This is a genomic window from Providencia sp. PROV205 (genome assembly GCF_028479505.1).
Taxonomy (GTDB): Bacteria; Pseudomonadota; Gammaproteobacteria; order Enterobacterales; family Enterobacteriaceae; genus Providencia; species Providencia huaxiensis.
Genome location: NZ_JAMPNU010000020.1, coordinates 1 through 115,343 on the forward strand (window position 1 = coordinate 1; position 115,343 = coordinate 115,343).

Annotated in this window: 107 protein-coding genes and 2 tRNA genes (1 of these 109 running past the window's edge); 38 read left to right on the top strand and 71 right to left on the bottom strand. The window is 44.2% G+C overall.

The features are described 5' to 3' along the window. Positions 1–137 precede the first annotated feature (137 nt). From sltY to PR800_RS12580, 3 genes are all read right to left on the bottom strand, one after another. Positions 138–2,051, bottom strand: a complete 1,914-nt coding sequence (gene sltY / locus PR800_RS12570) for a murein transglycosylase (protein WP_272530947.1) — start codon at positions 2,049–2,051, stop codon at positions 138–140. Positions 2,052–2,349: 298 nt separating this feature from the next. Then, entirely contained in the window at positions 2,350–2,655 is a 306-nt protein-coding gene (locus PR800_RS12575) for a HigA family addiction module antitoxin (RefSeq protein ID WP_210844524.1), read from the bottom strand. Positions 2,656–2,669: 14 nt separating this feature from the next. Next, the gene (locus PR800_RS12580) at positions 2,670–2,951 is read right to left on the bottom strand and encodes a type II toxin-antitoxin system RelE/ParE family toxin (RefSeq protein ID WP_102138953.1); all 282 of its coding nucleotides are present in this window, start codon (positions 2,949–2,951) and stop codon (positions 2,670–2,672) included. 223 nt (positions 2,952–3,174) lie between these two features. On the opposite strand from PR800_RS12580, the gene ettA reads away from it, so the two are divergent. Beyond that, the gene (ettA, locus tag PR800_RS12585) at positions 3,175–4,842 is read left to right on the top strand and encodes an energy-dependent translational throttle protein EttA (RefSeq protein ID WP_004914750.1); all 1,668 of its coding nucleotides are present in this window, start codon (positions 3,175–3,177) and stop codon (positions 4,840–4,842) included. A gap of 185 nt (positions 4,843–5,027) precedes the next feature. Here the strand turns inward: ettA and nadR are convergent, their stop codons facing one another. The 3 genes from nadR to serB form a co-directional block, all read right to left on the bottom strand. Next, the gene (gene nadR / locus PR800_RS12590) at positions 5,028–6,263 is read right to left on the bottom strand and encodes a multifunctional transcriptional regulator/nicotinamide-nucleotide adenylyltransferase/ribosylnicotinamide kinase NadR (RefSeq protein WP_102138952.1); all 1,236 of its coding nucleotides are present in this window, start codon (positions 6,261–6,263) and stop codon (positions 5,028–5,030) included. 28 nt (positions 6,264–6,291) lie between these two features. After that, entirely contained in the window at positions 6,292–7,677 is a 1,386-nt protein-coding gene (radA, locus tag PR800_RS12595) for a DNA repair protein RadA (protein ID WP_102138951.1), read from the bottom strand. A gap of 215 nt (positions 7,678–7,892) precedes the next feature. Further along, on the bottom strand, positions 7,893–8,870 hold the full coding sequence (serB, locus tag PR800_RS12600; RefSeq protein ID WP_102138950.1) for a phosphoserine phosphatase: 978 nt from the start codon (positions 8,868–8,870) through the stop codon (positions 7,893–7,895). Positions 8,871–9,184: 314 nt separating this feature from the next. Between serB and PR800_RS12605 the strand changes: the two genes are divergently transcribed. Then, on the top strand, positions 9,185–9,958 hold the full coding sequence (locus PR800_RS12605; protein ID WP_102138949.1) for an AhpA/YtjB family protein: 774 nt from the start codon (positions 9,185–9,187) through the stop codon (positions 9,956–9,958). A 26-nt stretch (positions 9,959–9,984) separates the two neighbouring features. On the opposite strand, the gene PR800_RS12610 is transcribed toward PR800_RS12605, so the two are convergent. Beyond that, on the bottom strand, positions 9,985–10,767 hold the full coding sequence (locus PR800_RS12610) for an energy transducer TonB (RefSeq protein ID WP_272530951.1): 783 nt from the start codon (positions 10,765–10,767) through the stop codon (positions 9,985–9,987). 179 nt (positions 10,768–10,946) lie between these two features. Here PR800_RS12610 and PR800_RS12615 point away from each other — a divergent pair, with 179 nt between their 5' ends. The 5 genes from PR800_RS12615 (at position 10,947) to PR800_RS12635 (ending at position 19,906) form a co-directional block, all read left to right on the top strand. After that, positions 10,947–11,483, top strand: coding sequence for an RNA polymerase sigma factor (locus tag PR800_RS12615; protein WP_102139067.1), 537 nt, complete (start codon positions 10,947–10,949; stop codon positions 11,481–11,483). Further along, positions 11,483–12,469, top strand: coding sequence for a FecR family protein (locus PR800_RS12620; RefSeq protein ID WP_272530953.1), 987 nt, complete (start codon positions 11,483–11,485; stop codon positions 12,467–12,469). The genes PR800_RS12615 and PR800_RS12620 overlap by 1 nt, the downstream gene beginning before the upstream one ends. A gap of 117 nt (positions 12,470–12,586) precedes the next feature. After that, positions 12,587–15,358: a secretin and TonB N-terminal domain-containing protein gene (locus PR800_RS12625; protein ID WP_272530954.1), complete on the top strand. Its 2,772-nt coding sequence runs from the start codon at positions 12,587–12,589 to the stop codon at positions 15,356–15,358. Positions 15,359–15,420: 62 nt separating this feature from the next. Then, entirely contained in the window at positions 15,421–17,127 is a 1,707-nt protein-coding gene (locus PR800_RS12630) for an ABC transporter ATP-binding protein/permease (RefSeq protein ID WP_102138945.1), read from the top strand. Then, positions 17,117–19,906, top strand: coding sequence for a M16 family metallopeptidase (locus PR800_RS12635; protein WP_272530955.1), 2,790 nt, complete (start codon positions 17,117–17,119; stop codon positions 19,904–19,906). The genes PR800_RS12630 and PR800_RS12635 overlap by 11 nt, the downstream gene beginning before the upstream one ends. Before the next feature lie 69 nt (positions 19,907–19,975). On the opposite strand, the gene PR800_RS12640 is transcribed toward PR800_RS12635, so the two are convergent. Then, positions 19,976–21,652 carry a hypothetical protein gene (locus tag PR800_RS12640; protein ID WP_272530956.1) on the bottom strand — a complete coding sequence of 559 codons (1,677 nt, stop codon included), beginning with the start codon at positions 21,650–21,652 and terminating at the stop codon, positions 19,976–19,978. Between the two features lie 360 nt (positions 21,653–22,012). Here PR800_RS12640 and PR800_RS12645 point away from each other — a divergent pair, with 360 nt between their 5' ends. The 3 genes from PR800_RS12645 to PR800_RS19675 all read left to right on the top strand — a co-directional run bounded on the left by PR800_RS12645 (position 22,013) and on the right by PR800_RS19675 (position 22,958). Next, positions 22,013–22,507: a GNAT family N-acetyltransferase gene (locus tag PR800_RS12645; RefSeq protein ID WP_166266576.1), complete on the top strand. Its 495-nt coding sequence runs from the start codon at positions 22,013–22,015 to the stop codon at positions 22,505–22,507. An 83-nt stretch (positions 22,508–22,590) separates the two neighbouring features. Continuing rightward, positions 22,591–22,779: a type II toxin-antitoxin system CcdA family antitoxin gene (locus PR800_RS12650; protein WP_102138942.1), complete on the top strand. Its 189-nt coding sequence runs from the start codon at positions 22,591–22,593 to the stop codon at positions 22,777–22,779. Continuing rightward, positions 22,779–22,958, top strand: a complete 180-nt coding sequence (locus tag PR800_RS19675; RefSeq protein WP_369128068.1) for a CcdB family protein — start codon at positions 22,779–22,781, stop codon at positions 22,956–22,958. The genes PR800_RS12650 and PR800_RS19675 overlap by 1 nt, the downstream gene beginning before the upstream one ends. 209 nt (positions 22,959–23,167) lie before the next feature. Here PR800_RS19675 and deoD read toward each other — a convergent pair whose 3' ends face one another. The 10 genes from deoD to PR800_RS12700 form a co-directional block, all read right to left on the bottom strand. Further along, complete coding sequence (gene deoD, locus PR800_RS12655) at positions 23,168–23,884, bottom strand: purine-nucleoside phosphorylase (protein ID WP_004914779.1); 717 nt, start codon at positions 23,882–23,884, stop codon at positions 23,168–23,170. Positions 23,885–24,128: 244 nt separating this feature from the next. Then, a complete protein-coding gene (gene deoB / locus PR800_RS12660; protein WP_102138940.1) occupies positions 24,129–25,352 on the bottom strand; it encodes a phosphopentomutase in 1,224 nt (407 codons plus the stop codon). A gap of 53 nt (positions 25,353–25,405) precedes the next feature. Next, positions 25,406–26,728 (bottom strand): thymidine phosphorylase, encoded by a 1,323-nt coding sequence (gene deoA, locus PR800_RS12665; RefSeq protein ID WP_102138939.1) that lies wholly within the window; start codon positions 26,726–26,728, stop codon positions 25,406–25,408. A 48-nt stretch (positions 26,729–26,776) separates the two neighbouring features. Beyond that, positions 26,777–27,556, bottom strand: coding sequence for a deoxyribose-phosphate aldolase (gene deoC, locus PR800_RS12670; protein ID WP_102138938.1), 780 nt, complete (start codon positions 27,554–27,556; stop codon positions 26,777–26,779). Positions 27,557–28,044: 488 nt separating this feature from the next. After that, complete coding sequence (locus PR800_RS12675) at positions 28,045–29,328, bottom strand: NupC/NupG family nucleoside CNT transporter (protein ID WP_181490142.1); 1,284 nt, start codon at positions 29,326–29,328, stop codon at positions 28,045–28,047. Between the two features lie 305 nt (positions 29,329–29,633). Next, the gene (locus PR800_RS12680) at positions 29,634–30,419 is read right to left on the bottom strand and encodes a TatD family hydrolase (protein ID WP_232368229.1); all 786 of its coding nucleotides are present in this window, start codon (positions 30,417–30,419) and stop codon (positions 29,634–29,636) included. Further along, entirely contained in the window at positions 30,412–31,509 is a 1,098-nt protein-coding gene (locus PR800_RS12685; protein WP_102138935.1) for a patatin-like phospholipase family protein, read from the bottom strand. The genes PR800_RS12680 and PR800_RS12685 overlap by 8 nt, the downstream gene beginning before the upstream one ends. A 142-nt stretch (positions 31,510–31,651) precedes the next feature. Next, positions 31,652–32,062, bottom strand: coding sequence for a BON domain-containing protein (locus PR800_RS12690; RefSeq protein WP_166266568.1), 411 nt, complete (start codon positions 32,060–32,062; stop codon positions 31,652–31,654). 194 nt (positions 32,063–32,256) lie between these two features. Beyond that, positions 32,257–33,846: a peptide chain release factor 3 gene (gene prfC, locus PR800_RS12695; protein ID WP_102138933.1), complete on the bottom strand. Its 1,590-nt coding sequence runs from the start codon at positions 33,844–33,846 to the stop codon at positions 32,257–32,259. Between the two features lie 256 nt (positions 33,847–34,102). Next, a complete protein-coding gene (locus tag PR800_RS12700; protein ID WP_000854920.1) occupies positions 34,103–34,750 on the bottom strand; it encodes a LexA family protein in 648 nt (215 codons plus the stop codon). A 117-nt stretch (positions 34,751–34,867) separates the two neighbouring features. Between PR800_RS12700 and PR800_RS12705 the strand changes: the two genes are divergently transcribed. From PR800_RS12705 to eexR, 7 genes are all read left to right on the top strand, one after another. Continuing rightward, complete coding sequence (locus tag PR800_RS12705) at positions 34,868–35,119, top strand: helix-turn-helix domain-containing protein (RefSeq protein WP_000451746.1); 252 nt, start codon at positions 34,868–34,870, stop codon at positions 35,117–35,119. Between the two features lie 304 nt (positions 35,120–35,423). Further along, positions 35,424–36,044 (top strand): hypothetical protein, encoded by a 621-nt coding sequence (locus tag PR800_RS12710; protein WP_442959876.1) that lies wholly within the window; start codon positions 35,424–35,426, stop codon positions 36,042–36,044. Further along, positions 36,031–36,693 carry a DUF6475 domain-containing protein gene (locus PR800_RS12715; protein WP_055648505.1) on the top strand — a complete coding sequence of 221 codons (663 nt, stop codon included), beginning with the start codon at positions 36,031–36,033 and terminating at the stop codon, positions 36,691–36,693. The genes PR800_RS12710 and PR800_RS12715 overlap by 14 nt, the downstream gene beginning before the upstream one ends. A 28-nt stretch (positions 36,694–36,721) precedes the next feature. Then, complete coding sequence (locus PR800_RS12720) at positions 36,722–37,228, top strand: lytic transglycosylase domain-containing protein (RefSeq protein ID WP_222768768.1); 507 nt, start codon at positions 36,722–36,724, stop codon at positions 37,226–37,228. Further along, complete coding sequence (locus PR800_RS12725; RefSeq protein ID WP_000210563.1) at positions 37,225–37,524, top strand: flagellar transcriptional regulator FlhD; 300 nt, start codon at positions 37,225–37,227, stop codon at positions 37,522–37,524. The genes PR800_RS12720 and PR800_RS12725 overlap by 4 nt, the downstream gene beginning before the upstream one ends. Beyond that, the gene (locus PR800_RS12730) at positions 37,521–38,054 is read left to right on the top strand and encodes a FlhC family transcriptional regulator (RefSeq protein ID WP_000566753.1); all 534 of its coding nucleotides are present in this window, start codon (positions 37,521–37,523) and stop codon (positions 38,052–38,054) included. The genes PR800_RS12725 and PR800_RS12730 overlap by 4 nt, the downstream gene beginning before the upstream one ends. Positions 38,055–38,111: 57 nt before the next feature. After that, positions 38,112–38,543: an entry exclusion protein EexR gene (gene eexR / locus PR800_RS12735; RefSeq protein ID WP_138686489.1), complete on the top strand. Its 432-nt coding sequence runs from the start codon at positions 38,112–38,114 to the stop codon at positions 38,541–38,543. 32 nt (positions 38,544–38,575) lie between these two features. Here eexR and PR800_RS12740 read toward each other — a convergent pair whose 3' ends face one another. From PR800_RS12740 to PR800_RS12750, 3 genes are read right to left on the bottom strand one after another with little or no spacing between them, the layout of a single operon-like run. Continuing rightward, a complete protein-coding gene (locus PR800_RS12740) occupies positions 38,576–42,145 on the bottom strand; it encodes a conjugal transfer protein TraG N-terminal domain-containing protein (protein ID WP_272530965.1) in 3,570 nt (1,189 codons plus the stop codon). Between the two features lie 3 nt (positions 42,146–42,148). Then, positions 42,149–43,537 carry a conjugal transfer protein TraH gene (locus tag PR800_RS12745; RefSeq protein WP_272530966.1) on the bottom strand — a complete coding sequence of 463 codons (1,389 nt, stop codon included), beginning with the start codon at positions 43,535–43,537 and terminating at the stop codon, positions 42,149–42,151. 2 nt (positions 43,538–43,539) lie between these two features. Then, entirely contained in the window at positions 43,540–44,484 is a 945-nt protein-coding gene (locus tag PR800_RS12750; RefSeq protein WP_272530967.1) for a thioredoxin family protein, read from the bottom strand. A gap of 223 nt (positions 44,485–44,707) precedes the next feature. On the opposite strand from PR800_RS12750, the gene PR800_RS12755 reads away from it, so the two are divergent. Further along, positions 44,708–46,795, top strand: a complete 2,088-nt coding sequence (locus PR800_RS12755) for an ATP-dependent nuclease (protein WP_272530969.1) — start codon at positions 44,708–44,710, stop codon at positions 46,793–46,795. Beyond that, the gene (locus PR800_RS12760; protein WP_272530970.1) at positions 46,788–49,016 is read left to right on the top strand and encodes a UvrD-helicase domain-containing protein; all 2,229 of its coding nucleotides are present in this window, start codon (positions 46,788–46,790) and stop codon (positions 49,014–49,016) included. The genes PR800_RS12755 and PR800_RS12760 overlap by 8 nt, the downstream gene beginning before the upstream one ends. Positions 49,017–49,146: 130 nt before the next feature. On the opposite strand, the gene PR800_RS12765 is transcribed toward PR800_RS12760, so the two are convergent. From PR800_RS12765 to PR800_RS12830, 14 genes are all read right to left on the bottom strand, one after another. After that, positions 49,147–49,854, bottom strand: a complete 708-nt coding sequence (locus tag PR800_RS12765) for a hypothetical protein (protein ID WP_272530972.1) — start codon at positions 49,852–49,854, stop codon at positions 49,147–49,149. Between the two features lie 89 nt (positions 49,855–49,943). Further along, the gene (locus PR800_RS12770) at positions 49,944–51,011 is read right to left on the bottom strand and encodes a DUF7146 domain-containing protein (protein ID WP_272530974.1); all 1,068 of its coding nucleotides are present in this window, start codon (positions 51,009–51,011) and stop codon (positions 49,944–49,946) included. Between the two features lie 91 nt (positions 51,012–51,102). Continuing rightward, positions 51,103–51,444 (bottom strand): hypothetical protein, encoded by a 342-nt coding sequence (locus PR800_RS12775; protein ID WP_001014427.1) that lies wholly within the window; start codon positions 51,442–51,444, stop codon positions 51,103–51,105. After that, complete coding sequence (radC, locus tag PR800_RS12780) at positions 51,444–51,941, bottom strand: RadC family protein (protein WP_000791199.1); 498 nt, start codon at positions 51,939–51,941, stop codon at positions 51,444–51,446. The genes PR800_RS12775 and radC overlap by 1 nt, the downstream gene beginning before the upstream one ends. 84 nt (positions 51,942–52,025) lie before the next feature. Then, complete coding sequence (locus tag PR800_RS12785) at positions 52,026–53,681, bottom strand: VWA domain-containing protein (RefSeq protein WP_272530977.1); 1,656 nt, start codon at positions 53,679–53,681, stop codon at positions 52,026–52,028. 69 nt (positions 53,682–53,750) lie between these two features. Next, positions 53,751–54,191, bottom strand: coding sequence for a hypothetical protein (locus PR800_RS12790; protein ID WP_272530979.1), 441 nt, complete (start codon positions 54,189–54,191; stop codon positions 53,751–53,753). A 61-nt stretch (positions 54,192–54,252) separates the two neighbouring features. Further along, entirely contained in the window at positions 54,253–55,206 is a 954-nt protein-coding gene (locus tag PR800_RS12795) for a DUF3150 domain-containing protein (RefSeq protein ID WP_053426188.1), read from the bottom strand. Between the two features lie 98 nt (positions 55,207–55,304). Next, positions 55,305–56,072, bottom strand: a complete 768-nt coding sequence (locus PR800_RS12800) for a hypothetical protein (RefSeq protein ID WP_272530983.1) — start codon at positions 56,070–56,072, stop codon at positions 55,305–55,307. Next, positions 56,072–57,031 carry an AAA family ATPase gene (locus PR800_RS12805; protein ID WP_071171163.1) on the bottom strand — a complete coding sequence of 320 codons (960 nt, stop codon included), beginning with the start codon at positions 57,029–57,031 and terminating at the stop codon, positions 56,072–56,074. Before PR800_RS12805 ends, PR800_RS12800 begins: the two co-directional genes overlap by 1 nt. A 209-nt stretch (positions 57,032–57,240) precedes the next feature. Further along, positions 57,241–58,257, bottom strand: coding sequence for a YqaJ viral recombinase family nuclease (locus tag PR800_RS12810; protein WP_272530985.1), 1,017 nt, complete (start codon positions 58,255–58,257; stop codon positions 57,241–57,243). A gap of 60 nt (positions 58,258–58,317) precedes the next feature. Beyond that, complete coding sequence (locus PR800_RS12815; protein ID WP_000167275.1) at positions 58,318–58,461, bottom strand: hypothetical protein; 144 nt, start codon at positions 58,459–58,461, stop codon at positions 58,318–58,320. 82 nt (positions 58,462–58,543) lie between these two features. Further along, on the bottom strand, positions 58,544–59,362 hold the full coding sequence (gene bet / locus PR800_RS12820; RefSeq protein WP_029628704.1) for a phage recombination protein Bet: 819 nt from the start codon (positions 59,360–59,362) through the stop codon (positions 58,544–58,546). A gap of 79 nt (positions 59,363–59,441) precedes the next feature. Beyond that, positions 59,442–59,861 carry a single-stranded DNA-binding protein gene (locus PR800_RS12825; protein WP_272530987.1) on the bottom strand — a complete coding sequence of 140 codons (420 nt, stop codon included), beginning with the start codon at positions 59,859–59,861 and terminating at the stop codon, positions 59,442–59,444. A gap of 15 nt (positions 59,862–59,876) precedes the next feature. Next, positions 59,877–60,203 (bottom strand): plasmid-related protein, encoded by a 327-nt coding sequence (locus PR800_RS12830; RefSeq protein WP_110076553.1) that lies wholly within the window; start codon positions 60,201–60,203, stop codon positions 59,877–59,879. A 365-nt stretch (positions 60,204–60,568) separates the two neighbouring features. On the opposite strand from PR800_RS12830, the gene PR800_RS12835 reads away from it, so the two are divergent. Together PR800_RS12835 and PR800_RS12840 are read left to right on the top strand one after the other, a co-directional pair. After that, on the top strand, positions 60,569–61,171 hold the full coding sequence (locus PR800_RS12835; protein ID WP_110076552.1) for a hypothetical protein: 603 nt from the start codon (positions 60,569–60,571) through the stop codon (positions 61,169–61,171). A 108-nt stretch (positions 61,172–61,279) separates the two neighbouring features. Next, complete coding sequence (locus tag PR800_RS12840) at positions 61,280–61,963, top strand: endonuclease (RefSeq protein WP_272530991.1); 684 nt, start codon at positions 61,280–61,282, stop codon at positions 61,961–61,963. 445 nt (positions 61,964–62,408) lie between these two features. Here PR800_RS12840 and PR800_RS12845 read toward each other — a convergent pair whose 3' ends face one another. From PR800_RS12845 to PR800_RS12885, 9 genes are all read right to left on the bottom strand, one after another. Continuing rightward, positions 62,409–63,419 (bottom strand): GTP pyrophosphokinase, encoded by a 1,011-nt coding sequence (locus PR800_RS12845; RefSeq protein WP_272530992.1) that lies wholly within the window; start codon positions 63,417–63,419, stop codon positions 62,409–62,411. Then, the gene (locus tag PR800_RS12850; RefSeq protein ID WP_272530993.1) at positions 63,420–64,487 is read right to left on the bottom strand and encodes a nucleoid-associated protein; all 1,068 of its coding nucleotides are present in this window, start codon (positions 64,485–64,487) and stop codon (positions 63,420–63,422) included. It lies immediately after the preceding gene. Positions 64,488–64,917: 430 nt separating this feature from the next. After that, positions 64,918–68,610: a conjugal transfer protein TraN gene (traN, locus tag PR800_RS12855; RefSeq protein ID WP_272530994.1), complete on the bottom strand. Its 3,693-nt coding sequence runs from the start codon at positions 68,608–68,610 to the stop codon at positions 64,918–64,920. Positions 68,611–68,612: 2 nt separating this feature from the next. Continuing rightward, positions 68,613–69,641 (bottom strand): TraU family protein, encoded by a 1,029-nt coding sequence (locus tag PR800_RS12860; RefSeq protein WP_156734076.1) that lies wholly within the window; start codon positions 69,639–69,641, stop codon positions 68,613–68,615. Continuing rightward, positions 69,625–70,749, bottom strand: a complete 1,125-nt coding sequence (locus PR800_RS12865; RefSeq protein WP_272530997.1) for a TrbC family F-type conjugative pilus assembly protein — start codon at positions 70,747–70,749, stop codon at positions 69,625–69,627. Before PR800_RS12865 ends, PR800_RS12860 begins: the two co-directional genes overlap by 17 nt. Positions 70,750–70,759: 10 nt before the next feature. Then, on the bottom strand, positions 70,760–71,272 hold the full coding sequence (locus tag PR800_RS12870) for a S26 family signal peptidase (RefSeq protein ID WP_272530998.1): 513 nt from the start codon (positions 71,270–71,272) through the stop codon (positions 70,760–70,762). Next, the gene (locus PR800_RS12875) at positions 71,256–71,603 is read right to left on the bottom strand and encodes a hypothetical protein (protein WP_015066569.1); all 348 of its coding nucleotides are present in this window, start codon (positions 71,601–71,603) and stop codon (positions 71,256–71,258) included. The genes PR800_RS12870 and PR800_RS12875 overlap by 17 nt, the downstream gene beginning before the upstream one ends. Continuing rightward, complete coding sequence (gene traC, locus PR800_RS12880; RefSeq protein ID WP_272530999.1) at positions 71,596–73,995, bottom strand: type IV secretion system protein TraC; 2,400 nt, start codon at positions 73,993–73,995, stop codon at positions 71,596–71,598. The genes PR800_RS12875 and traC overlap by 8 nt, the downstream gene beginning before the upstream one ends. Further along, positions 73,995–74,687, bottom strand: a complete 693-nt coding sequence (locus PR800_RS12885; protein WP_001228924.1) for a DsbC family protein — start codon at positions 74,685–74,687, stop codon at positions 73,995–73,997. Before PR800_RS12885 ends, traC begins: the two co-directional genes overlap by 1 nt. A 241-nt stretch (positions 74,688–74,928) precedes the next feature. Between PR800_RS12885 and PR800_RS12890 the strand changes: the two genes are divergently transcribed. Both PR800_RS12890 and PR800_RS12895 read left to right on the top strand, forming a co-directional pair. Further along, complete coding sequence (locus PR800_RS12890) at positions 74,929–75,075, top strand: hypothetical protein (protein WP_162838621.1); 147 nt, start codon at positions 74,929–74,931, stop codon at positions 75,073–75,075. A 43-nt stretch (positions 75,076–75,118) separates the two neighbouring features. Further along, entirely contained in the window at positions 75,119–75,775 is a 657-nt protein-coding gene (locus tag PR800_RS12895) for a hypothetical protein (RefSeq protein WP_193234570.1), read from the top strand. 271 nt (positions 75,776–76,046) lie between these two features. Here PR800_RS12895 and traA read toward each other — a convergent pair whose 3' ends face one another. The 6 genes from traA to traL form a co-directional block, all read right to left on the bottom strand. Then, positions 76,047–76,433, bottom strand: coding sequence for a TraA family conjugative transfer protein (gene traA, locus PR800_RS12900; protein ID WP_004249359.1), 387 nt, complete (start codon positions 76,431–76,433; stop codon positions 76,047–76,049). Continuing rightward, positions 76,430–77,002: a type IV conjugative transfer system lipoprotein TraV gene (traV, locus tag PR800_RS12905; protein ID WP_272531002.1), complete on the bottom strand. Its 573-nt coding sequence runs from the start codon at positions 77,000–77,002 to the stop codon at positions 76,430–76,432. The genes traA and traV overlap by 4 nt, the downstream gene beginning before the upstream one ends. Positions 77,003–77,076: 74 nt before the next feature. Then, complete coding sequence (locus PR800_RS12910) at positions 77,077–78,366, bottom strand: TraB/VirB10 family protein (RefSeq protein WP_193234569.1); 1,290 nt, start codon at positions 78,364–78,366, stop codon at positions 77,077–77,079. Positions 78,367–78,368: 2 nt separating this feature from the next. Next, positions 78,369–79,268, bottom strand: a complete 900-nt coding sequence (locus tag PR800_RS12915) for a hypothetical protein (RefSeq protein WP_420029369.1) — start codon at positions 79,266–79,268, stop codon at positions 78,369–78,371. Then, positions 79,249–79,875, bottom strand: coding sequence for a TraE/TraK family type IV conjugative transfer system protein (locus tag PR800_RS12920; protein WP_193234568.1), 627 nt, complete (start codon positions 79,873–79,875; stop codon positions 79,249–79,251). The genes PR800_RS12915 and PR800_RS12920 overlap by 20 nt, the downstream gene beginning before the upstream one ends. Continuing rightward, complete coding sequence (traL, locus tag PR800_RS12925) at positions 79,872–80,153, bottom strand: type IV conjugative transfer system protein TraL (RefSeq protein WP_000433891.1); 282 nt, start codon at positions 80,151–80,153, stop codon at positions 79,872–79,874. The genes PR800_RS12920 and traL overlap by 4 nt, the downstream gene beginning before the upstream one ends. A 288-nt stretch (positions 80,154–80,441) precedes the next feature. On the opposite strand from traL, the gene PR800_RS12930 reads away from it, so the two are divergent. After that, positions 80,442–81,029 (top strand): hypothetical protein, encoded by a 588-nt coding sequence (locus PR800_RS12930; protein ID WP_023266690.1) that lies wholly within the window; start codon positions 80,442–80,444, stop codon positions 81,027–81,029. Between the two features lie 26 nt (positions 81,030–81,055). On the opposite strand, the gene PR800_RS12935 is transcribed toward PR800_RS12930, so the two are convergent. Genes PR800_RS12935 through mobH form a run of 4 tightly spaced genes read right to left on the bottom strand, consistent with a single transcriptional unit; the run spans position 81,056 to position 86,245 of the window. Next, a complete protein-coding gene (locus PR800_RS12935) occupies positions 81,056–81,691 on the bottom strand; it encodes a DUF4400 domain-containing protein (RefSeq protein ID WP_000033756.1) in 636 nt (211 codons plus the stop codon). Beyond that, positions 81,678–82,238 carry a conjugative transfer protein gene (locus PR800_RS12940; protein ID WP_193234567.1) on the bottom strand — a complete coding sequence of 187 codons (561 nt, stop codon included), beginning with the start codon at positions 82,236–82,238 and terminating at the stop codon, positions 81,678–81,680. Before PR800_RS12940 ends, PR800_RS12935 begins: the two co-directional genes overlap by 14 nt. 9 nt (positions 82,239–82,247) lie before the next feature. After that, positions 82,248–84,068 carry a conjugative transfer system coupling protein TraD gene (traD, locus tag PR800_RS12945; RefSeq protein ID WP_272531006.1) on the bottom strand — a complete coding sequence of 607 codons (1,821 nt, stop codon included), beginning with the start codon at positions 84,066–84,068 and terminating at the stop codon, positions 82,248–82,250. Between the two features lie 47 nt (positions 84,069–84,115). Next, positions 84,116–86,245 carry a MobH family relaxase gene (gene mobH, locus PR800_RS12950; protein ID WP_257970869.1) on the bottom strand — a complete coding sequence of 710 codons (2,130 nt, stop codon included), beginning with the start codon at positions 86,243–86,245 and terminating at the stop codon, positions 84,116–84,118. 189 nt (positions 86,246–86,434) lie between these two features. Here mobH and PR800_RS12955 point away from each other — a divergent pair, with 189 nt between their 5' ends. Together PR800_RS12955 and PR800_RS12960 are read left to right on the top strand one after the other, a co-directional pair. Beyond that, positions 86,435–86,647, top strand: a complete 213-nt coding sequence (locus tag PR800_RS12955) for a helix-turn-helix domain-containing protein (protein WP_140256573.1) — start codon at positions 86,435–86,437, stop codon at positions 86,645–86,647. Further along, positions 86,648–88,057: a hypothetical protein gene (locus PR800_RS12960; RefSeq protein ID WP_272531009.1), complete on the top strand. Its 1,410-nt coding sequence runs from the start codon at positions 86,648–86,650 to the stop codon at positions 88,055–88,057. A gap of 70 nt (positions 88,058–88,127) precedes the next feature. Here the strand turns inward: PR800_RS12960 and PR800_RS12965 are convergent, their stop codons facing one another. From PR800_RS12965 to PR800_RS12980, 4 genes are all read right to left on the bottom strand, one after another. Further along, positions 88,128–89,261: a DNA methyltransferase gene (locus PR800_RS12965; RefSeq protein ID WP_140256575.1), complete on the bottom strand. Its 1,134-nt coding sequence runs from the start codon at positions 89,259–89,261 to the stop codon at positions 88,128–88,130. A 10-nt stretch (positions 89,262–89,271) separates the two neighbouring features. Next, the gene (locus tag PR800_RS12970) at positions 89,272–90,522 is read right to left on the bottom strand and encodes a hypothetical protein (protein ID WP_140256576.1); all 1,251 of its coding nucleotides are present in this window, start codon (positions 90,520–90,522) and stop codon (positions 89,272–89,274) included. A 103-nt stretch (positions 90,523–90,625) separates the two neighbouring features. Continuing rightward, positions 90,626–90,856 carry a hypothetical protein gene (locus PR800_RS12975; protein ID WP_442959877.1) on the bottom strand — a complete coding sequence of 77 codons (231 nt, stop codon included), beginning with the start codon at positions 90,854–90,856 and terminating at the stop codon, positions 90,626–90,628. Between the two features lie 73 nt (positions 90,857–90,929). Continuing rightward, positions 90,930–91,838, bottom strand: coding sequence for a 3'-5' exonuclease (locus tag PR800_RS12980; RefSeq protein ID WP_134990672.1), 909 nt, complete (start codon positions 91,836–91,838; stop codon positions 90,930–90,932). Between the two features lie 640 nt (positions 91,839–92,478). Here PR800_RS12980 and umuD point away from each other — a divergent pair. Together umuD and umuC are read left to right on the top strand one after the other, a co-directional pair. Next, positions 92,479–92,928 (top strand): translesion error-prone DNA polymerase V autoproteolytic subunit, encoded by a 450-nt coding sequence (umuD, locus tag PR800_RS12985; protein ID WP_272531013.1) that lies wholly within the window; start codon positions 92,479–92,481, stop codon positions 92,926–92,928. A 7-nt stretch (positions 92,929–92,935) separates the two neighbouring features. Continuing rightward, positions 92,936–94,204 (top strand): translesion error-prone DNA polymerase V subunit UmuC, encoded by a 1,269-nt coding sequence (gene umuC / locus PR800_RS12990; protein ID WP_193234563.1) that lies wholly within the window; start codon positions 92,936–92,938, stop codon positions 94,202–94,204. Between the two features lie 10 nt (positions 94,205–94,214). Here umuC and mobI read toward each other — a convergent pair whose 3' ends face one another. Then, on the bottom strand, positions 94,215–94,640 hold the full coding sequence (mobI, locus tag PR800_RS12995; RefSeq protein WP_425322347.1) for a conjugative transfer protein MobI(A/C): 426 nt from the start codon (positions 94,638–94,640) through the stop codon (positions 94,215–94,217). Between the two features lie 482 nt (positions 94,641–95,122). Between mobI and PR800_RS13000 the strand changes: the two genes are divergently transcribed. From PR800_RS13000 to PR800_RS13015, 4 genes are all read left to right on the top strand, one after another. Then, positions 95,123–96,097: a ParM/StbA family protein gene (locus tag PR800_RS13000; protein WP_000497807.1), complete on the top strand. Its 975-nt coding sequence runs from the start codon at positions 95,123–95,125 to the stop codon at positions 96,095–96,097. Between the two features lie 2 nt (positions 96,098–96,099). Then, a complete protein-coding gene (locus tag PR800_RS13005) occupies positions 96,100–96,369 on the top strand; it encodes a hypothetical protein (protein ID WP_193234638.1) in 270 nt (89 codons plus the stop codon). A 1-nt stretch (position 96,370) separates the two neighbouring features. Continuing rightward, positions 96,371–97,612, top strand: a complete 1,242-nt coding sequence (locus PR800_RS13010; protein WP_099821774.1) for a tyrosine-type recombinase/integrase — start codon at positions 96,371–96,373, stop codon at positions 97,610–97,612. A gap of 267 nt (positions 97,613–97,879) precedes the next feature. After that, complete coding sequence (locus PR800_RS13015) at positions 97,880–98,092, top strand: hypothetical protein (protein WP_040132767.1); 213 nt, start codon at positions 97,880–97,882, stop codon at positions 98,090–98,092. A gap of 52 nt (positions 98,093–98,144) precedes the next feature. Here the strand turns inward: PR800_RS13015 and PR800_RS13020 are convergent, their stop codons facing one another. From PR800_RS13020 to PR800_RS13040, 4 genes are all read right to left on the bottom strand, one after another. After that, positions 98,145–98,339 carry a helix-turn-helix transcriptional regulator gene (locus tag PR800_RS13020; RefSeq protein ID WP_039995236.1) on the bottom strand — a complete coding sequence of 65 codons (195 nt, stop codon included), beginning with the start codon at positions 98,337–98,339 and terminating at the stop codon, positions 98,145–98,147. Between the two features lie 1,073 nt (positions 98,340–99,412). Further along, entirely contained in the window at positions 99,413–100,327 is a 915-nt protein-coding gene (locus PR800_RS13030; RefSeq protein WP_102140288.1) for a nucleotidyl transferase AbiEii/AbiGii toxin family protein, read from the bottom strand. Positions 100,328–100,335: 8 nt separating this feature from the next. Beyond that, positions 100,336–101,172, bottom strand: coding sequence for a type IV toxin-antitoxin system AbiEi family antitoxin (locus PR800_RS13035; protein ID WP_195698177.1), 837 nt, complete (start codon positions 101,170–101,172; stop codon positions 100,336–100,338). Positions 101,173–101,669: 497 nt separating this feature from the next. Then, the gene (locus PR800_RS13040) at positions 101,670–102,734 is read right to left on the bottom strand and encodes a tartrate dehydrogenase (protein WP_102140290.1); all 1,065 of its coding nucleotides are present in this window, start codon (positions 102,732–102,734) and stop codon (positions 101,670–101,672) included. Positions 102,735–102,836: 102 nt separating this feature from the next. Between PR800_RS13040 and PR800_RS13045 the strand changes: the two genes are divergently transcribed. Beyond that, entirely contained in the window at positions 102,837–103,751 is a 915-nt protein-coding gene (locus PR800_RS13045) for a LysR substrate-binding domain-containing protein (protein WP_166266562.1), read from the top strand. A 34-nt stretch (positions 103,752–103,785) separates the two neighbouring features. Continuing rightward, positions 103,786–104,691, top strand: coding sequence for a helix-turn-helix domain-containing protein (locus tag PR800_RS13050; protein ID WP_102140292.1), 906 nt, complete (start codon positions 103,786–103,788; stop codon positions 104,689–104,691). Positions 104,692–104,736: 45 nt separating this feature from the next. Here the strand turns inward: PR800_RS13050 and PR800_RS13055 are convergent, their stop codons facing one another. Genes PR800_RS13055 through PR800_RS13065 form a run of 3 tightly spaced genes read right to left on the bottom strand, consistent with a single transcriptional unit; the run spans position 104,737 to position 108,319 of the window. Continuing rightward, complete coding sequence (locus PR800_RS13055) at positions 104,737–105,690, bottom strand: PDR/VanB family oxidoreductase (protein WP_272531018.1); 954 nt, start codon at positions 105,688–105,690, stop codon at positions 104,737–104,739. A 16-nt stretch (positions 105,691–105,706) separates the two neighbouring features. Continuing rightward, positions 105,707–107,155 (bottom strand): NAD-dependent succinate-semialdehyde dehydrogenase, encoded by a 1,449-nt coding sequence (locus PR800_RS13060; RefSeq protein ID WP_272531019.1) that lies wholly within the window; start codon positions 107,153–107,155, stop codon positions 105,707–105,709. Between the two features lie 36 nt (positions 107,156–107,191). Beyond that, positions 107,192–108,319 (bottom strand): aromatic ring-hydroxylating oxygenase subunit alpha, encoded by a 1,128-nt coding sequence (locus tag PR800_RS13065; protein WP_102140295.1) that lies wholly within the window; start codon positions 108,317–108,319, stop codon positions 107,192–107,194. Positions 108,320–108,640: 321 nt separating this feature from the next. Between PR800_RS13065 and PR800_RS13070 the strand changes: the two genes are divergently transcribed. After that, positions 108,641–110,200, top strand: coding sequence for a BCCT family transporter (locus PR800_RS13070; protein ID WP_202981448.1), 1,560 nt, complete (start codon positions 108,641–108,643; stop codon positions 110,198–110,200). An 87-nt stretch (positions 110,201–110,287) separates the two neighbouring features. Here the strand turns inward: PR800_RS13070 and rimI are convergent, their stop codons facing one another. After that, entirely contained in the window at positions 110,288–110,740 is a 453-nt protein-coding gene (gene rimI, locus PR800_RS13075) for a ribosomal protein S18-alanine N-acetyltransferase (RefSeq protein WP_102140296.1), read from the bottom strand. Beyond that, positions 110,709–111,119, bottom strand: a complete 411-nt coding sequence (locus tag PR800_RS13080; protein WP_102140297.1) for a DNA polymerase III subunit psi — start codon at positions 111,117–111,119, stop codon at positions 110,709–110,711. The genes rimI and PR800_RS13080 overlap by 32 nt, the downstream gene beginning before the upstream one ends. A gap of 133 nt (positions 111,120–111,252) precedes the next feature. Between PR800_RS13080 and rsmC the strand changes: the two genes are divergently transcribed. The 3 genes from rsmC (at position 111,253) to PR800_RS13095 (ending at position 112,698) form a co-directional block, all read left to right on the top strand. Next, a complete protein-coding gene (rsmC, locus tag PR800_RS13085) occupies positions 111,253–112,266 on the top strand; it encodes a 16S rRNA (guanine(1207)-N(2))-methyltransferase RsmC (RefSeq protein ID WP_272531021.1) in 1,014 nt (337 codons plus the stop codon). 196 nt (positions 112,267–112,462) lie between these two features. Further along, positions 112,463–112,548 (top strand) — tRNA-Leu (locus PR800_RS13090). A gap of 64 nt (positions 112,549–112,612) precedes the next feature. Next, positions 112,613–112,698: transfer RNA gene (locus PR800_RS13095), tRNA-Leu, on the top strand. A 195-nt stretch (positions 112,699–112,893) separates the two neighbouring features. On the opposite strand, the gene PR800_RS13100 is transcribed toward PR800_RS13095, so the two are convergent. The 3 genes from PR800_RS13100 to phoA all read right to left on the bottom strand — a co-directional run. Further along, positions 112,894–113,148 (bottom strand): DUF1435 family protein, encoded by a 255-nt coding sequence (locus PR800_RS13100; RefSeq protein WP_004905763.1) that lies wholly within the window; start codon positions 113,146–113,148, stop codon positions 112,894–112,896. Between the two features lie 120 nt (positions 113,149–113,268). After that, positions 113,269–113,796: a GNAT family N-acetyltransferase gene (locus tag PR800_RS13105; protein WP_102140314.1), complete on the bottom strand. Its 528-nt coding sequence runs from the start codon at positions 113,794–113,796 to the stop codon at positions 113,269–113,271. 207 nt (positions 113,797–114,003) lie between these two features. Then, positions 114,004–115,343 carry the 3' portion of an alkaline phosphatase gene (gene phoA / locus PR800_RS13110; protein ID WP_102140299.1) on the bottom strand. The gene runs 100 nt beyond the window's last position, so 1,340 of the gene's 1,440 nt are visible here — the last part of the coding sequence; its start codon lies off the right edge, out of view — the gene reads right to left on this strand; its stop codon occupies positions 114,004–114,006.

The following is a 115,343-nucleotide window of genomic DNA, read 5'->3' on the forward strand; positions in this document are numbered from 1 at the left end:
GAAGATGAATACTCAAAATAGTTCGGATTGTAGGTAGGCGGCAAGTGATGCTAAGCCCTAGGAGCATACACAAGTATGTGACTAGGGTTAGCGAACGTAGCCAACACCCCTACAATTCGAAATATGAAGAGTATTTATTAGTATTTCATATTCCACTCATTAGGAAGCAATATCTTACTATTTTTCTGCCCCATAAAGTGCCGATAGAATAAGTCATACGACAACACATTTTTCACATAACCGCGAGTTTCTGAGAACGGAATACTTTCAACAAATGCGACCGCATCAATGCGCCCCCCGCTGTTACCTAACCAGCGAGTCACACGGGATGGGCCTGCATTATAAGCCGCACTAGCTAAAATACGGTTATTACCAAATTGCTGATAAACATCTTCCAAATAAGCTGTTCCTAGCTCAATATTGGTTGTCGGGTTAGTCAGTTGGCTCGTATTCACATAATTAATACCCTGCTTCTGTGCGGTATGTTTTGCTGTTGCAGGCATCAACTGCATCAAACCTGTCGCTCCAACCGGTGAACGAGCCTGTGGATTCCACGCACTTTCTTGGCGAGCGATCGCCATTGCATAACTCTTTTGAATATCTTTCGACTTGGTATATAGATTGAATTCTTTGTCCCACGCTAATGGGAAACGCTCTTCTAGGTGATCCCAAAGTTTGGCTGTGATGGTCGCTTGGACACTGAGATCTGCCCATTTATGATCAAACGCATAACGCGCCAATTGCTCTTGCTGGTTTGCTGGCAGCGATGCCACTAAACTCACCCACTCAGAACGGGCAAGGTTATCCATTTCCCAGTACATTAACTCACGAACACGTTGCACTTCAGGCAATTGATCAATACTTGAATCAGGCTTAACCGCACTTTTTACATACACCGGATAGTCAATTTCTAGCACCTGTGCGGCCACCATTGGGTAGAAGCCGCGCTTCTCCGTTAATTGGCGAAGTAATGCCTCTCCTTCCGCTTTTTTGCCTGCATCAATTAACGTGATAGCCTGCCAATACTGCCACTCTTCTTTATTTTTGACATCTGCTGGCAAGCGTTTTAGCCATGACGCAACACCGGTTTTATCACCAGCTCCTAACGCTAAACGAACACGACGCTCTTTCAATGACGATGAATTACTTTCTTGAATAGTTTCATCACGCCATTGAGCCTGCTCTGGGGTCACATCTCCCATATATTGCCAAGCAACACTGTCTTTAAGTAACTGCTTTTCTGCCATATTCATTTTTTGGGCAGAACTGATGCTATTCAGTACTGTACGAGCCGCATCAGGGGATTGGCGTGCATAACGGCTAAAAGCCGCGATGGTGGCTTGACGAGTAAAATCTGTTGGCGTCATCGTTTTGGCGAATGTCACAACTGAGGCAGGGTCATTTTGTAATTTCACTAACGCATCACCAATCGTTTTATAGCTTGGCGATAAGCGTTTAGCTAAATAACTCGCAATCGAGGTATTGCCCTCTTTTATGGCTAAGTTAATACGCTCAAGGGTCATCTCAGGGGTTAAATAACCCGCTTTTTCCCATTCGTTAAATAATTTATCACAGGCACTCGGCATTGAACGGCCATTTAACCAGGCTTTTTCTGCCCCCTGCCAAGCAATTTGCTTATTTCCCACCGCCCAATTAGCAAAATAAAAATTACATTGTGCTTCGGCAGGTTTTGGCGCTTCAGGGCTAAATTCAAGCAGCGATTTCCACTCTTGGCGGCGAGCTAGTTCGTTGACAAAGCGTGTTTTCAGGTTTTTAGCGACAGGCAAGGTTGGATAGGTATTAATAAACTCCTGAACTTGGCGTGGCGAGATAATATCTAAGTCTTGAGTTAGCTCACGATAAGCGAGATAAGGGTAAAGTGGATAATCATGCAAGGTCGGTAGCAAGCGCTCGACTTCATCCATTTTATTGGCATCCCATGCAACCTTAATTGCCTGATAACGCTCCCGTTGTGCCTGTAAGGAATCCGCCCATACGGTGCTGGAAACCAGCAACATTGTCACAGGTACTGCCGCTAACCAACCTTTCATATTCACTCGCTCCATCGCTAAACTAAAGTCAAAATACAGGAAAAGCCTTAACCTAAATATACCCCAAATAATTCGAGTTGCAGGTAGGCGACAAGCGAAGATAGACGAGAAACATAGATAAACTATGTGACTCGGCGAGCGTAGCGTAGTCACTTATACCTCAACGAAAAGCGCTGCAACTTGAAGGATCATGGATATATTAAACATATATCAATACTATGAATGCTACCGAAAGTTTTTATTTAGTAACAGCAGAGAGTTCTTGAATTTTTCGACTTTACAGTCTTTTACGTATCATTCAGTCCATGAATGACTTAAAACCTTCCCTCCGCGGAAATAAAGGTTTAATGGTGGGGCGTTTTTCCAAAGAAGCTTGCCAAAGTTCATACTGAGCTTGCATCTCAACCCACATTTCAGCACTGGTTCCGAGTGCCATTTCTAATCGTATCGCCATATCTGCCGAAATACCGCTATTACCGTTGAGAATACGCGAGAGAGTTGTACGTGTTACCTCCAATGCTTTTGCAGCTTCAGTGACTGAAATACCCTCTAAATATTCACGTAAAACGATACCCGGATGTACTGGATTATGCATTTTGCTCATTATGTTCACCTTACTTAATGATAATCTTGATAATCAACGAGAATGGCATCTTCACCCTCAAATTTAAATGTGAGTCGCCAGTTTCCATTCACTGATATTGCCCAATGATGCTGCAAATCTCCCCGTTTTAATTGATGGAGATTCCAACTTGGTGCAAACATATCTTGTGGTTTTTTAGCAACATTGAGCGCAGTCAGTTGTACCCGTAACTTTGTTATGTGCTTCGATTGAATACCAGACGTAATGCCCATTTTAAAAAAGTGTTCAATTCCTTTATGTTTAAAACTTTTTATCATGGCCAACTACATGTATAGCGTATAGACACACTATACACCCACGAATTAATAATAGAAAGTCATCAAGCTTGTATCACTGAGAGGGATGGATGATCTTCTGATGTTCAGGTATAGTTCTAGAAAATTATATAGCTGTTTATTAAATGCTTTTCAGCCTAAGCTTGTTAAAGCAAAAATAGACTAAAAAACTAAAATTCCCTTTACAAATCAAAAGGTAAATAAATTGGCTCAATACGTCTACAGTATGTATCGGGTTGGAAAAATTGTTCCACCGAAACGTCATATTTTAAAAAATATCTCTCTGAGCTTCTTTCCGGGGGCTAAGATCGGTGTTTTAGGTCTTAATGGTGCCGGTAAATCAACGTTACTGCGTATTATGGCGGGTATTGATACCGATATCGAAGGTGAAGCACGTCCACAACCAGGTCTGAAAATCGGCTATCTTCCGCAAGAACCGAAGCTAAACCTTGAGCACACCGTACGCGAAGCTGTTGAAGAAGCGGTTAGCGAAGTGAAAAATGCATTAACGCGCTTAGACGAAGTTTATGCGGCTTACGCTGAAGAAGGTGCAGACTTTGATAAACTCGCAAAAGAGCAAGGCGAGTTAGAAGCGATTATTTCCGCGCAAGATGGCCATAACCTTGATAACCAACTGGAGCGTGCAGCAGATGCCCTACGCCTGCCAGCTTGGGATGCCAAAATCGAGAACCTTTCAGGGGGTGAACGCCGCCGTGTGGCAATTTGCCGTCTGCTATTAGAAAAACCAGACATGTTACTGCTCGATGAGCCAACCAACCACTTGGATGCCGAGTCTGTTGCTTGGTTAGAGCGTTTCTTACACGACTACGAAGGGACTGTTGTGGCTATCACGCATGACCGTTACTTCTTAGATAACGTCGCGGGTTGGATCCTCGAACTTGACCGTGGTGAAGGTATTCCTTGGGAAGGCAACTACTCTTCTTGGCTTGAGCAAAAAGATGAACGTCTGGCGCAAGAAGCCTCTACAGAAGCCGCTCGTCGTAAATCTATCGAGAAAGAGCTTGAGTGGATCCGCCAAAATCCAAAAGGCCGTCAGGCTAAAGGTAAAGCGCGTCTTGCTCGTTTTGAAGAGCTTAATAGCGTGGAATATCAAAAACGTAATGAAACCAGCGAACTCTTTATTCCACCTGGACCGCGTTTAGGGGATAAAGTTATCGAGGTTGAAAACCTAAGTAAATCTTATGGTGACCGCGTTCTGATTGATAACCTGAATTTCTCCATTCCTAAAGGGGCGATTGTCGGGATCATCGGCCCTAACGGTGCGGGTAAATCCACCCTGTTCCGTATGATTTCAGGCCAAGAGCAACCGGACTCTGGCTCCATCACATTAGGCGATACCGTGAAAATTGCCTCTGTTGACCAGTTCCGTGATGCGATGGACGACAGCAAAACTGTCTGGGAAGAAATTTCCAACGGCCAAGACATCATGCGTATTGGTAACTTTGAAATTCCAAGCCGCGCTTACGTCGGTCGCTTTAACTTTAAAGGCGTAGACCAAGGTAAACGTGTTGGCGAGTTATCTGGTGGTGAACGCGGCCGTTTACACTTAGCCAAACTACTGCAAGTGGGCGGTAACGTCCTGTTACTCGATGAACCAACCAACGACCTCGACGTTGAAACTTTACGTGCGTTGGAAAACGCCCTGTTAGAGTTCCCGGGCTGTGCTATGGTTATTTCCCATGACCGTTGGTTCCTTGACCGTATTGCAACTCATATCATTGATTATCAAGACGAAGGTAATATTACGTTCTTCGAAGGTAACTTCTCTGAATATGAAGATTACAAAAAACGGACTTTAGGTGCGGAAGCACTTCAACCGCACCGGATGAAGTATAAGCGTATGACCAAATAATCCCTGTCATAATTTAGAATTATAGCGGTGTTGGCTGCTTTCGTGAGCCCTAGTCACATACTGGTGTATGCTCCTAGGGACTCACTCTCTTGCCGCCTACCTATAATTCAAATTATTTAAGGGATCGATATCATATAGATAGAATCAAAACGGCATCATTCGATGCCGTTTTTTATTGTGAGGCTTTATAAGTCATCCAACATCAATAGCTGCTGAACGAGGGTGACACACTCTAAGAAGCGCGTATCGTAATCAGAAGACTCTACACGGACAAACTCAATATTATTTTTCTTAAGCATTTCAATAAGTAAGTTTTGGAAAGCTTTCCTGTCTTTATCACTTCCTAAACTGCGTAACCCATCAGCCACCCAAGGGGTGTTGTTTTCCAAAACTATCACCAAATCGAATCGGTACTCATCAATCAGTGCCTGAACAAATGGGTGTTCTTTACCTTCATAGCGCAAACAGAAGGCTTGGGTCGTGACAAAGTCGGTATCAATAAATGCCACTTTATTGGCATATTTTACTGCGAAATCAATGTACTGAGCATGCCCTAAAGCAATTTTGTCGTAATCAGAATATTGCAATGCCATCTCATCACCACCAAGGTGGCTAAATACGTAGTCACGGCCATATTCCCACGCACTGGATGTATTGAAAATATTGGCTAACTTATTGACTAGCGTCGATTTACCACTCGATTCACCGCCTAAAATCGCCACTTTACGCACAAAGAAGGGTTTCACTTCAGTTGGAATATATTCCCAATAACGAAATGGCGCTTGGCGAATTTGGTTACCACTGATATTCATAAACGTGCGCTCAGGGTCAATCAAAATGGTTTCGATACCTAAGTATTTTTTATAGCGCGGAGCGTCATTCGCTTCCCCTGAATAGATAAAACTCGGATTGATATTATGCTTTTTCAAAAAGCCTTTCATTCCGTCACTCCACACTTCCCAACCATGTGGATAGGGCTCTATGCCGTTTTCATCAAACGAGTGAATATGAATATTTTTTTGATATTTAAAGGTTTGTAATAACCACCGTAAACGGTCGCTCACAGTGGGTTGTTGAGACATAGAACTGTTAACAAACAAGTCTTTATCGCGAGGTTCATCATGGCAGAGAATGACGTGAAGTTCATCCACTTGGCTGCATGCTCGCTGAATCAAATAAATATGCCCAGTATGCAATGGATAAAATTTGCCAAACACCACACCGATCGTTTTTTGCTGATTTGGATATTCAAGGCCTAAAAAACGATGCAAAGCCGCTATTTTTTGTGCGCTGGGGCTCTTAATTTTGTCGTTAATTAACTGGCTGAGATAGCCTTTGGTCATATCTGTCGCATCCGCAACTTGCTGGAGCGTGTAACCCGCTCGTTTGATTGCGTTTTTGAGATAGTCAAATTCAGCCATGTATTTTCCTTTTACCTAAATTAAAAGCTTATAGTTCATCCAAAATACTTAATGCATCCGCTAATTTTTTTACGCCATACACTTTCATATCTGGCGGTGATTTTTTGGGCATATTCGCATGAGGCACAATAGCGCGTTTAAAACCGTGTTTTGCTGCTTCAGAGATACGTTCCTGCCCACTTGGTACAGGGCGAATTTCCCCTGCGAGCCCCACTTCACCAAATACGACCAGATCTCTAGGCAATGGACGATCACGAAAACTGGAAACCAAAGAAAGTAATAAGGCTAAATCCGCACTGGTTTCAGTCACTTTTACCCCACCCACGACGTTAACAAAAACGTCTTGGTCTGACATTTGCAAACCACCATGACGGTGTAATACGGCCAATAAAATGGCCAAACGGTTTTGCTCAAGCCCAACCGCAACACGCCGTGGGTTCGACATCATTGAATGGTCCACAAGCGCTTGGATTTCCACCAGCAAAGGCCGTGTTCCTTCCCAAACTACCATCACGGAGCTTCCTGAAGTAATTTCATCACCACGACTTAAAAAGATTGCCGAAGGGTTACTCACTTCTTTAAGCCCTTGTTCTGTCATGGCAAACACGCCTAATTCATTGACTGCACCGAAACGGTTTTTATGGCTACGCAAAGTACGGAAGCGATTATCTGCATCGCCATCTAACATGATAGAACAGTCAATACAGTGTTCGAGAACTTTTGGTCCCGCCAGTGAGCCATCTTTGGTGACGTGACCGACCATTATGATGGCAACACCACGCGTTTTGGCGAAGCGAGTGAGATAAGCCGCGGTTTCTCTCACTTGTGCCACACTCCCCGGTGATGATTGAATGTCAGCCATATGCATCACTTGGATGGAGTCAATCACCATCAGTTTGGGTTGTTCTTGCTCTGCGGTTAAGCAAATTTGCTCAATACTGGTTTCTGACAGCATATTGAGTGAGTCAGTCGGTAGCCCTAAACGGTGTGCTCGCATCGCCACTTGTTGAAGTGATTCTTCCCCTGTGACGTACAGGGTTTTCATTTCACGTGACAATAAGCACATGGTTTGCAGCAATAAGGTACTTTTACCCGCTCCCGGATTCCCCCCAATAAGGATAGCACTTCCGGGCACGACGCCACCGCCTAGCACGCGGTCAAATTCTTTAAACCCAGTGGTAAAACGAGGGAGTTCTTCAAGGCTAATGTCAGATAATTTCTGAACTTTGCTCACACCAGCCGCATTACCTGCATACCCCGTTAAGCGGTCATTACGCGATGAAGAGCTTGTGGAGGCCAGGCGCACTTCTGTAATGGTATTCCATGCATGACAAGCACTACATTGCCCTTGCCAACGTGGATAATCCGCCCCGCAATCATTACAGACAAACGCTCTCTTAACCCCTTTCGCCACAGCAAACCCCTCTTAAAATTATTCTGTATTACAACCGACGAACCACAGCACTCAAAATGATCTTAAAATTTTGAATACTAATTTGGCTTAATATTCAAAATGGATGGTGTTGTAGCAAGGCGGCAAGTAAAGCTAAGCCCTAGGAGCATACACAAGTATGTGACTAGGGTTAGCGAGCGCGGCCAACACAGCTACAGCGCAATCCATGACGAATATTAGCGTTCTTCGTGTTTGAGGCCCCCACTCAATACACACATCACCCCCATGAGATCTGCGTGACGAATAGCGACCTTCGCCCTTGCATACACCTTTGGTTTCGCATGATAAGCAATACCCAGCCCCGCTTTACGGATCATCTTCAGGTCATTTGCCCCGTCACCGATGGCAACAGTTTGCTCGATTGGAATTTCCAGTTTTTCTGCCAGCTTAACCAAGGTTTGCGCTTTATATTTTGCATCCACAATTGGGCCTCTGACCTTGCCTGTTAGCTTACCGTTTTTCACTTCTAGCTGGTTCGCAACAGCAGCCACCAATTTAAGCCGTTGACGTAAATTATCCGCAAAGAAAGTAAAACCGCCGGATGCTATCGCAATGTGCCAATTCATCGCTTGTAATTTACGCACGAGGTTTGTTAAACCTGGCATCAAAGGCAGTGTTTCCATCACTTGGTCAAGAATAGCGGCATCTGCACCTTCAAGTAAGCTGACTCGCGCTCGTAGGCTTTCCGTAAAATCGAGCTCCCCTAGCATGGCTCTCTCAGTCACTTCAGCCACCTGCTCCCCCACTCCGGCTAAGCGAGCAATTTCATCGATACATTCAATTTGAATAGCTGTCGAGTCCATATCCATCAGTAATAGACCCGGTGAACGCAAACGTGGAATTTGCCCCAATGGCACGACATCTAATAAACATTCGTCAGCGAGTTTTTTAATTCGAGGGGTAATACTCCCGGCAATTCTGACCACTTGGTAGTCATCAATACGCCACGAGGAGACAATTACGATAGCGATCCCTAATCGCTGTTGGAAATTACTGATCCGCGCTTTATCTAAGCCACGACCATATAGTAACCACCCACTGTCACCTGCACGATAATCCAATGGCATCACTTCTTCACCGCTTAACGACAATGGCAACCCCGGCCATTTTTGGATTTCGTCGGGTAGATAACAATAGGTTAAGCTCGTTGACATGAAAATTAGCTCCTGTAATCGATATACTCGTCATACTTCAAGTTGTCTGGTTGTTGACTACGCTCAGCTAGCCGAATCACATACTTGTGTATGTTCATCGGACTATCTTCGTTTGTCGCCTACATACAACTCGAATTATTTAGAGTGTAACTTTTTTATAATGAGAGTTGCGAGCAGCCGAACGAAGCCACTATACTAAATTTTAAGGCTTTATGACCTTATGTATTTACTGTTAAAACGGAAGATAACCCTATATTCGCTGAAGTATAACGACACCTTTATACTCAAAATAAGTCGAGAGCACCAATAAAGCAATGAAACTTACCTTTAAGCTCCACAAAACAGTTATTATCGTTATCTGCGTTGCGCTGGTAACTTTACTCATGCATGGTATTTCTTATTTAGGAAATAGCCAAAACCAAGGCCGAATTGAGCAATTTAAACAATTGACCTATGTTCTTGCTAAGCAAGTCGCTTTCAGCTTATCTGATTATATTGTTCCCGGCAGTAAAGATTTTAATTTAGAACGAATTAATGCCAATTTAAATAACGTGGTAAAAGATAGGTATATTTTAGATGCCAGCATCTATACGGCCAGTGGCACACTGATCACTCAAGTCGGTGAGCCTGCAACGGTAAAAGAACGGCTCGCAATAGATGACAACTCATCACTGCAAAATTTTCAATACCAACTTGTCGTTCCCATCCAAGGCACAAAAGAGCCAAAAGGCTATTTACGTTTAACTATTGATACAGAGCTCCTTTCCGCTGAAATTCAACAAGCCGATAACAGCACCAATGTATTGCGAATTTTTATTCTACTCGCCTTATGTATTGGCTTCGTTTTAGCCAATACATTACTGCGTTTAAAGAAAAAGAAAGGCCACAAGCAAGCCCCACCGCTAGTCGTTAATACGGATGAAAATCAAGATGATAATGAAGACGATGAGAGTAATGAAGACGACAATCAAGGAAGCAAAGCGCCCCCGGCAACGAAGCCTGCACGTTTAAAACGAAAAAAAGAACAGCGGCCTTATCGCCCTAAGCGGCCTACCCCAAAAAACAAGCCCAATTCGTCTGATAAATAGCCCCCAAAAGGGCTATTCGGTTGAATTTAAATAGAGGTTGTGTCGAACACAATTGGCGCAACAAACTCGACTTGGCCATCGACCAACAATGTTTCTGGTGGCATAGGGAAAGGCGCTGCACGTGAAATTGTCGCCAATGCTTCTTTATCCAATATTTTTGTACCGGATGAATTCAATAAACTGGCGGCAATCACTTCACCCCGTCTATCCAAAATCACTTTGATATGAGAGACCCCTGTTGAACGGTAACGCAGTGCTGCACGCGGGTAGCGCTTAGTTTTGGCTATCCGCTGATGAACCTCACTTTGCCAACCTTGGTGCCCACTTACTGCCGCAGACGCATTACTGGAAAAATTCGCACTGCTGCTAGATTCACTTCCAGATGCAGGAGCGGAAGTCACCGTAGACTCCTGCGTGGTAACAGGGGCTTCTTCGATTACTCTTTTCTCTTGCGGAATTTTCTTTTTCGGTGGGCGTTTTTTTTCGCTAACTTTTGTTAACGTGCCATTATCTACGATCGCAGTCTCAGGTAATTTATCCACCTTTTCAACAACTTCAGGTAATGACTCCTCTCGCGTTGTCATCTGTTGTTTAGGTGCATGGTTAATTTCAGGCTCTGTCTGTTGTTCAAGCTGATAAACACCCAGCTGCAACGAGATTGCCGGAGGTAACACCCCAGTCTTCGGAATTGAAGAGGTAAACCACCCGATAAAAATGATTGCCAGTGTTCCATGGAAAAGACAACTTAAAACCAAACCGCCTAGTGGACGGAAAATCGGGCGCTCTAACTGGCCCGTCATACTGCTCATATTCTGCCTCACGACTTTATTTTTTGCAGATTATAGGCATAATACAAACAAAAATGATATTCATTATTATTAGTAAAAACACAATTATTAAAACAACTTATTGATTTAAATAATAAAGTAATCTGAGCAGATTATTAATCAGCACAATTGTGCTCTTTTATGACATTAACACCAGTAAAATGACTATTGATAAATCTCTTGCCCGTAAAATTAGCGGTGCGTATCAGTCAACATATAGCCAACTTGTGCGCTTTTTCCGCAATCGGCTAGATAACAGCAATGATGCTGATGATTTATCACAGGATGTGTTTACACTATGGCTAAACCGTAAAGAACAAACGCCTGTAAAAGAGAGCCGCGCTTACCTGTTTAAAATTGCGAATCATGTTTTGATTGACCATTGGCGACGTAACCAACGCCAAACTAGATCAGAAACATCCATTGATGATGTTACTCATGAGTCTCATTTTGAACAGAGCCAAGCTGATCCCAGTGAAATATTGGAACATCAGCAACGGATCCAACGGCTAAGCGAAGCACTTGAAACGTTGCCACCCCGTCGACGAGAAGCTTTTTTGCTTTATCGTTTTGATGGTTTATCTCAAAGTGAGATTGCTGAGCGAATGGAAATTTCAATCAGTATGGTGGAAAAACATATTGCAGCAGCACTTGTTCACTGTAAAAAACACCTTGATAATCAGGGCAATAATTTGTAATGACACACGACTCTTTGCAAACAGCAGATGATGAAAGTCGCATTGATGAAGAAGCTGCGGTGTGGTTTACCCGCATGCACAGCCAACGAATCAGTGCCCTTGAAACTGAGCAATTCAGACAATGGATTGCAGCGTCACCTGAACATGCAAGAGCTTATGATGCCATCGCTGAGCTATGGCGCGATTTTGATCACATGCCGCGCCCTGCTAGCACAACACTCCCCAAGGAAAAACGCCCTTTTTTTCGCTTATGGCGCCCTTTGGGCAATACCCTAGCGGCATTTTTCATTGCGGCTATTTTGTTTTTGCCATACAGCCACTTGCCTGCAATGTTGCTCAATAATATGACTTTAGTGGCAACGAATACGCCTAAAGAAGTCACATTGCCTGATGGCTCCCAGCTATTTCTCAACCGCAATACACGCATTCATGTTGCCTATGAAACCCCAGTACGTAACCTGTATCTAGAACAGGGAAATGTTTACTTCAAAGTCAAATCCAACCCTTATCGGCCTTTTGTTGTTCAAGCTGATAACCGACGTATTCAAGTGGTGGGGACAGAATTTGAAATTAACAAAGTGGCTCAGCAAGTTGCCGTGAATGTCAGCAAAGGCATTGTCAGTTTTGAAGATGCAGCAAGCAAACAGCCAGTATTCTTACTTGCCGGAGACAGCGCAGTCAGTCAATCACCAAATAGCCCAATCACTCGCCAACAAATCAACCCGCTAGATGTGGCTCGTTGGCGTTTTGGTGAGTTAATTTTTGTTGATAAACCGCTTTCAGAGGTACTCGACGAACTTAAAAACTATTCGTCGATAAATATTGAGCTTTCCCCTACTCAATTGGCGAAGAGTAAAATCTCAGGTCGCATCAATACCCATCAGCCAGAACAGTTTTTTCAGGCCCTTCCCTCTTTACTTCCCGTACAAGTCGTCTATCGAGACAAAAATAACGTATTGATTATCCAAAACAAAAAAAATAAATGAAAAATATTTTCATTTGCAGGTGAGGATAATTCTCATTTCACCCTCTTCTTAACTAGTCATCATTTTGCTGACCTATTTTCGCACACTTTTTGTGCAGCTTAAGAATAAGGGATATCCATGTCTATTCAGTTTACTCAAAGCCGATTAAGGCCGCTCGCCCTTGCTGTGGCGGTCAGTAGTGCTATTACTTGTCAAGTTGCCTTCGCGCAAGAAATGAATTTTTCATTACCAGAACAATCACTTGCTACCTCTATCGCTGAAATTAGCCGCCAAGGGCAAATCCAATTGCTCTATGATAAAGGCCAATTAAGTGGCTTACGCGCACCTGCATTGTCTGGCAACTACTCCGCACAAACCGCATTACAAAAAATACTCATCGGTAGCGGATTAGAGTTAATCAATGAAAATGGTGTTTTCGTTATTCGTCAGCAAAATTTAAACCAAGGCACATTGGTATTACCAGAAACCCAAGTCTCTGGCGTTGTTCAGAACCACCCTGCGACAGATGTGATATCAGCACCGCAATACGTGACGTCTGAAGAAATTAGCCAAAGAAATACGGGTGATGGCAATATTACGGATTTGATGAAAACTAACCCTGCTGTCCAATTTGCCAATAATGACAGCAACTCAATGAACCAAGGGGAAATCAAACCTTCCCGCATCTCAATTCATGGTTCAAGCAGTTACCAAAATGCCTATCGCCTTGATGGCGTAAGCTTTAACAACGATTTTGACCCTGCAGACAACGGTCTCGGTGAAACTTCAACCCGCCTGAGCAGTAGCGACCAAGGGATCTATATCGATAGCCGCCTTATCGACAGCATGACAGTGTATGACAATAACATTCCAGTCGAATTTGGCGGATTTACGGGGGGAACAGTGGAAGTCAATAGCCGTCGCTGGCAAGGGGAAAATAGCGCTCACGCCTATTACCGCTTAACCCGTTCCGGTTGGAATAATTTGTTCCACGATTCATCGCAAGGGATTGATACCACCAAAAATGATACCGCCAACCCAGCTCGTTTCCAAAACCGCTATGATAAAAATGACTTTGGTGGCTGGTTTGAATTAGGGGTGAGTGAAAATTCAGGGTTAGTTTTCTCCGCTTCACGTCGTAGTTCGACTATTCCAATGACCGTCACGGGCGGGGAAGCCTTTGTGCTGGAAAATAACCAAGTCGAGCCGATCACCTCTGATTCAGGAAAGAAAAATCAGCGCCGTACTTCAGATAATTACTTTTTAAAATATTCATTGGATCTATCCAATAAGAGCTCATTAGATTTATCTGCTAATTACGCCAATTACGATAGCCGCCTTTTTTCATCTTCAATCAGCAACTCTGGCTATGATTCAACCCACAATGGGTTAGGCTTTACCGCAGTCTTCAAACACCAGCTAGATTTAGGTCAATTGGAAATCACTGCCAATACGCAAGATTTAAAAGATGACCGAAAAAATGACCAGAAATACTCACTAACGATCAGGGCATTCGACGACAATTGGAATATGATTGAACGCAATAGCGGAGGTCTTGGCGACTTAGAATCCAAGCAAAAAACTCACGGACTAAAAACCGTGATGCGTTTTAATTCCCAAGAGGATGCGCTTGGATTAACACACAAGCCAACACTCGGAGCTGAGGTAAATTACACCAAAGGCACCTATATTCGTGATCAAGACTATTTCCGTTACACCTACACTGGCGATATCATTGATGATGATTTATACGATGGTTACTTAAGTAATGTCACTCGGTTTAAAAAAGGCTCGTACTCTGCGGATTATACCAATTACGCCATCTTCCTTGATGACAGTATTCAATATGGCAAATTGAATCTGCGCCCTGGAGTGCGTTTGGATCGCGATGATTTTGTCAATCGTACCAATATCGCCCCACGTTTAAGCGGGACCTACGATGTCTTTGGTGATGGTGCAACCCAATTGATAGCGGGAGCTAACCGTTATTATGGCCGCTCAATGCTTACTTATGCATTATACGGTGCACAAAATGACGGTATGCAAAATTGCATGGGCTGGGACAAAGATTTCGCATGTTCACTTAACCCTGATAATAACAATTGGGATAATCAAAAAGACTATGAAGGGTTAGATTCGCTCAAAACCCCCTATAACGATGAGCTCACTTTAGCACTGCAACAAGAAGTTCTTTCTACCACATGGCGCTTACAATATGTGCACCGTGAAGGCTACGACGAAGTCAGAAATCGCACTAAGTACGATAACCCACGTGACCCAAGTACTCGTAGTATTCGCACCTTCGATAACGGTGGGCGCAGCTCCCACGATACCGTTACGTTATCGGTGAAAAATAGCCAACCGTGGGAATGGGCAGAAGCTTCTCATGTCATGAATGCCTCATTCACTTGGCAACAAAGTGAAAGTAATACGCCAAAAGACTCAGGCTACAGCGCTTACGATCCTGCCAATAAAGTCAACCTCAACAAAGTCTGGTATGACGGCAAGGTCATCGATGCATCGAAACTGCCTTCAACTAGCTTTAATTCACCAATTAAGCTCAACCTCGAGCTCACAAGTGTATGGGATGAATACGATGTTACTTGGTATAACCGTCTACAATGGTGGGGAGCCCGTAGCCAAGCCGTTCGTTATGACAACTCTTATTATAGCGACCCTGAATATGGACAAGTGCGTAAGTACACCAAGCAGCATTTCTCCAGCAAATATACGTGGGATACCCGCTTAGGTTGGAAGCCTGACTTCGCCCATGGTTTTGGTTTCTCAGTCGAAGTGAACAATATTCTTAACAATAAAAATGTTGCTGACCGCTTTGTCTTTGAAGACCGTGTATTGAAGTCCTACGATCCGGGCCGTCAGTTCTGGTTACAAGTCAATTACGACCTGTAATTCCCAGCAATGTGAGCAATAAAACTCGTTAAACAATTAAAACAACAAATGAATAAAACGTCATGAAGACACTGAAACAATTTTTCTATTTAGTAAAACCTTTTTGGGGGCAGCGTGCTGCCCTTTTGTGCTGGATACTGCTGTTTGCCTCACTTGGGCTCACGTTGTCATCCGTCTGGTTCAACGTCAAAATGAACATGTGGAATGGGGATTTCTATAACGCCCTACAAAAACTCGACGGCCAAGCGCTGTATGGCTTATTGCAATACTTTGTTGTCTTAGTCAGTGGGCTGATATTTGTCGTTGTTATGGGTAATTACCTAAAACAAATGCTCATTATCCGCTGGCGCAAAGGCATGACTGAGCAAGTACTCAGCCGTTGGTTATCGCCCAACAGCAAACATTACCTCTTAAGATTAACGTCTCAAGAACCCGATAACCCAGACCAACGTATCGCTGAAGATATCCGTTTACTGATTGAATCAACATTAAATTTAGTGGTGACATTCCTCCACTCAATGCTAACGCTGATTTCATTTGCCGCCATTCTTTGGACATTGTCTGGCAGCCTGTCGTTTAATTTTGCCGATAGCGACTGGACCATCCCCGGTTATATGTTCTGGGCTTGTATCATCTACACCCTCATTGGTATTGCGCTTACCCAATGGATAGGTTTTCCGCTACGTCGCTTGCATATGGATAAACAGCGCCGCGAAGCGGATTACCGTAGCTCGCTAATTAATTGCCGCCAACACGGTGATGCCATTGCGGGGCAGCGTGGCGAAACCCAAGACAGAAAAGAGCTAATGGGGCGATTTGGAGAAATCATCGCCAACTGGAACCGCCTGATCCGTTGTGAACGAAATTTATCTTTCTATACAGTTGGTTACCAGCAAGTTACCGCTTTAGCGCCTGTATTACTCGCACTGCCTAAATTCCTTGCGGGTGAAATTATGTTAGGTGGATTAATGCAGCTACGCCAAGCTTTTACCAGTGTTGCCACTTCATTGGGCTGGTTTATTTTTGCTTATAAAGAAATTGCCGCATGGCAAGCAACAGTATCGCGTTTATATAATTTTGTGGTTTTATTGGAAAACGATAACAAAGCCGTGGTGACTATCGACGAAAAATCGCCACCTCTGGTCGCTAAATTGTCCGTTTCTACTGCTGACAACCGCTGCTTAATTAATTCCGTGAATATAACCGCCAAACAAGGCGAACTAACCTTAATTAGTGGCCGTTCTGGTGTTGGTAAATCGACTTTATTACGCACACTCAGCGGGCATTGGCCTTTCTTCAACGGGACTATCAGCCGAACAGAAAAAGTCATGTGGATCCCACAGCGCCTCTATTTACCCATTAGTCGGCTTGATAGCTTATTGGCTTATCCCAAAGCGGCGTCCCAATTCAGCCAACGAGATTTTCAATATGCCTTGACGTTAGTCGGTTTAGAAAAGCTGCATCATCAATTAGCACTCGAAACCGATTGGAATAACCGTTTATCTGGCGGAGAACAGCAGCGCATTATGTTTGCGCGTTTATTACTCAACCGGCCAAAACTGCTTTTATTAGACGAAACGACCTCAGCCCTTGATGAAACTAGCGCACTAGAGCTGCTCGCTTTATTGAAAGCTGAATTACATGATAGCGCCATTGTTTTGGTTAGCCATCAGAGCTTCGTGACTCAATTTGCGGAACAACACATATTACTCGTGGAACCTGCGAGTGAAAAATTCTTAAATACAGGAACGCCTGAATATGCTTCGTAAAATTACCTTTGCCACACTGATTGGTATTCTGCTCGGTGGCTGCGCAGGCAGCACATCTGTGAGCAAAAATTCAACTTCACTATTACCCGTACGCGGTGACCTTCAGCACTATCAACTCGAAAATGGGCTGCAAGTTTACCTTCTACAACGTAATCAACCTGGGGTTGAACTGCGTTTATTGGTCAGTAGCGGTTCATTACAAGAAAATGAACAACAGCTTGGTCTCGCGCACTTTACTGAACATATGGCGTTTAAAGGCACCAAACATTTTCCGGGAACAACGGGGTTCAAACAGCTTGAACACCAAGGGCTTAAACTCGGTAGCCATGTGAATGCCATTACGAGTTTAAATTCCACGCTATATAAGTTATCACTCCCTGAGGCTACAGCAGCACAAGTCGCCACTGGCTTACAGGTAATGGCAGATTGGGCGTCAAATATGACATTTGACCAAGAAGCCTTTGAAAAAGAACGCCCTGTGATTGTCGAAGAGTGGCGCTTACGCCAAGGGATGGGCTATCGCATCAACGATAGTTTAGAAAAATTACGTTACCACGGTAGCCGTTATGTCGATCGCAACCCCATTGGTTCATTAGATGTGGTACGTCATGCCCCGATTGAGCAGGCAAAAGATTATTACCAAACATGGTACCAACCTCAGCGGATGTCACTATTGATTATTGGTGACTTCAATAGCTCATCAGTACGCAATCAGGTTGATAATTTATTTGCACTCCCTAAGCCCGAAAAAGTGGCAGAAGATAACCCACAATGGAAGCAATTTGCCCATTCAACCAATATGTTAGTGCAAGGTGTGTTTGATAAAGAGCAAGGGGCGCGTTATGTGCAATTCGCCTTACAAAAAGATGTTAGCGCACCGCTAAATACACGCTTAGGGCAGTCCGACGATTTACTGGATAACCTCTGGTTAGCCATTTTAAACCAACGTTTCTCCGTTATGGTGGATAACGGTATTTTGCCGTCAATTAGCATCAATGAACAAGGCGCAATGTTAGATAACCAGCGCTTACAACAGTTGATGATTATCCACCCGAAAGGTAATGATTACCAAGGTGCCACCGAGATTTTATTCACAGAGCTACAGCGCCTTGCCACTGAGCCAGTTACCCAAGAAGAGCTTGATTCAGCAAAGCAAGCGATGTTGAAGAAATTCAGCCTGCAAGCTGCTTCAGAGCAACGTTATAGTAATGAATATTTAGCAGGGCAACTGACAACCGCGCTTGAATATGACATGCCAATGTGGAACAAACGCCAACAGTTAGATAACAGCTACCAATTGATGAAATCCGTTAAGCCACAGGACTTACAACAGCATGTCGCTAAATTCCTACAAACCGCGTCCCCACGTTTAGCATTAATTGGCCCCGATACTGATGCCGCGGCAATTGATAAATCAGCATTTAATCAACAATGGCTTAAAATACGCCAAAGCACACCGGGGCCATTTACACTGCGCTCCAAAGCAATTCAATTGCAATTACCTCAATCCATAAAAGGTAGTATTGTTGAGCAATCTAAGCTGCCGGTTGAAAAAACGGAACATTGGACATTAAGCAACGGCATTCAGGTGATTGTTAAAACAGATAAAAACCTGAAAGATGACATTCAATTTAACTTGCAATTACCGGGCGGCCGCTCGTTAGAAACGCTGCAAACGACAGGTTTAACCGACTGGGCATTAAAATTACCGGAAAGCAGCGGTTATGGAAACTACAGCGCTCGCGATCTGGCTCTGCTGGCAAAGCAAAACCAAATTAGCGTTCGCCCATACAGCGAATTGCTCACGCATGGTTTTCGTGGGAAAACCCCTGTTGATAACCTTGAAACAGCGTTACAGCTACTCAACCTGAAGCTAACAGCGCCGCAATTTAGTGGTGAAAAGTTAGAGCAACAAAAACAATCCTTTGCTTTAAACTTATCCAAAACCCCCGTAGAACGCACGTTCCTTGATAATATCAATCAAGAAAGCTATACCCATGGTGAATTTTTAGTGATCAATCCACAGGGTAGCTGGCAACAATTTACGGCTCAGCAGTTACAACAAGCCAACCGTCAATTACTCACCTCAACAGCAGATATGACACTGGTCATTACAGGTGCAATGAATAGCCGTGAGCTAAAACCGCTGTTAGAGCAATGGGTTGCATCACTGCCACAAAGTAACCAAAAACTGGTATCCCGCGACCAAGGGATCATGCCCAAAATGGCCAGCTTTAATAAAACTTATCCCATCAGCAGCAGTGATAAAAGCATGGTAAGCATTCAATTCGCTTCGCCAGCAGTGTGGAACCAGCAAGACAGCTTAGCGATTCAACTTATTGATACCATTGTGAGTCAGCGTTTGCGCGGTGAATTACGTGAAAAAGCCAGCGGCATTTATGCATTAGGCTTCTCGCAGATGTTAGCGAAGAAACCGCAACCTTATTACCTCGCTCGCTTGAATTTCACCACCTCACCTGAACGAGCCGAAGAAATGACGCAAATCGCCCAAAAAACGATTGGACAAATTCGTCAAACAGGTGTGAGTGAAAAAGAGCTAACCGAAGCGAAAAATATTTGGCTAACAGAGAACTCACAAGTGACGGATAGTTCAAGCTATTGGACTGAGGCTCTAGCGCAGATTGCCAGCGATGATGGGCAATATCAGCGTTTAAACCAAGAGCAAGATATTATTCGCCAGTTAACGGTTGAAGATATTAACCGCTTGGCTCGTCAATACTTAGGGCAAAATTCAAAAGTATTTATGATGACGCCTTGATATGAGTAAAAATTAGCCCGTAAATACAACGGGCTAATTTGTCTATTTTCACATAAATAAAATTAACCATTAATTTTTGGAAAATAGCCTTCGTATATTATTAATCATTCGACTGAATACATGTGAAACTATTTTTTTTAAACTCATATCCTTCATTAACTCTTCTGGATCTCTATTTTTTTCAGGTTCCAATAACTCTATCTTACTTGCAACACTGAATTTTTCATTTCCCTTCAATTCTTTCACTCTATCCATTGAATAAACGTTTATGAAATTATTAACCTTATCAGCAATGTTTTTATGAGTATAACGTGATACTTTTCGTATTAACTCGGATGAAGACTCAAAAATATCTTCAATTGGTTCTTTTTTCAAGTAATCTATAATTGCCATTTTAAATTCATTGTATTTACGTGGTGTAATATCCTGTAATGAACTCACGGAATTTATGGCACACCAGATTCGGTCCATCGGAACTTTATTTTCTCTAATATATAATTCATTTCTGTCTAAAAATTTATTGATAATATTATTTATTTTTTCACAAACCAATTTATTGTCGTATTTTTTTAGTATTTTCTGTGCATCGAACATTTCTTTTTCAAATAGATAGGGGGTTTCACTTGACTTTAATTTATTAAATCTCGCCTTAATTTTAGACTCAATCAAGCTTAATGACTTATCCGAGATTCCATTAAAAGGCACTTTAATTTTAATCGCTTCCTCTATCGTATGACTAGCAAGGATTTTTTGAAACTTAGGTTCTTTTTCACTTGGTTCAGGCTGACTTAATTTATTTTTTCTTATTGAAAGTCCATTGACCATACTATTTATTTTATCAGTAACTACCGCAATATTCAGTTTATCAACCCGTCCTTTACAGTGCTCCATCTTTTCTATAGATTCATTATTTATAGAATTACTTTCTATTGGCACAATTTTTTTTAGTTCCTGATTAGATAAATCACTATTGTATACATTGGAAGCAAGCCCTTGCTCCAAAGTACCTGCTTTTTTTGTTTTGTCACTTACCTCATTCTGTATCATTGTTTCTTCTGATATTACTGCTATATTTCCTTGACTCCCTGGGAGCTTTTCTTTATCAGGTCGAGAAGTTTCAGCGTTCTGCTGAACTAACTGAGTATTTGAACCTACAGGATATTGATATTGATCTTTAGTTTCGATATGCGGAGCTAAAACTTTGTTTATCATTTCATAAACAGTTTTACTTCTACAGCTTAATGCTAAAACTTGAGCTTCAAGCAATGTTGATTTAAACTCTTCATTCGACATTGTTTTTTTTGCATTTTTTAGTATTTCATCAATCTTTTTAATTGACTTCTCATCAATAGATTTATTTTTCACTTTGAGTGAAATAGCTTCGCATAATGAATGATTTTTGGTATTAATAGCTTTTGATTTTTTAATTAAACTCGAGTAATCCTTATTATCATTCGGTCTTAACGTTTTTGCCTGTTTAATAATAACATCTCGGATGCCATCGCAAAAATCTTGAGAATTAAAACCATGAAGAGATTTATTTATATTACCTATTATTTTATAATATTTTTTAGCATCAACCTGAACACTAACTTTCGAAATATTACTATGGAAACAATCCTTCAACAATACATCAGCACTATCTATCAATTGATACCTAGAACAATAATCAATTATTTTATTAGTTAAATCAATTCCACTTCGGGAATAATCAATTTTCCCATAACAGGATTTTTCAGCACCCATGACTTCCCCTTAATTTACAATCATTAATAAAACCATTTTATCTCAATAAATTATGAACCTCATCTGCGATAAGATAATTACTACTTAAATCATTTTTATTTATATTGAACAAATCAAAAAATGCCAATTACAAACATTGAAAGTTAAACTCTAAATGCGCATTCAGACATAATCCTAAATTAATTTGAACTAAATTACTCATAATAGTATAAGCTTCTATTTATTTTTTATATCAAATAGCGATTGCAAAACACTCAATTTATTCCATCGTTTTTATGTGATAACTCTTATATCTCATTGACAGAATATATTTTTAATGTGATTAATATTATTGTAAAAACAACGATAATGAGAAAAGTAATGAACAACGTAACCATCCGCAGAGCAACGCTGGACGATGTACCAGCCATCACTAAAATGCACGCTGACTATTCTGCGTATGCCAACACCTTACAACTGCCTTACCCAACAGAAAAAACATGGGAAGCTCGCCTCGGGGAAAATGATCCTCTCGTCACCCAGTTTGTTGCCACCATTGGTGAGGAAGTTATCGGTTTGCTTGTAATTAGCCAACCAAGCCAAGTGCGTCGTCGCCATGTCGCCACCTTCGGCATTACCGTTAGTGAAGCCCACCAAGGCAAAGGCATTGGCTCACAACTGATGCAAGTGATGGTGGATTACTGCGATAACTGGTTGAATGTACATCGCATAGAACTAGAAGTGTTTGCAGCAAATGGCAGTGGCGTTGGGCTGTATGAAAAGTTTGGCTTCGAACAAGAAGGCCGCATGAGAGATTATGCATTTCGTGATGGGCAATATGTTGATGCAGTGATGATGAGTCGGATAAAAAGTTAGTCTTAAAAAGACCATGGTAGTTGCCAGCATAGTGGTGCTACCTTAAAGTAATCTCCATCTTATCCACTTAATCTAGGTAGCCCATGAAAACGCAAAATAATTTCACTGAGACGCAAAATAAGGCAAACCTACAACAAGATTTCCCCCTTGCTATCAAACAAAGCTCTGACGCCAAATGGAAAGAAAAAAATAGAACAAACATTGATAACTTTAATGAATTTGAACAACAAGCAGGGCTATTTACTGATGATCATGAGTATGGGGTGATTTAATGCCTCAATATGCTGTTTATCGTAATAAATCAATCAGGTCGAAAGACCAATATCCTTATCTTATTGATATCCAAAATGACCTACTGAGTGACTATCACTCACGTGTTATCATGCCTATATCGCCATTATCGCATAACAATTCACAAGTTAAGGCTCTAACCCCCTGTGGTTTATATTAATGGTATTCACCATGTAATTATCACTAAATCCATAACCACTATTTCCATTAATAAACTTAAGCCACGTGACCTCGTCTGTATCATCCCGAATGTTCATGCAAAAATTATTTCGGCTGTTGACATGATCATTTCGGGGATTTAGAGTTTTTATTTCACAAAAAATGCCACACAATAGGTGGCATTTATAGCATAATAAAAACATCTAACGATTATTTATCGCCTAACAACACTGAATCCAGTGCAATCTCAATCATCTCATTGAACGTGGTTTGACGTTCTTCTGACGTAGTTTGTTCGCCAGTTTTGATATGGTCAGAAACGGTACAAATCGTTAATGCACGCGCACCAAACTCAGCCGCAACACCATAGATACCCGCAGCTTCCATTTCAACGCCCAGAATGCCGTATTTTTCCATCACTTTGAACATATCAGGGTCTGGTGAGTAGAATAGGTCTGCTGAGAACAGGTTACCCACACGGACATTCACGTTTCTCGCTTTTGCCGCTTCAACCGCATTATGGACTAAGTCATAGTCTGCAATCGCTGCAAAATCATTTTCTTTAAAGCGTTGACGGTTAACACGTGAATCAGTACAAGCGCCCATACCAATCACAACATCACGCAATTTCACGTCATCCATAACTGCGCCACATGAACCCACACGAATAATCACTTTTACACCGAAGTCAGTGATCAGCTCTTTCGCGTAAATGGAGCATGAAGGTATTCCCATGCCGTGGCCCATTACAGAAATTTTACGACCTTTATAAGTCCCTGTAAAACCTAACATGCCACGCACATTATTGACTTGGCGAACATCCTGAAGGAAAGTTTCAGCGATGTATTTTGCACGTAATGGGTCGCCTGGCATCAGAACGACATCAGCGAAATCACCCATTTCTGCATTAATATGTGGAGTTGCCATGATTATTTCCCTTTAAATGATTAAATATTTTTAAGTTAATAAGGTGGTTTCCCACCTTATTATTAAAAAAGTATGACGGCAAAGCCTTGCCCATTACTTTTAACTCCCCGCCATTACCCTAAATAATTTGAGTTGTAGCTAGGCGGCAAAGAAAATCATCCCTATGAGCATACATCAGTATGTGATTAGGGTGATTTTGTGCAGCCAACACCGCTACAGCTCAAAGTATGACGGGTAATGGGTGTTAGAGCATTGGTTTACCATAATCCATCGGCGACAAATCAAAGTACTTAGCCACTGTCTGCCCAATGTCCGCGAAGGTTTCGCGATGACCTAATGAACCAGGTTTCACTTTCGGGCCATAAACCAACACAGGAATGTGCTCACGGGTATGGTCAGTACCTGGCCAAGTTGGGTCACAACCGTGGTCAGCCGTTAAAATTAGAATGTCGTCTTCTTTAACTAATTTCATCAGCTCAGGTAAACGGCGGTCGAATAATTCTAATGCTGCGGCATAACCGGCCACATCACGGCGGTGGCCATATGCAGAGTCAAAATCCACAAAGTTAGTGAAAACGATAGTGTTGTCACCCGCCAGTTTCATTTCTTCAACGGTGGCATCGAACAGCGCATCAATGCCTGTGGCTTTGATTTTCTTAGTGATACCTACGTGAGCGTAAATATCCGCAATTTTACCGATAGAGACGACTTCACCTTGTTTTTCATCAACTAATTTTTTCAATACGGTTGGTGCTGGTGGCTCTACCGCTAAGTCATGGCGGTTACCTGTACGTGTGAAGTTACCAGCCTTGTCACCAACAAATGGACGCGCGATAACACGGCCAATGTTATAACCACCTTTGGTTAACTCTTCACGCGCAATTTCACACAGCTCATACAGTTTATCTAAGCCGTAAGTTTCTTCGTGACACGCAATTTGGAATACTGAGTCAGCAGAGGTATAGAAAATAGGTTTCCCTGTTTTCATATGCTCTTCACCCAGTTGATCAAGGATAACTGTACCTGATGAATGACAGTTACCTAAATAGCCCGGTAAGTTAGCTTTCTCAACTAAAGTGTCCAACAGTTCTTGTGGGAAGCTGTTTTCTTCATCAGAGAAATAACCCCAGTCGAATAGCACAGGCACACCCGCAATTTCCCAGTGGCCTGATGGCGTATCTTTACCCGAAGAAATTTCGCTCGCATAACCATATGCGCCAATAATTTCTGCTTTAGGATCAAGGCCCGCAGGGAATGAACCGCTTGATTCCTCTCCTGCTTTACCTAAACCTAATTTTGTTAAATTCGGTAAATGCAGAGGCCCTTTACGGCCAATATCCGCTTCGCCGCGTGCGCAAGCATCTGCAATGTGACCCAACGTATTTGAGCCCTCATCACCAAATTTATGTGCATCGTGTGCAGCTCCGATCCCAAAGGAATCCAAAACCATAATAAATGTGCGTTTCATATTTTTCTCCTGCGGTATTTTTAAATACGATATACCACTAAAATCTATTTGTATTATTCGCTGATTTGGCGATAAACCATAGGTGTCGCTTCAGGTGCCTTGTCGCCAATCACCATCGCTTCGCGCACTTCCTTCGCCGCTTCTTCCCACGCTTTTTCACTATTTGCATGGATAATTGCCAGTGGCGTCTGGGTATCCACTTTGGCACCTAACGCAGCGATATCGCTCAAACCAACGCTATAATCAATTGGGTCTGTCGCTTTACGACGACCACCACCTAAAGTCACGACAGACATACCCAGCGCACGTGTATCCATTTGCGTGATAATACCGTCTTGTGGTGCATAAACGGCTTTGCTCAGCACGGCTGTTGGCAGATATTTGTTGTAGTTTTCAACAAAATCAACAGGCCCCTTTTGAGCGGCAACCATGCGGCCAAACACTTCTGCCGCTTTACCATTATCTAATACTGCTTGTAATTTTTGGCGCGCTTCTTCGCGGTTTGCAGCTAATGAACCAGACACTAACATTTCTACGCATAATGCCATGGTAACTTCATAAAGGCGTGGATTACGGTATTCACCCGTTAAGAATTGAACCGCTTCACGTACTTCAACTGCGTTACCTGCACTGGATGCCAACACTTCATTCATGTCAGTCAATAATGCGGTCGTTTTACAACCCGCCCCATTGGCTACTTTAACAATAGACTCTGCTAGCTGTTCTGACTTCTCATACGTTGGCATAAATGCACCAGAGCCGACTTTAACGTCCATCACTAGAGCATCAAGGCCTTCAGCCAGTTTTTTGCCTAAAATTGAAGCCGTGATTAGCGGAATTGAGTCCACTGTCGCGGTAATATCACGGGTCGCATAAAAACGTTTATCAGCAGGCGCCAATGAGTTAGTTTGCCCAATAATTGCCACCCCGACATCTTTGATAATGTCACGGAAACGGACATCATCTGGGAAGATATCGAAATTAGGGATCGCTTCAAGCTTATCTAATGTCCCACCAGTGTGGCCTAGACCACGGCCTGAGATCATCGGTACATAACCACCACAAGCTGCAACCATTGGACCAAGCATCAGTGAAGTCACATCACCCACGCCGCCCGTTGAGTGTTTATCAACTAATGGGCCATTGAGGTTGAGTGATTTCCAGTTCAGAACCGTACCTGAATCACGCATTGCTAATGTCAATGCAACACGCTCAGGCATGGTCATATCATTAAAATAGATAGTCATTGCCAATGCAGCAATTTGACCTTCTGAAACTGAGTTATCACGAACTCCATTGATAAAGAAACGAATTTCTTCTTCACTTAATGGCTTACCATCGCGTTTTTTACGGATAATTTCTTGTGCCAGAAACACAATATGCTCCTTTAAAGTCGAATTTATCGGCTAACAATATTGCGATAATTAATAGCTGCTGCTTGATTTTTTAACGTCAAAACCCAGCGTATTTAATAAATTTGCTAATAAGCTAGAAGCCCCAAAACGGAAGTGGCGGCTATCAGCCCAATTGTCACCTAAAATTCGTCCCGCTAACGCTAAGTATTCAGCGGCTTCTTCTGCGGTACGTACACCACCAGCTGGCTTAAAGCCCACTGTTTTTTCAACGCCCATATCATGGATGACTTGCATCATGATTTCTGCACTTTCTAAAGTTGCATTAACAGGCACTTTACCCGTAGAGGTTTTAATAAAATCAGCACCCGCTTTAATCGAAATTTCAGACGCTTTACGGATTAACGCTGCATCTTTTAATTCACCTGTTTCAATGATCACTTTCAACAACACATTGGCAGCTGCACAAGCGTCTTTACAGGCTTTCACTAAGTCAAAACCAATTTGTTCATTACCGGCAATCAGTGCACGATAAGGGAAAACAACGTCAACTTCATCTGCACCGTAAGCAATCGCCGCTTTAGTTTCAGCTAATGCGATATCAATATCATCGTTACCGTGTGGGAAATTTGTGACCGTTGCAATACGCACATCTGGAGTGCCTTGTTCACGTAATGTTTTACGTGCAATTGGAATGAAACGAGGGTAAATACAGATTGCTGCCGTATTGCCTGCTGGGCTTTTAGCCTGATGACACAGTGCGATGACTTTTGCATCGGTATCGTCATCATTTAAAGTGGTTAAATCCATAAGGGACAGCGCGCGTTGTGCGGCCGCTTTTAAATCAGTCATATAACTCTCCAACGTTGTTAATTCTTCAGAACGACACGTTCTTTGTTGGCGAGCGGGCTTGGTTCCTTAAAGATGCTAGTCGGATGCTTTCCGAACTGAGCAGCTGAGATCCATCTCACCGCATCATGCCCTAGAGTCCTAGACTCTGAGAACTAGCAGTTCCATAGCAGCTTACTAATGCCTATTTGACCATGGAATGATGCCTTTTTATGTGCTACAAATCACATTAATCGACTGAATGTTACATTATTAAAATAAAAAATGTGATGAATATCTAATTATATCATCTCTCACCATCAGTTTTTCGCTCAAATGGCTTTTCAATGTATTCTTCATCATTAATTGACTAAGTTAAGAATAGTTGAAAATTTACGATTGATATAAAAAGTCATAAAAGAATATAGCGAATCAAAATGAAAACGGAAGGACTATTGCCCTTCCGATTGACTTATTTGAGATGGTATAAATCTTACCACCAGATACATAAATTAAATGACTGCCGCTGCGCCTAACGTCAAGAAAAAGCCTGCGATGGTTGCACTCATTAAATTAGACAGGGTACCCGCCATAACCGCTTTCATACCTAAACGAGCAACCTCACTACGACGATTTGGCGCCATGCCCCCTAAACCACCGAGTAAGATAGCAACGGATGAAAGGTTCGCAAACCCACATAATGCGAACGAAATAATCGCCTTAGTATGGTCAGAAAGCACTTGTTTACCCGCTGCCAGCACTTCTGCATCTGCCTTCATATAATCACCAAAGTTCATAAAGGCAACAAATTCATTCACGACAATTTTTTGACCGATAAAAGAACCCGCAACTGTCGCTTCACTCCACGGTACACCAATTAAGAAGGCAATCGGTGCAAATAACCAACCTAATAATAATTCAAGTGATAATTGTGGATAATCAAACCAACCACCAATGCCACCTAAGATGCCATTAATCAACGCAATCAATGCGATAAAAGCTAATAACATTGCACCCACGTTCAGTGCCAGTTGCATCCCTGATGATGCACCAGATGCTGCTGCATCAATGATATTGGCTGGGCGCTCATCTTCAGCAACTAAATCGGTTGCATCAACCCGATCGTTCACATCTTCCGTTTCTGGAACCATCAGTTTAGCGAATAATAAACCACCTGGAGCGGCCATAAAGGAGGCGGCGATCAGGTATTCCATAGGCACACCCATTTGTGCATAGCCCGCCAAAACTGAACCCGCGACAGAAGCTAAACCACCACACATGATGGCAAACAGCTCTGATGTGGTCATTGTTGCAATATAAGGGCGAACAACCAATGGCGCTTCCGTTTGCCCTACGAAGATATTCGCTGTCGCAGATAAGGATTCGGTTCTTGAGGTTCCCAGTACTTTTTGCAGGCCACCACCAAGAATTTTAATCACTAACTGCATGATGCCCAAATAATAAAGCACAGCAATTAATGAAGAGAAGAAAACGATAATTGGCAGAACACGGAAAGCGAAAATAAAGCCACCGCCGCCAAACAGTTCAAACATTTTATCGGAAACAAGGCCACCGAAGATGAAACTCATCCCATCTTGGCCATATCCAATAACTTTAGAAACCGCATCAGACATCCCTTGAAGCACACTACGCCCCGCAGGAACATAAAGAACAAATGCGCCAATGGCTAATTGAATTAAAAATGCACCACCGACTGTGCGGAGTTTAATTGCTCGGCGATTGCTGGAAAATAGAATAGCTATCGCGATAAGTACCGCCATTCCGATAATACTCATAATGAGCTGCATGGAAGGATCCCTGTTCACTTTATTTTAGGTTGATATATAAGGAAACGTGTAAGTCGCCTTGATTCTTAATCTGATGATTATACCTAGTCATCACCAATAACCCGCAATACTCATCACAAATACACACTGCAATAAACAACAAAAATTCACATAATGTGACAAAAATCACAAAATAGACTCGGTTTAGTCTGGAAAGGAACTAAAGTCCTAATTCATCACAATAAAGACTAAATAGATTTAAATAGCTAACTAGTAAAATTACATAAACATTACTTATGAATTTGTATGCGGTTTTATTTGGTGAGATTAAATAACGACAAGCTATTGTTGTAAAGTTGTTGGGCTATTTCTTCAGGGGATTCGTGGCGAAGCTCACATAATGAACGAAAAACCCACTCAATACGTTCAGGCCGATTTGGCTCACCTTGGAAACCCGAAACAGGCATATCGGGGGCGTCCGTTTCGAATAATAATGAAGCCAAAGGAAGTTGGGACATCACATGGCGAGTTTTATTCGCTCTTTCATAAGTAATGGTTCCACCCACACCAATATAATAACCAAGTTTAACAAAGGCTTGTGCTTGAGATAGGCTGCCAGCAAAGCCATGTACGACGCCACGAGCAGGGACCTCAAAACGACGTAACATCGCTGCTAATGGGTCATGGCTTTTTCGTGAATGCAAAATAACGGGTAAATCAAACTGTTTCGCTAACTTTAATTGTGCGGACAACACCTCTTGCTGGCGTTCAAATTGCGGGTTTTGCATATAGAGATCAAGCCCAATCTCGCCTATCGCTACACATTTTTTATTTTTTTCAGTTAGATAATCAGTCAATATATCAATATGTTGTTCTTGAAACTGACTTAAATATAATGGATGAAAACCCATAGCAGCATGGAGCTGCGGGTACTGCTGTGCCAGTTGCCAAACACGCTCAAAATTATCCACACTCACCGTAGGAATGACAATATCGCTCACGCCACTTTGCTGAGCAAGCTTCAAGCTTTCAGTAAAAGAGTCACTAAAGGGTGGAAAATCAAAATGGCAATGGGTATCGATAAATTGAAGCTCAGCCATCACGGCTCTCATTTGCTGATATTGCAGCCAGAGGCACTGAAGAGACAGGCTCAGTCACCAATTCAGGAATGAGCTCACTCGGTACTTGAGGCTCAAGCTGAATATCTAATGGATTCGACTCAATTTTCTGTGCCAAGGTATGTCTAAAGCGATTTGTACTGTGGTCAAATGCGTCACCCAGTGCTGCAATAAAATAGCGGCCACACCGGCGACCCGTATGGTAATCTTGATTAAGTGAAGACACCTTACTACCCAGCGCACTGCTTTTCAGTGGAACAGGTGGATAAATCTCAAAGACCTGTACATCTTTTGGTGGGTTTTCAATAAATTCTTGCGTTTTACGGTAACTTTTCAGATGAACTTTCAGCATAGCGGCCATACGTTGTAGGCCATTATTTTCCCCTTCCAACCACCGAGTCATTCTTTTCACCCATTCAGGGGTAAAATACATTTGGGAGGGAACGGTACGGATCACAACAATGGTCTCTGCGCCACGACGATATGCCTCTTCAACTGGGATCGCAGCACTAATACCGCCATCCTGATATAAAGTGCCATCAAGTTCGACGCCTTCCCGATAAAAACCCGGGATCGCGCTGGACGCACGAATGATATCCAACCAAGTGTCGGCATCAGGCTGTAAGAAGGCCGCAGAAAAATCATCACTGCGACTTGCCCCCATATAGAATTCACGGCCTGAATCTAATAAATCGAGCCCTGCTTGTATACGTAATGGAAATTCTTTTGCTGTGGTATCGACTAGCCAATCTAAATCAATCAGATGGCCACCTCGAATAAAACGCAAGGGATTAAAAAATGCTGAATTGGTTGTATAGCGTGTGATCACGCGACGTGCGTAGCCCGCTTGCCCACAAATATACGCAGAAAGGTTTTGAGCTCCTGCAGAAGTACCAATCATCAGATCAAAAGGGTTGAAATCAGAGATAAGAAACTCATCCAGTACACCTGCAGTAAAAATCCCTCGTTGGCCGCCACCTTCACAAATCAGAGCCGTTTTTCCCGAGTTGATATTATCAAAGAATGCAAGCGGCTCAATCGTGCCGAGTGTAACTGAAACGTGTTTTCCCATAATGCCTCTGGATGACAGAAGTTCTTTTTAATTCACTTTAAATAGCTCAAAAACAGAATGAGCTTCCCCTAGAAAGCCCATTCTATCAACATTGTACAATAAATACTCAGCAATATGAGCTATTGAGACATTTATTTACCACTTAGTTAGCAATCACTAAACCATTTTGTACCGATTTGACCCCATTAACTTGCGATGCAACTTGGGTAATTTTATCCATTTGCTCAGCTGATTTAACAAAGCCTGATAAGTAAACAACACCATTAACGGTTTTAACTGATACGCTGTTACTCGATATACCTTTCGTACCCAGTAATTTCCCTTTTACATCAGCAGTAATCGCTGAGTCATCAATGTACTCGCCGGTATTTTTAGCGCCACTCGAAATAGCATTTCCAGTATCTTTACCTGCCATTTCAACTGTCTTAGATGCACTGTCCCACGTATCTGAAGCTTGTTTTTTCAAAGCACTATCAGATGATGAGCTACAAGCCGCGAGTGCCCAGCTCAACCCAATAACTCCTAACCAACTCAATAGTTTTGCTTTTTTCATAAAAACCTTCCTTTCACTGCAATGGACAACGAATAATATAGCCTAAGTAAAAAAACATAAAAAATAAAGAGAAAGGTAATAAACACAGAATATTCTTGATGAGAAGCACCAAAAAATAGGGAAAGTAACTTTAAATGAAGTTCGAAATAAGATGACCCACTGCTAACCACGTTAGTCGTGGGTCATAAACACAATTAGTGTTCGCGTGTTTTGCGGAATTTAACGTCAGGGTAGCGTTCACTGGTGAGGTTAAGATTCACCATTGTAGGTGCGATATAAGATAAGTTATCGCCACCATCAAGGGCTAAATTTTGCTCATTTTTGCGCTTAAACTCTTCAAGTTTCTTCGCATCATCGCACTCAACCCAACGCGCAGTAGAAACGTTAACAGCTTCATAAATAGCTTCAACGTTATATTCGCTTTTCAAACGCGAAACCACCACGTCAAACTGCAGCACCCCTACCGCACCAACAATTAAGTCATTGTTAGTTAACGGACGGAAAACCTGTACCGCCCCCTCTTCAGATAACTGAACGAGGCCTTTTAGCAGTTGTTTTTGTTTTAGCGGGTCACGTAAACGAATACGACGGAATAATTCAGGGGCAAAGTTTGGAATACCCGTAAATTTGAGTTCTTCACCTTGTGTGAAGGTATCACCGATTTGGATCGTGCCATGGTTGTGCAACCCAATAATATCCCCTGCGTAGGCGTTTTCGACCTGAGAGCGGTCCCCCGCCATAAAAGTTAACGCATCGGAAATTACTACGTCTTTTTTGATACGGACTTGGCGTAGTTTCATGCCTTTCTCATAAGTACCTGAAACAATACGCATAAATGCAACACGGTCACGGTGTTTCGGGTCCATATTGGCTTGAATTTTAAACACGAAGCCAGTGAATTTTTCTTCTGTCGCATTAACTTGGCGTAAATCTGTTTGGCGTGGTTGCGGCTGCGGAGCCCACTCCACTAAACCATCTAACATATGGTCAACACCAAAGTTACCTAACGCTGTTCCGAAAAAGACTGGGGTTAATTCCCCCTGCAAGAAGGCATCATGGTCAAACTCATGGGATGCCCCTTGAACCAATTCCAGCTCATCGCGTAACTGCGCGGCTAGTTCATCACCTACGGCTGCATCGAGATCCGGGTTATTTAGCCCTTTAATAATACGGATTTCTTGAATTGTATGCCCTTGACCTGTTTGGTATAGGATTGTTTCATCGCGTAATAAATGATAAACACCCTTGAATAATTTACCACAACCGATAGGCCATGTGATTGGACAACAAGCAATTTTCAGCTCATTTTCCACTTCATCCATTAATTCCATTGGGTCACGAATATCACGATCCAATTTATTCATGAAAGTTAAGATTGGAGTGTCACGTAAACGGGTAACTTCCATCAGCTTACGTGTCCGGTCTTCAACCCCTTTACCTGAGTCAATCACCATTAAGCAGCAGTCAACCGCTGTTAATGTACGGTAAGTATCTTCAGAGAAGTCTTCGTGACCTGGGGTATCCAGTAAGTTAACAAGACAATCATTATAAGGAAACTGCATGACAGAGGTGGTAATCGAAATACCACGCTGCTTTTCCATTTCCATCCAGTCGGATTTAGCGTGTTGGTTAGAGCCACGGCCTTTTACCGTACCTGCACGTTGAATAGCGTGTCCAAACAATAACACTTTTTCGGTTATTGTGGTTTTACCCGCATCGGGGTGGGAGATGATAGCAAAGGTCCTTCGCTTATTGATTTCATTAAGAAAATCTTGGTTTGCCATGTATAAATTCTTTTAGTTTGTACACGGATTTGTACACACTTTTGGAAGTACTCTCTTTTCAGTTCTTCGCTTGTCAAATCCGTCGTGTTAATCGTAATTGGCCGCTATTTTCGCTGATCTTGACTTTATAAACAATCAATGGTTACCTAATCGGTTACCATTTACTCTCAGCGTGCGCCAATGCTCAGTTGTAGCTGTTTGCAATCGTTGCTTCTTCAGCTCATGAACAACTGTGGCTAAACCACAAATTCCTTCGCTACCAGAAATCGATGATAGCTTGTCGTACTACACCGATGATGGTGCAGTTGCCGTTGATCGGTATTGCAGGGTATTGCGGGTTCAAAGGTTTTAGGTACTTCTGTTCACCATCAATAACTAACTGCTTAAAGGTTGCTTCTTTCGAATCATCCAAACGCGCAACAACCAATGAACCTGAAGAGTAAGGTAACTCAGGATCAACAACGATCACTGCCCCCTCAGGTATGGATTTTTTTCCGCTTGGATTTTCCATACTGTCGCCTTTTACGCGAAGTGCGAAACAACCCTCATGTGCTTTCCCAGTGACTTCACGCCACTCCTCAGCATCTTCATGGGCAAATCCCTCCGCTATTTCAGTCCAATCACCGGCCTGAACCCAGTTAATGAGAGGAATTCTTCCCTTAATATCAGGCCCGACTTCTACATTACCGACCCCCAAGCCAATCTCGCCATCACCTGTGGCGAGCCAATGAGCATTCACGCGAAGCGCCTCCGCGATCTGCATGGTGTAACGAGACCTAGCCGATTTACCAGAGCAAATCTGGCTGATCGACTGCTGTTTGATACCAATGCGACGAGCCAACTCTGACTGAGTCACCCCAGTAAGCTGCAAGGCATGGTTTAGTCGTTCGGATAAAGTTTTCATAAGCCCGTATTCTACAAATAAAACTGTAGCCTTTCAACAATTTTAACTGTTGACTTATCTACAGTTTAAACTGTAACATTCAATCTTGTAACAGTTATTATTGTAACAGGAGACGGTATGGAAGTGTTCAACACAACACAAAAACATCTCCGCCGTGCCATTGACTTGGTCGGCGGGCAATCAGCATTAGCACGAGCCATCAACTCAAAACAGCAAAACGTCTGGTTTTGGTTGAATAAATCAGGGCGTGTTCCCGCTGAATTCGTTTTACCCATCGAACAAGCTACGCAAGGACAGGTAACCCGATCCCAGTTAAGACCGGACATCTATCCGGAATGCCCAAGCGAGCTGAAAGCCAGTAACCAGTAGGATTAAGGGCAAATAATGGTCAGCATTTTACGTAAACACAAAAGCGAGTTCCTCCATGCGTGATTATGGCAAGGTCTATACCCGCTTTTGGCTAAAGCAAAACGTTTTGTCCTGGAGTGACTCAGCGAAGTTGCTAGGACTGTATTTGCTTACATGCCCACATTGTAATTTGCTTGGCTGCTTTCGATTGCCGATTGGTTACGTTGCTTCTGACTTGAACTGGGATGAGCAACAGGTTGCCAAGGCTCTAAATGAGTTGAAACAAGATCAGTTCCTCATTCGTTGCGAGGAATCCGGTTGGACTTTGATTCGGAGCTTTCTGAAGCACAACCCAATCGAAAACCCAAACCAAGGTAAAGCAGCCTTTCGGTTGCTTAAAGATGTACCTGCCGACTTCATTGGTATGGCATCGCTTTTGAAATCTCTTGCCGCTTTTCAAGCTCGGCTACCAGAAGAATTTTCATCATTGTTTATGCCTGATGGCAACCCGGTAAGGGACTCTCAACGGTCGGATGACTCTGAGAGAAGCAATAAACCAACAGTTAAAACTGTTGACCAGATACAGTTTGAAGACTTCTGGGATGTACAAATACGCAAAGAAAAAAAAGCGAAAGCCAAAGAAGAATGGCTACGCATGGGCCTCAATGAAGACCATGAACTCGCCTTGGAAGTGCTAACACGCTGGAAAGAGCAACGAGACAACCGATTGCAATATCAAGATCGGACTAAGACCCCTATGCCACATAACTGGCTTTTAAACCGGCAATGGGAAGACGAGTACGTTCGCATTGATGAAGTACAGCAATCATCGACGAGCCTAAAGGGCAGCAATCACCAATTGAACATTGAAGAAAGCAATCGCCGCATTGCTGAAAGCTGGGCCGGACCAGGTATTCGGGAGGTTCGTTCAAGTGCAGGAGGTTGATAAACGCGAGTTTGCTGAAGTTTGGGGAGCTGCTTGGGCCATGTATGGCAAAAGCGTATCACCACAATTGCTATCCATCGCATTTGAAGCCCTTCGTGCTTATAGCATTGAAGAAGTGCGAATCGGTCTGACTCGGCATATTCAATCACCGGATACTGGGCAATTTTTTCCAAAGCCCGCTGACGTCATCAAGCATATCGATGGCAACTCAGGTTCAAGAGCCATGATTGCTTGGAACAAAGTTGACAAGGCTGTTCGTCAGGTTGGCGCTTGGACATCCGTGATGTTTGACGATGCGCTTATCCACCGCGTGATTTCAGACATGGGTGGATGGGTTGAACTCTGCAAGGTTGATGACAGGGAATACCCCTTTAAGCAAAAAGAGTTTTTAACACGCTACCAGGCTTACTTGCTACGGGACGAAGTGGGTGAATACCCAAGGCTATTACAGGGTATTGCAGACCATCAGAACCAGCAAAAAGGATTTGATATGCAAGCGCCGGTTGCCGTAGGCGACTGGTCAAAAGCGGCACAAGTTTATACGAGAGGCATCGCCGACTTTAGCGCAGTGCCATTAAAAAGAATAAGCCCGAAAGCCATTCAGGCGCTTCTCGGAAATCAATTAGAGGACAAAAATGAAAACGATTAAAGAAAAAACCATTGCCCTAGTGATAGCCATGTCCGCAAGCACTTCAGTCTATGCGTTTCCGGGCTATCAGTGGGAAAAAGCAGCACAAAGCGTTGGTATTGATCCAGTCATGCTCTACGCCGTTGCCTTGGCTGAGTCGGCCTCACATCGTGGTCTCAACATGACCAGTCCATGGCCATACGCAATTCGCAATGGCTCAAACGCAACCTACGCCAAATCTAAGACAGAAGCAGAGCAACTGTTAAACCAGGCACTGCAAGAGACTGAAAAATATCAGCTCGATATTGGCCTTATGCAAATCAATTTGCATTGGCATGGGCATCGGGTGAGCTCAGCAGCGGAACTGCTAGACCCCATCACCAACCTTACGGTCGGCTCAAGTATTTTGGCCGAAGCAATTAAGTCTTCACCAAATGATTTAGAGCTTGGCATAGGCCGCTATCACAGTTGGAACGAAGAGCGTGCACGCTGGTATGGGCAAAGAGTGCTTTCTATTTATCGCAATATTTTACATGAACTGGAGGTCCGTCAATGACAACCAATCAACAAGACTTCTATCAATTAAATTTGGCGTACCTACACGCAGCACGAGAATTAGCGCGAATTGATCCGCAAGAGGCCGTCTTGCGCTTTGGACTTACACGCGACGTGGTTGATGCTCTGATTAATGCTGGTGTTGACGACCTGCAACGAGTGGCGACCTCATCATTCATGCTGTTTCAACCAAGGGGTAACCAAAGCCAACTGATTGAGATGGTGAAGAGCAAAGGCACAGGTATCCCAAGAATCGCTTATTTATTATCAACCCTAAACAATAAGGGGGATGCATGATTGATAACCTGTCCAAAAGTGAGCTATTTACCCGAGCCTCGCTGCTTATTAAATACGGATTTCGAACAACCATTATCGCGCTCGATACAGGTTTGCCAATCCACATTATCAGAAGGCTCCACAAAGAAGTAACTGGCAAGTCACCTTGCCCTGGTCAATTGCCAGAATCTGATGCCATTGTTAAAAGCAGAAGAGCCTTAGTTGAAGGCTCCCTGCTGATGGCGCTTTATGTCAATATTGGGGGTGATAATGTCTACAAGCAATTAAATATTGATGCTTTGATGAAGGCTTACGATGCGTATTTGGTTGCAAGGGAAGAAGCAGATCTTCCAGCTGAAATCCCCTGGAAAAAACTGACCATCAATGAAGGTTGGGTTCTAGCTCGTGATTTAAGATCACAGCTTGCATCCTTACACCGGTGTCGGTGTGGCAGTCTGTATTTGACGGTATCACAACAGCGCATTCAGCTTAAATGCCCTGTGTGTGAGATTATGGCCGAGCAAACCACTAGAGCACTTTTTGAGAACTAACATGCTGATGCATGATTTGATTGTGCACCTCCCGTGCACTTTGAGAGTACTAAGAAGATGACAAACTTACTTAAATCTTTAACAGCACGCTGCTGGTTTATATCACTGGGGCTTTTTCTGGCGACTTTGGCTGCGGCTCATTTCTTTCCATCAGAAATATTAACGGCATCTGCCAAGTTAGCGGCTTTGCCATTTCTGTTCTGCACCGTCGTATTTTTCAGCTACTTGGGATTCAAAGCGACCTGTAATCCCATCGGACTTATAGCCATAATCACTATGCTTGTAGCAATCGCATATTGGCAAGCGAGTTGGGCAATTTTATGTGTCGGTTTGGCTTTCTTAGGCTTAAGCGGACTAATCCATTTATTTCAAAGACAACTGAAAGATACCGGTCGAGAACTAAGCCTGAGCGAAAAAAAATATTGGTACTGGGTAAACGAATTTGCAGACGGTCGCTCATCCATCCTCCCAAAAAGGCCAAAAAAATAGCCAGCCCATCACATGCTGGCTACCTTCTGTTTTTAGTTCCTTCCTGAAGCCTGGTTATAGGCCCTAATATCGATCAAGTTGTTCTGAGCATAATCACCCGCAAGGGATGCATTTGAGATCACCGCTATCTGCTTATCCACAAATGCTTTATCTTCTTCGGACACACTGTCGGGGATGTAAGCGCCACTCTCATCCTTTTGACGATACTCATTTAGCATTTGTTCCCTTAGGCCAAGCATTTCTGGCGACCAACTCGATGAGTCTTCAGAGTTGAATACGCGTCCCGCCAAACCTTCATTGAAAGCTTGAGCGAACACTTGACTTTGAATCGGGGTCAATCCCATTCTCTGCCCTTCGCTGTATGCTTCCTGTTTGAAATCATCGGCATACTGTTCTAAGAACTCACCATATCGATTGTTAACTGCCGCACCAAATGCCCCCGCCAACATGGCTTCAGACTTAGTGCCCCAGTTTACTTCGGAGGCATACTGCGAACTCGATCCACTGTATGCATCATTAAACGCCGTCAATGGATTTTCCAAAGAGGTTCCGGCATCAACGGCGGCTTTTAACCCATCCCAGGTTGATTTGCTGGCCACCGTTGCATTGTGCAAGAATCCTCGTGAGCCCGGGTCTTCAAGCGCTTGCTCCTTGTAACTCTCATAATCTTCGCCAAAATGATTCAAGGTATGCAGTGCTGCATCAGTATGCTTGCCACTGAAATCACCAATAGCACTGGCGCTGTTGAAGAACATTTCAGCACCAGAGACTCCGCTATCATCAGCCATAATGCGAGATCGCCACTGAGAGCCAGCTTCACTGTTTAGTCCAGATTGATAGGTACTTGTGTCAGAAGCTACGGCCTGCTGGGCTTGTTGCTGATGCGCATTCAGCTGTCCATCTACACCAGACAAATTGGTTTGGTAAGCCGATTGAGCTGCGTTGAACTGAGTTTGAACAGTTGCAACATCCTCGTAGCCGCCCAATACCCCCGATTCCACTTGGCTTTGAGTGCCACCAAAAGTAGGTGCAGCTGATGACAAGCCTTCATTTGAGCGCGGTTGAATTGATCGTAAATCGGCTCCAGTAGCCATGGCCATAACAGTCATTGCTGCTTGATAATCATTGTCTCGTTCAGCGGGCGTTGAGGAGTTGCTATAGGTTAAAGACTCCATCGCTGCGGCCACATACGCCTGATTATCATCAGGTAGCAAGCGCTGATACATTGGAAGGTTTTCACGTAATCGGTTACCGGCTTCAACATGCTGGTTCATATAGCGACCCAAATAATCCATGACTTCAGGATTATCCGCTGCTAATCGAGTTAACGTCGCACCATCCGTGTTCCTTTGTCCTGATAGACTGTAGCTGGCCTGATCAAGCTCACTAAAGCGGTTTGATGCCGTGATAACGTCTTGTGCTGAACTCTGAAGTGACTGATAGTCTTGGTTAGACAACGACATTTCAACGCCAGAACGTCTTGAATCTGAAAGGTCCTTAACCATTGCATCGCGATACTCAGCACGTCGTGAATCACTCGATGCCAAGCTTTGCATCTCCCCAGTGAGCGTATTTGCGGTCGTGGATCGAGAACTGCCTTCTGACGACTCAACTTGGCCACTAAAGTTTCCACCTAAATCCAAGCCTGCTCGTAACCGTGATATTTTTGGCACTCTTGAGGATTCAGGTTTATCGACTCCAGGCAAGTTACCTTGTGGGGAGTCATTCCCCCCTGTACCAAGTAATCTTCCCAAGAACCCTTTATCTGCTACTTCTTTATCATCGGTATTTGTAATGGTTCCATCTCCACCGACCCTTAGGCCTCCCGATAACACGCCAGATACCAAGCCACGTACAGCGTCTTTTTTATCGTCTCCGAAACCATACCGTGTTTGCAGGTCATCAGTGACCTGATTAACAACGGCGCTAGATGAGGAATTAGAAGAGCCGATCTGACGTCCAACCGAAGAAAGGTTGTCGTAACTTAGCTTTTCACCAAAGGTTCGACTCATGGTATTGCCAACCTGACGGCTAAAGGCTTGAGTTGCCTGAGTCATGGATTCTTTTGCAGAGCCGACCATTGAACCCACTGCGTTTCCGACAGAGAAACTGCTTAGCAGGTTTGACGCGCCGGTCATAGCAGAACCAGTGAGGGCTGAATTTTGGAACATTGACTGTGATTGCATCACCGGGGCATTTTTCGCGACATCTGGACTTGCCATCTTTTCATCAATGGCATCACCGTTTTGAAGACGTCCAGCTAAGTGGGTAGCGGTTATTGCTGAGCCATACACGAGCATGAGCGAAATTGCAGGAACACTCGACGCTAACATTCCGCCAGTAGCTATCCAGGTTTGCAGCACTGAATCCATCTGCATCATCCCAGCAAAAGATGGCACTTCTGTACCTGCAAAGGCATCAAGAGCCGACATTTTCCCTGCAACGGTTAAATGAATATACAGGTTAATGATGGCCATGACAGGCATCCAAAGTTGAATCCAAAGCAAGATTAACAAGTACTTCCCGGCCATTCGCATCCCGATTTGGCCAAGGGCAATCACAAAGGCCATCAATGGGGTGATGGCGTAAATGAAACCCTCAAAAAACGTCATCATCGGACGAACGATACTTTGGAACAGGGTCTGCTCCGCCGCCCATTGCGTATTGCGCTGCTCAATCGCTTGGTTAACCATCACGGCAGCGGTGAAAGCTTGATCATCCATATACTTGCCCGTCACGCTTTGCTCATAAATAGGCAAAAGCACTGACGCGGTCATGTACTCTTGGGTGTTAACCGAAGCCAAACCAAGGTTATTCAGTGCATTTCGGATCACGTCATCAGTATCCGTTGCTGACGAAGTTCCCAATGAGGCTGACAGAACCTGTTTAAGCCTTGGAATGAAGGTTGATTCTGTCATGAGTTTCAGCTGGCTATAGGCATCGGAGCAGTCCAAATCGCTACTGCTACCACTGAGCATGATGCGCGTGCCATAAATGCGCGAATCAAACCTAATCGCAGTCATCGGGTTAGGATCACTCAGCACCTGATCGAGGTTCTTTTGGCCAATGTCGATACCAATCAAGGTGCACTCTTTGATGTAGTTAAACCATGATTGTTCAATGTCAGAACCGGCGACACGATTTGCATCACCCAACCCCGAGCGATCCATCACCTGTTTTCTCACTTTAATCAGTGACTGTAAACTGGATGCAAAGCCGTATTCCGTCATGGCGGGAGTTGAGAACGCCGTTTCAAACAATCGCGTGATTTGAAAGCCAACAGTCGAAATCGTACTACCTGCGGCAGCAACACCGATGGGCACATTATCAACCACTCGAACTTGTCCCGTGTACGCATCCTCAATGCTCACTCGGGTACTGGGTCCAAACATGGTTGCAAAGACTAGCCATGAGACTAAAACGTGTTGAAAGTTAATCCCACGACCGCCTTGCATTAAGGCCTGAACAGAGATCATCAATACCCCAATGAGCAAGCCAATCCGAACCATTGAAGTAAAGTCGCCTGTACCAGTGATCATCGCGACAGCGTTCAAGACCTGCTCTAAAAATGCCGAATCCCCAATGGAATAGATCTCCCACATGACCTATTCCCCCAGTGCCGTAGATTTAACGGTGTAATAACGCTGCTTGCGAATGGTCTGAATCACCTGATTAAAATGCGCCAGCAACTCTTGCTCTGAGCCGTATCTTCGCTGTAACGCGGCGTACTCCTCATTGATTTGGCGACGTGCACGTTCAAGGTCTTCAGTTAACAACTTCGCATAGGCATGATCTTCTACACCAGAGGTGCTTCTAGCTGCATTGAGCATGTCTTCAACCAATGCCCGGGCCATCTCAACAGCAATAAATGGTGCAGCTCTTGAAGCAAACGACCTAGCAGCCCCTTCATTTAATGCAGAAAGTGTTCGAATCATGCCGCCAATGCTGGCGGGAGCCGAGGTCATAAAAGCCTTTTCGGTGGTGCTAGCAGCCCCTGTATTTCGAGCAAATTTAAAAATAATGCCGTTACTAGAACCTGTACCAAGAAGTAAATTTTCTACCTGAGTTGATAACCCGGTAAGAGTCACGTTAGTGATTGTTGGGTTCAGACAACCGTCTTGCGCCACTGTGTCACATCGGTACATAGCAACGTTGCCGCCATGAATTAGATGCTCAATAGTCACTTTATTGCCATTCAGCCTGGTCAGTTTTGGGGCTTTACCTTGGCCATCAGCGGCATTAGCTAGATCACCAACAATGATCGAACCAGTCACCGACATAACTGCTTCAAGAAAACGGTCATCCCCCGATGCAAACCAGCTTGATGCCGAATGACGTTTCAGTGCTCGCCAAACCAAATTACCTTTAATCGTTTTGTTCACATCAGTTGCCGCGACACTCGAAGCGTTCTCATATGGGTTCTTACCATTGGACTCACTCCAACTGGTAAAAACGTCTCCAGCCCCTTTAAGTGAGCTCAACATGCTGGCTTCTGTTTGCCCCTTTTTACCAAAAGCAGCCAGGGTATCGTTCACGACTCCCTGAGCCATTTGACAGGAATTGCCGAAATACTCGTTCAACTGCTGGATTTTCTTTTGCAGTGTCTCCATGTGCTGAGAGCATTTCTCACACATAGCACTGAGCGCCAATTGGAATGCGTACCCTTTGGCATTTGCCGCTACAGAGCGAAGCAATTGAACGAACTGATCAGCATTAACAAATGACAAACTTCCTGCGAACATATCAATGCCGCCACAACCAGCTTGGAATGACGGAGGCACCATAGAGACGAGGTTTTCGTTCATGATTCTGTTACGGACAACAACACTTCCGCCAGATATAACGCCACGCCGCTGACTCTCGAATACACCAGGCGCAGTGCTGTTGGTCATTGAACCAAATAACTGGTTCATCTCCTGTTGCAAGCTTGCTTGGCTCATAGACGAAAAACCAATCGCACAGGCGATTAGCGATACTTGGAATACTTTTTTCATCGTTATAACCCTCCTTGTGCACGCAGATAGCGAACAAGGAACTCAGGGTCCTGTAATATCTTTTCGTTAAGCTCTTGCGCTGACATCGCAAGTGACACACCGGGTTGAACAGGTCTGGTGGCATAGTAAGTTTGATCGTCAATCCAACCGGCTTGATGGGCTGCGAGAATGATTCGATTATTGAGCTCATCGAGGCTCATTGCACCCTGGCCAATCGGAGTTATGACGTTAGGCGGGTCAACTAAGAACACGGCAGGGACAGTCGTAACGGACAATGATTGAGCTTGTCCTGAATCGACTTTGTAATTAGGAAACTCTCCACCCGGTAAAGGCATGCCATCGACAGCAATAGCAAACACCTCGAAACCGTAGTTCAAAGCCATGGATTCGATGATAGGCGCTTGAGCATGGCAATAAGGACAATCCGAACGATAGAAGAAGAACAAGCCAGCCCGTTTTGCTACTTCACCTAAAGCTACATCACGTTGAGCGCCAGCTTCTCGATCCATCCGATTGGCAGCATAAGTCGCCAAGGGTCTGCGACTGATTTCATCCAAAACAGGATCGCCCATGACCACCTGCTGACTAACATCAGCAAACTGTGAGCCCTTATCCATCATGACGCGCTGGAGATACAGATAGGCTCTGACGTTCTCATTCGTCGGCTCATCAATTGCCTTGTCCATGAACGACTGCATATGCTCTCGGAACCATGCGGCACTGAAGGGCTTTAGCTCGTCCTGACTGGACTCAACGGAACCAAATTCCTGCTTTAAAAGCTCTTTAGGTTCCGCTGGCTCAGGAATGACCTGATACCAAAACCAGCCTTCCTGACCACGCTGATAGAATGGCCCATCACTAGCATGGGCGGGTAAGATGAATAGAAAGAAGATAATGATTGGGATGGTCATCCATAGGATGAACCAAGGGAACAAGGGGGTTCTCATTGTCAGCTCCAGAAAATTTCATAGAGCTAACATGCTAAAGATCCCCGTCAGGGCGATTAGCCAGATAGATGAAGGAATTGTGAGTGTTTCTGACTAGCTGTTGTGATCTGGTAAAGACAGCTAACGCTACAGTTGGAGTTGATGTTTCCTTGAAAAAAACTTAATGTGATTTTTAAATGCACGGTTTTTCTGTAGTCCGCAGAAATCATATAAGGAAATTTCAGTGTTTCTTAAAGAACTTAAATTAACTAATTTCAGAAGGTTTGAAAGCTTAAAAGTAAATTTTCAAAAAGGCTTAAATGTACTTGTTGGTGAAAATGACTCTGGCAAAACCGCTATAGTTGACGCGATTCGTTATATATTAAATACAAAAAGTTTTGAAAGTATTCGATTTGAGCCAAGAGATTTTTATAAACCATCTAAGATTACAGGTGGTAATCCGCAACAAGAAAGAGCCGATACATTTACCATTACTGCAATTTTTTCTGATTTCGAAGAACAAGAAGCAGCAAAATTTATTGAGTGGGGCTATTTCAACGAAGAAAAAGAATTTGAGTTAAGGTTATTTCTAAAAGCAAAATTACTAGATAACGATAGAATTACTTGGGATACAAAAGCTGGTCCTCAAGGTGCGGAATCACATATGGATAGTGATGCAAAAGCCTTACTGCAAGTCACATATTTAAAGCCTTTGCGAGACGCAGAAGCTGAAATGACACCTGGTTATCGTTCGCGTCTTGCACAGATATTACAGAGTCACAATAGTTTTAAAAAAGAAAAAGGAGTTGATGGACAATACAAAAAACATGAATTAGAAAAAATTATTGAGGATGCAAATAAAGAAATTTCAAAATTCCTCGATGACGTTAAAACTAAATCATCAGATGAAACTTCACCAACTATTCTCAAGAGTATTAACTCCTATGTTGAGGATTTTCGCCAAGTAGATGATCAGCGAGAAGCATCCGTAAAAATTGCAGATCCTGAGTTACACAAAATACTAAAAACTCTTGGATTAGAACTGGAAGAAAATAGTTCTGGACTGGGCACACTCAATAAACTTTTTATGGCGGCTGAGTTACTCCACCTTGAAACAGACCCTTTTGATACTTTACAGCTTTGTTTAATCGAAGAATTAGAAGCTCATTTACATCCACAAGCTCAGCTGCGAGTAATTAACGCTCTAAAAAATATTAGCAATAAGAATGGCAATCAATTCATTTTAACCACACATAGCACAACAATTGGCGCATCTATTAGTTTAGAAAATCTAATTTTATGTCGAGGAAAAAATGTATATCCAATGTGGAAAGGGCAAACTAATTTAGCTATTGGTGATTATAAATTTCTGCAACGGTTCTTAGACTCAACTAAAGCAAATATGTTTTTTGCTCGAGGGGTCATAATGGTTGAGGGCGATGCCGAAAATATCTTAATACCCACTATTGCTGATTTAATAGGCAAACCGTTACATAAATATGGGGTTTCTATTGTCAATGTCGGTAGTACCGCATTTTTGCGATATTCAAAAATATTTCAAAGAAAAACTTTACCTGAATTGGATTTACCCGTTTCGGTGATCACCGATTTAGATATTCCCGCAATTGAACATTTCGATAGTGAACATAAAGATAAACCTGATTATTATCAAGTTAAAGATAATATCTTAACAGATACTAATGAAAATTCTCATTGTTTAGAAAGCATTCATAACAATATTTATACAAATTTAGATGACTTAAAAGCAGCGGTAAAAACCGCAATCAGTCAAACCACTATGCCTAAAGGGTTAAATGCTCAAATCGAACATTGGAAAATAAAACTCGATGAAAATAATATTCTAAACATTAGAACCGCAAAATCTCATATTCTAAAGCGAAAATATGACAGCCAAAATGTTAAAGTATTCACTAATAAAAACTGGACGCTAGAGTATGATTTAGCCTGTAGTGAAGAATTGCGAGATAGTTTTGCTTTAGCGGTTCAAATAGCTAAAAAAATCAAATCATCAGAAAGCTATTTTAATGAGTTATTTGATGAAGATGACAAGTTTCAAATACCCAAAGAGATAGATGGAGAAGTTACTCAAGGTAATAGTCTTGAAGAAATTGCTTACCACATATTCAAACCGTTTGTTGATTCAGCAAGCCCATCAAAAGCCGTTACCGCGCAAATATTTTCTGAAATATTACTGTTAAAAAAAGATACTTTATTTGAGGCGTTAAAACGCGATAGTTACTTAAAATACATTATTGACGCCATTGACTATGCGTGTGGAGTATTGAACGAGGAAGAACAAGCAAATGATTAAATTTTCTTTTACTAATGAAGAAATACAATCGGCTTGTAAAGAGCTTGGCTTACCTGAAAACACTTTTGATGATAAAACCAGTGAGCGGCGAAAAATAATAGATTGTTGGGATAATGCTAATATTATCGCTTGCCCAGGAAGTGGTAAAACCACAGTTTTATTAGTGAAACTATTATTGCTATCACAGCGTATGCCATTTGACGATGGTAGTGGTATTTGTGTATTAACCCATACCAATGTGGCTATTGATGAGATAAAGAATAGGCTGGGTAACAAAGCAGATATTCTTTTTAAATACCCCAACTTTTTTGGCACGATACAGAGTTTTGTTGGTCAATTTTTATTAAAAAAATCATTATGGGATTATTACCGTAGCCCTATAACCTCAGTAGATACAGTGGTGTTTAATCGTAAACTGATTAAAGAGTTTAAAAAACTGAATAATTATAAATCGAGATTACACAGTTTATTATTTCATTCTGCTTATAATCCAAAAATAACAAAAAAAGACATCGCAGCATACTGTTTTGCAGACGATTCGCTTTCAGATAAAGATAAAAGCTTCAGAGCAGGTCAATTATTTGAAGCTCTAAAAAAACAGAAAACTCTGAAAAAATCAGGCGAGTTAGAATATAGTAAATGCAAAAGTCTAGTTGCTGAAAATTTACCAGCAGAATTTAATAAACAGCTTTTGCTTAAAGAGTTGATTGATAGTAAACACAAATTGGCAATGGGCGAACTCACTAACAAAAAATGTGAATCGCTTGTAACTGATTTAAATCTAGATTTGATAAAAAACAATATATATAACAGAGCAAAAAATAGAGTTGTTGCAGGTAATAACACTGAATCATTCAAGGAATTCAAACTACTTAAAGAAGATATATACAAGCAAGGTATTGTCAGTTTTGAAGATGCATTTTCATTATCAAGTATAACTTTAAATGACTGTCCAGAAATAAGCCCCATTTTATCAAATAGATTTGGTTTCTTATTTGCTGACGAGATGCAAGACACTCAACTACATCAAATGGACATTATTAGTTCAGTATTTAACGAAGCTGTTATAAAGCAATATTTTGGTGATCCAGACCAAGCCATTTTTAATGGGTTTTCAGATGAAAAGTCAGCATGGAGGGACAATATAGTGGGATTTGAAAGATTAGCTATTTCTGACAGTAAAAGGTTTGGTAATGAGATAGCTGCATGTATTAATCCTTTCAAACAAGTGTTACCAAGCATTTCAGGTAATACACAAAAACAGTCACTTCAACCAACAATTTTATTGTTTGATCAACCCGAACAGGCGCTTGGTTTATTTGTTAAACAAATACACAACCACAAGCTTTTAGATAATGATTGGAGAAGCACTTCTGCGCGCTTTAATTTAGTCGGTTCTGTTGGTAAAGCGCCTGCAGAAAAAGATACCAAATTAACCATTAATTCCTACGTTGAAAATTATTCTAAAGAAACAACTAAGCGAAAAACCAATTTCGATAATCTCGTTTCGTATTTTCAGAAAAGACCTGAAGCAGAAATAAAACAATTAGGCACAAAAGTGTATTATGAGATTTTTGTTAACGCACTCGTGGCAACGCTGAATTTAATACCGAATAATCAATATTCAAAAAGTAAATTGTTGGCAGAGTTAAAAGAGAACCGCCATGAGTTTTTAACTGCCTATAACCTTTTTATTTTTAAGTGTATTCAGCAGATTGAAACTGATGCCATCTTACCAACTGATGTAAAAACAGAATTTATCAATTTATTAACCCAATATAACTATCAAATTCCACAAAACATTCCTTTTACAAGTGAAAACCAGATCAATTCAATGGACGCCTTTACACAAAAAAATAATGTAATAATGGAAGACGGAATAGAGATCAAGGTCGGCACAATTCATTCCATAAAAGGTGAAACACACATGGCGACTTTATTGGTTGAAAATGAAAACTATGGTGCCAGTGAATCGTCTTATTTTTGGGGATACAGTTCAGGTAACGACTTATTTTGCCCTAATAATACATATAAAAGACCAAAAAAATCATATACTCAATTAGAGCAACGGCTAAAAACGACTTATGTAGCTATGAGCCGACCGACTCATTTATTATGTGTTGCCGTACAGAAATCAAAGGCGGGTTGTCTAACATGCCCACCTGACAAAAAAGTCACTTGCAAATGGAAAGTCATACCATTTTTAGATGATTTAAGTTGAAAGCCTTTTGAATCCTACATTTTTTAAATGCTGATAGTATTTTTTATCGAATTCATAAGCCAATTAAAATTATGGTTAAATGTCAACTGGCATACTAGGAATATTAAAGATTTGCTAATACCACATTATTTTACTTAACTATGAAAACCGTAACCAACGTTTTCATTGAGTCACCCGGAATCATAACAAAGTGCATTTTGCTACCAAGATGCTGCCAGAACTCGGCCCCTTGTGCATATTTTTTGGCTTTTTGGATAGCGACGCTTTCTGGTAACTGGGCTTTAGTTAGCCCAGAGCATAGCAGCGTTGTGCACAAAGCCTTCCAAGGATGCTTAGGAGCACCGTCTGAAAGCCGTTCCACAAACCGTTCCAGTGCATGACGAGTCACCACGACAGGTCCAATGTTCGGAACGTTGATGACCTCATCGATTTCTCTCACTGTAGCATTATCGACGCTGTATTCTTCGAAGGAATGTGAGAGCCAATCGTCCCGCTTCTCTACCGAGATCTGTGCTTCCTGGTATCGAGTGAGCAAAAACCTAGTCAGGCTGTAAAGTGAATGCTGAGTTGAGCGTTGTTTCTGTAACTTTTTGATAGCTCCTTTACTGACCCGGATTTGAAGCCCATTACCGCTTCGGTTACTCCCCATCACCTCTTTCACTGACAGTAGGTGATGAATAGCATAAAGCTCAGCTGCAATTGGCTTTTGCTGCTCAGGTAGCTTGTCGTATTGCTCACCTAAATCGACCTTTAGCTCACCACCTCTTCGAAGGCCGGTCTTCCAGTAAACCGTAAACTCACCATCAATCTGCTTTGTTAACAGGGTTAATACCATCATGTTTGTTTCTCCTATTGGTTATCTTTTTTTCATTCTCCATGTTTTTTCAAATATGCAAGGCGCAAAAAAAGGGGCCGAAGCCCCTTGGATCAGATATGAACTTTCGGAAAGCCCATGGCACCGTAAACATTCAGCACATCATTCCAATCCCAACTTTTCACGCCGAGTGACGTTGGTATCGGGGGGATCAGGACTTGTGTCAGAATGCCTTTTTGCCAGGCTTTTTTCTTGAGTTCATTCGCTGCATTCAGGCCGGTCTCAGAGAGATCGTGATCTGCCCAGATGTACAGCATTTTCACATTACTTGGTGGTTCAAACCTAGCCAGTAGCGTTGCATTCACAACCGACCAACATGTTTGCCCCGTTGCTCTGGTTACCGCTAGGGCCGTTTCTATACCTTCAGAAACACCTAGGACTTCACCGGGCTCACCTATAGGAATGGCACCACCAGTGATTGTTCTGTCACTTGGTATCGGCATCATCTTTTTAGGCTTTTCAACCGGTGCTTTAAATCCATCTTCACTTAGGTAGATCCGATGAAACGTGGCCGAACGCCCTTGCTGAGTAACGATTTTACCTAGCAGCGCTGGGTAGCTATCGATAAACAGACCATCTTCATCATGGTAAGGCAAGTTTGGATGAAACCTCAGCACCGAATCCCATTCAGGACGAAGCCGCGTAACAATGCCACGACGATGCAAGTAGTTCCAAACTGGTTGCGCACGAGTATCTGCAAGAGATAGCGTTTCTCCCCAGGTTTGATTCAAACGATGGATAATCGCTTTGTCCTCGTCCTGCTTTTTAGTCTTCCAGTCAACAGCGTTACTCGGTATTGCCCGAGTTGGTACTTGTCCGGGTTGAATACCAAGAGCCTGGCCGATTGCTTCAATAGACTGAGCAAAGTTCCATCCATTGATCCAAGACAACAGTTCAAAACCATCATGAAAGATACCGCAGGTATTACAAACGCCACCACCGGTATATTCAGCATCTTTGAACAGCCTAAAGCCATCACGACCGCCATGAACAGGACAAGCCACATGACGGCCTTTTCGAGCAATAGCGGCATCAAGTTCTGGCACCAATGCCGCCAAGACTTGAAGCCATTGACCATTGAGATATGGCCTTACTGTGTCAATTTGTAAAGGTAACGCCATATAACCTCCTTAAGTAAAATGCCGACTCCTACCACAAGTGGTAAAAGTCAGCTTAGGTCCTGCATTGAGCCGTTTGGTTAATACAGGAGCGTTAGTCAAGCTGGATACCATGTCGTCTTAATAGCCACATGATGGAATCACGAAGCACATCAGGATCGACAACCGCAGCCATCGCGCAAACACGAAAGCAAAATGGCGCTAATTCGTCATTTTTAATCCACGACAACACATCCTTTCGCAACCGAGTACTGACACGGCCATCCAGCAATACTCGGATCGCATCCAATAGAATGCCTTCGCGTAATTGCCAGATTTCCGTGTCAGACCAAGTGACTGGGGCATCATCAAACTCAAATAGAAATTCGAGCTGTGATGACGTGTGTTGATGGGACTGCTTTTGTGATGTAGGAGAATGGGCAATGCGCCCATTCATTAAAGATAACCGCGTTCGGCAAGCGAAACGCAGCCCTCGGATGCGACCACGACATGGTCAAGCGTTCGAATATCAACAAGTGACAAGGCGTCACGGAGTCGATGAGTGATGCGTTTATCAGCTTCACTTGGCTCAGGATCACCCGATGGATGGTTATGAACCAGTATCACTGCTGCCGCATTAAGCTCAAGCGCTCGTTTTGTTACTTCCCTTGGATACACGCTCGCCGCATCTAAAGTGCCTTTAAATAGCTCTTCAAATCGAATAACGCGATGCTTTGTATCAAGAAACAGTACGCCAAAGACTTCGTGCTCATACTCGTGCATCAGTGTTTGCAAGTATGAGAACGCCGACGATGGCTGTTCAATTTTTCGACCTTTACTCAATCGACCACGGGCAAGCTTGAGCGCCATATCTAAGATATCCGCTTCAGTCACTTGCTCAGGAACGATGTAAGTACCGGCTTCTTCGCCAGCTAAGAACTTTTTGTTTTTCATAGGAGTCTCCCAAAAAAAAGCGGAGACGAACCCATGCCCTGACGGGGACGGAATCGTCCCCGCAGGGTGGTAAAATTGATGTGGTTACTGAATTAACAGTTGTTGTGTTACTTCGAATAACTCACGCTTCAGATCTTTGACGTCGTTAATCACGATGCTTTGAGGAAAGAATTTCTCAACACTGCGTGTTTGAATCCCGATCCCCAGCAGCTCAAAGCCACTGCGTCTGCACCGGTCAACAATGTCATGCGTAGCAGCCCAATCATCTGGGTCACCATCCGTTAGCACTATCATTAGCTTTCGCTTCTGTTTTTGTGCTAACAAACTGTTTGCCGCAAACCACATCGCTTGTGCCATAGGCGTACAACCTCGTGGTTTTTGGTCAAAACAGGCGGCCCGATGTCGAACCGATTGCTTGGGCAATAACGCGATAGAAACTTCCTGATGAATACCCGGAAAATAACTGACCGCAGGTACAACACCCGGTATGCCTTCCAGTGCCATGGCTAAAGCCAAAGCGGCTTCATTGGCAACATGAAAGTACTTGCGATTACCTTCACCAATGGGTTTACCCATTGAACCCGATATATCAACAAGTAAGTGCACAGCAGCATTGGGCGCAATGCGAGGCTGCCTTTGAATAAACAATCTCGACTCACCTGCTTGTAAAGCGGCAAGACGATGAGTTGCAACTCGAAGACCGTACCGTTTGGCATGATTCCGATTGTCCTGACTGGACTGAACCACGCCCCTAAGTCGGGCTCGAATTTGAGCCGACTCAGACGCCGATAAGGTCAAAATGGCCTCATCACCCAACATAGCTTGCTCTGCTTGAGGCAAACTGAGTGGAGTGACGCCCTGATGTCCTTCAGCTTGTTCCGACAACACTTCTGCCACTTGGGCAAAGGTATCGAGTTCAAACTGAGCGGCACTGGCCTCTAAGGCTTGTCGCAAATTGTCTGCTTGATCAGAGTTATCAGAATCCCCCGTTTCATCAGCATCCCCTGTTGCAGACGAACCAGTTTCCGGGGTTTGACTGTCACTACTGCTATTGCTGTCATTACTCGCATCTTGTCCAATGTCATTACCGCTATCAGCATCCGACTCATCCTGTGGTGGACGAGATTCTTCTTCCAACATGGCAACGATGGCATCGACAAGTTTTAGCACTTCACCTGTAGATACCAGGCTAGGCACTGCTGTCAGCATGGCGCTTAACCGGCTCATCGCTGCGGCAGGAAAGAGTTGTCTCACTCTTTCATCAACAGCTTGATACAAAGGCGTCAGCGCTTTCTGGCCCAGAAAATGGCATCTCAAGCGAAACAACAACCAGGCTTGCAAGTTAGATGCAGGCTCAAGCTGTTCAGGTACACACATTTGCTGTGTGTCCACCATGTACTCAATCACTTGCGAAATACTGCGCCGGGTTCCGGGGTAATCCTTTGCCAATTCGTTTTCAATGCGCACATCCTCAATAATATTGAGAAGTGCCTTACGGATCGGTTTGGACGACGCCTTCTGCACCATGTCAAAATTGGTATGCCGAATATGCGCCGCTTCATGAGCCAGATAACCCCAAGCTATCTGTTGATAGTGTGGGTCGTCTGGGTTTGCTGTTGGGATCACAATCCGCTCACCATCGGTAAACGCATCTTGTCCTTGAATAAGCACCTTCACACCAAACTTTTCGCCATAAGCGGCGGCAACGATTGGCAGTGCGTTTTTTAATGGATGATTCATGGGAGTCTCCTAATCATTAGGGGGAATACTCCCTCAGCGGGAGCGTTTCCCCGCTGGGAATGTAAGTGTTTAAACCTGTGCTTTTAGCTTATCCAGGTCGTATTTTTGACCTAACCAAGCCACCAATTGAGCTGGACTCTCGTGCTGCTCAAATGACGTTTTAAGCTGGTCTAAACTCAGGATGTCATCCAATGTCAGACCGTACTGGTCTTGTAACTGAGTAGACACCTCGTGTTGATATTGCAGCCAGGCCCGCTCAAAAGCGGTTTGCTGCAATGCCATGTTTGGAACAAATACCATGGCCGTTACCCAAGCTCCTTGTGCGTCCGCATCTGCGATCAGCACAGGGTTCTTGGGGATCACGACACTATGTGTTGAGTACGACCGTTGTACTAACATTCGACAACACGCCACTTCTGGTATCGATTCACTTTCAACCGCATCAGTCACACCACGAAAATGCGGTTCAAACTGGTTCAGTTGGCTGGGGTTATGGATGGTTGATTGCATAATTTCCTCTTACATAGTTCAGAGGACATGCGCCCTTCAGGGCAACATGCCCTCAAGGACGTTAGAAATAAAATGAGTTTGGTACAGTCGAACCAAGGTTTGGTCTGACGGTTGGTTGTGGTATTGCACGTAAGTTATCTGCCTGAGCAGATACTGGCTGTGCGGGTTTAGGTTCAGGTTTGGGCATCAGTTGTCTGATATCCAACTGACCTTCACCGTGCATTCTCATCTTGTCTGGATCAGACAAAATTAAAATGGTCGCCATCAGTTCGTGATAGAGATTGTCTGTCACAGGGCCGGTCTTCGGCAGACGAACAAATAAATTGTCCATCGCTTCGACCATCGGCTGAACTCGATGATCCAGGAATGACAAACCATCCAACTTGTCTCTTAATCGCTTGAGCGGATTAAGGGCTCGCTGACTGATTTGATTCTTACCTGCAACGGAACGCTCAAACAGTTCGTTGGCATCACGAGCCACCTCCCTAAAGAGGGTGTGTCCCATACCATTGACCTTGTCATCTAAGCCTCCAGCTTGGTCAGCTGGTTGCATTCGATAGATGGCATAATCGAACTGAAGTCGTTGTTCCACGTCTTCGATGGGTGATAATGCACGTCGGATTGCATCTGCAAATTCCGGGTGTTTCGCAACCCAGTCAAACGTCACCTGATCATAGTTGTCCAAGAACAACTGCTTGCACTGCGCAAACTCCTGACCGATCCGGTCAAGCTCTGGAACAATCTGATCAATTCGGTCTTCAGGGACGGCATAGCCACCTAAAAACCGCACACCGACTTGCTCACACAAGCGCTGCGCTTCTTTCTTAAGCCGTTCAAAGTTCGCCAATGCCTCTGGGTCGCAAATTTTTTTACTCCCTAAGCTGGCAACATCCTTCGGTGGAAGTTGGCTGCCATTGGCTAATCTGAAATCTTCAGGCCTTAGTTTTTTTCTACCGCTCCAGATGGAACAGTCGATGTGACAAATCAAAAGTTTGTCAAGGGTTTGAATACTCATAGTGCATCCTCATGCGAGATGGGGACGCACCACTCCCAACAGGAGCAATGGCCCCCGTTTGGGTGGTAGTAGTTGACGCGCTAATGGCAATACCACTATCAGAAATAGTAATTTTGCGAATCAGGCGACGATTGGTTGAGATCGATTTTCGCAGGCATTAAGTCCAGTGCTTCAGCAATCGGGCGAACCCGCTCTAAATCACTGCCTAAAAGCCTCAATACATCTTTTTCCAACTTCAGTTGGTCGGATACTTCTATCCCTTCAGGACTCGCTACTGTGAGCGAACACAGAGGTGGTAATTGACGCTTAAAGGCCAGTAACAGCAACAATGGCCACGGGCCATCATCCGTGTTAACAATGCCAGCGCCTTCACCTGACACAATGCTGATTTGATTGGTACTAGGTAATCCGCTTTTGCAAAACCCTAATGACCATTCTCCAATCCTGACCTGGTTATCATCAATAACAGCCAAGCCATAGGCTTCAAGCAGCTTTGCCATATCGAACAACGCTTTTTGCGCCAGCGAGATTTGGCCATTGACGTCCTTGCGAGTACGAAACTCCCAACTGACGTTATTGGCGCACGCGACGCTATCTAGCGCATTTGAGAGTTCAAATGGCCGCCCTTGATGATCAATGCCGACTTGTCCAACAAATAGATAACCCTTGTTGATTTTCTCATTGATTCTTCGGTCTGCTTCAGCCTTAGGATCAGTCGATTCAATCAATCGCTGCTGCGACAATTGACCTGCTTTTCCAAACCGAACTTCAATCTCCTGGGTATCTGATCCAACGTAAATGGCCCATTCTTTGGCTGTCCCATCAGAATGACTGTAACGGTAAAGAGCAAAGCACTTTTCCATCATTAATCCTCCCAGTGGTCACCGAAGACATCAGCGGCAATACGGTGAATGGCTTCACGTTGCTCCAACTCAGCACGAGCCGTCAAAGACCGAACCAGTGCATACTCCACTGCGTTAGGAGCGCCTTTAAAAGCAAGTGTTAGCTTTGCCCAGCGCACCAAGGTCCGAGTGGACATGGTGATACTAAGCTCAGCACCGCCATCCGCGCCCCCAATAAAAAGACGGCGAATGTCACCAGCCACTTTCACCATTTTTTGGCGGAAGACTTCTGGTAAGCCCGGCGCAACGTTCTCCAGAATTGCTTCCTCTACAGAAGGCTCTGCATAGGCCGCTTCGATGATTCTAAAGCGATCAAGAAAAGCCAAATTCTGTTGAAGCACACCTTGATACAAGCCCGTCTGGTCACCGCTGCCCGCACTGTTGCCGGTTGCGATAAAACGAAACTTGTTATGTGGCATGATGATCTCACCGCCATTTTGTGCGATGACCAACGGGGCACCTTCCAAAATGTCATTGAGCCCAGCCAGTTCAGCAGGCTCAGCAAGATCCATTTCATTAATGATCAGCAAATGGCCATGCTTTACAGCCAGTGCCAGCGGTCCATACACAAAGGTCATGTTGCCATTAACCAGCGTGTGGTGACCGATAAGATCGGACAACTCCAATCGACCGTGTGCAGTAATTTGCTGAACAGGCCAATTCAATCGAGAAGCAACTTGGCAAATTAGCGAGGTCTTACCGCATCCCGTGGGGCCTGTAATATACAAACCGTCACCGTCTGGGTGAGACAAGAACGCCAATACGTCACGTAAGTCTTCTTTTCTAAAAACATACTCGTCCTTGCGAACGGGAATGTTTGGATGGGTAGTGTCGGCACCATATCCTTCCAGAACGAAAGCATCAGGAGCCGGGACATTAAACGCTTGATTCACTTGAACCAAAAATGGGGATTGTTCTGTCATGGTAAACCTCATTAGTTTTAACGAGGCCCCATGCCCCAACAGGGTATGAAGTCCCCGTCGGGTGGTGTGTTGATTGTGGTATGGCTGTGTATGTAAGAGTTCAGCTCGCTCTATCATTCGTACCCAGCATTGGCTACGAGTGAAACTGCTTTCTGATGCACTCGATGTAAGCGCATGAGAAAGGAGCCGAAATCGGCTCCAAGTGAACGTTAAAAGTAAAATGAGCTCGGCGAGTCACCTGGCAGAACCAAGTTATCTTGCTCAAGACTGATTTTGATTGGTGTTTCAACGGGCTGCTCTGGCTTATTGGTGCTAATGCGCAACCGCTCTTGTGGCGCTTTTCGGTAAGCAGCTAAAACCTGTTCATCCAGCTCTCCTAACTTATCGGTGGCCAATTGCTTATAGTCCACCGTGCCCGCCATCATGTAGCGGCTGAGTTTGACCCCAGCATAGTCGGCATGAGCGTAGTTACCCATCATGGCGACCAATTTTGACTGGGCGTCTCGCATTTCCTCTTTCAAAGATTTAATGTGATTTTCCAGTCGGACCACTTCGGCATGTGCTGAGCAATACTGTCGAGACAGCGATGTCCAACGGTATTGGGCTTCACCCTTGGGAACAAAACAATCTTGCTCAGGGCATTTTGACGGTTCTTTTTTGGTCTGTACTAACTCCCAAAACTGAAGCGCTGTTTCTTGCAACTCAGTTAAGAACGCCGCGTCTCGTTGTATTTCAAACTCAATCAGTTGATCCTCAAAATAGAAAACCAACCAACCTCGCGTGCTATTGGCGACCAGTATTTGATGCTGTACTTGCACCCAATACAACTGGTACGCCTCGCTTTGTTCTCGGTGAGCTTGCACATCCTTAAAAACTGACTGGCAAGGACATTTCAGTTCAACGGGTTCGCCCGCATCGTTGATGCCATCAAAGCTGGCTCGAAAGATTGCGTTATGATCGGCTTCTGCACATAACGGCAGAAGAAAGTCATTATGCGCATTCTCAAATGCTCGCCTTGCTTGAGGCTCCAACCTTATACCGCGAAGCACATTTGGATTATTCGACAGGTCTTCCGGTAATACGAATCCGGTTTTTTCTGCCCATAATCGCCAAGGTGTTTTGTAGGGTGAACGCCCCATAATAATTGGGGCTTCAGATGCCGTAACCCCTGCAATGCGCCACTGGTGCCATGCAGGAGTACGCTGTGATAGGTCGATAACCTTCATATTGCCTCCTTTGAGGGGAGACTCCCCCGAAGGAGAGAACTCCCCTTCAGGGTTAAGTGGTTACTTTGCAGCTTGTGCTAACGCTGTTTGGTGCTGAACAACACTTGCTTGAACCGAATCAATTGCCGCTTTACCGGCTTGAATCGAACCTACGACAAGGGCAACAACCAATACCAAGCGAAAAAGTGAGGCTGATTTAGTCATGGAAGATCTCCAAAAAAAAGACGAGACCTTCCCCCTGACGGGAGAATAATCCCGCCAGGGTTCGTAAAATGAATGCGTGGCGCTAAGAAGCTAAAGGCTGTGTGAGCGCTTTGGCTGCTTGTTGCTGTGCATTAAATATTTCTTGTTTCGCAAACGTCAGTTCAACACCTTGAAAATGTTCATTGGCATATTCCAATGCACTATTCCAAGCGTTTGAAGCTTCCGCCCGCTCGATAAGCTTGTAAACAAGCCCTCGGGTTCGTGAGTCAACTTGCTCGGGTGGAATCACAGATGGCTCAACAACGTGTGTTGCTTGGCCTTCGATAATTCGCTCCGCTTCGTCTTGATCGAAAATTCCCACAAAGCCAAACGCAATGCGGGAACACTGGATCATGGATTTATGCCTTAGCATTCGCTTAGTGTGCGTCTGCCATGGACCATCCACACGGTAAGGGCCATTTTTGCCGTTACCTTCAAAAGGCGGTCGATAGACTTCATCCAGGTACTCAGTGATTTTGACTGGGTGCGAACGGTCGCGCCGATAGATAATGCATTCCATCCATTCCGGGCATTCTTTCGCGCCATCCAGTGAGACTTTGGTTTCTGAAGTCTTGAACTCCATGCCATCAAACTGGTCGTGTTGATTGATGATGCGAGACCATCCATCGACACCTACCACTGGAATGATTCCAGCTTGTTTATCAGGGAACGCAAAAATCTCTTTGGTGAAAGGGTTCAAGCCGTACTGATCTGCAACCACCAAGAGCGCCATCATCTGCTCATTGGTCGGTGCACTACCGTCACGTTGCTTGAATGCTGTTGCTTTTAGGGTATCGAACAGTTTGTTTGGATCGACACTAAAGCGCTCAGCAAAGCGTTGGATTAGCTTTGGTTTTTCCATTGTGGACTCCGACAATCAAAGTGGGAGTCTGCCCCTGACGGGAAAGTACTCCCGGCTGGGTTAAAGCATTTTTGCTCGGTTAAAAATCTGGTTCAGGATAAGTTTGTGCCCAATTAGCTTGGGAGCTCACATCATCCGCCGGTGATGGCTCAGATGCTTTATTCACACTATCAAGAAGCAGAAACTCGTCCGCGTCCACTTCGGTCAATCGATGCTTAATGCCATCTTTCTCCCATGAGCGCGTGCGCTGAGGCCCTTGAACAAAAAGCTTCGCTCCTTTTTGGATTAAATCTTTTGCCCTTAGCCCTAACTTAAATCCACCACGATCTCGAAAAACGACCCGATGCCATTCCGTATGCTCTTTGAGCTCATTGGATTGCCGGTCGCGCCATTTCTCAGAAGTGGCCAGCGAAATGCTGGTCACCAAATCACCTGATGGATAGGCTCGCGTCTCTGGCTCAGAGCCAACGTAGCCTATGAGTGTTACTTGGTTTTTCATGATGTTCTCCTTGTCTTAGTTGAACTCTGTGCACACAGTCGCTTCTGCCCGGCTGGGCAAAGAAGACTGACGACGCAGATAGGTTGGTATTTCGAGTAAAGCCATGTCGTACGGATGTGGCTCTTTGTAAAACGCAGATGTCAAACGGGGCATACCAGGAGCTTTAGGCACTGCCATTGGACGACGTTTTAGTGTTGGTGTGAGCAATCGCTTAATTTGAGTAAGTACAAATCGAAACGGACGCACGCTTTGACGAGCAAGCAATCGCAAAAGCGACCAGCTCAGTTTTGCAAGCAACATAATGCCTGCGATTTGGATAATAAATCCGAAGATATATTCCATTGGTGACTCCTTATGTTGGTTTTGAAGGAGTCACCCCCAACTGGGGAAAACTCCCCCAGTTGGGTGGTGAAAAGGCGAACCGTAAGGAACGCATGGTTGAGCATGTAAACATGCAGGCTATTTGTTTAAGGAGGCTAGCTACCTCTTAGTACCACTGAGAATACTCAGCGGCGGGCTTCCTTTGAGCTCATGCTCTCAGGCGCAGATATCACTGAAACAGATCAGCAATATTTGATAGTCAGTGTAACCGTCTTATCCAGACAGGGTAGTTAGAAAGATGCTCAATTCTTCCACTTAGCTGAAAGGCCATTACCTCACAGAGGATTAGTCTAGGGACTGATTATTGTCATATCAGGAGCAAACTTATGGCCCAAGCAAAACCCAATTACTCAAAACCCATCTTTGAACAATCATTCACAATTAACAGCTTACAGGCGCAACGTGTCGTTGACCGTGTTTTTAGGCGCACGGTCAGTGCGCTTTACGGAATCGATGTCATCCTACGCATCATTGGCGATGAGAACGAAATTGATGAAGTGGAACAGATCATTAGCCAGTTGATCGAGGATTGCGCTAAGGCGGTAGACAAAGAACAAGCTCGTTTGGACAAACTGATGGAGTCCAACGGCATCGATGAAGTACCTGACTACACCGACCCGATTACCTTCAACGCCAAAATCAGCTCGCCTCAGGTTGGTCAGTTTGTCGGCTTAGTTCGCAAACTCGATGCGTTGATGATCTCAATGGACACACTCTGGTTGTCTAGCGTGCTTAGCAACAAGCAACGTGTTGATGGCAACTACGCATGGCAACAGCGCATCATCAAGCTGGCTCGACGCATAATTGATATCGAAATTCGAGCACGAAAATCAGCCCAAGTTAAGGGTAAAGAAGCAGAAGTTGAGCAAGCGGTGCCTTCAACCGATGACGATATCACTGAAGAGGAAACAGATAACCCCGCCAACTAGCCAACTAGGCTCGCATCAACCAGCCCCTCTCGAAGGGGCTCTTCATCTTGCAGTATTTTCTATCAAAATCATTAAAATGAATTTAACTGTCATTTTTGGCCAATTTACATGAATAGAACTAATTTTCTCGTTACCTTCTTAATAGCGTTGTTCGCTATCCCTGCATTTGCAGAACACCCAACATCGTTCAGCCAGGCAAAACGATTTGCCCGAGAAATTTACCAAGACAACCAGAGTACGTTTTACTGTGGATGTAGCTATAACAATGATGGTGCGATTGATGCTGCATCTTGCGGATATGAACCAAGGAAGCAACCGAAACGAGGAGAACGCTTAGAGTGGGAGCACGTTGTCTCAGCTTGGGAAATTGGCCATCAACGCCAATGCTGGCAAAATGGTGGTCGTCGGAACTGTGAAAAGAATGATCCTGAGTTTTCTAAAATGGTTTCAGATCTCCATAACCTCGTACCATCTGTAGGAGAGCTCAATGGGGATAGGTCAAATTTTCGATTTGGCATGATTCCGAACGAACCAAGATCCTATGGTCAATGTGATTTCGAAGTTAATTTCAAAGACCGTCGAGCAGAACCACCAGCTAACCGTCAGGGTGATATTGCTAGAATCTATTTCTACATGCGAAATCAATACGGCCTAAGACTAAGCAGGCAACAAACTCAGCTATTTGAAGCTTGGTCAAGAATGGACCCTGTTGACGAATGGGAAAAAGTACGTGATTTGAAGATTAAAAGTATTCAAGGTAACTCGAATTGCTATGTATCAGATAGCTGTTAATTCAAAACTAGCTGAAATGAATTAGTTGGTTAAGGTTCGAACAACAAAGGGGCAATTACCAGATTAACATTACTCACTCAATCTAATCTGATAGCTGGCAACGTGCCAAAGCGGACTTTCGAATCTAGCTCGCTTTTGCTTGTTAAAGAAAATGCTAAGGTCGGTTTGTCCTATAGCTTCAACGTCAAGCATGGTGGTGAAGGCAAAATGCCTTCTTATTTCAGTTTAAAATGTCGAAATTTTCTTAACAGTCCTGATGTTTATTAAACCAGTAGCAATTTAACTGACAGTACACCAGAACACTACCTAGCTACTGAATTCCGCTCGTCAGGAACTACAACTGGGTTAATATTAAGCAGGAGTGGAAAGGCCAATCCGGTCGTTAATCTTATCTCGAAGGATTAATTAGGGGTGAAGCGAAAAGTTGCCATTTTATTTGTCGGGCTCACGTTCCCGCCCATGGCCTGACTAAACCCAAGTCACTATACACACCTTCTAATAGCTCTAAATCCAAGGGCCACTTTCGATGCAAGGTAGAGCGGAACCGCTTTGACAAGAAATACATTAACAAAACAAATGAATGCCTATACTCAACAGCTCCATCTTGCCTGTTTCTTATTCTGTCACATACATAACCATATTGGGCGTCTTCAAGAAAAGCTTGAAACTCATCAGTTGAGGTTTTCTTAAGTAAGTCATCAAGGCTACTAAGAACATAGTCGGTACTCTTACCGTCAACTATTAGTTCAATGTCGCTGAGTCGCTGCTGCGCTTCCTGATTTATGATGGTTTTCCATGCATTAATGTCCGCCGCTGCACTTTCAAGTGCCTGTTTGGCACTGCAAAGCAAATCATCAGTAGTTTCCATTAATGCCATGCTTTTAGCAAAGGTTCTATGAACTTCAGGTGAGGCGCCAATATTGCCCTTATAAATAGTATCATGTGCGAGTTCAGCATAGGCGTGCTGTAATAGCGTTCTCAATTGAACTTCGCACGGAGTACCGGCTTTTATCTCAACCCCTTTGTGGGTAATACCTTCTGTGGCATAGACAATATAATGAACAGACTGATAATCAAACATTCTAGGGTCATCATCCTTCCATTCATCGAACTCCTTATCCTTTGAGTAAGTCCAACTAACCGAATCTTGGACTATGTCTGAAAGTAACGCCAACTGAGATGTCAGTAAAACAACAAACCTAATACCAGCCTTATCTGTTATTTCTTTGTATGGTTCCCTGTACTTGTTTCGTTTTCTGACAAAAGCTTTGGTTACTAATGAATCAACCTGCTTAACCCTGTATGTAGGTGGAATCTTTACCCACTCCAGATACGCAGCCTTTGACCCCGTATGAGACAGAATTCCACTATTGATTTCATTTAGTACAAAGTCCGCCCACGCCTCGTACATAGGAAGTTCAGCTTCGTATAACTTTATAAAAGCTTCGCGGTTCATTTATTCTTGCTCTGTCAGCCTGCCTTTTATTTGCAGAGTAGTATGTTCATCAGTTACCTCAAGTACCTGAACCATCTCATCAAATGTTTCGGCAGGCGCAGTTAGTTTTACACTGGAAGAGAAGTTCATTTTCCGGTGCTGTAATTTTCGTCTTATTAACGTATTATCTTTAACTATAGCTGTAGTTGGAAAGTTCTTGTTTTCCATATAAGAAGCATAGTCATCTCGAAGCTCTTCATCCATGAACTGCTCTGCGAAGGCGCTACTTTGAATGGTGTTACTTTGGTCTGTTTTCAGGTAGGTGTGCAGAGCCTGCTGCAAATCTATTTTGGTTTCAGTGGATACATCGGCGGCATTAATAAAGCCTTTGGTGTATTCAAAAAAATCACGAGTTCTCTGCTCTGCGTTTTCTGGTATTCTCAACCCTAAAAAGCCCGAATAGAAATATCTTGCAGCTTTGCGGTCATCCTTTGCTTTGATATTGCTATCAAAAACATAAGCTTCAAAGTCGTCAGAATCTCTAATTTCCTCCCCGGCGCTGGCACCATCGACTTCAACAAAAACGCCAACTTTGTACAATTTTGATTGTGGCGTTAGTATCAGACTGTCAAGGAACTCCATTATAACCTGGTCATCATCTTCTTTTTCAACAAATCCTGCTTGTTGCTCTGCTTTGATAATGAATAAGCATCGCTTATTGGCGGCACCAGCAGTCCCATCAATTATAACCAGAGTTCCGCCAGGCCAATTTTTACTGGTATGAGCGGTGGTATGTAGCTCAGCAATTTCAACTGAATTATTTATAAAACCTGAGTCGTCATCGGTTAGTAATCTTGTGGCACAATGAAAGCAACTGGCTGCACCATCTTGTGCAATATCCATTTGGAGACTATGTGAACCGTTACCAAGGACACTACTAATTCGCTGTTGTAACTTATCTAATCCATTTGCATCAAGAATCGTTAGTGCCTTGCTTGGAAAAGGTGCTACTCGCCCCTCGTCATTTGGCTTATATACATTGTGTAGAATAATTCTACGAAAATTAAGGTTATCGAAAGTAAAAGACATTAACGACGCTACTCCCTGCATTATTGATTATTTATCTAAACTAACCCGCCCAGTTGATTTTTCATAGATGTTTTTAATGAAAAACTGGTAACTAACAGCCCCATTTTAGTGTTAAGATTTAAGGTGCTGTAGGCATTAAAATAAGCACGTATTCGGTCAGACCTAGGATAACGTGACATTCCAAGATTAGATCGTAGCTGTTATTAGAGTATTTAACCTAACCCGAAACTGTCCAAAAACGAGTTTGCCCGACTGTCAGTTCCTTGCTCATAGGTTTCAGTCCGACGAAATCTGACCCTATTCGAAACAGTAAGACAGATATGATCTACGACACACATCTGTTGAAAATTAGTCGCAGTTAACTCGATACATATTTTTTATTTTATTGCCCCATTAACCTAGCAAAACCGGGCTAACGGAGCAATTTCTTTTAATTGTTCCCCGAAATTTCTTCCGTCGCCTCCTGGCGTAATTTCTGAGCATCCATTCCGTTTAGCCTTTCAATAGCTCTGTCTGCGGCACTTTGACGGTTTCCATCAACGTTTAGCGTACTTCCTGATCCAGTGAGTCTCTCAAGATCCAGTGACGGTACTTCGGGTAGGTTGCCCGTGATCGACAAGATACCTATCCATTCATCCAAATTGACTTGGCTCCAATCTACCTGATTTAACTGACTCGCGGTCAAACCTTCACAGTTTGGTGACTTGGCACTGCCCCAACCAAGGCCCAATTGAGGACGTACTTGTTCTTGAATGATCCGTGAAAGCGGCGAAGTAAAGCAGCAATATGATTGCCGTTTCTCAACACAGGCACCTAAGAACTTAGACTTGCAGTAAGAGCCCACATAGTGGCAACTCTTCAATACCCGCTTAGCGTTCATCTCAAACTCACTCTGCTCACATTTCCAGATAAGCTGAATGAGGATCATGGTGACTGAATAAATCATGTAGGCCGTCATAACCGTACTCAGAACCGCGCCCGCAGCGCCCCCTAGGGCAAAGTTACCACCCGAAACAACACCATCGGCTCCAACCGCGCCACCAACGTTGCTAAACAGTGCCGATTGCGCCCCCGAACCAAAGGTCGTACCTACCCATTCAGCCGTTTTGTTGGTCAACACCTGCATGAAGCCAGTCGCAGCTTGCTCCGCTCCCGCGCCAGCAGCCGTTGATGGCCCAGCCCCCATAAGAGAGTCCCAAGCAGACACAAAGGGCTCTTTGACCGCACTCCAAGTACTCGTGATTGGCTCCCTAAGCGTATTCCAGGAACCATAGATTGCCGACGACGGATTCATGGCCATGACTGCCGTATCAAGCTTATTGACCGCCACAATCATTGTGATGTAATCCGATAACGACACGCCACTTGGCTTTTCACAGCAATCCACTATACCGCCAACGGCTTTTTTGCACTGGCCAGCATTACCTTTAAAGACCGTACACTCGACGTTATCTTGGCCATCAGCTCCCGTGCATGACATATCATTGGTCATAAACTGCGCCGCATTAAGCATCGCGGCGGCCTCTGCAAAGTTTGCCTGCTTGATTGACTCTGGCTCTAAACAATCTGTGCCCATACAGCGAACTGGCCCCTCACAGTTGTATTGAGTTTCCATTCGTGCATTTTGCACTTCAACGCTTTGTCCACAGTCATACACCAAACTTTGGATATAACAGAAGCCTTCATGACCAGCCCCGCCTTCAGTGCATTCGGTTCTGACATACTGGCAGGCCGGGTTTTGCTCCAGCGCGGCACACGTATTGGTGGTCGTGTTTTGTCCGTTATTGACGATGGTTTGTGTATTACCATTGGCATCTACCCAGCTATCTGAGCTGCCCATGTTGAACTCTGGATGAGCAGTCGAAGCATTGTAGGTCGCTTTTGCCCTCCAGCATGAGAGCCCCAGTCCATCAGAGCTGCCACGACTGGTTAAATGAGCAGGAGACGAAACAACCGTCGGATAAAGGCTTCCAAGATTGGCCAACTCGCCACTACCAACTGTTAACCCGTCGATTCGTTTTATGCCCGTATCCAAACACTGCCACTGCACCGCAGTGAACTGATCCGTTTGCATCAAGCATTGGTCTATGCCCGGATCACTTGATTGATGAACAACGTCTTGCTCTAAGTATTTGCCAGAGAAGGTCAAGGAAGCACTCAGTTTCGCAGGAGCCAAACACTTCTGAACTTCTCGGCTGCAAGTATCGAAATCGACTTTGTTCCAGCCGGACTCACATCTGGAACGCGTGACTTCCTGCGGTTCATGCCACGAAATAATCGACCCATTAACGACCTTGCACAATGAGCCAACCAAGGTTCCTTTTGGACAGGTCATTTCAGGGTATTTAATGGACGGTTTCGTCTCTGTGACCGTCTCCTTGTTGCCCGTCAATGAGAGTGTCGTTTTCCAGCCATTTGCCTTGGACGGCGACTCGGTGATTTTTATCTCAGTATTTTGATTATCAAACACTCTCAGCGTCGCGTTTCCAGTTTGCATAGTGCTGCTGTGCTGTGGAACAAAGCTGAGCGTTTCAGAGCTAAAGCAACCGCGCTCAATGGACCAGCTTTGTTGATGGGTTTCAGCGGATACACGTCGTTCTAACTGACACTCAGTAAGCGTGCTGATCTTCTCGCACACCTGGTAATCCGGTACATGCTTGGTTTCAGTAAATGGCGTAATCGTCTGAGTAGGCTCACAGGCCTCAAAACTACTCGGCATAAGATTGGATACCACGCACTTTGGATCGCTGGTTTGCAATCCACAGTCATAGGTATCGGTAAAACGAATGCATTCACCTTTATCATTGGTTTCGGCACATTCTGACGACATGAATCCACAGGAAGGATTCGCTTCAAGCACTTGGCAGGCCTGATTTTCAATCCCCTTATAGCTTTCATCATCCACACTGACTTGTACACGCCGACACAAAGGCGATATGCCAGCCACAGGGCTAGGGGCAAAATAGGATTCACAAACTGAAACACCATTGACCACCGTACATCCGTTGGTTGAAGACGGCTGATCCGTGCATTGAATGCTGTAGTCTGAAAACTTCGTCGGGATATCCGCTGCTTGTTCAATACAGGATTGTGGCGACCAACTATCATTCATCACCACCTTGGTTGGATCAAAGCGCACCTTGATGCGTGCATACCCCTCACCACTACCCGTAACCGATACGCGAATTTTAACTGGCACTTCTAAACCGGGCTCTACCGCTTTTAGCTTGGCAGTGAGATCGGTATTTGGATTGCGCTCCCAACTGGTACTGAGCTCGCAGCGACCTGCCGTTTCTGGTGGAAAGTTATTGTTCGGCCCAGACCAGACTTTCTGATCGCCAAGCCACACTTGCATGTAGTCATCCCATTTGGCGTACTCAAGAACGGCCGAGGTAATCGCATCGGGGTTCACGACCTTGAGTGTGATGGCCTGTTCGAACACTTTACAACTACCACTCCAGTAGTTGTCGCCAATACGTCCTATCCAAACTTCAAGACACCCCTCACCACAAGAGCGAAGGTTCATCGGTCCTGAAACATGCTCAATAATGCCTGCCGTGTAATCGTGAGTAATAGTGCAACTGTTAACCGCTGTATTGAGCCTGTCGCATTGCTGGTAATTTGGGCTACCTTCACCTTGAGACTCACAGCCTGGGAAGCTTTGCGTTAATAGATTGGGGTCAGTTTGAACCGCATCAGTTAATGCCCAAAGTGGATCATTGACCATATCTGGCCGAGACCTGTCTTTGATTTGCTGTAGCGAACGAAATGCTTCACCCGTAGCGCCACTTTCGGATGCCATGCTCTCTTGGCGCTGTGTCCCCAATTGATTCATACTGGCATCAGAGCCATAAACGCCCGTTAAGACATCCAATGAGCCCTGATCCATACCAGGGAAAAGCTCTTGCAAGTTAATGGACTCATGACCACTGCCATTCGGCACCGACAATGTATTGCCATTGAGTGCGGGCATCGTCCAGTTTTGCAGCAATTGCTTACCTTCCTGTTGTCCGCTTAGGCCGGATTGGCGCTGCACATCAGCGGCCACACCATGTAAGGGCAAGCACGCCATAGTGATTGATAAAATACCCGCTAACACTCGGGTAAAAAGTGTTGGTTTCATGGTTAACCTCCCGAGTTACAGCAGTCTTGCCAGCGCCACAAAATGTAGAGCGCATCTTCACCGGCACCGGGGATCGTTCGCCACTCTCCCCATTTCATGGTGCTTTCACCGATGACATGCGCACTTTCAGTTTCCGGTACGGGGAAGAACATACTCATCTTGTATTGGGATTTCGGCAGCATGGGTTCGATAACAGGTCGGCATAGCGCACTGTTCCCCATTGTTCGCCTAGCAAGACCACGCCTGTGTTGAGCCGCGATTGCTCGCGCCGCTAAATGGCTGGTGTTTTCTGCTAATGAGCCAAAGGCTAAGGTGTGGCCAGATAAGGGATAGAGATGGCCCCAACTGCCAGCACACCAAAACAACTGGTCGATGGGTTTACCAAGCGTCGATGAGGCAGCGTCAGCGGTACACGCCGAAATAGCCAATGGATTGGCAACGGCAGCCGCTTCAGGCTGAGTAAAAAAGGCCAGTTCATCGTTCAGCCATGTTGGGTCCAATTCCGACAAATACATCAAGTCAAAGTCCATGTAACCATCGGCATTGCAATTGCCATCCATGAATAAATCGAGCATGACCAACAGCGGAAAGGCGTAATAATGGTAATGGTAGAAAGCGAGATCACCGGTGTCGTATTCACCCTCGCCATGACCACCTTGCAGTCGTCTATCACCTAACGGTAAACGAATCCCTCCCAGGGAAGGCGAACACCCCGGCGTTCTGACCAGTTCAATCAGACGCGCTGGCTCCCACATGCTGGTAACAATACCTGGCCTTGGCACACCTAAGTTGTCTTCACATAAGCAAAATGACTTGTTTGATGCGCCGCTTGGGATATTGCCAGAGCCAAGAGGAAGACCGGCAACCCGGATAGGAAAAATGCATGACCAGCAAACATCCGTCAGCAACTTGCCCGACAATAAACCCGCGTCTGGGCAGGTCAGTTCGGCTTTTGCAGGAATAGATGCGCCCAGGACAAGCATGGCAACGAGAGTCCGCATCAGACGATACGTATTATTGAGCTTTTGCATGAACAAGCTCCTTTGCTGGAATTTCTTCTATTTCAAACGCGAGTCCCTTTGCTTGAACAAACGATGGGGTGACTTGCAAATCAAAGCGCTGCTTTAGCGAGGCATTGAGAAGGTAAACCGGACTATCCAATGTCTTTTCGAGCGCATTGAGGCGATTCCAACCTTGAGCACGGTCGAGCTGCGTGGTTATAAGCGTAATGCGGCGCAGTGTCCTATCTTGGCCCTCAAGCCAATGCGCAACTGCGTCCACTTCTTCAGCGTTCGACGCATTAAACACCACAAGCTGCTGGGTAAATGGCAAGGCTTTGAGCGGGTTAATACGCGTTCCTGCTGGGATCAGTGTTGGACCATTGGCATCCAATAGTGGCCGCTGCATGACGATGGTTGGATCAACCATTCTTATCCGATACTGCGTGGCTTTGGGTAACTCAGTAAATGTTTGGCGAGACCAGAAACGCTCAATGGCTTTTTTCTTTAATGCGCCCAGGTCAATCGACTGTAAACGCTGCATCGCCACTTGCATCAAATCCGGTTCTAAAATCGAATGAATAGGACCGCGTTGACCCAATGAACCGGTATTGCCTGTTTCAATTTGACGTTGCAACCAGTCCTTGCTGTAAACCCCTAGTGCACTTGCAGTCACCTTGTCATCTTCTATGCGGAAAATGGCAGGCACGCTAGTCACCCGCCAGTGCACAAAGGCTTTCGGATCGATTCGAACCTGAGGAACAGGATCAAGCTCCGTCATCAGCATATGCCAATCACGGATAGCCGCCCCCAAGGTCTTTCCTTCAGGAATTCCCCGAAACAACACAATAGCGCCGGTAGCACTGGCCTCTTTAAATAGCTGCTTCATTGACGAATCACCCAATGAGGACGACGCAAATATCAACCATTCATCGCTGTGTTTGAGCGACGCAGGTTGTTCAATCGGTGAAAAAGGCTCGATAAATTCAGATGAACCATCCACAGCACTTTGTAAAATGCTGCGACTCATTTCGACGATCTTTTTGTCCTCGTCTGACAACGGAAAAGGCTCTTGTGCCAGGGACACTTGCACCCAAGTCAATGGAGCAACCAACAAAAATGAGAGGCATAGTCTTCTCATCTTCCACCTCCTACCAAAGCGGCCAAGCGCGACCGACAATTTGCTCGCGCTTAACGGCATTCCAATAACGGGAGTCGAAACTCGTTTCGGCCTCACCGGAAAACCAATATTCGTTTTCTTGCAGCGTCAATGAGCGGCTAAATTGTGATTCCGCCACACCAAGCCGCTGGGCTAATGCCATGCCGGTAGAGACTTCAGCACCGTTCACCAGCACATGCTCAGGCGTCACATTGACTTCATCCCCAGGCATCCCTGTTAGGCGTTTCAGCATCCGAGTACCGTCGTTATATAACGGAGCGAGTCCTTTTGAGTGGAAGGCATACAAACCATCCTTAACGGGCTCTTTATTCCATAGGTCAATCAGATACACCGTGGTATCAGGCAGGCAGCGCTCTTGCTGGGTATCAATACCAATTCTGTAGCGCATCATGGCGTAGGTGCCTACCAAGGCCATGATTAACGCAAGAATGGTCAAACGAATGAGATATGGCCGCCAAGGCATTCTTTTACGGAGTATCTGCATGAGACACCTCCTTAGAGCCTACTGGCACAAATACGGAATCATCAGCACCCACCACCGCTTGGGCATCCAGCACGATAAAACCGGCCGTTTTTAACTTTTCAATTTGCTGATTGGTCTGAAGCAACCTGGATTCGATGTCTTGTTCGCTGGCATTGGGGCCCAGTGACAACACCGCCTCCCCAAAATCCACGACTGCAATGGGCGTACTTAACGCCAACTGGCTGTGGATGGGTTCAAGTGTTTTCATTAAGAGCCAGCTGGTCATTAAACCGCTACCAGCAATAGACAAAGTAATAGAAGCCATAAATGGCCAAAGCGTGGTCTTATTCATAGCCTCGCTCCTTTAACAACTGAGAGATGGCATCAGCAACAGAAAGGCCTTTGCGCGTTAACTGCTTAATCGCGTTTACATCTTCTGCACGGGACGAGTACAACAGCTTGTGAAACGGATCGACGATGAGACGGCCAATCCCAGTGCCCATCTCGGTAATAAAGAAAATTTCGGAATAGACACCCGTGACGGTATGAACCGTTTTCAGGTATTCGTAGCCACCTTCACCTAGTGGCAAGCGACCTTCTTTTTTGAGCGCGTTGATGGTTTCAGTTTTTTGGCCAAGCAGGTACATATTGGCCGAGTTTTCAGCGATGGCTTTACCTGTAGGGCTGTCATACAAATCGTTGACCGATTGCGTTACCGTTACAGCACTGCCACCATATTTTCGAAATCGCCGGTAACCCGTTTCGATAAATTTACCGACATCACCTTGAGTCAGCAGATCCCAGGCTTCGTCGATGAACACAATCTTGCGACGATCACGCTCACCTAAGTACATCTCTTGTTGGATTTGGTAGATAAGCTGAAGCAACACCACTTGTTGCAGGTGCTTACGCCCCTTGAGCTCTTCTAACTCCAAAACGGTGAAACGGTTTTTGAAGCGAATATTGTTGTGGCCATTAAAGAAGCGGCCATATTCGCCCTGTGTCGTAAACGGATAGAGCTGCTCACCCACGTCCTGCACACGTCGGTCTTCATGATTTTTTAAAGCCGCTGCCACATCATCAACCAACATGGCACGACCTTTTTTCTCCCACAGTTCACGGGTCTGACGCTTTAGGTTGGCCATCTGAAAATCGGTTAATGACTGCGTTGGTGCGGCCATTGTGGCCAATAACCCAACCAGTACATCCGCTTCTTCGTCATAGTCCTCAACGATTTCAAACGGATTCAAGCAAATACCACTGTCCCGCCCGAACTGTAAGAACTCACCGTCATAGACTTCACACAGTTTTTCATAAGAGCGGCCAACATCAATCACCCAGCATTGCCCGCCTTCAGATAAGTAGGAGGAGATGATTTCGTTCACCAGGAATGACTTACCCGATCCCGATTGCGCCGCGATGCAACAGTTGTAATTACTGCCCGAGTCATAAAGGGACACACTCATGATCTGACCATTACGGGAAACAAAGTTAATCACTGGCGTGCCCGTGCCTTTCCAATCCGCAAACAAAGGCAACAGTGGGATCACATGCCGTGTCGCCATGGTCTTGAATCGAAACAAGTCGTTCATCGCCTGGCGATCAGCACCAAATGGCAAGGCATTCAGGAAAATGGGCAAACAGAAGTACTTGTCTTCCATCAGCTCAAATCCGAGTTCTTTGAAATAAGTTCGAGCATTTGAAACAGAGCTGATGGACGCTTCTTCCGTTGGTGAAAACAGCGTCAAAGTCATATTGGTCCGAATAGGACGATCACCTTCTTGCAAAGCTTCAAAAAGAACATCAAATCCCTTTTTCTTGGCTGCAAGCACCGGCACAAACTTGAGCATCGGGCCATAGGCCTGATTGACCGCCCATTGACGCTTCGTCTCTAGACGAGATCGCATCGCCTCGGCTGAAGGAAAGTGAATGGTGACATTCAGTAAAAAGCTTCCGCGTAAACCGCGACTACCCGTCATCATATCGCCCGCAAAACTTGCGGCATGACCAAACCAGATCCGCTCAGGCAAGCGCTTAAACGATAAGGTTTTAACTCGGTAATCACCCAGCATCAGACCTTGGCTATCCACCTTGATAGCTCGGTCATAATCCAACACTTGCTCTCGAAGTGGTTTATCTGCCTCACTGCGGATTGGAGATGGATTACGCCAAGAAGCATCTTTTCCCCAGTTAAGTTGCGCACTTAATGCCGCGAGCCAATTTCGGTCAGTCATCTCAGTGACGCGAAAACCAACCGTTGCCAACGCCTGAGAGAAAGAAGCTCGAAGCGCGGATGCTCGACTCAACTCACGCTCCGTCGGTATAGGACTTTCCAAAGGCAATTTGCAAGTGACGATCAGTTGAAAGTTGCGTACCTGAGTCTGGGTCGATTCTTCTATCGGTTGAACCGTGCCCCCATCGAGGAAATCCGCACGTTTGCGTATCGACGCCCTAAGCAATGGATCGGATTGACGATGCCGTAAGCCCATCATGCGCTGAAGGTCGGTTTGAATATCAGGCGAGGCGTACAGGCCAAATTGCAGCAAAGTGTCTTTTGGCCAGTCGTTGTTGAGTAAAACATTAACCCTGTCTGCAACAGACTCATCACCACCCGGCAATGGGTCACATAGAAAACCAAAGCCAACACTCTGGTCTTCCATGAAAAACAGTTGCTCATCGTCTGAATAGGCCAATACTGGCAAGAGCTCTGAAGCGCGTTGCCCTGAATACAGAGAGGCTTTCATTAACGCCCCTCCAACCAAGCAGAAAGATCATAAGGACGGCCTCGGCTGATGCGACCATCATTGGCGACGATGAAAGGCACACCTTGAATTCCCAGAATTTGAGCCGTCACCAAGGTACGCTGCATTGGCTCTAAGTTGCAGGCATCATCCTGCTCTAGGTTACCAATCCGGCCATTCAGCAATGCATCGGTGGCCGCTTTCTTGTCACGCGCACAGCCAAGCTGGCGGACCTGACGCTCTGAATCTGGACCAAGCACTGGCACAGGGAGTATTTGGAAGGTGTATTCTTTGGTTAGCGGTAAAGCTTGTTTCAAAAGCTCATGGCAATGCGGGCATCGTGGGTCAACAAAGACCACCACTTTCTTTTTGCCTTCGCCCAGCGTCAGTGGGTTCAAATCATCCATTTTTAAGCCAAGACGACTTAAGTCCAGCGTGTTTCCCGCTTCTCGAATTTCTTCAAGGCTAGTAAGCGGCTTTTTCGACCAGGCATCATAGAGCGTCCCATCAATGACGAACCGGCCACTGTCTGACATGAAAACAATACGGCCATTGCTTTCGACCGCTTTCATACCCGTGACCGGCAAAGAAACCATGCCGTCAATTTTGCCAACGGGCGACACTTCAGACACAGGTTCAGCTTGAACCAAAGGAGAAAGCGCAAGCGCTAGAATGATTGGAGATAGTTTTCGCATGAGGAGTCCTCGTTAATGTAAATCGAGGCTCCAGTCTATGCAGTTGTCCTATGTGGACTCGGTTAGATAGATTGAAGAATTGGGTGCCTTGCTAGGCATCCTATTCTCCCGTTGACCTAGAAAAATTGAAAAATCAGAAAATATCAGTGAATATCACCAATTATCATCAAATCATCAGTCGCGTGATTTTTTGCCCTTGTTAGCATGTGCCTTGTACTTTTACATAAACGAGGAGACAAAAATGTCTAAGCAAAACAATCACAACTCAGATATGACAAACGCCAATAAGGGTACGTCTGGTACTAACAAGACTTACTCACAAAACCAAGGAAATCGAGGGTGGCAGATGAACCCTCAAAATCCGCAGAATGGCGGTAAGAAAAAATAAGTTGTGAAGGGGGCTTAATGCTCCCTTTCTTTTAAGGGACTACATGGACAAGAGCAAAAACAGTAAGAAAAAACCGTTCAAATGGACAAGAGAACTTGTTCGGCTTGCACTGAACGATGGGTGGACGCAACAAGAGATTGCTGAAAAATGCAGAACACAGCAATCCATCGTAAGTGCTTGGAACAAAGGTTCGAAACAAGGCACGGAACAACAACTGCTGCCTTTGCTCAATATCTATGGCAGCAAAATTCGTCGTAACAGTTTTAAAGTTTATTGGTCATTAAACACTGAAACTATGGAGAAAACCTTTTACCGTGTTGAAGGAAAGGTAATTCTTAGCCAAGCATTTTATGATCCGCGAAGAGACCAACGAGGCAAACTGGTCAAAAAAGTTCCAGAGCTAAAACTTGTGGTACACCATCAAGGGGCCGATCAGTTTCGCGTCGTCAGTCAAAGTCGATTAACTTTCAGGCATACGAATGAAGAACTTGATCATAGCGTAGAGGATGCAGTTTGGAATTCGCATGTGCTCGAACCTTTAACTGCGACGCAGCTAATCGATTTCATTGATCATTATTCCAATGAAAAGTTAAGCAGATACCCAAGTGATGCGAATACGTTGCCGTTCTTAATCAGACAATCTCTTTTAAACCATGGATTCCCAGTGTCGGGTATTGTTGAATATCCTGCCGTTTGGTAATGTGTAAATCCAACCCAAAAGGAACGAGCGCCTAAAGCTCAAAATATCAGGCTAGTAGCCTGTTTGAATGTGCTCCCACAGGGAAAGCCCCGCTAACTGCCTTTTGCAGTGGCGGCGCTAGCATTCTTTTCGGTATTCATGGCCGCTGCTTGAAATCAAGCTAAGTGAATGGGAAACCTATTAACTGAAACGCCGTCATGATAAACGGGTACGGGGTGGGATGACGCCCAAGCCGTCAGATATCTGGCCGCTTGGGCGTATTTTGTTGTTATCAGGTGCCCAGTAAAACGGCGCTGATTGCTGGAACAGTTGTGCCAATGACTTCTTGAGTGCTGGCAACAACAGGTAAGGTTGCAGACATAACACTTTCAACGACTGTTGGTGTGTTGTAGAGACCCATACCGCCACCAATGCCCAAGGCAAAAGCCATCAAGCTTTGGCGAGCGATACCGCCCACAATACCCACCAGAACCATGGCTCCCGCTACGATCCGTCCCAAAGTACCTTGGGTCCAATCTTTTAGGGTATCCCACACATCGGTGAAAGCATCACCACCGGTGCCCGCAAATGAGGGCTCCGAAATCATTAACGCCATTAAACCAAGCGCACCAATGGTCATTAGGCGCTGAGTTTGAATGGAACGAACTGCATTTGTCATTCGTTAGTTTCTCCGTAGATACTCAAGTTATCGCGCTTACCATCAGCTCCCGCTGAGGCAGAATCGCTTTGAGTCTGAAGTGGACGTAGCACTGGCGAAACCGTTCGAGGTGCTGACACCCCAATATCCCACCGGCGCGGTTCAATTTCGGTAAACACGTAGCTGGATAAATTCAGATCTCCACGGTCATCCTCCCAAGGCGCAATCCAAATTCTCATCACCCTTGAAGGAATGCGAATAGGTGCAGATTGCTGCGTCTCAGGTAATGCTGGATGGCTCAGCAGCCCTGTCTCTAAATCAGATTGTGAATACCCAGAGGGAGAACCAATTCGAGTCGCCACAGCATCAATCGTCTTGGGTGCAGCCCCATTACTGGTAAGCTCATAGACTTCACGAGCGGATAAACAGCGCACACCGTCAGGCATACCTGGGCATCCATATTCACTACTCCCAAGACCCAATGAACTACACCCAGACAATAAGGTTGAGCCGACTGCCAATAAAAGTAATCCAGCTCTAGACCACTGTTTTGACTGGTGCTTTGGGTTGTTCTGCATTGATGTCGTCATGGTTAACTCTCCTCTGGATACACATCTTATTGTCTGAAACGGACTTCGATCGGTTAGCAACATGCAGGATTTTTTCATCTTCTTGCACCTCCCCCTTGCGAAGCGGCCAATGACAACGAGGCCCCACGAGTGACTATGACTTCAATTTTCCTTGCAGCGTCTACCTCTATGACTGGGAACATATTTTCTGCCATGTCCAAATAGAACTTGGCCACTCGATCCAATGCTTTACCAGTGCCTTTAATCGCAGCGCCTTGTAATGCTTCTTGGCTCATGACTTGCTGGTACAACTGAGTATCACCGGCATTACCCGTCTGAATCGTTGGTACAGGATTCACATCAAATGCGCCTGCCAAGCCCTGAAGGAATCCGGCCATCATCGATTTGGCCACCAGCTGGCCTTGTTTCGACACTAATCGGCCACGAATACCGGCTTTGCCGTCTTCACCAACGGCATAAGAATCCAGTCGCGTTTCAATGACGCCACCATCTTCTCTCACACATGAAATGGTCTCGCCTCGCAAATAAGCACGCTCAGAGCTCAAATCACCGTAACCTGCGGCGATCAAGAAACACTCTTTGATATCCGCTCTAAATCGGTTGGGTAAAATGGCTTCCTTTTGAATCCTCAGCAATGCAGGAAAAGGTTCGCGTCTTGCGGACTCGTGAGTAGGTGCATCCAAACCCGTGATCAAAGTACCCGAGATAATGCTGCCTGCCGGTAAATACAAAGGCGGCGCGTCTTGCACAACAACGTCTGGTTCTGCAACCACTTCAGGCTCAATCATACGAATCGTGATTGGCGGCAATGGAACATCCCGAGCTCGTGTGCCTTGCCCATTGGCTGGCTGCTGATAGAGCGGATCAGGCAGCGGCGCATTGGCAAAATAGTCGTCTGGGTTAGACGGCAGTGGCTTTTCGTCTTTAGGCAATTCCATGGCAGATAAAGGCACTTCAAAACGGCTATTTGTGCCTTCAACTGCTGCATCACCTCCAGCGCGAACATCATCAAGTTCCGCTCGAAGGCGAGCCAACTCCGCATTGACCTCACTTGGTATAGAAGGCGAACCTGGGCTTAGCCGTCCTGAATCGACGTCACGACGCAAGCGCTCAACTTCACGACGTAACTGTTCATTGCGCTCACTGAGTAGTTTTACGTTCGCAGCCAAACTATCGACCCCAACATCACGAGTATTGGTATCCGTAAGGATGTGCCGGATCGTTTCCTGTCGGTTCCGACTGCTTGAGCCATCGTCAGGATTAGGTGAAAACACCATCACCATAAGGATGAGACCACCAGCAATACCAGCAACCGATAGGCCCCGCTTCATGTTCGGGCTCATTTGTTCCCATTGTGCTTTCATCGTTATTCACCTCCCACAAGAAGCGAAGGTCGCTGACTTTCCACCGCTTCTTCACGATGATTGCGAACAACCACATACAACTCAGTCTTTTCACTCGGCAACAAGATATTGCGAGGCCAGTAGGCGCTTGCCACTATATCTGGTGCATGACAAGCTATTTCACTGGCTTCTATCGGCTCATCGGCAAAGCTTTCAACCAGTCCTACATAGACGGTGAAGTAATGTCCCGTCACAATTTGCCCCTGCTTAAAACCAAACTTTAAGCCAGGCTGAAAACATTTCGGGCTTGTGTCAGTTTGGCCAGCTAAACGGATGTCATAGCCTTGTGGTAACTCATTTAGTGCAAGGCGTCTGAGTAAGTCACGTAGGTTATCGACGTATGGCTGAGCCGTTTCCCAAGTGGCGGCTTTTCGGTTCACGACGCCCTTAATAGGCCACTGCTGACCATCAATAGCTAAGGTGATTTCACGCGGTGGAATACGACGAGGTACTAAGGTGACAGATAACGCAGGCGCTTCCTGACCAGGCGGAGTGATGTAAAGTGAAACCGGTGATTCTTTGTCCGTGGCCACATATACAACATTCCCCTTGATTTGCGTCTGAGCATCACTGGTTGTTCTCACCTGAGGCGATTCAAACGGCGTTACAATCCGATTCAGATGACCAAGTGCTACAGGGATCAGTTCATTAACACCCGGTGTCATCAGTAGCGTTGTTGGCGCATCGGTTGCAACCGTATTGCTTTGAACCGGTGGATTTGCAGTAGCAGACTGCTTCATCACACTGGCTGGCACAATTGGCAATTCCACGTCTGCATACGACGCTTGAGATAACAGGACGCCACTCAAGCTCATTGCGATTAAGCTTGGTGTCATCCATCGACTAATTTTGGTTCGCATCATTCACCCTCCGGTTTTGCTCTTGGGTCAACTTTTCACGAACTCGCTTCGTTCTAGCTTGCCCCTCATACGTATCCATCCAGCTAAGTTTTGGACGGTATTGCTCAATATCGATGTCAAACTCATAGGTGCGAGTTTGGCGCTGTTCATCTCCAGATGGCCCAGAAACCAAGGAGTAACCGGTCACAAAGACATGGCCGGTTTCATACTCGTATTCCACTTGTCTGGGTTGGAATTTGAGCGTGACTCGGTCTTCACGGATCTGTCTTGCCTGAATCTCCAGTGCATCGACCACTTGCTGGTACACCGCTGGAGAAAGTAGCGGCTCAATAGCAACCCGGATAAAAGACACATTACCCGGCGTCACGTTGCCCATAAGCTCAGCCAGGTAGAGCCCCCAGGATTCCAAGTAAGGCTGAGTAGCCTGGTTTCGTGACACTTCAGCCGTTTCAGACAAGGTTGGCGGTTGAATGGCTACCACGGTATTGCGAGAAAATGCCGCAACCGCAAGCAGCAAGTTAGATAGCACCAGCACCGAAATCAGGAACCGTTGCCATCGGTTCTCTAATTGCGTGCCTTGCCATGATTTTAAAAACACGTCGAACTTCACGGCAGATAGCTCCTGATAAATGGGTTAGGGATCGTCTTGGCTTTGGTTGGCAACAGTCCGGCCCAGTAGATGGCGTGAAGAATAAAACCATCTGGGCGGCCATCACGAAAACGCCGATAGAGCTTGGTTGTCACCAACCCCAACAGGCATAAAACCAAGGCATTACCGGTAAAAATGCCGATCACTAGCCCCAACAGAATGGGAGCCATCTCATCGGCACTCCAAAGCAGGAAGTGCGGCGGGTCATCGATATAGGACGGAATACTCACAGGTTCCATAGTCACTCCTCGTTGTTTGAATTGAGAAGTGAAGGATGCCTTGGGATTGGCAGGTTCAGTGGTCAGCTAGATGCCGAATTCTTGAAGGTTTTGAGGGTTCTACTCAGACAATACTAACAATTGATCTTTTTGATGCGGTTGATATGATGGGGATATTGGTCGTGTCGAGACCAGCTGCCCACTTTAGCAAACCCGGATGGGACGACATGCATATCAAATTTATTTTTTGCTTAGGTTTTTTCTGCGACCTCGGCAGTGGGCACCGTATTCGCTAATAGGAGAAACTCAATGCAAATTACTAAAATCATTTCCTCTGACACGGTTGAACGTTTAAAGCAAAAAGCACGAAAGCTTAAACGTGAAAAATCCATTACACACACTCAAGCACTCGATGAAATTGCAATCTCTGTTGGCTTTAATCATTGGCATCAGGTTGTACAAGCCAATGACGTACTGAAGCCATCAGAGGTGGCGTTATCTTCTGGATGTGTCATGGCTTTTGATGTCAAAGATGGTATGGATGTCGATACCAGTGATGGGGTTTTAATTGAAGACCATTTCTTGGAGATGCTCACTGAAAAGCAGCTATTTGAAATTTATGCCAACTCCCATGATGAGGACGACGAACAAAACAGGCCGCTAAAAGAAACGCTATCAGATTCAGAGCTTCAGGAGTACTTTCGAGATGATTGCTCATTCATGTACTTTCGCCTTGCCGAGCCTCATGCAAACAAACCGCTGAAAGAAGTATTGGCTCTTATACGACAGTACTCGTTTTGGATGCCGCAATATATTTGGCTTCAAGGTCATCTTATTGATACTTATCATTTGCCAGCGGAAGACGAGAATGGCAATACCGTTGGCGTAAGGTTTTAGCTCTACAAGATGAGGCCTAACTGGCCTCATATCTTCTTCTGCAAGTGGCTTAACGCCAACCCTGCCATCAATGCCAAGCCGATGATCATCGACGGTAGAACCACCGGTGGAATAGCCAACGGGGCGAACAATCCCATAAACAGTAAGATGACGCCTGAACCCAGAATTATCATGCTATAGCGGTGAATGATAGGGCTCGAAAAATCAAAGGTTGTCTTCTTAATCTTCCAGGTCATCAAGCCATCCCACAACGCCGGTAACATGAGAATAAGCGCAAAGGGCAACCAGACCATCAGCAACGCAAATCGAGTGAACACTTGGTACAACACATCAAAAAATGCCTGAATACGGTCTTCTACCCAGACAAACCAAAAGCCTCCCATGTTCTCCATCCCTTTAGAGCGCAGTCGCTGCTCTTCAGTGGGGATTAGAAAATCACGCACAGATTGCTCCATCTGCGTATCCACAACCCATGACTGATACCAGCGATGGCTAGTTTGACCAATCCAATAGCTTGTTTGTGCGCCCAATTGATTTTGGATCATCTGCTTCTCTTTACTAATAACCCGGCCAGTCCAATCACCGGGCACTAACACGCCAATGGCAATAATCTCCAGCATCAGTGCCAGACACAGCAGCCAAACCGACTTATGCTTGCTCATGCCAAACATCCTCTTCTACTCGCGCCAGCATGGCTGCAACGGTAGGCGTCATAATCCGGGCTTTAATCACTTGTTGAAGCCGCTTTGTCGTCGTATGACCACTTTCATAACGCACATCGATGCGTCCTTCAGCTAAATACGCCATCCGATTTGGACGATTACGCATCCAGGTGTGGAAATAGACACCATCCACAGCGGCCCACTCGAAATGGTCAGGATCACGCAGGCGAATCCCCGTTAAAGCACTGGCGGCAGTCCAAGTCAGTGCCTCAATGAAATGCCACAGGCGCACACTGTCATCATCACAACTGACTTCTTCATAACTGCCCAAGCCATTACACAGACACAAATCAAAGATGGAATGGCCATCTAACGTGAGCGCATCTGTTAAATAGTCCGCCAAACAGTGCACTGAAGCCAAAGCATGAGGCCAGTCGGTTTCAAGTAGTCTTAAGGTTTCCTTGAACTGGGAGTTATGTTGCTGCCACTGAGCGAGCATTTCTTTACTGGTAAGTGTTGTCATTTTCAGACAGACAGAATGATGCATACAGACTCCTTATGCTGCCTGTGTAGAGCTGGTTAAAATAGGAATGCGGCCTTTGATCACGCGGCCACCTGAAAGCTTGGCGATGTACTCAAGGTTAGGGAGCTGGCCTAATAACTGCGGTGGAAACATATCGCCTTCTTCCTCCATCAAGCGTTCGCCATGATTGCCGGTAAACAACGCGGGGCTGTCCGAGTTGGACGACATACCTTGAGTTTGCATGATGTACTGCAACCGAGTCTTAGGCAGATTGTCGGTAATGTACTGCTGCGTTTCGGCATCCATCACCCGAAGGGCTATCAGGTTGTTGATGTTACCTAACACCTGACGGGCCTTAGCCTCACTGCCTGTACGAGCGGCAAAGTCAGCAAAGGTCTGAGTAGCAATCACACAACGCATTTTTGCGCCACGACCTTTGTTGAGCAGTTGAATGAAGGGATCGTTGACGACTTCAGCCGCCTCATCGATGAAGATATTTACGGGACGATTTTCAACACCATAGTTATAGCGGTCACCGGCCACGGCGGTGAGATCGGATAAAAGCAACGAACCAATGGCGCTGCCAACCATGGCGTCGGTCAATGAATCCAACCCGATATAGGCCACTTGGGCATTGTTGATAATACGGCCAGAATCCGTAATTAACCGGCTATCATCCACATCGTTTGCTATCGGTGATAGCAATGGACCTAGTTCACTTGATGTGAGCATATTGAGTACCGGCATCAGTGAGGCCACCATCTTGGAATAGTGGGTTCTGTCATGCTCAAACATACTCAATAGCCCCTCTAAATCGGTATTGGCGGCAACGGGCTGAATGCGTTCGTAGTAGAAAAGCAGCATCGCCATGGCTTGTTTAGCCAAGGTATTGGCCTTTTCGGTAAAGCGCTTGATCTCCACACTAAAGTTCGGATACACCTGCTCCCCCCAAGCCGTGACGGCTTTTACTACCAAGCCTTCTGGGCCACCTTCCAAGAATCGTCTCAGTGTTTTCAGATCAGGACGCTGTGAAGTAAGCAACAAACCTTGCACTATGTTATTCAGTGCCATTTGGCCAAAAGCTTTAAATGGATCAGCACCGGTTTCAGATGGTATTAATGCCGCAATTCGGCTGGCAATTTCAGTGCCTCGGTTAAAGTTTCTCAGGGGATTAAGACGTACTGAATGCTCTGGAAAACCCGGATGAAAATACACAAAGCGCTCAGGACTACCGGCGGCAATACAGGCTCGCTGCGCATTATCCTTAAGTTCCTTGTCTCCCTTGGGGTCAATAATAATCACGGCTTCATTGCGCAAAATGGCCTGAGTGATCATCGCATCAAAGCAACGGGTTTTTCCGGCACCGGTCGTACCGACAATTAAGGTATGCCCCTCAGTGTGTCCAACTGGTTGGTACACATCTTCTTCTTTGGGCTCGACACCATGAATCCAAGTCGAGCCCATTTGCTTGCCGTGGCCCTGGTTAAGTAAGGTTTGCTTATCCCTTTTTAGAATTTCATAAGCGCGTTGGGCATGGCGTTGGTCCCACTCAAAGCCATAACCTAACCACAATTCATCAGGATGTTTTGCCATCACCTTTTGCAAATGCGACAGCGCCATAAAAGCCAATGGTTTTCCTTTTAGTCCCTTCAGCAATTTATAAAGACGATAAGCCTCAGGCAGGCGGTACAACGCCATGCCCGAGGAAATCCCTGTCATCCACCAAAATGGCTCAGGTGGTAGCTCAGTCAGCATTTCTGCGGCAATCGCCCCAGTGGCCCCAACCAGCCAACCTGCTGCTGCCATGGCTTCATAATTCGTGCGCCAAGGCATCTCATATGCGTTTTCTTTCATTCATGCTCCGCAAATAACCGTTTGCAATCCGCTTAATTTCAAATGGATTAACGTTTAGCGTGAGCGGTAAACAGAACCGTTTCCCCCTCATCAAACTGGCATTGGTCACTGGCCGAGATCCCCCGAAGCAGTTGTCCGGCTGGAATGCCATGCTCATTGGCGACTTGGCGTAAGGTTTGAATCGTGACGCGAATACCATCGGCACTATGATCCACGTCTGGGTAATCGCCATCGGTCAGTAAGATGGGCAAATCTTTCACAAAATTAACCATCTGTTGGCGCTGTGCGTGTTTGGGGTCTGTACATGAGTTCGTATTGGGCGCAATCGGCTTTTGCTTACGCTCCGCTCTTTTGGCGGGCTCCTTTGCTTGGGCATTGGTTGTCTCAGTTCGACTCGGACGCTGTGAAGCCTCATCGTTCTGAATTACTGACACTGATTCTGCGTCTTGATTGGAAAGGTCTATCAGTGCAATTAGCCTTTTAGAAATCGATACCTTCAGCAGTAACCCTTGCTCCTGAACTCCATCATTTGTAGTCACAGTTCTGGCTTTACGCGTCAGGTTTGCCGGATCTAGTTCAAGCCAATCTAATCGACTGAGTTCAGCAAGCAGTTTTCGGGGAGCACACCAATGTCTTACGGCATCGGGATAGCGGACCAGGACTTGCTCACCAACCACAACCAGCGCGCTACTGGCCTCTGGAAGCCACGCCAAAGATTCAGGGAGATTCAATGCCTCAGCATCGTGCTGGTTTACGTTATTTGAGATAGCGCCATCATATGAATTGTTAGGCTTTTCATATCCATCACCCGGAACGTTTTCATTTTCCTGAAGGTGATTAACATCACTGGCATGACGAAGTTCATCATCTTGGTCGGACGGTTTTGTCGATGGCGACTGTGCCGAATTGCTATGTTCGATTGATGATGACGCTTCAGGCAAATCTGGATGTTCACTGGAACGACTCTCAGGTTCTGCTTGTGTTTGCTGTGTTGCTTCCCACTCAGATTTGCTAAACAGTCTCACGCTACTTGGTAAATTCGAGCTGAACAATAAATCGGCCTCAGATATATGCAGCATGGGTAGCCAGATTGGCTTGCCGTCTTTGATCAGCACTTCGGGGGCAAGGCTTTCATATCGCTCATTTGAGGCGGATTTAGTAGCCAATCCTCGCTCAATGAGAATGTCCGCAAGGGTATCGGGATCTCTTGGAATGCCAGGTATTTTGTCTTTTGCCAACAGCTCAATGATGTCCTTAGCCGCGCTTTTCCAAACCAGGCAAAGATGGGTTGATTGATTCGATTTTCGTACCCAGACTCTGGCGTCTCGCTGATTGACCAGCCATTGCGAACTGGCAAGTAATCGCCTCATGGCATCAAGTAGATAGCGTTCGACTGGGACACCAAGGGCATTGTCGTCAACGGAAATCCGTTGAGCTTTCAGGTCTCGCTGCACACTGGTTTGGTCAGCTTCAATGACCAGTTTAGACAGGACATGCTCGGGATCGGTATTGCCAATTGCCTCCAGCATGGCTTGCAAAATCTCAGGGCCCGGCTGGGTTAACCAGGCGAGCAACTCAGGTGTCATCACCCGGTTTAACACCAGAATTGAAAATTGCTCGTGCCGCTTGCACCGCCCGTCGCGCCAGCGAATGAAATAGCGTTCAATGCTGTTGTTTGTGGTCCACTGGGATAAGGTTTCTAAAAATGGGTTCCACTGATAGCGTCCATCTTCGTCCGTGATGGACAAGTCTGAAACGGGTTTACCAATATCGTGGAACAAACCGCCAAGAGCCGCCGCAACACGCCACCTTGGTTCCAGCTCTTTTTTTTCAACAGGTGTGCCACTGGCAACAAAGATGATCCCTTCAGCTGCTTGTGCCGCCCAGAAAGCAACTTCCAACGAATGACGTAATAAACCACCAGCACCACTGTGATGATGATGCTCAGAAGCTGGCAGCAAGTGGACATAAGCAGCCAGATGGTCAATGCAGGGCTGAATCAACCTTTGAAAATCACGCTGGTTAAAGCCAAGTACTTGGCGCAGTTTGGCAATTAGCTCGTCTTGTGTGGACTGCAAATCCTCAGGTGACGCAGCTGGCAACCCCTTCAGGAATGGCGGGTAGCGTGGAAGTTCTAGTACAAGGCTCGGTTCTATGACCTTTTTAAACAAAAACATATGTCACGATTTATGAAGTAAGAAGTCTATAGAGCAACTCTACACACTTCCAACAAAGCCTTTGCTCAGCAAGATTAAACATTTGATTATCTAACTATTCCTCAAATGAAAAATCATTGAGTTTGTAGACTAAACGTCAACATCTGGTATCATAATCGTCCTAACTAGACGATGGGGATTTCATCGCGCATGTCTTCTTCTATGACGAAAATTGGGCTACGGATCAAAGAGCTTAGATGTTCAAAAAATATAACTCAGGATCAGTTAGCAAAAACTTGTGATTTAGACCGGACCTATATCAGTAGTGTTGAAAATGGGAAGCGGAATATTTCTATCAAAGCTATAGAGGCTATCGCATCTGCACTTGATGTTTCTCTATCAGAACTATTTGAAGGAATGTAAATGGATAAAATAAATTTTGGAAACAAGCTTCCCGGCAAAACCGAGTTTGCAGGACGCCGGAGAACTACTACAAGAACCAGTGGATTCAAAAGCCATCCTGATTCAACTGGAGGCGAGCTCAAGATAGAAGAAGTCGAGAGTATTCTAGTACCCAAAGGTGAAAATGTAACGATTACATTCCAAATACCCGACCATAACTCAGGCGATATAGTTGCATTTGGGGGATGGTTTTCATGTAACGAAAACATCAAAGTTGAAGTTCTTAAAGGTGGATTTCCAAAAGAACTTCACACCGAACCAGAAGACAATAATTGGTCAAAGTTTGGGTCTATGGCGACATCTAATACCGATAGCAACGTAAATGAAACCAAAGTCATATTTAGCGCTTCAGAAAGTACTTATTTAGCCCTTTATGAAATAGGATGTGGAATTGTAGAACATAAGCATTTAGAGTGGGCTAAAGCAGAAAAGCCTGTACTTCTTAACAATATGTATCAGTTTGCGCCAGAAGCTAATTTCTACTCTATTGAAGGTGATGTTAATATTGAGTTAAGCTTTGACTCCAACGAAGTTTCCAATAAGATAATACATCTAAAATCATGCAACCGATGTGCTCGATTTCTTCCGATAAATATCAACAATGAAAGACATCACTTAAGTTTTTCCAATCACTGTGTTGCTGAACACAGAAGACCTTGCTCTCACGCAGGGTTTGGAAGGCTAAGAAATATAGAAACAGACGAGATATTGCAATTAGAGTACGGCTATCAGCTCGAATGCAGATTTTGTAAAAAATACGAAGTTAATGCTGCACATAATCCCCAACGTACAGCTGCACAAATGAAAGAAGACGGTGCAAGAAGACGAGCTTTTGAATTATTACTTACAGAAATATTTGGTAAAAGTCCGCAATTAATGTACCGAGAAAAATCTGGTGGCAACGAATTAGCTGATGATATTTGGTTAAAATTTGGCAAAAAATGCTTCAACTGCCCAACCACTATTGACTCTCCTAGAGAAATGCATTTAGACCATACTCGCCCTCTTGCACTTTTATGGCCTTTAGACGAGACAGCGACATGTCTTTGTGGATCTTGCAATTCACAAAAACGAGATCGTGCCCCTTCAGAATATTACTCAAAGTCAAAGTTAACAGCACTCTCTAATATAACTGGTCTATCACTTACTGAACTTGAGAATCCTAGTCCAAATATTGATGCTGTGAAAACTATAGTTGAAAACTTAGATTGGCTATTTAACACATTCTGTCAAAAACCAGAGTTGCAGAAAATAAGAGATGGTAAATTAACTTCAGACCTGTTGCTAAAAGCATTGCAGAAGACAATAAACAAAACAGAGTTTGGAAGAAAAATAGATCTTCTTAAGTTATACCGAAGCCAATATAGATAAATCCAACCTCCATAGGCCATGTGCATTTAGTAAAGCGCATGGCCTTGGATATAATATCGCTAACTTATATTTAGCTCCTCTTTCTAAGAACTAGGTATTGATGCCCCTTAACACTACCTTTATCTTTTATACCGTGCTTTTCACAGTGTTCTACTGATTCAGTAAAAACATCCATTATCTCAAAGTACTTTTCAGCGAATGGAGTTAACGATTGAGCCATATCGCATTTATCACTATGGCCTAAGTGAAAAACAGCAACTCCACCAGAAACTAAAACGCGATGGCACTCACTAAAAATAAAGTCATATACATCAAAGTTACGCTTTTGAACGACTTCAACAAACGATTTAGGGTTTTCATCGAATTCAGTCTTCCCCCAACCGCAAAACCAGTATCTTAGCCAGTTAGTCATATAAAACTTAGTGCTATCGAAAAATGGAGGTGATGTAATTATCGCATTAACATTCTTTATCTCTTTAGGCCAAGAAGAAAGTATATCAGCCATATAACACTTCGACTCAGTCAGCGATAAGTTTTCCTGTTCATCGATCGACTTATATACTTTGACTCTAAGTTTTTCCATCAAGTTTTTATATACATATTCACCCGTTGGAGCATATGGTGTTATCGGATGGCTATTTCTACTAAGAGCATATGGTCTGTTTCCATGAAGAATATGCAAAAGGCATGAGAAAACTAATGGCCAGCTTTCACTTTCTGGCATAGAATTATCAAGAAAGTAATCACGAGCCAACAATATTTCAGACAATGTATCCTCGTGATAATAATCTGGAATAGACTTATTAAAACCAATATTCTTAGTATCCTCAATAGTCTTTTGACTTAGAGCCTTACCACTTCCAATATATCTCTCTAGTTCATCTAATATTTTTTCAACATCATTTCTGTTGTGCTTCTTCAATTTCGCATTTGATAGAGAGGTGGCTAACAAACCAATATCCATTCCTAATGCTATACGACCGTTTATAGCTGCCTCTAACGGTATAGTCCCTGATCCACTAAAAGGGTCTAAAACTATATCCCCTTGATTTGAAAATGATTCAACTAGATGATAGGCTAATGCCGGCTTCATCTTTCCTTGGTATGAGCAAATTGAATGCAAACTGCTACCCCAATTCCTCTTAGAATAAGGAAATGACATATGGGGCAATTGTGATTTAAATTCCTGCCATTTATTGAGCATTATTTACCCACTATTTATTATTTTTAAAAACCAATAGAAACTGCCCTAAGGAAGTTCCATCTTTAGAAGTTCTTTTTCGCAAAAGTACTTCATCATAAAGTTCAAGACCTATATCTTTAGCGATCTCAATCAATACTTTGTGAGTTGGTATATATATTTTTGAATAAATACTATCCCCAATATCAATACAGACAAGACCTCCATTGACAACTTGCTTCTTCAAACCTTCTAAAACAATCTTCATTTCCCAGAAGTATGCAGCCATCATTTTCGATATTCGCTTGTCATATGACTTCTCATAAAGATTTTCATAGAGCTCGGTAATAAACGGAAGAATATCCTTTCCTTTATCCTTAGTTACATCGTTTATACCCGATGTAACAACTTGATCTCTAAAACATCTAAGGCTTTTTTCATTTTCCAACTCTCGAATGAACCACAACTCTAACTTAGTGTTTCTAAAGTAGTTTGTTCCATTCAAATATGGAGGGCTAGTAATAACAATATCTGCATTAACAGAACTTTTATTCACCAAATCTTTAGCGTTGCTTGCAATCAAATCCAATTTGCCGACAGCCTCTGGGCAGTTTTCACAATCGACTGCCATTCGACTCAATTGCATACATACTGATTCATAAAAATCAGGCAATCCCTTTTCTAGTTCTTTTTGAGTTTTATAACGCACATCACCTGAGCGTTTTAATAGTGAACAATGAACAATACATGACATTACTGCTACTTCTACAGAAGCAGCTACAAGATCATCTTGCATCTCATCGACATAAGTTCTTAACCTTAAAACTTTGTCAAAAGCATCGTCTGTAAAGAAAATACTTTTTCCAAAACATGAATAATATCTTTTCTTCAATTCTTCTGATGGAGATAGGTTTTCAATTTCAGTAGGTAATCTTTCACTTAACTTCTTCAGGGAGGCCACCAAATTTGCTTTGCCCTTAGCATCTAATCTTGCAACAATTTCTTTGGCACTGATAACCTTCCTCAACACAGGGTTAACTTCACAATAATATGTATGAATACCCAAAAATGAACAATTTATTGGAGTAGTTCCAACTCCTGCAAATGGTTCAAGAACAACCTTCGCATTTGGAGAATATGTTTGTAATATACCTTTAACAAAAGACGATGAAAAACCTTCTAGATAAGAGTACCAATCATGTAGATACTCTCCTTTTCCACCAGAGTGGGTTGTATGCTTAGCATCTATCAAAAACTTAGGCTTTATAAGTACTTCTGGTTGCATAATTTCTCATCATTAGTCATTAGACTTTTCTAAAATTCAGTGTGATTTACTTTGATTCATTCTACCTCAATGTTGACTATAGTCAACATCATCAGTTTTTAAGTTAATTGTGTCGTTTCATTTCATACTCTCTTATCCTCCTAGATATTTCTGCCTGAGCTGGCAGTAATGGCAGTATCCCTTCAGCAATCGCGTCTGGAGCAGACTCTTGGCCACAGGACATCAAGTGCTGCCATGGTTCTTTAAGAAAGCGCTCGAACGTGATGCCAAATTCAATGATACGGGCAGAGACGAAGATTTCGCCCCAGTATTCAATGTAGGTGTCTTGGTACATGGAAAGATTCCTCTTGTTGGTTTAGCCATGAGTTCACTTTCCATTTTCCAGAGGTTTTCAAATATGCAAGGGGCTATGATAAAGCTTTAAATCGATTGCGGGCATCTTTGTAGTCATAGTGGGCATGTTCTGAACCACGATGATACAAATCATCCAGGTAAGTTTGTTCCTGCGGCAACTCGTCTTCGCTGATTTCGCGCCACCAATGTTTGTTGGCACCTTTAACACCGTCATGCCAGCGGTAACCACGTTCTTTTAAATAGTCCTTTACGTCAAACGGCGCACCAAACGCACGAACTAACACAGTTCGCCTGTCTGCTTCAGACAACAAGTTTGCAACGGACTCGGGCAACAAATGGAACAACCAGGCCATCGCCAAACAATCGGTTGCAGCTCGGTGTCCTTCATAAAACCAACCTAAGCGAAGCAGCAGGTACTCAAGCTTTCGACTTTCAAAGCCCAGTGCTTTCCAATCTATGCCGCTAGCTGAACAGGCCCAAGACAAATGGCCTAATGCGGCAAACCGCTTTTCAAAGAAAGGACGATCAAACTGTGCATTGTGCGCAACCACCAGCGGATCATCGGATAACCAACTCGCAACCAGTGCATCATCAATGCGCTGGCCTTGCACCATATCATCGGTGATACCGGTTAACTCGGTAATCAGCTTGGGGATTGGCTTGCCGGGATCTTCATACAGGCTGATCACATCAACAATCGACACAATCCGCTTAGCCGAGGGGCTGTAAAGCACCTTAACCATACCAAGCTCAATAATGGACTCGTCATCGGCAGACAGTCCGGTTGTCTCTGTATCGAGCAGCACCATTGGCTGTTCGTCACCGACGATAGGAGAAAGTTCAAGTGGCCAGGACTGCGGCTCACGCGTTAATGGAATACGCTCCAGCAATCTAAAATCTTCTGGTCTTTCTGGGATATCCGCGAGGCGCTCTAGCGGAAATGGCGCTGGGGCTCTTGTCATTGATGGTTCCTCTTCAATTCTATTGTTCGCTTTGGGTTATTTCACTGTGCCACAGGTTGTACAAAATGCACCTTGGATACCTCAGCGTTTTTTTAATCTTTCTACTGGGTGAACCCATGTATGAAGGGTTTAGCTAAGCCTTTCAGAAAGTCTTAGCTAAACCCTTTAGGTAACCCTTACCGATACCCTTTACGTATGGCTTAGCCAACCCCTTTTCAAACGGTTGCAAAAGGCTTGAACCGAGTTCGACTGAGCGTTTTAATGGTGCTCCTGACTTCGCTTTAAGCCAGTAAATTCAATACGAAGCAGAATTTTACTAACTGTTTTTAAACCCTTTGCAAAGGGTTCAACAAGCCTTGTCTGACGGTTACTTGACCCATGCGTTAACCAGTAGCAGTAACAGGATCAGTAACAGAAACAAGAGCAGTAGGCAGAAGCAGTATTGTCCAAGCCTTGCAGGCTTTGACGAGGGCGAGCGATCCCCCACATCAAGCTTTTCAACACAAAAAAGAAATCACCGACAACACAGCGTATTACTCGAACAACTACAGTTTTACCTACAATTTTACTTGTAGAAATCAGCATAGCATTAGATACTGTATAAAAAAACAGTATCAATTGTAATTTTTCGAGGTTCGTCATGAGTGTCTCGCTGATAGGCCGTAGCGGCGCGCTTGCCTTCATCAAAGCCAAGCGCCTTCGTATTCCATTGTTCATGGAACGTGTTTCTGCTGGTTTTCCCTCACCAGCGCAGGATTATGTTGAGCAAACGCTCGACCTTAACGAGCTGTGCATCAAGCGACCGTCTGCAACGTTCTTTGTGCGTGTTGAAGGTGATTCAATGATTGATGCCGGGATTCATCCAGATGATATTCTGGTGGTTGATCGCTCTGTTCAAGCCGAACACGGTGACATTGTCATCGCTGGCATCCATGGTGAACTCACGGTAAAGGAGCTTCAACTAAGGCCGTGCGTCAAGCTGATCCCAAGAAACCAGGCGTATGAACCCATCCATATTCCTGAAGGGACAGAGTTAGAGATATTTGGTGTGGTCACCAATGTGGTGCGAAACATGCGCCGCAAGTCGTGACTGTCCCATGCCTGTATTCGCCTTGGTGGACTGCAACAACTTTTACGCCAGTTGTGAGAAGCTGTTTCGTCCTGATTTAAAAGATACGCCGGTTGTGGTGCTGTCCAACAATGACGGCTGTGTGGTTGCACGCTCGCGTGAAGCCAAGTCACTCGGTATTAAAATGGGCGTACCCGTTTTTCAAATCAAAGCTGAAATGCAGCGCCATGGTATTTTGGCATTCTCGTCCAACTATGCGCTGTATGCAGATTTAAGCAGTCGAGTGATGCGCACTTTGGAGGAGATGGCACCACGAGTAGAGGTTTACTCCATTGACGAAGCGTTTTTGGACTTAACCGGTATTGAGTCTGCCATATCTCTTGTCGAGTTCGGACAACAAGTGCGGGAGCGCATTGGCCACTGGATTGGGATCACCGTCTGTGTAGGCATTGCACCGACTAAAACACTCGCCAAGCTGGCTAACCATGCCGCCAAGAAATATCCCGCCACTCAAGGGGTTGTAGACCTGACCAATCCAGATCGGCAACGTCGATTGCTCGCATTAGTCCCAGTTGATGATGTTTGGGGCGTTGGTAGACGGCTTTCAAAGCGATTAAATGCTTTGGGTATCACCACAGCCCTAGGCCTAGCCAATGCCTCTCCTAGAGCCATCAGAGACCAGTTTTCAGTGGTTTTAGAGAGAACCGTCAGAGAGCTCAATGGCGAGTCGTGCATTGAGCTTGAAGAGATCCCGCCAACTAAGAAACAAATCGTCTGTAGCCGTTCATTTGGCGTAAAAGTAACGCACTTTGAATTGTTACGTGAAGCTGTATGCGAATACGCTACCCGCGCCACTGAGAAGCTTCGCAAAGAACAGCAGCAAGCCAAAGTGCTGACCGTGTTCATACGTACCAGCCCCTTTAAGGACAACGAACCGCAATACAGCAACTCTGCATCGGGCGAGTTGCTGATCCCCAGTTGCGATACACGAGATTTTATCGAACTGGCCAATCACTTACTCAAGCGGATATGGAAGGATGGTTTTCGTTATGCCAAAGCGGGCGTTATGCTGTCTGATTTTTACGATCCAGGCATGTTTCAACCAGGACTATTCGATGACGTATCGACCCGCTCTAATAGCCAGCAGTTGATGTCTGTATTGGACACCATTAATCAAAGCGGTGCCGGAAAGGTTTTCTTTGCTGGACAAGGTACGAAAAAAGATTGGTCGATGAAGCGAGAGCATTTGTCTCCCGCCTACACAACACGCTGGGACCAGTTACCACGAGTGAAGTAGACCCTGTGATTCAATAGGCATTCACTCTGCGACGTAGCATGTTGAGCTTATCAACCTGGCGTCGAATATCACTGAAGAATTCTTCTTTCTCCATGGCCAGCGCTAGCTCCCATTCTTTGGCCAAACCTTGGCAGTCCAAAAATGCGTATCTCAGCTTCGTCTTTGAAATACGCAGCCCCTTGCTAAAGACCACGCGTTTGCCTCGTTGACCGTGAAAACTGTTGATGTACCACTCAATGCCAAAGCCATACTTAAAGTCTCTGATACGGACACCAAGCAGCCCCCAATCTTTAAAGGGCGCATTCTCGCGAACCTTGTAATGGGTAACCCAAAAGTCATCAACTTCAGCTCGTGCCAGTGCTTTTAGCCTGTCCGTTTCTTGCTGAAGTAAATCTGATACCTCTGCTTTCCATTGTTCATTGACGATTTCTACCAAACCAATTTCCCCATCCAATTAACCCCAAAAGCCAAAACCACTATCCGTTTGGCTTTTGGATCGAAACGCCAAACGTAAAACTGCCGTAACAATCACTGTTTGGCGTCTCGATATAAATTAACTCGCGCAATCCCATACCTGACAAGGGATACAGGCCGATTTCACTTAAAAACGCCTAAAAAGACGTATTGCCATGAAAATACAAACCGTTTGGCAAGTTCAGGCCAGAATGCAAACGACGTTTGGCGTCTCGATTTTTTTGGCTCAGTCATTCGCCGCCAAACAGAGCCTATTCTCATACTTTTGCGAAAATGCAATAGGCAGATAGATGAAAGGATTTGTCACCTTTCTGCCCACCGCCAGTGCACCGAGTCCTGATAATGACATTTGAGTGAACCGCCAGAGCACTTGGACATACCCAAGCGTGACCAGTGCGGTTGATTGAAAACCGTTAGAGCACTTTGAGTGCACAGGAGATAAGTATGTTTGTACTAGGCGTAGATATCGGTTACTCAAACCTGAAGCTGGCAATTGGCCAATCAGGCAGTGAACCGAAAACCATTATTCTGCCTGCGGGTGCCGGTCCTGCGGATCGTATGCCGGAGCGTATCGGTGGAGGCGATGATGAAACTTGTTTGTATGTGTCTGTCGATAATGAGCGTTGGGCGGCAGGTGTGCCTGCTGGACGCCTTCAAGGCTGGGAACGAGAGCTCCACCCGGAATATCCCACCACAAAAACCTATAAGGCGCTTTTTCATGCCGCCTTGTTAATGGCTGAAACAGAATCCATCGATTTGGTTGTCACTGGATTACCGGTTTCCCAGTTTCATGAACCACAACGTAAGTCTGACCTTGTGCAGCGTTTAAAAGGTGTCCATCAAGTGACGCCTAAGCGCAGCATCACTGTTCATGACGTCAAAGTGCTGCCGCAGCCTGCCGGTGCCTATATGGATCTGGTTCAAACAGGTGGTGATTTGGGCTTAATTGAAGAAGGTCGCGTCGTCGTCATAGATCCCGGCTTCTTTTCTGTTGACTGGGTTGCCCTTGAGGCTGGAGAAATTCGCTACAGCTCCTCAGGAACCAGTCTTCAGGCTATGTCCGTGCTACTGGAAACCATTGATAAGCTGATTTCGGAAGATCATGGTGCAAAAGTCGGAATGGATCGACTTGAAAAAGCCATGAGAACCGGCGACTTGCAGGTGCTACTATTTGGAGAAAAAGTCGATATTTCACCTTATCTGAATGCTGCCATGAAAAAGGTAGCGCCTGTTGCTCTTACAGCCATGCGCCAATCCATGCGTGACGAAAGCATCAATGCGGACTTGGTATTGATCGCCGGAGGTGGAGCCTTGGCTTATAAGGAAGCGGCCAAGGAGATTTTTTCACGAAGCAAGATCATCGTCCCGGAACAGTCTGTTTTGGCGAACGTCCGAGGCTTCTGGTTTTATGGGGCCTGATCATGAGAGTTGTCGTCAACATTCCCCCAGGGAGCCACCCTGAACTGCTCAAAGAATTAGAAAAGACGCCGCCACGGGAACGCGCTGAGCGTCTGAGGATGCTGGCCACCTTTGGCTTAATTCACATGAGCCAACCCAATTTATCCACTACATCTGCACCGGTGGATGGCCATGCACCAGATGATGAAGTGACTTCTATGAGTACAGCGCCAGAACCCAAAGCAGAATCACGCAAACAATCATTAAAATCAAAACTAGGGCTGGGCTTATAACATGGCGTTATCAGTTAGCTGGCTCGATGCCAGGTTAAATAAAGAAGCAAAAGAAACCGTAGTAAAAGCTGACCGAGATGGACTAAGTGCTCGGGTCTCGCCCAAGGGCAAAATTGTTTTTCAGTTTCGTTATCGGTTCGATGGCAAGCAACAGCGGGTAGACATAGGTACTTACCCACTTATGAAGCTTGCTGAAGCCAGAAATGAGCTGGATAGGTTAAGGGCGGTACTCGACCAGGGCAGAAACCCCAAGCTCTACCTACAGCAGGAACGGGCCAAGTATTCTGCCAACCAAAGCTTCGAATCGATTTTTCGAGACTGGATAGACTCTGCCGGTAAGCAAGGGCTAAAGGAGAAAACGTGGCACTACCAAAAACGAAGCAGTGAAATATATTTGCTGCCCCGACTTGGCAAGTACCCATTAACTGACATCAATGAATTGTCCTTGCGAAACTGTCTTCGTGAGGTTTCGGAGTCGTCCCCTTCAAACACAGAACGCCTGGTGTCTGTGCTGCACAAGTTTTATGACTGGCTGATTGATGAACAAATTTTGGAAATTAACGCTGCCGCTGGGATCACAGCAAAAAAGGTTGGCGGTAAGAAAGGCAAACGAACTCGGGTGCTAAATGACAACGAGATCAGGATACTTTGGCGCTATTTGCACGAGTCAAAAATCACTGAGAAGAACCGCATCTACATAAAACTGCTTCTGCTATTGGGCGGTCGCAAGGGCGAACTCATTCAAGCTGAAAAGCATCACTTTGATTTGCAATCTGCAATGTGGACAGTGCCCATAGAGATCCGCAAACAAGGTGAGAAAATTGGAGCGCCAATCATGCGACCATTGATTAGGCCTGCAATTGAGCTGATTGAATTGGCGATGCAGATGAGCAAATCAACTTACTTGTTTCCCGCGAACGGACAAGAAGAGCTTGCCACAAATGGCTTTGATACCACTATTCCTAACAATGTGAAAATCTGGGCTCGCAGGTCGCTTGGTGTTGAGATGGAACATTGGTCTATGCATGATCTTCGAAGAACGATGCGAACACGAATGTCGGCCATCACGACGCAAGAAGTTGCCGAGTTGATGATTGGCCACAGCAAAAAAGGATTGGATGCTATCTACAACCAATATCAGTACCTGGATGAAATGCGTCATGCTTACGACGTTTGGTATCAACAACTAGAAACCATCATCGAGCCGACAGGCTTTCCATTCAACTGGCGTTTCGGACAGTAAGAATTTGTCGCTACCAGTAGATTGGTATTCCTAATTGTGACCATGTCAAAAACCTTCTCAATGTTGTTTTTTGACTGGTCGCTTTAAAACTAGGCTTAAGCCGCATAGCTATCACCAGGGTTTAATCTGATCATTTTTCAGCCTGAACTCTTGAGTTTCTCAGTTTGAAACCACATGTATTTTGTAGTGCTTTAGGAAGTGAAACCCTGGTTCCATTGCTGTTCTTGAATGCACAACCAGTTAGATTCAATTTATTGAGGATTCCAGATGGCGAAAGGTTCAAGTATCAACGGCAATGGCGGTAAAAATGGTGGAAATGATAGCTACACAATTACAGGGCGCGGCGAAGTAAGTCGAAAAACACTGGTTCGTGAAGTTAAGGAAGGTAAACATCCAGACACGCACATTTACAAGCGCAATGGTGTGGAGTACGCCCGAAACAATCCAAATCACGACAAGCCTGACAACATCAACGAATAGTACTGTTAAGAGGTTAAGGGCTGTACTTTGCCCTTAACACTTTAAACCCTGCTCAACCTTCACTGTTCTCATACTCCTCCAAGTCTTCAATGTGCCAAAGCTTGTTTCGTGTATTTCGGTTGATACGAGGTTGAGGCAAGCTGCCATCTTTTATTCTTCGCCAGAGCGTCGTATAGCTAATGTGGTAACGAGCCATAACTTCGTAAGACGTGAGAAAAGGGGTTACTTGGTGCGCTACTGCTGTCATCTGCATTCTCCTGAAAATCAATGTAAAGCTATCATCGCCTGATTCATCACTTGTTGATGGTCAGAAAGATGCATGATTTGTTCAGAAGATCAGGTCCATACAAATGAACTTTTAGGACAGCAAAAAAGCAACCGGTAACCAACTCAACCAGCAAACAATTAGAGATAATCGCGAACGTCTTACCATCATTTCTCGATTTTCGGCATAAAAAATATAGGCAAGTTTTGGCTAAAACCCAGTAGGCACAAGGCCTACAGCTAGGTTTGTGTCATGGAATTTGGCTAAAAACGGTAAATATGGCGATTTGTACTCAAGTTTGTACACACTTTCCGAGGTTACGCTTGAACATCATTGAAAAGCAAAGAAACGAGAAAAAGACGAAAAGCCTTTAAATTCAGTACGTAGAGATGTGATTGTGGTGAGCAATGAAAGGTGGTTTTAAGCGTTGAAAGGCTGGGCGGCATCAGGGTGAGATATGATAGCAAACGTTCTGCGTGTGCTAACTTCATGGAGAAAGTTCTGATCTGTCATTTAACCGTTCTTTTCGTTTATATACAGATTTGTATAAGCATTCGAAGAGGCTCAATGTGGCTCTTGGCGTCGCAAATCCGTCTTGTTAATCAAAATTGGCGGTTATTTTCGCAGATCTTGGGGGTATTAACAATCAAAGGCTATCTAATCTGTTACCATTTACTCTCAGTGTGCGCCAATACTCAGTTGTAGCTGTTTGTAATCGTTGCTTCTTCAGCCCATAAACAACTGTCTCTAAACCACAAATTCCTTCGCTACCAAAAATCGATGATAGCTTGTCGTACTACGCCAATAATACTGCAATTGCCGTTGTTCGGTATTGCATGGTGTAACGAGACCTAGTCGATTTACCAGAGCAAATCTGGCTGATCAGCTGCTGTATGATACCAATGTGACGAGCCAACAACTCAAAGCAGCAAAACATCTAGTTTTGGTTGAATAAATCTGACTTTTCATCGTCTGATTTACCACTTGTTAATGGTCAGAAAGGTGCATGATTTGTTCAGAAGATCAGCCCTGCATAAACATCTATTTTTTAGAAATCACATACTGAGAACATCTTTCAGCTTTTCTAAGGCTTGTGTATGTTTGTCATTCGGCATTTTTGCTAAATTGATTTGTTTCCATTTGATGGCAGGAAGCTCACAGACTCCATTCAGGCCGAGTAAAGACCAGTCAGGTTCTCGATTTTTAAAGGATAGCAAAAAAGCCTTTTCAACATCGGTCAGTCCTTGGTGAATGAGGTCTACTAGGCGTCCCCTTACGGTTTCCAGTTCCACCAACGGGACATCCGTCTCGGCCATGTTAGTAAACTCACCTTCATAGGTGGCAGTAATATCCTTAAATTGCGGACTGAGCAATTCTGCCATTGGCCGATTATGGCTTGATAAATAAACGAGTAATGCTTTACGAATTTCATCCGTTAGCCCTTCATTCTCCAAAAGCAACTTCACATCAAATAAGTCTCTTGGATGCTGTCTATCCAATGCTGCACATATCTTTCCAGCATAAAGATCAGCTAAGTCAACAACAGGTATTTCAACATAACCAAATTCGTCTTCTACGACTGCGCAAACTTCCATCAGCTTTGGTTCATAAACAGTACCGCGCAATACAGGTGATAACTCGACTTTGATCTGCACACCGTTGCGAGCAATGATCAACCTTAGAGCATCGCGTTTTGACCGATAAGCTTCCGTTAGCTCGACATCTTTAAATGTTATTTTTAAATCCACGCTAATAGCATCAAGTGCATCACAGATTTCCTGCAAGGCATCATCACGGCTCTTCATTGGCAGATACACCAAATCAATATCGACCGATAAACGAGGAAAGTCTCTGACAAATAAATTGATTGCTGTACCACCTTTGAGCGCAAAGCATTTCTGTTTGGCAACGAAAGGCAATACCTGTATCAAAAGCTGTACTTGCTTGTAATAAATACTGTTTCTATCCATCGCTGAACTTATCCTTTACTTGCCAACACCATATGCTGAGGTACTGTTATTAGATACTCTGTATCCAATTTTCCACCTTTAGCAACAACACGCTTACCTGAGCCTAAATCGTAATTTTCTACATTTAACTTATCAAACCAAGGATAAGCTTGGCGTTTTGCAAGCCAAAAGAACAATCGTTTGGCCTTTACGCTTTTACACACTTTTAAGAGCGAATCTAGTTTTCTTGGAGATAAATTCACCAACCCCTGCATTAGCTCATCGGCATGTTCAAATGACACACTTTCAGGCAAATCCACCAACACTTCCAATATGGCTTTTTCAGGACATGAAAAATATACAGGTGGTAATTGCTCTCCCCATTCATGCTCTTTAACGAATGCTCTATCTTTGAATAAGCTCTCAGGCCAAAGTTTACTTGTACTATGTCCTTCGAACTTAATTGGCAATGACAGTCTCTCAAGCCAGGAAGGCAGTTTTCCCGTTGCATATAAATGAATATGAGGTGTACTTCCTAATGACAAATATTGCGACAAACCAGATATGGAAAGCGCTGACAATCCACCGACCACGACAGGCGGAAGTTGTTCATCTGCACTTTTATTCATCATACGCTGCATAGAAGCGACTACGCCTTCCCAAGTGACTGTTCGAGAATACTGGCTGTAAACACCTATAGCTAGCGGCAATAACGTATCGGTTTTGACAGCGTTATCCAACGCATGAGCACTCAAGCCCTGCTCTGCAAGCCATTTTTTTGTTGCTAACATACCATAAGGTAAAAGAGTTTTAAGAGACTGCTTATAAGACTCTTTCACCGTTTCGCGCTGGGAATGACTAACCATTTTTAAACACCAAACCTTTTTCTAGTTTATCTCTTTGCTATTTTGCGGCTAATATCGCCGTAAAACCTAGACTTAATAAACTATCACAACAAGGCGTGGTTTACTATTCTTTCCATTCACGGCGAATATCGCCGTATAATTTCCAACTTTTAAACCAAATCTACCGAAACTTAGAAAACTTACTTTGTCCAGTCCGCGAGTAATATCTGCAATGTTTTGGTGTGTTTGCTTTGTACATAAATCAAGTGATAAAAGAACAAGTCCCATCCGAAGATGGAAATTTTTAGCTCAAGCCTATGAATAACAAGGGATACAAGACGGTTTATGTCATGGAATTTTCGCCAGAGGCCCATAAAACGGAATTTGTACTCAAGTTTGTACACACTTTCCGAAATCACACTTGAACATCATTGAAAAGCAAAGCATCGAGGAACAGGCAAAACAGTCCCCCGATGGCTCACGAAATTGGCTCAATAAACAGCGTCTTTATGCATCAACTAAGCACTGACCAAACGGGCTATTTCATCCCCCAACGCCTGCGTACTGGCATCGCCACCCATATCACGAGTCAAATGTTGACGTTGTTTAATCGCGGTTTCTACCGCAGACATAATCGAATCATGCATCTCAGGGCATCCCAAGTGCTGCATCATCATGGCTGCCGCCCAAATCGTACCAATCGGGTTAGCAATATTTTGCCCTGCAATATCCGGAGCTGATCCATGAACCGGCTCAAACATCGATGGGAATTGTTTTTCTGGGTTAATATTAGCAGACGGCGCAATCGCAATGGTACCTGTACAAGCAGGCCCTAAATCAGACAAAATATCGCCAAACAGGTTTGACCCAACAATCACATCGTAGAACTCTGGCATTCTCACTAAGTTTGCAGCAAAAATATCAATATGAAATTGGTCAACTTTGATATCTGGGTATTGCTTCGCTATTTCGGCTACGCGACTATCCCAATAAGGCATTGAATGAAATAGTCCGTTGGATTTCGTCGCTGAACTTAAATGTTTTTTCTCACGCGACTGTGCCAAATCAAAAGCATATTTTAAAATACGGTCTGTTCCCTTACGGGTAAAAATACTTTGTTGCAGCACCATTTCTTCATCAGTACCTTCGTACTGAATACCGCCAATCGCAGAGTATTCCCCTTCAACGTTTTCACGCACCACATAAAAATCAATATCTCCCGGTTTTTTATCTGCTAACGGACACTTAATGCCATCAAACAGACGGACAGGACGCAGGTTAACATATTGGTTGAAAGCGCGGCGGATAGGTAATAACAGCCCCCATAATGAAATATGATCAGGAACACCTGGGAACCCGACTGCGCCTAAGAAAATCGCATCAAATTTTTTCAATTGTTCTAAGCCATCTTCAGGCATCATACGCCCCGTACGGTGATAGGTTTCGCACGACCAATCAAAATGGGTAAACTGCAATTTTATCCCGTGCTTATTTGCCGCTGCTTCTAATACTTTTAACCCTTCAGGGATCACTTCGGTACCAATACCATCACCAGGAATAACCGCTATGTTAAATTGTGACATTGTGAAAACCTCTGATAATTGAATTATGTCTGTTTGTTCTCCAGTTTAGGGGTTGCTGTGATAAAGTATAGATATGAAGTGTAATCCTTAGGTTTACAAACTATGAACAAGCTTCCTTCGTTAGAGGATATCCGCGTTTTTGTCACGGTTGCCCGTTTGATGAGTTTCTCTCAAGCCGCTTCACAGCTGTTGGTATCCCCAGCTTATGTTTCTAAACGCATTAAGTTGCTAGAAGAAAATTTAGGACAAACTTTATTTTTTAGAACTGCTCGCTCAATTAAGCTGACTCATGAAGGGCAAATTATTTTGCGTAGCAGTGAAATGATGCTAGCTGAATTGGAACAGATGCAACAGCAACTCAACGCCTGTCGCGAAGAGATCCGCGGCTCACTGCGTATCAGTTGTAGCACAGGCTTTGGCAGTACTTACATTAACCCGTTTATACTGACATTGCGGGGAAATTACCCTTTATTAGGCATTGACCTCACTTTAACCGATAAGTCTGTCGATATTATTAGTGAAAACATTGATGTTGATATCTGTATTGGCGGTACGATAGCTGAGCAATTTATTGCTAGGCGAATTGCACAAAACCAACGTATCCTGTGCGCTTCGCCAAGCTACTTAGCAACACACGGCTACCCAAAATATCCACAAGAACTGGAACAAAAGCACTTTTGTATTGCGATTAAAGAACGTAATCAAGCCCCCGCGGTATGGAAGCTTGAACATCAGCAAGAAAGTATGACGGTCACTCCCAATAGCAAATTAACCGTTAATAATGGTGAAGTCGCCAAGCAATGGTGCTTAAGTGGTGAAGGGATCCTATTGCGCTCCCAATGGAGTGTGCAGCCTGAGTTACAGTCTGGCCAATTAGTGCGAGTGTTACCGCAATGGCATCAAACCGCAGATGTTTATGCTGTATATTCGAGAAGTCTCCGAACGAGTGCTAACCTTAGAGTCTTTATCGAAAATCTAGAGCAATACCTTGCTACTCACTTATCACATGGTTTTTAGTTAACCCCATAAGTTATAAGGTAAACATGAATTGATGACAGAAACAGAGACATTCAAAGAACGTTTGTTGAAATTGCTAAAACAGAAAAAAATGAGTCAATTAAAGGCAGCTGAAGCCCTTGGCGTTTCCCGAACGGCAGTTAACAAGTGGACGAAAGGCGGCATGATTGATGAAGATAATCTTGAAAAGCTCGCCACGTTATTGGATGTCGACAAGATATGGTTGAAATACGGTGAATATACCAATAACCAAATCACTGTTAGCAATTCAGGCGTCATGCGCAATATCAACGAAGTCCATCTTCAAGAATCCGCAGATATCGTGACATGGGAGTGGGACTTATTAACGGGGGAATTGAACTACTCCGACAACGTTGAAGCCGTATATGGCATCAAAATCACCAGTAATGAAGATTTCTGGGCCTTAATGAGCCATGACTCCAAGGAAAAGTTGGTTAATGGATATTCCAAAATTATCCGTGAAGGGGGTGCCCATGAAATGGATTTTAAAATTAACTGGGAAGGCGATTACCGCTGGATCACATCCCGAGCCACAGGCGTCAAAGGCCCTAATGGCAAAGTGACAAAACTGGTTGGGATCAGCTTAGACAACACAGAACGTAAAAATACTGAACTGCGCCTGCGTAAAATCAAATGCTATTTTGATGTTTTATTGTCCCATTTCAACCACTTAGTCGTATTTACCGATAAAGCAGGTGAAATATTAGCCAGCAACTTACACAACCAATCGACTGAAATAGATTACCTTGAACTACAACGTTTATTGTATCAGTTAGTGATTAATCATAAGCCATGGCTAGATGAAGTATTTCGGACTGGACGGGGGCAAATCGTATTTCAAGACAAGCAAATTACCGCTTATCAACACTTGAATGATGAAAAACAGCCTTTTTTAATGTTTGAATTAAAAGATATTTAAAACAGGTATTCTGCCCCACTTGTGACCTAAGCGGGGCAACTTTGATTATAAATCAAGGACTAACCGTTTAGATTTAGCTCGAGAAACACACAACATCATCGTTTTCTGCTCAGCTTTTTCATCATCATCGAGGTAGTGGTCACGATGATCAGCCTCTCCCTCAAGTATTGCCGTCTCGCAGGTTCCACAAACCCCATTACGGCATAAACATTCCACGTTAATGCGCTTATCTGCTTCGATTACCTGCAAAATGGACTCATCTTTACCGATTTCCAAACTAAAACCTGAACGTTGAAAATAGACCTCAAATGAATCCCCTTCGCTGGCAACTTCACCAAAATTTTCAAAATGAACCTGTGATTCACCAAGGTGCTGATGGCCCTTTTCAACCACCTCATTAATTAATGATTGGGGACCACATACATACAGATGGCTATTGCTCGCTTGTGCTTGAACCAACTGTTCAACAGACATTCGTTGCCCTTGGCTGCCGTCATAGAGAAATAAACGCGAGCCAATACGCTGTTGCAAATGTTCAAGAAATGCCGCTGTTGCGCTATCACGAAAACAGTAATGGAGCTCAAAATCCATTCCATTTTCTTCTAATTCATAGAGATAAGAGAGAAAAGGCGTGATCCCAATTCCACCAGCGATCAAAATATGCTTACATTGGTTATCCGGTGCCAACGAGAAAAAATTCTGTGCTGGTGACAGGTACAAACTGTCCCCTGGCGATAGCTGCTCATGCATAAATGCAGAGCCGCCTTTCGAGTTTTCATCACGCAATACAGAAATACAATAACTGCCACACTGCTGTGGGTCACTGATTAACGAATAAGCACGTTGTAAACCGGCCTGCCCATCCATGTGAACGGTAACGTGGCTACCTGCACTAAAAGGCACAAAAGTACCATCTTGCGCTACAAATTCGAATATCTTGATATTTGGGCTAACTTGCTCAATTCGGCTAATATTGACTGCAATTTTTTGTTGGTTCATCACAGTGCCTCTCTTATTATTCAATATCTAAACACAGATACTTAGTACTTAAATAATCCTCAATACCATATCGAGAGCCTTCTTTTCCTAGACCTGATTGCTTCACACCTCCAAAAGGAGCAACTTCATTAGAAATCAAGCCTGTATTGATACCGACCATGCCACTTTGTAGCTTTTCAGCAACACGATAAACACGGCTAACATCACGAGAAAAGAAATAAGCCGCTAAGCCATAAATCGTATTGTTGGCGCGAGTAATCACTTCATTTTCATCACTAAAACGAATCAATGTTGCAATGGGACCAAATATTTCTTCATGAACAATCTTCATTGAATCATCAACATCAACAAGGACTTTGGGATTAAAGAAATTGCCATACTCAGTGACTTCATTCCCTAAGGTTAATTGATGAGCGCCTTTCGCTAATGCATCTTGCAATAACTCATTCATCCCATCGATAGCACGTGTTGTGATCATCGGCCCAATGTCGGTACTGGCTTCAAGACCATTACCGACTTGCAATTTGGCGACTTCTGTAACGAACTTGGTCTGAAATTCATCGAAAATCGCATCTTGAACATAAAAACGGTTCACACAAACACAAGTTTGCCCACCATTACGAAATTTCGCTTGAACCGCACTCTTTACCGCTTTATCAATGTCTGCATCATCAAAGACAATAAAAGGCGCGTTCCCCCCCAGTTCGAGTGAGGTTTTCTTAATCGTTGATGCGCACTGCTCAGACAATATTCGCCCAACTTGTGTTGAACCGGTAAACGAAAATTTACTGATAAGCTCATGTTTAGTTAGGCGTTCCCCTAGAACGCGAGAGTCCCCAGTAATGACGTTAAATATCCCAGCGGGGATACCCGCCTCATCAGCCAGCTGCGCTAAGGCGAGTGCAGTAAAAGGCGTTTCTGTCGCGGGTTTGATAACAATACTGCAACCCGCTGCCAGTGCCGGAGCCGCTTTACGAGTGATCATCGCTGCGGGGAAATTCCACGGGGTAACCGCACTACAAACACCAATCGGCTGCTTTATGGTCGAAATACGGTTGCTACCTACCGTTTGAGGGATCGTTTCCCCGTAAACTCGCTTGCCCTCTTCCGCAAACCATTCAATAAATGACGCGGCATAACGAATTTCACCTTTTGCCTCATGCAGTGGCTTACCTTGTTCGAGAGTCATTAAACGCCCGAGATCGTCAACATGGGCTTCAATCAGCTCAAACCAGCGACGTAAAATGATAGAACGCGCTTTCGCTGTCAGCTTACTCCAGCCTTCCATCGCAGAATATGCAGATTCAATCGCCTCATCTACTTGTGTGGCCGACAGGCTGGGGATCGTTCCCAGCACAGATTGGTCAAAAGGATTAGTCACAGGGATTTTATTGTCTGAATCAACCCATTGCCCATTGATGTAACATGACTGACGAAATAGTGCAGGGTGAGTTAAATAATGCATTTGTGACTTCTCCTTTTATTTTTATGGTTAACGTAATTACTCAGTGTGCGCGCCAGCGATGATTTTATGGAAATGAGCAACGCCATGTTCACTAATCCCACTGCGCTGCCTGTCAGCCATGATACGCCCTTGGCCTCGGTAACCACGCGATCTCAACCCTTTTTGTACACTTTCTACTAACCGTAAATCTTCTGGGCGGAACACCGTGCGATACCATTCCACTAAGTTTTTCTGATATTCAGTCAACTCTTCATTGAGGAAATAAATATCATAGTGCTGCAAAGTTTCCCCTGCGCTCACAGGAAACTCATAAATGACTGTCATGAAATCGCCGCCTGGAGGCATATTGAACATAGTGCTTGGCCAAATCCAAAAACCAAAGAAACGCGGGTCTAAAACAGATTCATCAAATTGATAGGAGGACTCAGAAGGTTTTGCCTTACCAATTTGAACAGTCCAATTATCCAATAATTGGTGTTCGTATACGTTAACATCCACCGAACTTGCAAAGCTCACATGGTTGGTTGGGCAGTGATAACATTCAATATAGTTATCAACGATGGTCTTCCAATTAGCTGGTGTATGGCTAACAAACCGAGCGGCTAATTTTAAATCACTAATTACTGCACAAGCTTCTTGCATTTTTTCAGCTAAACCTGGAAGTTGCTCTTCAATAGGCTGCGGTTCGCCTACGGTCATATTTACATAGATAAACCCTGCATGTTCAGTAACATGGAAGCTACTTAATGTCATTGCATCAGCTTCAAAATTATTCACATTTTCACAGTTAGTCGCATGTGCTAATTGGCCATCTAGCTTGAATGCCCACGCATGGTAAGGGCAAGTAATCACATTTTTGACTTTACCGCTTTCACCGCTGATCAACTGATGCCCTCGGTGTGGACACACATTATAGAAACCGCGCAATACATCATCGCGACCACGAACAATTACAAGGCTTTCACCAATGAGTTCACGGGTGATATACGAATTTTTTTCTTTTACCTCACTAACATGTGCGACACAAACCCATGAATTAGCGAATATTTTTTCTTTTTCATACTCAAAAACATCATTAGACGTGTAATAACGCGCTGGAATTGTCCATGCGTTATCGATATCAAGGTGATCATTAATCGAAATGACTTTAGCTGCATTGCTCATAATTGCCCTCACTTATGTAAACTTATAGTTAACATCTTTTTTGAGAATGTTAATGCAGATCGCATTAATGATCAAACGAAATATTGATAAAAATTTAACCAAAAACATTTAACCAATATATAACAATGAGTTGAATTACTTTTAATTATTAAAACTGTTAACAATTGGTTAATTACTTGTTGACTACACAATCTTTGCATGGCTATTCTCTGTAAACCAAAAGTAGCAATTAACAAAAAAGTACCCTAAAAAACAAAACGAGTATTCCCTGCAAGCCAACTCTCATAAAAGAAAAAATAAGTGAGCAACTGGAGAAGAGGTATGATGAATCACAAAAAATCCGTATTTTACGTGTCGCTAGCCTTTAGTCTGGCGTTAATCAGTTTTGGTGCATTTATTCCTGATAAACTGGAAGCATTTTCACATTCCGCCTTAAGTTTTATCTATAACAACCTAGGTTGGTTCATCCTAGGTTCCGTTTTTATCTTTTTCAGCTTCTGTATGTTTCTCGGTTTTTCCAAATTTGGTCACATACGCCTCGGCGATGACAATGACAAACCGGAATACAGCACGGTCACCTGGATTGCGATGTTATTCAGTGCCTCGATCGGTATCAGCTTGATGTTCTGGGGGGTGGCAGAGCCAGTTTCCTATTATATCAGCCCACCCGTTGGGCAAGGCTTAACAGAACAGTCAGCCAAAGCAGCTATGCAATATGTCTATCTGCACTGGGGGGTTTCCGCATGGGCGTGTTATGCACTCGTCGGTGTGGCTTTAGGCTATTTCCAATTTAGAAAAAAATTGCCATCCTCACTCAGCTCGGTTTTCTATCCTTTAATCGGGGATCGGATCTACGGCTCTGTCGGGAAATGGATCAATATCTTGGTGATGTTGTCCGTCGTCATTGGTATCGCCACATCATTAGGCTTTGGTACACTACAAGTTAACAGTGGTATGAATTACTTATGGGGATTACCCATCAGTATTTATGTACAAATTGGCTTGATCGCAATAATTACCGTTGTTTATGTTGCTTCGACGATCTCTGGATTACAAGGAGCGATAAAACACCTATCAAACTTAAATATCATACTTGCCCTAGGATTGATGGCATTTATATTTTTGTCTGGCCCCACCCAAACTATCTTAAAAGTTTTATTCCAAGGTATTGGTGACTACGTCCAAAATTTTGTCAGTATGTCATTTCGCACTGAGCCCTATAATGACGGCACTTGGATTGCTAACTGGACACTGTTTTACTTTGGCTGGTGGATAGCATGGGCACCATTAGTGGGTAGCTTTGTGGCGCGTATATCAAAAGGAAGAACAATTAAAGAGTTTATGATTGGCGCAGTATTTATTCCTGTATTAAGTGCTTTTGCCTGGTTTGCAGTCATGGGCGGTTCTGCCATTCATTTAATTCAAAACTTAGGTCAAACCGCACTAGCAGATGCTGTAAAAACCGACGTCACATCTGCACTGTTTAAGTTTTTAGACTATTTCCCTGCATCGACATTTATTAGTGTCTTAGCGATTGTTTTAGTGCTGATTTTCTTTATCACATCAGCTAACTCAGCGGTATTTGTACTGGGAATGGTCAGTGAGAATGGCAACCCAAATCCTTCTCATGTTACTAAAACCATTTGGGGTGTCGTTATTGCTGCTATTGCGATTGTGCTAATTATGACGGGTGGCTTATCAGGCTTACAATCAGCACTGGTCGCCATGGCTGTGCCACTATCCATCATGATGCTAATTATGTGTTATTCCACATATAAAGGCCTCAACGAAGAAGTCAACGCACAAGCGGCGGCAAAAAAAGCGTTAAAAGATAATATCCAAATAATTAATAAGCCCATTCTTCCTGAAATTGAAAAATAAATTTCACTAAAAGCACAAAACCCCAGTATGTCTCATGACATATTGGGGTTTTAATTATATTAGTAATAAATTATTTGTTACTTAAATTTATTCATCAGAAAATAGAGTCAAAGCAAGTACTAAAGCATCTTCTCGGCCTTTTTTGGCGGGGTAATAATCTTTACGCACCGTCACTTGATGAAAACCTAGCTTATCGTATAGATGCAAAGCAGATGCATTTGATTCCCTCACTTCTAACCATAACGTGAGAATACCTTTCTTTACGAGTTCTTCAATGAGCTGTTCTAGCAACAAACGGCCATAGCCTTTCCCTTGGTAATCAGGGTGTATGGCAATATTAAACAAGGTCGCCTCATCAAGAACACACTGTGTTATTGCATAACCAACAATTTGATTATTAACAGATATTTTTATGTTATGGTACTTTTCCCCTTGGTTCCCATAAAAAACTCGCTCAGTCCATGGAAAATCATGGCTCAACTTCTCAATTAAGTACGCAGTTGCGAGATCAGATTGCTTTAGTGTTGAAATTTTCATCATATTGATAAATTTGTTTCCATAGTGCCCGTTTAGCGCTACAGCTTGTACTTAGCTCAGACAAAACGGGTGAAGTAAACATGATTTTTGAACCTTCAGGCTGGATTTCATCACCTAATACCCAACATGGTGTTATTATTGGTGTTGGGATTAAACCTAGTTGCTCTGAATTTACACAAACCACATCGTCCTGTGCAATATTCATGGAAAGAAAAATATCTTTTAGCAATTGGCTATTTAAATCAAGGTTCTCATCAGTAATAATAATAAGCTTAGTCGACGCTGGGATCCTTACACCACGCTCACCACGTAACACGGCAGGATTTCTCACCATCCATTGAGTGATCCCCAGTTGTTCTAAAAGCCTGTCACGTCGTGTCATTTGATTTTCCAGTCGCAATTTTACAACCACATCTTATCAAAGGGGATCAATAGCGCCAACAGAGCAATGCTATTTCTCTTATCTTTGGTAAGATGTCATCGGTTTTTTTATTATTTTAGGAGATTGACAGAATATGTCATTACTGACACCTGCCAGCGAAGTTATTCAACGCCATCTCGAACATTTTACAGATCGTCATGTCATTTTGGCCGGTGACATTCAGGATGAGCTCGCTGCAACCTTAGAAGCGGCTAGTGTTCGTGTCATCACCAACCAGTATCATCACTGGCAGCGTTTACAGCTGTTAATGGGAGATATGGCGTTATTCTCTGCCACTACGCCTGCGGAATTTATCCAGCCTTGCGATACTCTCATTTATTTTTGGCAAAAAAACAAGCAAGAAGCCTGTTTCCAACTCGATGACCTTTGTACTCATCTTGCTGCGGGTAGCCAAATTTTTATCGTCGGTGAGAATCGCAGTGGTGTTAAAAGCGCCGAATCCATTATGGAGGGGATCGCTAGCTTACAAAAAATTGACTCCGCACGTCGCTGTGGCTTGTACTATGGTGAATTAGAGCAACCAACCACCTTTGATATTGCTCGCTGGTGGCGTCATTATGAACTTGATAATGTTAGAATTAACGCATTACCAGGGGTGTTTAGCCATAATGAGCTTGATATCGGTAGTGACCTACTGTTATCAACATTAACCGATCCAATGAGTGGTGATCTGCTTGATCTTGCTTGCGGTAACGGTGTGATTGCCGCGGTGATCGGCTCACAAAACCCAGAGATCAAACTTACCTTAAGTGATGTCAGTGCGTCTGCACTAGATTCCGCAGCATCCACTCTTGAGGCCAATAAACTGACTGGTAAAGTCATCGCTAGTGATGCTTACTCAGATATTAACGATAAATTTGATTGGATTATTTCTAACCCGCCATTCCATGATGGCCTAAACACCAGTTATCGTGCGGTTGAAAATATGATTTACCAAGCTCCTAAATACCTGAAAAAAGGGGGCCGCTTGCGGATCGTTGCGAATGCTTTCTTACCATACCCTGATTTACTCGATAAAGCTTTTGGTAGTCACGAAGTACTTGCAAAAACGGGAAAATTTAAAGTTTACCAAGCAGTTAAGCGTTAATTTATACACGAGTAATTTAGGCTAAAGCACAATTTATCATGCTTCTCATTGGCTGGTGATCCTTCACCGGCCATTTTTTCATCAATCAAAAAATACTTCATAAAAAAATTATTGACGTTCGTCGAAATTAGCCTAAAATCCGCACCACATTATTGCTGGTTAAAAGCATTGATGGACCAAAGTTTAGTTAGGTACTGCGAGGGTGGCGGAATTGGTAGACGCGCTAGCTTCAGGTGTTAGTGTCCTATGGACGTGGGGGTTCAAGTCCCCCCTTTCGCACCACTAGCTTTGGGTAAATCACAATAATATAGTATTGATGTGACAGTAGTATTGATGTGACAGTATTGCGAGGGTGGCGGAATTGGTAGACGCGCTAGCTTCAGGTGTTAGTGTCCTTCGGACGTGGGGGTTCAAGTCCCCCCTTTCGCACCACTGGTCAGTCATTTTTTTATAACATCCTGCCCTTTTGACCTTCTCTGTAATGCTAACGCTGTCTTATTTGCCTTATTTACTATAAGACAATAATAAATCATTTAAATAAACCGTTATTTTGAATACCATTCAATTATCAATATCTTTCGATACCACTTTTTTCTGTTCTATTTAATTATCAATTAGATTATAGAGCTACCTTTGTAGTACAAAGGCCATCATAAAACATGCAAGTGAGATCACAGCTGGGATAATCAATAAACGACGAGAGCCACGATTAAATAACATCCCCGCAGTTGCTACCATCATGATAATCATAATGATTTTTAAATTATCTAAGCCCATATTATTGAGTACATAAGCAATGCTCAACAATATCACAGCAAAGACACCCCAAAGGCCAGCGCCTATACGCTTTAAACCTGTGGTTTTTGATATGCTAGTTGGCATAGTGACCTCAACACTTTAAATGATAATGATTATCAATCATATCTAGTTTTTAGTAAATTTCAATGCTTTTTTATTTCACCCCCCTATAAATTAACACTTATTTTACAAAATAAAAACTTACTAAAATAGATAAATAAAGTGAATATCTTCAGGTTCCAATGCAAATAATTCAGGATCAGGTTGTGCAATTAAGGTACAGCCTAGGTATTGATAAAAGTGCACTGTATTTTCTGAAGGCGTCGCAGAAATATATAAGCCTTTTGCCCCTTTTTGCATCGCAATTTCAACACATTGCTGAAATAACATCCCTGCTAAACCTTCGCCACGGTACGAGTGGCTCACATGCAGGAAAGATAATTGCAGTAAGTTTTTTTGCTCACCGCGCCACACATTATCTAAACTTGCAGCAGCAATTAGCTTGCCCTGTTCAAAAACCCCAAGAAATACCGCGCCTTGGTCATAACTTTCCAACAAATGGGGGGTATAGGCTTCAGGTTCACCTTCTGGCCAACCTTTCATATCAAACCGCTGTTTGGATAGCACCAACTCGCCATTTTGATACAGATAAAGGTTTTCAATTAATTCAGTGCGGTCGATAGACCAAACAGATGGGATTTCATCTCGTTGTAGTTCGCGAACTTCTCTCATTATGCCACTCTCATTATTCGTGCCTATGAATAAGCACATTTATTGTTATCAGATAAATCAATTTCTCAAGATAACGGATAAAAAAAGAAGTGCAAATATTTAGTAAGTTTATTGAGGAATGGTTGAAAAATAAGGAGAAAATAGACTAAAAAATAAAAAAATCCCCCGCAACATCCTATTGCGGAGAATTTTCACTACAGGGTTGGTTTATTGCTTCAATCCCATTGCATCGCGCATGGTAAAGAACAAATCAGTTTGGTCAGTTAGACCCATTACGTTTGCCGCATGTGGGCCATAAGCCGCCACACGTAACTGAGCACCGGTGTGCTCTTGTGAATCATCTTCTTCAGAGTTACCGTAATTCACTACCATCACAGAACCGTCTTTAGTAATCAACGCTTGCGTTAAGCCCGTTGATTTTGTGCCTTCTGGAATAATTTGGCTTGAATGTGAATGGTCAGCTGTCACAATAACTAATGTATCACCATGTTTTTTAGCGAAATCTAAGCCAACTTGTACAGCTTGGTCGAGAGCAACTGTTTCACCAATTTGGCCACATGGGTTTGCTTTATGATCTTGCTTATCGATAGAAGCGCTTTCAACCTGTAAGAAGAAACCATTCGGGTTAACTTCTAACAGTTCAATCGCTTTTTTCGTCATTTGAGCTAATGTTGGCGCATTAGGGTCTAACTTAGCGTTCGGTTTACACTCTAACGGCGCATTGTTGATATTACCATAATGAACCGCTTTCGGGCCTTCCCATGCAACCGTCATGTTGCCATCGTGGAATAAGCCAAGAACAGGTTTGTCTTGATTTGCGACTTTAATGCTGTCTAATGATTTAGCATCTCGCACAATATTGTACCCACGTTCAATCGCCTGTTGCTCCAACGTTTTACCTTTGTAGTCACCCGCCTTTGCTTCTTGCTTGAAGCTCTTAGCGCCACCACCAAGTGTGACATCTGGGCGAGTTACCAACAGTTGCTCTGAAATTGAACCACGACCGCCATTTTCTAGCGCGTTAGTCGCACATTTTTCTGTTGTTTCCTCAGGGCCATAACATTTACGCGCACTCACATGCGAAAATTGCGCAGCAGGCGTTGCATCTTGAATCTCGGAAGTTGTGACGTTACCTGTAGCTTTACCATTACGTTTAGCTATCTCAATTAATGTCTCATGGTCGTTACCAAATACATCAATTCCCAATGCGCCATTGTAGGTTTTCACACCGGAAGACCACGAAGTGGCAGACGCGGCAGAATCAGTCACATAGTCGGGTTTTTGTGTTTTTTTATCTAATGCATAATGGGTGTACTGGCCCGTAATTGGCAGCGCATCGATACCTTTAAAGAACCCTGAAGCGCCTTCTGCATAGTTACGAGCAACAGTTATCTCTGAGTCCCCCATACCATCACCAATAAATAAAATCACATTTTTGGCTTGGCCATTGTGAAGTGCCGCTTTCATGATATCAGTTTGCTCTGTCGCTAAACGACGCGCGCCACCAAATTTGGTGATATCACCTTGCGCCGCACGGTTTTCTGACA

Coding starts and splice junctions, on each gene's coding strand:
- sltY (WP_272530947.1), bottom strand. CDS start 2,051: ATGAAAGGTTGGTTAGCGGCAGTACCTGTGACAATGTTGCTGGTTTCC.
- PR800_RS12575 (WP_210844524.1), bottom strand. CDS start 2,655: ATGAGCAAAATGCATAATCCAGTACATCCGGGTATCGTTTTACGTGAA.
- PR800_RS12580 (WP_102138953.1), bottom strand. CDS start 2,951: ATGATAAAAAGTTTTAAACATAAAGGAATTGAACACTTTTTTAAAATG.
- nadR (WP_102138952.1), bottom strand. CDS start 6,263: ATGGCTGAATTTGACTATCTCAAAAACGCAATCAAACGAGCGGGTTAC.
- serB (WP_102138950.1), bottom strand. CDS start 8,870: ATGTCAACGAGCTTAACCTATTGTTATCTACCCGACGAAATCCAAAAA.
- PR800_RS12605 (WP_102138949.1), top strand. CDS start 9,185: ATGAAACTTACCTTTAAGCTCCACAAAACAGTTATTATCGTTATCTGC.
- PR800_RS12610 (WP_272530951.1), bottom strand. CDS start 10,767: ATGAGCAGTATGACGGGCCAGTTAGAGCGCCCGATTTTCCGTCCACTA.
- PR800_RS12615 (WP_102139067.1), top strand. CDS start 10,947: ATGACTATTGATAAATCTCTTGCCCGTAAAATTAGCGGTGCGTATCAG.
- PR800_RS12620 (WP_272530953.1), top strand. CDS start 11,483: ATGACACACGACTCTTTGCAAACAGCAGATGATGAAAGTCGCATTGAT.
- PR800_RS12625 (WP_272530954.1), top strand. CDS start 12,587: ATGTCTATTCAGTTTACTCAAAGCCGATTAAGGCCGCTCGCCCTTGCT.
- PR800_RS12630 (WP_102138945.1), top strand. CDS start 15,421: ATGAAGACACTGAAACAATTTTTCTATTTAGTAAAACCTTTTTGGGGG.
- PR800_RS12635 (WP_272530955.1), top strand. CDS start 17,117: ATGCTTCGTAAAATTACCTTTGCCACACTGATTGGTATTCTGCTCGGT.
- PR800_RS12640 (WP_272530956.1), bottom strand. CDS start 21,652: ATGGGTGCTGAAAAATCCTGTTATGGGAAAATTGATTATTCCCGAAGT.
- PR800_RS12645 (WP_166266576.1), top strand. CDS start 22,013: ATGAACAACGTAACCATCCGCAGAGCAACGCTGGACGATGTACCAGCC.
- PR800_RS12650 (WP_102138942.1), top strand. CDS start 22,591: ATGAAAACGCAAAATAATTTCACTGAGACGCAAAATAAGGCAAACCTA.
- PR800_RS19675 (WP_369128068.1), top strand. CDS start 22,779: ATGCCTCAATATGCTGTTTATCGTAATAAATCAATCAGGTCGAAAGAC.
- deoD (WP_004914779.1), bottom strand. CDS start 23,884: ATGGCAACTCCACATATTAATGCAGAAATGGGTGATTTCGCTGATGTC.
- deoB (WP_102138940.1), bottom strand. CDS start 25,352: ATGAAACGCACATTTATTATGGTTTTGGATTCCTTTGGGATCGGAGCT.
- deoC (WP_102138938.1), bottom strand. CDS start 27,556: ATGACTGATTTAAAAGCGGCCGCACAACGCGCGCTGTCCCTTATGGAT.
- PR800_RS12675 (WP_181490142.1), bottom strand. CDS start 29,328: ATGAGTATTATCGGAATGGCGGTACTTATCGCGATAGCTATTCTATTT.
- PR800_RS12680 (WP_232368229.1), bottom strand. CDS start 30,419: ATGGCTGAGCTTCAATTTATCGATACCCATTGCCATTTTGATTTTCCA.
- PR800_RS12685 (WP_102138935.1), bottom strand. CDS start 31,509: ATGGGAAAACACGTTTCAGTTACACTCGGCACGATTGAGCCGCTTGCA.
- PR800_RS12690 (WP_166266568.1), bottom strand. CDS start 32,062: ATGAAAAAAGCAAAACTATTGAGTTGGTTAGGAGTTATTGGGTTGAGC.
- prfC (WP_102138933.1), bottom strand. CDS start 33,846: ATGGCAAACCAAGATTTTCTTAATGAAATCAATAAGCGAAGGACCTTT.
- PR800_RS12700 (WP_000854920.1), bottom strand. CDS start 34,750: ATGAAAACTTTATCCGAACGACTAAACCATGCCTTGCAGCTTACTGGG.
- PR800_RS12705 (WP_000451746.1), top strand. CDS start 34,868: ATGGAAGTGTTCAACACAACACAAAAACATCTCCGCCGTGCCATTGAC.
- PR800_RS12720 (WP_222768768.1), top strand. CDS start 36,722: ATGTCCGCAAGCACTTCAGTCTATGCGTTTCCGGGCTATCAGTGGGAA.
- PR800_RS12725 (WP_000210563.1), top strand. CDS start 37,225: ATGACAACCAATCAACAAGACTTCTATCAATTAAATTTGGCGTACCTA.
- PR800_RS12730 (WP_000566753.1), top strand. CDS start 37,521: ATGATTGATAACCTGTCCAAAAGTGAGCTATTTACCCGAGCCTCGCTG.
- eexR (WP_138686489.1), top strand. CDS start 38,112: ATGACAAACTTACTTAAATCTTTAACAGCACGCTGCTGGTTTATATCA.
- PR800_RS12740 (WP_272530965.1), bottom strand. CDS start 42,145: ATGTGGGAGATCTATTCCATTGGGGATTCGGCATTTTTAGAGCAGGTC.
- PR800_RS12745 (WP_272530966.1), bottom strand. CDS start 43,537: ATGAAAAAAGTATTCCAAGTATCGCTAATCGCCTGTGCGATTGGTTTT.
- PR800_RS12750 (WP_272530967.1), bottom strand. CDS start 44,484: ATGAGAACCCCCTTGTTCCCTTGGTTCATCCTATGGATGACCATCCCA.
- PR800_RS12760 (WP_272530970.1), top strand. CDS start 46,788: ATGATTAAATTTTCTTTTACTAATGAAGAAATACAATCGGCTTGTAAA.
- PR800_RS12765 (WP_272530972.1), bottom strand. CDS start 49,854: ATGATGGTATTAACCCTGTTAACAAAGCAGATTGATGGTGAGTTTACG.
- PR800_RS12770 (WP_272530974.1), bottom strand. CDS start 51,011: ATGGCGTTACCTTTACAAATTGACACAGTAAGGCCATATCTCAATGGT.
- PR800_RS12775 (WP_001014427.1), bottom strand. CDS start 51,444: ATGAATGGGCGCATTGCCCATTCTCCTACATCACAAAAGCAGTCCCAT.
- radC (WP_000791199.1), bottom strand. CDS start 51,941: ATGAAAAACAAAAAGTTCTTAGCTGGCGAAGAAGCCGGTACTTACATC.
- PR800_RS12785 (WP_272530977.1), bottom strand. CDS start 53,681: ATGAATCATCCATTAAAAAACGCACTGCCAATCGTTGCCGCCGCTTAT.
- PR800_RS12790 (WP_272530979.1), bottom strand. CDS start 54,191: ATGCAATCAACCATCCATAACCCCAGCCAACTGAACCAGTTTGAACCG.
- PR800_RS12795 (WP_053426188.1), bottom strand. CDS start 55,206: ATGAGTATTCAAACCCTTGACAAACTTTTGATTTGTCACATCGACTGT.
- PR800_RS12800 (WP_272530983.1), bottom strand. CDS start 56,072: ATGATGGAAAAGTGCTTTGCTCTTTACCGTTACAGTCATTCTGATGGG.
- PR800_RS12805 (WP_071171163.1), bottom strand. CDS start 57,031: ATGACAGAACAATCCCCATTTTTGGTTCAAGTGAATCAAGCGTTTAAT.
- PR800_RS12810 (WP_272530985.1), bottom strand. CDS start 58,257: ATGAAGGTTATCGACCTATCACAGCGTACTCCTGCATGGCACCAGTGG.
- PR800_RS12815 (WP_000167275.1), bottom strand. CDS start 58,461: ATGACTAAATCAGCCTCACTTTTTCGCTTGGTATTGGTTGTTGCCCTT.
- bet (WP_029628704.1), bottom strand. CDS start 59,362: ATGGAAAAACCAAAGCTAATCCAACGCTTTGCTGAGCGCTTTAGTGTC.
- PR800_RS12825 (WP_272530987.1), bottom strand. CDS start 59,861: ATGAAAAACCAAGTAACACTCATAGGCTACGTTGGCTCTGAGCCAGAG.
- PR800_RS12830 (WP_110076553.1), bottom strand. CDS start 60,203: ATGGAATATATCTTCGGATTTATTATCCAAATCGCAGGCATTATGTTG.
- PR800_RS12835 (WP_110076552.1), top strand. CDS start 60,569: ATGGCCCAAGCAAAACCCAATTACTCAAAACCCATCTTTGAACAATCA.
- PR800_RS12840 (WP_272530991.1), top strand. CDS start 61,280: ATGAATAGAACTAATTTTCTCGTTACCTTCTTAATAGCGTTGTTCGCT.
- PR800_RS12845 (WP_272530992.1), bottom strand. CDS start 63,419: ATGAACCGCGAAGCTTTTATAAAGTTATACGAAGCTGAACTTCCTATG.
- PR800_RS12850 (WP_272530993.1), bottom strand. CDS start 64,487: ATGTCTTTTACTTTCGATAACCTTAATTTTCGTAGAATTATTCTACAC.
- traN (WP_272530994.1), bottom strand. CDS start 68,610: ATGAAACCAACACTTTTTACCCGAGTGTTAGCGGGTATTTTATCAATC.
- PR800_RS12860 (WP_156734076.1), bottom strand. CDS start 69,641: ATGCAAAAGCTCAATAATACGTATCGTCTGATGCGGACTCTCGTTGCC.
- PR800_RS12865 (WP_272530997.1), bottom strand. CDS start 70,749: ATGAGAAGACTATGCCTCTCATTTTTGTTGGTTGCTCCATTGACTTGG.
- PR800_RS12870 (WP_272530998.1), bottom strand. CDS start 71,272: ATGCAGATACTCCGTAAAAGAATGCCTTGGCGGCCATATCTCATTCGT.
- PR800_RS12875 (WP_015066569.1), bottom strand. CDS start 71,603: ATGAATAAGACCACGCTTTGGCCATTTATGGCTTCTATTACTTTGTCT.
- traC (WP_272530999.1), bottom strand. CDS start 73,995: ATGAAAGCCTCTCTGTATTCAGGGCAACGCGCTTCAGAGCTCTTGCCA.
- PR800_RS12885 (WP_001228924.1), bottom strand. CDS start 74,687: ATGCGAAAACTATCTCCAATCATTCTAGCGCTTGCGCTTTCTCCTTTG.
- PR800_RS12890 (WP_162838621.1), top strand. CDS start 74,929: ATGTCTAAGCAAAACAATCACAACTCAGATATGACAAACGCCAATAAG.
- PR800_RS12895 (WP_193234570.1), top strand. CDS start 75,119: ATGGACAAGAGCAAAAACAGTAAGAAAAAACCGTTCAAATGGACAAGA.
- traA (WP_004249359.1), bottom strand. CDS start 76,433: ATGACAAATGCAGTTCGTTCCATTCAAACTCAGCGCCTAATGACCATT.
- traV (WP_272531002.1), bottom strand. CDS start 77,002: ATGACGACATCAATGCAGAACAACCCAAAGCACCAGTCAAAACAGTGG.
- PR800_RS12910 (WP_193234569.1), bottom strand. CDS start 78,366: ATGAAAGCACAATGGGAACAAATGAGCCCGAACATGAAGCGGGGCCTA.
- PR800_RS12915 (WP_420029369.1), bottom strand. CDS start 79,268: ATGATGCGAACCAAAATTAGTCGATGGATGACACCAAGCTTAATCGCA.
- traL (WP_000433891.1), bottom strand. CDS start 80,153: ATGGAACCTGTGAGTATTCCGTCCTATATCGATGACCCGCCGCACTTC.
- PR800_RS12930 (WP_023266690.1), top strand. CDS start 80,442: ATGCAAATTACTAAAATCATTTCCTCTGACACGGTTGAACGTTTAAAG.
- PR800_RS12935 (WP_000033756.1), bottom strand. CDS start 81,691: ATGAGCAAGCATAAGTCGGTTTGGCTGCTGTGTCTGGCACTGATGCTG.
- PR800_RS12940 (WP_193234567.1), bottom strand. CDS start 82,238: ATGCATCATTCTGTCTGTCTGAAAATGACAACACTTACCAGTAAAGAA.
- traD (WP_272531006.1), bottom strand. CDS start 84,068: ATGAAAGAAAACGCATATGAGATGCCTTGGCGCACGAATTATGAAGCC.
- mobH (WP_257970869.1), bottom strand. CDS start 86,245: ATGTTTTTGTTTAAAAAGGTCATAGAACCGAGCCTTGTACTAGAACTT.
- PR800_RS12955 (WP_140256573.1), top strand. CDS start 86,435: ATGTCTTCTTCTATGACGAAAATTGGGCTACGGATCAAAGAGCTTAGA.
- PR800_RS12960 (WP_272531009.1), top strand. CDS start 86,648: ATGGATAAAATAAATTTTGGAAACAAGCTTCCCGGCAAAACCGAGTTT.
- PR800_RS12965 (WP_140256575.1), bottom strand. CDS start 89,261: ATGCTCAATAAATGGCAGGAATTTAAATCACAATTGCCCCATATGTCA.
- PR800_RS12970 (WP_140256576.1), bottom strand. CDS start 90,522: ATGCAACCAGAAGTACTTATAAAGCCTAAGTTTTTGATAGATGCTAAG.
- PR800_RS12975 (WP_442959877.1), bottom strand. CDS start 90,856: ATGTACCAAGACACCTACATTGAATACTGGGGCGAAATCTTCGTCTCT.
- PR800_RS12980 (WP_134990672.1), bottom strand. CDS start 91,838: ATGACAAGAGCCCCAGCGCCATTTCCGCTAGAGCGCCTCGCGGATATC.
- umuD (WP_272531013.1), top strand. CDS start 92,479: ATGAGTGTCTCGCTGATAGGCCGTAGCGGCGCGCTTGCCTTCATCAAA.
- umuC (WP_193234563.1), top strand. CDS start 92,936: ATGCCTGTATTCGCCTTGGTGGACTGCAACAACTTTTACGCCAGTTGT.
- PR800_RS13000 (WP_000497807.1), top strand. CDS start 95,123: ATGTTTGTACTAGGCGTAGATATCGGTTACTCAAACCTGAAGCTGGCA.
- PR800_RS13005 (WP_193234638.1), top strand. CDS start 96,100: ATGAGAGTTGTCGTCAACATTCCCCCAGGGAGCCACCCTGAACTGCTC.
- PR800_RS13010 (WP_099821774.1), top strand. CDS start 96,371: ATGGCGTTATCAGTTAGCTGGCTCGATGCCAGGTTAAATAAAGAAGCA.
- PR800_RS13015 (WP_040132767.1), top strand. CDS start 97,880: ATGGCGAAAGGTTCAAGTATCAACGGCAATGGCGGTAAAAATGGTGGA.
- PR800_RS13020 (WP_039995236.1), bottom strand. CDS start 98,339: ATGACAGCAGTAGCGCACCAAGTAACCCCTTTTCTCACGTCTTACGAA.
- PR800_RS13030 (WP_102140288.1), bottom strand. CDS start 100,327: ATGGATAGAAACAGTATTTATTACAAGCAAGTACAGCTTTTGATACAG.
- PR800_RS13035 (WP_195698177.1), bottom strand. CDS start 101,172: ATGGTTAGTCATTCCCAGCGCGAAACGGTGAAAGAGTCTTATAAGCAG.
- PR800_RS13040 (WP_102140290.1), bottom strand. CDS start 102,734: ATGTCACAATTTAACATAGCGGTTATTCCTGGTGATGGTATTGGTACC.
- PR800_RS13045 (WP_166266562.1), top strand. CDS start 102,837: ATGAACAAGCTTCCTTCGTTAGAGGATATCCGCGTTTTTGTCACGGTT.
- PR800_RS13050 (WP_102140292.1), top strand. CDS start 103,786: ATGACAGAAACAGAGACATTCAAAGAACGTTTGTTGAAATTGCTAAAA.
- PR800_RS13055 (WP_272531018.1), bottom strand. CDS start 105,690: ATGAACCAACAAAAAATTGCAGTCAATATTAGCCGAATTGAGCAAGTT.
- PR800_RS13060 (WP_272531019.1), bottom strand. CDS start 107,155: ATGCATTATTTAACTCACCCTGCACTATTTCGTCAGTCATGTTACATC.
- PR800_RS13065 (WP_102140295.1), bottom strand. CDS start 108,319: ATGAGCAATGCAGCTAAAGTCATTTCGATTAATGATCACCTTGATATC.
- PR800_RS13070 (WP_202981448.1), top strand. CDS start 108,641: ATGATGAATCACAAAAAATCCGTATTTTACGTGTCGCTAGCCTTTAGT.
- rimI (WP_102140296.1), bottom strand. CDS start 110,740: ATGATGAAAATTTCAACACTAAAGCAATCTGATCTCGCAACTGCGTAC.
- PR800_RS13080 (WP_102140297.1), bottom strand. CDS start 111,119: ATGACACGACGTGACAGGCTTTTAGAACAACTGGGGATCACTCAATGG.
- rsmC (WP_272531021.1), top strand. CDS start 111,253: ATGTCATTACTGACACCTGCCAGCGAAGTTATTCAACGCCATCTCGAA.
- PR800_RS13100 (WP_004905763.1), bottom strand. CDS start 113,148: ATGCCAACTAGCATATCAAAAACCACAGGTTTAAAGCGTATAGGCGCT.
- PR800_RS13105 (WP_102140314.1), bottom strand. CDS start 113,796: ATGAGAGAAGTTCGCGAACTACAACGAGATGAAATCCCATCTGTTTGG.